Below are 115,343 nucleotides of genomic sequence, written 5' to 3'. Positions count from 1 at the left end.
GGGTGCGGTCGGGAGCGGGCGCCGTCTCCTGTTCTGTGATCTGCGCGACCTCCGCCGTTCAGGTTCCCTGCAATCGCGGGGGCTACGATGGAAGCAGTGTCATGCGCCCAGGTTCGGGCGCACTGCAGCCGTCGAAGGGAAACTCGTGACCTCGGTCAACCTCGGAATGCCCGCCGCTCCGCCCCCGGTGCTCGCACCTCGCCGGCAGACCCGCCAGATCAAGGTCGGCTCGGTGGGCGTGGGGTCCGAATCCCCGGTGAGCGTCCAGTCGATGACGACGACGAAGACCACCGACATCAACGCCACCCTCCAGCAGATCGCGGAGCTCACCGCGGCCGGCTGCGACATCGTGCGCGTCGCCTGCCCGAGCGCGGACGACGCCGAGGCCCTGCCGGCGATCGCGGCGAAGAGCCAGATCCCGGTCATCGCCGACATCCACTTCCAGCCCAAGTACGTGTACGCCGCGATCGACGCCGGCTGCGCGGCGGTCCGCGTCAACCCGGGCAACATCCGCAAGTTCGACGATCAGGTCAAGGAGATCTCCCGGGCCGCCGCGGATGCGGGCGTGTCGATCCGGATCGGCGTCAACGCCGGCTCCCTCGACAAGCGGATCATGGAGAAGTATGGCAAGGCCACGCCGGAGGCGCTCGTCGAGTCGGCGGTGTGGGAGGCCTCCCTGTTCGAGGAGCACGACTTCCACGACTTCAAGATCTCCGTGAAGCACAACGACCCGGTCGTCATGGTGCGCGCCTACGAGCTGCTCGCCGAGGCCGGCGACTGGCCGCTGCACCTCGGCGTGACCGAGGCCGGGCCCGCGTTCCAGGGCACGATCAAGTCCGCCACCGCGTTCGGCGCGCTGCTGAGCCAGGGGATCGGCGACACCATCCGCGTCTCCCTGTCCGCGCCGCCCGTCGAGGAGATCAAGGTCGGCAACCAGATCCTCGAATCCCTCAACCTGCGCCCGCGGAAGCTCGAGATCGTGTCGTGCCCCTCGTGCGGCCGCGCCCAGGTCGACGTCTACACGCTCGCCGACAAGGTCACCGCCGGTCTCGAGGGCATGGAGGTGCCGCTCCGGGTGGCAGTCATGGGATGCGTGGTCAACGGGCCCGGTGAGGCGCGCGAAGCCGACCTCGGCGTGGCCAGCGGCAACGGCAAGGGGCAGATCTTCGTCAAGGGCGAGGTCATCAAGACCGTGCCGGAGTCCGAGATCGTCGAGACCCTCATCGAAGAGGCCATGCGCATCGCCGAGGAGATGGAGGCTCCGTCGGGTCCGGCCGAGGTGGTCGTCGGCTGATGCGGCTGGCCCGGCTCGGCCACGAGCACACCGACTGGTTGAGCAGGCTCACCGAGGCCGACCCCGCCCAGCACGTGTTCCTCGCCAGTCTGCTCGAGCTCACCCGCAGCGCGCAGGTGTCGTCCCCGTCCGGGACCCTGTACGGGGTGTTCGACGGGGACGAGCCGGTCGCCGCCTACTGGATCGGCGGCAGCATCATCTCGCTCGGCGCGACCCCGCGCACCAACGCGCTCGTCGCCGACATGCTCAACTCGCGCGGCCGCTTCGCCTGTTCGATCATCGGCGACCACCGGCCGGTCATCGACCTCCACCGGCGCCTGCGCTGGGGCCCGGCCCGCAGCGTGCGCGCCGACCAGCCGTTCATGGTCGCCGACCGGCAACCCCGCGTGGCACCCGCCGCCGAGGTGCGGGTCGGGGACCTCGAGGACGTCAGCGAGGCCTACGCGGCGGCCGTCGAGATGTTCACCGAGGAGGTCGGGTTCTCCCCGGTGGAGAACGGGTCCGCGGGGTACCTGAGCAAGGTCCGCTCGAACCTCGCCAGCGGCTCCACCCTGCTCTACACCGCCGAGCGCGGGCCGGACGGCGAGCCGCTGCCCCGCTGGCCGGCGCAGAACTCCGCGCGGCAGGTCGTGTTCAAGGCCGACATCGGCATCCGCTCGGACACGGCGGTGCAGATCCAAGGGGTGTGGGTGCACCCGGCGCTCCGCGGCCGCGGGCTCGCCGCGCCCGGCATGGTCGCCGTCACCGACCACGTCCGGCGCACCGTGGCGCCCGTCGTCAGCCTCTACGTCAATGCCTTCAACGCCCCGGCGCTGCGCACCTACGCCGCCGCCGGCTACTCCCAGCGCGGCTGCTTCGCCACGATCATCTACTGAATCCCAGAGTGCAATTCTCGAAGGTTCCTGGGAACGATTCCGCGAACCATCGCAATCTCACGCGACAGCAGCGTCAGTCGTCCTCCCGCGGGTCGAAGCGGAACTCACCGGGCGCCTCGGCGCCGGACCGGTCCCGTCCGCGCAGGGCCTCGAGCGCGCGCCGGTCCTTCTTCGTCGGCCGCCCGGTGCCCTTGTCGCGTCGCGGCACCCATCCGCGCAGGGTCGGATCCGGCGGGGGCGTGAGGTCCTCGTAGCACTGCTGGGCGATCGGCGCACCGCCGCGCGTGTCGAGGAGGGCGGTGATGCGGAGGATCTTCTCGAATCCGGTTCGACGCACCCGGACCTCCTGACCGATCCGCACCTTCTGCGAGGCCTTGACCCGCTGGCCGTCGAGCTGCACGTGCCCGCCCCGGCACGCCGTGGTCGCCGCCGACCGGGTCCGGAACATCCGCACGGCCCACAGCCAGACGTCGATGCGCTGGGATTCGCTGGAGTCGAAACGGGGTTCGGGCATGGGTCGAGTCTACGGTTCTCCGCAGAGCCGAGGACAGCTCGGAGCGGCATGGGGCGGCCCGGCCGGCCGTCCCCGCGCCGGCAGTGATGCGGATGCCTGGCAGCCCACCGGCTGCCCGCGGCAGACTCGGAAGGGGCGGATGCGTCCGCGGAGTTGAGAGACTGGGTGCATGACTCCACCACCGGTGAGCCTCACCGCACCCGCCCTCATCGACTGGACACCGCCGCGAGGCCTGCGCGCCCACGAGTCCACCTCGGTCATCGGGCGCGGCCAGGCGATGTGGGACCGTGCGAGCACCGAGGTCCTCCGCTGGACCGTGAAGACGCGCAGCGGGTTCCGGGTGGCGCCCGCCGCCGAGGCGGTCGTCGGCGCACGCCCGACGGTCACCGCCGGCCTGCTCGGGATCACGGTCGTCGAACCGGTCGAGGTGGTCGAGGTCGTCCGCGCGGCGGATCGGGTGGGCTTCGCCTACCGCACCCGCCCCGGCCATCCGCTCGACGGCGAGGAGGCGTTCATCGTCCACCGGGCCGGACCCGAGGTGCGGCTGACGATCCGCTCCCTCACCCGGCCCGCCCCGGCCGGGTTCTGGCGGCCGCTGTACCCGGCACTGCTCGTCGCCCAGCAGGTGGTGCGCCGCCGCTACCGCGCCGCCCTGCGCCGGCCGGGCTGACCGGGACGATCCGGCTCGCGGGGGGCGCGGCCCCGCTCAGCCGGTGAACTCGACGCCGGGCCGGGGTCGGGTGTCGACGGTGAGTTCGAAGACGTCGGGCCGGGAGTAGTGCCCGACCGGGTCGAAGTCGTAGGTGGTGCGGGAGCGGGCGGTGACGTCGACCTCGGCGGTGAGGATCGTCTCCTCGTCGTAGACGGGGCCGGCGAGCAGTTCGCCGGTGGGGCCGTAGATCGCCGAGCCGCCGCGGATCAGCCAGCCGGCCTCGTTCGGCTCGAGCACGCTCGCGTAGTCGTCCCCGAAGTCCTCCGCGCGGATCGCCTGGCACGCGGAGAGGACGAAGCAGCGGCCCTCCATCGCGATGTGGGCCATGGTGTGCTGCCAGGTGTCGCGATCGTCGACCGTCGGAGCGCAGTAGATCTCGACGCCCTGGGCGTACATCGCCTGCCGGAGCAGCGGCATGTAGTTCTCCCAGCAGATCACCGCGCCGGTCCTGCCGGCGGGGGAGTCGACGACCGGCAGGGTCGACCCGTCGCCGAATCCCCAGATCAGGCGCTCGGACCCGGTGGGCATGAGCTTGCGGTGGTGGCCGCCGATGCCGTGCTCGGCGTCGATGTGGACGGCGGTGCAGTAGAGCGTCTGGCCGAGGCGCTCGATGATCCCCAGCACCGTGAACACTCCCGTGCGGCGGGCGGCCTCCGCGATCTCCTCGAGCTCCGGGCCGTCGAGGGCGACGGCGTTGTCGAAGTACCGCTGGTACTCGTCCCGGCCGGCATCGGTGCGCCGGCCCACCGGGGCGCCGAAGGTCAGACCCTTCGGATAGGTCCCGAGAGTGGCTTCCGGGAACACCGCGAGCTCCGCCCCGGCCCGTGCTGCATCGTCGATCAGACTGCAGATCTTCGCCGTGGTGGCGGCGCTGTCGAAGGGGATGGAACCGGTCTGGACGACGGCGACTCGGGTCATGGTGACTCCTCGGATGGTGTGGTGTCGAGTGCGGTGGGTGACCGGCGAGTGCCGGTGTCCTCCTGCCATCGTGCCATCACCGGTGCAGTCACCGGCACCCGGACGTGCGGGGAAGGGCCGAGGTGCACCTCGGGTTCGTCCACAATCGATGGAACACAGGAAAGAATATTCAACTTATTTTCGAACGGGTTGTGGATAACGCGGTTTTTCTGCTGATTTGACCCGCTCCGTGTCCGTGCCTCTCGATAGCGTGGAATCACGGAAGCACCACCGCTCGGCGGGACCCGGAGCACGTTCGATCGAACCGGTCGGAGCGGGTGGAGCAGACGGCACCGGTTCGCCGTCGCAGGACCGCTGGACGAGGACCGGTGCAGCCGAGGCACGGAGAGGAGGCGAGCAGCCCGATGACCGCGACGAGAACCGACCCCGCAGGCGCACGAGCGCCGGACGGAGTCCCGGCGCTGCTGCGTCTGCAGGACTCGCTGCCCGCCTACGATCGGCTCATGCTTGCGCGGATGCGCCTCATCGCGGACACCGTCGTCGAGGAGTGCCTCGACCTCGAGCCCGAACCGGCGCCCGAACTCGCCGCGGAGCCCATGTCCACGTCGAAATGGGTTCTCGAACGGATGACGGGGGAGCATCTCACGTGCCTCGCCGCCGTGCTCGACTCCACGATCACCCGCGCCTACTCGACCGCCCGAGACGCACTCATCGCCTGTTTCAGCCTCCATCGCACCCGCACGCTCGTGGAGACCGGGACCATGCGCTTCGACCGTCTGCAGTACGCGGCGCGGCGCGCGCATCGCCTGGGGGATGCCGCGCTCGCCGAGCTCGACGCCGGGATCGCGGAGCTGCGACTCGATCTGGCGTGGGAGTCGTACTGCCGAGCGGTCAACGATCTCATCCGCCTGCTCACCGACGATGACGACCGCGACGAGGACGTCCACACCCGCCGGCGCGTCGAGTTCTGGCGCAGCGATCCCTCCGAGGGGAAGCTCCTGCTGACCGGCCCGCTCGAACCGCTCTACGCCCTGCACCGGCGGCTCGAGGCCACCGCCCGGGCGATCGCGCGGGCGCAGACCGGCACCTTCGGCGAGCAACTCCCGCCGGGAGCGGTGATCGTCGACGACCGCACGGTGCCGCAACTGATGTTCGACCTCATGAGCACGCTCGCGCCCGGCACCGAGGTCGAGGTCCTCAACCCCGTCGACTTCGGTCGCGCCGACTCCGCGGCTGAAGCCGACTCCGCGGCTGAAGCCGACGCCGGTGACCTCGTCGCGGCGCTCGTCCGAACCACAGGCGGCGCGACTGACGCCTTCGACGTGGCACCGCAGGCCGTTGCCGATCCTGCCTCTGAACCGGGTGGTCCGCCGGGCGAGCCGAGCCGTGTCGTCATCACCTGCCCGACGAACCAGGAATGGCTGCGCCGACAGGCGACCGTCGTCGTCACGGTCCCATTCCTCAGCCTCACCGGACACGCCGAACTGCCCGGCCACTGGTCGGACGGCGGGCCTGTTCCGGTGGAGATGGCCCAGCGGTTCGCGTCCCGGAGCTCGACGTTCTATCGGATCCTCACCGACCCCGTCTCCGGCGCCGTCTGCGACGAGGCCGCTCGCTCCTACGTGATCCCCAGAGGCATCCGGATGACGATGAACGAGAAATGGATCTGGTGCACTGCGCCCGGATGCGCCCGGCGGGCCCAGACCTGCGACGCCGACCACGCGATCCCGTTCGATCATGCGGATCCGGCGGCCGGCGGACGCACCGATCTGGAGAATCTCCATCCCCTGTGCAGGGCGCACCACCTCATGAAGACCGAGAGGACGCTCACGCTCCGCACCGGTCCGGGAGGGATGAAACGGTGGGAGTTCCCCCACGGCATCACTGCCGAGGTCCGCTCTGCCGAGCGCGTCATCGACCAGGCAGCGGCCCGCGAGATGCTCCGCGTCCTCGGGCTGCCGGACCCCAGCGGCCGTGACGGGCCGGTTGATCCCACCGGTGGTTCCGGACCAGCAGATCCGAATGACCCGGATGGTCAGGAGAAGCCTGACCACCGCGCGGGACCGATGGATCCCGGTGACCGGGCCGGACCGGATGATCACCGATTCTGCTCCGGGCCTGATCGTTCGCCCGACAGTGCTGCTGAACGTCGTCGTCGTCGGCCCGCTGCGCCGCTCGATCCATGGACCTGCCGCAACGGCGATGACGATGCGCTCTGGACCCATGCCGACGACGACCCGCCGCCGTTCTGAGAACCGCGATCAGTCGCCGGGGCGCGGATGGAGGCGGTGCCAGCGGCCACCAGTTCGAGCAACTGCAGCCGGTTTGAAGCCGTCGACCCTCAGGCACGGTGGCCGGTCAGTCTCGATCCGTCACCGATTGCCGGTCACGCGCGCGGTCACGGAATGCCGGTCGACAGACGATCGAGATCAGCCGGTCACGCTCGACGGCTCAGGTCCCGCTGATCACCCACGGGAAGGCATGCGCGGTCGAGCGGGCGCCCTGTGCCGCCTTCGAGGCGTTGCGCTCGCCGAGGCGTGCGGTGAGGTCCTCACCGAGCTCGACGAGCCGGGCGAACCGCTCCGTGGTCAGCCAGTCGGGCTTCGTCGCGAACAGGACGTCCTCGCTCGAGGTGTTCCCCGAGGCCCCCGGCGCGAACGGGCAGCCGCCCAGACCGCCGAGCGCACCGTCGACCGAGGTCGCGCCCGCCGTGATCGCCGCCAGTGTGTTCGCCACGCCCAGCCCCCAGGTGTCGTGGCCGTGGAAGACGACGCCGGCATGCGGCCGCAGCCGTGCGGCCCCCGCCACGAGAAGCGCCACCTGAGCCGGATCGGCCTGCCCCAGGGTGTCGGCGATGACGGTCTCGCTGCACCGGGCCGCGCGCGGATCAGCCACGAGCGCGAGTGTGCGCCGCGGATCGACCGGCCCGTCGAAGGGGCAGGTGAACGACGTCGCCAGGCACAGCTGGAGCTCCGCACCCGCCTCGGCGGCGATGTCGAGAGCGCGGGGGAGCGCGGCCATCGAGTCCTCGGTCGAGCGTCCGATGTTCGCCCGGTTGTGCGCATCGGACACCGACAGGCAGTACTGCAGGCGGGTCACGCCGGCCGCGACCGCGCGCTCGACGTGGCGCGGTGTCGCCACCCACAGCCAGCAGCTGCGCAGCTCCTCCGGCGTGAGCGCGGCGACGACCTCGAGCGTGTTCGCCATCGGCGGCACGAGGTCCGGCCGGGCGAGCGAGCCGATCTCGAGCTCCGGCACGCCGAGCGCGAGCAGCTCCCGGATGAGGTCGACCTTGACCTCGGTCTCGAGGAGCCCACCGGTAAGCTGCAGGCCGTCGCGCAGCGTGACATCGCGCAGCCGCGCGGTCGGGCGCGCACCGGGACGGGTGCTGGTGGTGTCCTCGGTCATGGTCGTCCTCCCTCTGCTCCTGATGCTCTCCGTGCTCCGTCGACCTCACTGCCGGCCGCGCTGTCGGCCCCACCGCCACCGAGGATCTCCGCGATCGTCCCGGAATCGACCCCGGCGGCCTCGAGCACCTCGCGTGTGTGCTCCCCGAGGTCGGGCCCGAGGTGGTCGATCTCCACCGAGGTCCCGCCGATCACCGGGGTGATCCCGGGGAACGCCACATCGGGCAGCACCCCGTCGCCGATGTCGACGTCGAAGCGCTGGATCATGTTCCGCGCCCGGTACTGCTCGTCAGCGAGGATGTCCTCGGCGGTGTAGATCGGCCCGGCCGGCACGCCGGCGGCATCGAGTGCGGCGAGCGCGTCGTCCACGGTGCGCTCCGCCGTCCAGGCTCCGATCGCAGCGTCGAGCTCGTCCCGGCGCGCCCAGCGCTGCGCGTTCGAGGCCAGCCCCGGGTCGGCGGCGAGGTCGGGCCGGCCGATGACCTCCATGTAGCGGCGGAAGATCCCGTCGCCGTTGCCGGCGATGACGATCGACTTCCCCTCCGCGCACACATAGGCGTTCGACGGCGCGATCCCCTCGGTGCGCCCGCCGGTGCGGGTGCGCAGCCGTCCGAACGCGGAGTAGTCGGGCACGAGCGATTCCATGACGGAGAACATCGCCTCGTTGAGAGCGACGTCGACCGTGCGCGGTGCATCCGGCTCATCGGACTTCGCGTTCGCCTGTGCCCGCCGGCGCTCGCGGTCGAACAGCATCATGCACGCGCCGAACGCCGCCTGCATGCCGGCGATCGAATCCCCGATCGACACCCCGACCCGCGTCGGCGGCCGGTCGGGATCGCCCACGAGCTCGCGGAAGCCGCCGTACGCCTCGGCGACGGCGGCGAACCCGGGCCGGGCGGACAGCGGGCCGGTCTGACCGAACGCGGAGATCCGCACGAGCACGAGCTCGTCGTTGAGCTCGTCGAGCACCTCGGGACCCAGACCCCACTTCTCGAGGGTGCCCGGCCGGAAGTTCTCGAGCAGGATGTCGGATTCCGCGACGAGCGCCTTGACCGCGGCGAGCCCGGCGGGGGAGCGGAGGTCGAGCGCGACCGACTTCTTGTTGCGATTGATCGTGCGATAGAGCAGCGAGGTCGTGCCCTGCTGGAGACGCCAGTTGCGCAGCTCGTCGCCGGTGCCCGGCCGCTCGACCTTGACGACCTCGGCGCCGAAGTCGGCGAGCATCCGCCCGGCTGTGGGAGCGGCGATGTAGTTCCCCAGCTCGAGCACCCGCACTCCGGCGAGCGGCAGACGTGGATGATCGGTCATGGATCCTCCCGGGACCAGCAGTGCCGACGCCTCTTCCTCGAGGAGCGCCGACGATGACGATGAGACGGTACCGGCAGTGTGGCACAGGCGCCGTCGCGGCACCGGGGCGTCTCAATCAGCGAGGCACCCGCACGAGCCCGACCCCGTGCTCCGCAGGCCCCGACCCGGTGCTCCTCAGACCCTGGGCCGGTGCTCCGCAGGCCCCGACCCGGTGCTTCACACGCCCCGACCCGGTGCTCCGCAGGTGCCGCGCGGGCCAAGGTCCCGCGCCCGCGCCGGCCCGGCCCGAGGACTCCGTTGCAGGCCCTGCCGCACGCGCCCGCGGTGGTACAGTCCCAGGAGATCGTCGAAGCCGGTCACCCCTGCCGAACCGGTCGCCCCTGACCTAGAGGAGAGTCCTTCATGCCCCTGCGGATGTCATCGCTGTTCGTGCGCACCCTCAAGGAGGACCCGGTCGACGCCGAGGTCGCCAGCCACAAGCTGCTGCACCGCGCCGGGTACATCCGCCGCGCCGCCCCGGGCATCTACACCTGGCTGCCGCTCGGCCTCACCGTGCTGCGCCGGGTCGAGGAGATCGTCCGCGAGGAGATGAACGCCGCCGGCTCCCAGGAGGTCCACTTCCCCGCGCTGCTGCCTGCCGAGCCCTACAAGACGACCGGGCGCTGGGTGGACTACGGCGACGACATGTTCCGCCTCCAGGACCGGCGCCAGAACGACTACATCCTCGCCCCCACCCACGAAGAGGTCTTCACCCTCCTCGTCAAGGACCTGTACTCCTCGTACAAGGACCTGCCGCTGTCGATCTACCAGATCCAGACGAAGTACCGCGACGAGGCGCGCCCGCGGGCCGGAGTGCTCCGCGGCCGCGAGTTCATCATGAAGGACGCCTACTCCTTCGACATCGACGACGCCGGGCTGGCCGCCTCCTACGAGAACATGCGGCAGGCCTACATCCGGATCTTCGACCGGCTGGGGCTCGAGTACATCACCGTCAAGGCGACCGCCGGGGCGATGGGCGGGTCCGAGACCGAGGAGTTCCTCCACCCGTCCGAGGTCGGTGAGGACACTTTCGTCCGCTCGCCCGGCGGCTACACCGCCAACGTCGAGGCCGTCACCACCCCCACGCCCGAGCCCCTCGACTGCGCGCACGTGCCCGCCGCGCACGTCGAGGACACCCCCGACACCCCGACGATCGCCACCCTCGTCGCCGCCGCGAACGAGCAGCACCCGCGCGAGGACCGCGAGTGGACCGCCGCGGACACCCTGAAGAACGTCGTCGTCGCGATCACCCACCCCGACGGCGAGCGCGAGATCGTCGTCATCGGGCTGCCCGGCGACCGCGAGGTCGACCTCGACCGCGCCGCCGGCTCCGGAGCGCTCGGTGCCGGAGAGATCGCCGTCGAGCCCGCCACCGAGGCCGACCTCGCCGCCCACCCGGGCCTCGTGCGCGGGTACATCGGCCCCGGCACCAGCATCGACGCGCCCGTGCTCGGACTCGAGGGGTCGACCGGCATCAAGTACCTGCTCGACCCGCGGGTGGCGCAGGGCTCGCGCTGGATCACCGGCTCCAACGAGCACGGCCGCCACGTCTTCGACCTCGTCCACGGCCGCGACTTCACCGCCGACGGCACCGTCGAGGCCGCCGAGGTGCGCGCCGGCGACCCGGCCCCCGACGGCTCCGGCCCCCTCGAGCTCGCCCGCGGCGTGGAGATCGGGCAGATCTTCCAGCTCGGCCGCCGCTACGCCGAGGCGCTCGACCTCACGGTGCTCGACGAGAACGGCAAGCGCACCGTCGTCACCATGGGCTCCTACGGCATCGGCGTGACCCGGGTGATGGCGTGCATCGCCGAGGGCAACCACGACGAGCGCGGACTCATCTGGCCCCAGCACCTCGCCCCCGCCGACGTCCACATCGTCGCCACCGGCAAGGGCGAGGAGATCCTCGCGAAGGCCGAGGAGATCACCGCCGCACTCGAGGCCGAGGGCGTGCGCGTGCTCATCGACGACCGGCCCAAGACCTCGCCGGGTGTGAAGTTCGGCGACGCCGAGCTGCTCGGCGTGCCCACCGTGCTCGTCGTCGGCCGCGGTCTGGCCGACGGCACCGTCGAGCTGCGCGACCGCCGCACCGGCGACAGCCGGGACCTGGCCGTCGCCGAGGCGGTCACGGAGATCGTGCGCTTCATCGACGAGCAGTACGCGGCCGTGGGCGCGCACCGGACGGGGCGGTGACCGAAGCCGCCGTCTCCCTCCCCGTCATCCTGCTGGCGCTGTTCGCCGCGGGTCTCCTGGCGGGGTGGGTCGACGCGGTGGTCGGCGGCGGCGGGCTGATCCAGCTGCCCGTCCTCCTGCTCGTCCCCGGTGTCTCCCCGCTCGCCGCGGTCGCGACGAACAAGGTCGGCTCGATCGCCGGCACCGCGGTGTCGGCCGCGACCTACATGCGGCGCATCCCGCCGGACCTGTCCGCGGTCGTGCCCGCCGCACTGTGCGCGTTCCTCGGTGCGGTGGGCGGGGCGATGCTCGCCGCCTCGGTCCCGGAGGACCTGTTCACCCCGATCATCCTCGCAGCCCTCGTGCTCGTGGCGATCTTCACCCTCCTCAAGCCGAGCCTCGGTGCGGAGGCCGTGCTCCGGTACTCCGACCGCAGTCGCCGGTACCACGCCTACTCGTGGCTCATCGGCGGCATCGTCGGCGTCTACGACGGGATGCTCGGCCCCGGCACCGGCTCGTTCCTCGTCATCGCCTTCGTCTCGATCATCGGTCTGAGCTTCCTCCGCGCCTCGGCCCAGGCGAAGGTCATCAACTTCGCGACGAACGTCGGCGCGCTCGCCTTCTTCATCCCGCAGGGCCACGTCGTCTGGGAGTACGGACTGGCGCTCGCACTCGGCAACATCATCGGCGGCCGGCTCGGCTCCCGCACCGCGCTCGACCGGGGCAGCGGCTTCGTCCGGATCGTGTTCCTCGTCGTGGTCGGAGCGCTCATCCTCAAGCTCGGGTTCGACTTCCTCACCGGCCCCTGAGCCGGGGTCCTCAGCCGAGGCGCTTGAGGGTGTGGGCGTCGATCCCCTGCACCGGCAGACCGCACAGCGCCCGACACACCCACAGCGAGCGCGCGGCGTCGCCGAACGCCTTCCGGTTCCCACCGTAGGCGGAGCGGAGGTACCAGAACATGTTCTCGACCTCGCGCGCCACCGCCGCACCGATCCCGTACGCCGGGTCGATCTCCGCATGGGTGCACAGCCGGCCGGCGAAGGCGTGGAGCCAGCGCGCCTGATCCTCCGGCGTCGCCCCGGGGAGTTCGAACAGCCGGTTCCACAGCACCGGGGCGACCATGTACGCCGTCGGCCCGCTCAGCGGCTGCGGGTCGATCGCCTTCCACGTCGCCACCCCGTGCTGATCGGGGTTGCCGGCGAGGATGTTGTAGTAGTGGAGGTCGGCGTGGATGAGCCAGGCCTCCTCCGACCGGGCGAGCGTCTCGATCCACGCGCGGGCGGAGTCGAGGACGTAGCGGTCCTGCGGCGTGAACGCGGGGAACTCCGTGACGAGGCCGACGTCGGCGGGGAACTTCTCGAGCCAGCCCGCCGCGATGTCCTGGACGCGCACGAACCCGGGCTGCGCGGGAACCGTGAGGGAGCGGGCGAGCTGCCCCCAGATCGGCGCCACCGACTCCAGCGGCTCCGCGGACAGGTTGACCGTGGTGCGCAGCCGCTCCTGCAGGGTCGCCCGGAAGGAGGAGTCCTCGCTGATCACCCGCACCGCCCCGTGGCCGCCCCAGGCCTGCAGGGCGCGCAGCACCTGCGCGTGCACGAGCGGGTTGTCGGTGTTCGGCCACGCGAAGCGCAGCACCGCCTGGTACCGCTCCTTCGTGAGGACGGGGATGACCAGGCTCTCCGCTCCCGCCCACGGTGCGGTGGGCAGCGGGTCGGGGGTGAGCTTCCAGCGGTCGAGGAGCTCGAACACCATGTGATCGAGCGCGTCGGCCCAGGCCTGGGCCCGCGGCACGCCGATGATCTCCGCGGCGGAGTTGAACAGCACCTCGGGGATCTTCATCACGCGCCCCCGCCTGCCGCCGGCGAGGCCGTGGACGCATCGGTGATCCGGTAGCGCAGGAGCTGCCGCTGCCCGGCCCGGGCACGGGCGTCGGCGGACATCCACAGCTGCGCGGTGCCGAGGTACTCCGCACCCGGGGTCTCGAACAGCCCGAGCGCGGCCGCGGCCACGAGGTCTTCCACGGCGGTGGCCGTGCGCAGCGCCGACTCGGCGTCCACGGGGGCGGGATCGAGCTGCCAGGCGGGCTCGTTGCCGACGGCGGCGAGCCCGGCGGTCTCACGCAGCTCGTTGCCCTGGATCGCGGCATCGTCGAGCCGGGTGATCCGGGCGCGGGCGAACTCCCCGTAGGCGTCCTCGGCATCGTGGAACACCGCGAGGCGCTCGTACCCGTAGGCGGCCTGATAGCAGGCGCGGACGAAGCCCTCGAGCCCGGGCGCCGCCGGCGTGGCGCTCGGATCGCCGTCCGGCTCGGGTCCCCCGTCGTCCGGCTCCGGATCCTCCGCGTCCGCGGAGCCGCTGGGAGCAACGGCCCCGGCTCCGGGGCCGGCGGGGTCGGGGGCGTTCTCCGGCAGTGCGGCCAGGCGCCGGCCGAGCGCCGCGGCACGCTCGGAATCTGCGGGCGCGAGCGCGAGCACGGCTCCGACGGCGATGTCGACGAGGGCGGCGAGGCCGCGCCCGCCGGCGAACTCGGCCTGTCCGGCCGGGCCGCCGATCACCTCGGGCAGGCGGTCGAGGACGAGTTCGGTGACCGCGCTCAGACCGTCGGTGAACCCGTAGGACTCCGGGGTGGGGGAGGAGGTGGGGGTGACGAGCTCGCTCGGCGGGGCCCACTCGGGCCCGGCCGCGGCCCGCAGGGCATCGAGGTCGGCGGGATCCCCGCCGCCGGTGGGCGCCTCGGTCGCGGCGAGCATCCGGGCCACGTCGTTGCGCAGGGCGTCGAGGGCGGCGGGGGTCGGTACGTCCGGCGGCACATCGAGTCTCAGGGAGCAGGCGGTGAGGCCGCCGAGTGCGCCGAGGAACCCCAGACCCAGCACGGCACGACGGCTGCGCGGGAGTCCGGGGAGGAGGTGCATGGGCCCAATCGTAGCGTGAACTACCCTGGGGGTTGACGTGCAGCACTGCAGATGAGGAGGCCGGACATGGCGCAGGACCAGCAGACCGTCATCGATCGCATCACCGCCCCGCTCGCGGCCGCCGGACTCGTCGTCGAGGAGGTCAAGGCGGTCGCCGCCGGCCGGCACCGCACCCTGACCGTGATGATCGACCTGCCCGAGGACACCGCGGACCCGGTGTCGCTCGAGCACATCGCGCTCGCCACCCGGATCGTGTCCGAGGAGATCGACGAGCTGCCCCTCTTCAACGACCATCCCTACGACCTCCAGGTCACCTCCCCGGGCGCCTCCCGCCCGCTCAGCGAGGCCCGCCACTTCCGCCGTGTGCGCGGTCGGACCATCGATGTGCGGACGGCCGCCCGCACCCTGCGCGGCGAGCTCGCCGAGGTCGACGACGCCGCCGTCACCGTGCACGAGGAGAAGACGGGGGAGCCCGTCGTCCTCGGGCTCGACGAGATCGAGCACGCCGAGGTCGTCCTCCGCTTCCGCTGAGAGGCCGTCGAGCCGGCTCGACGGCGGTTCAGCCGCTGCGGCCGTTCGACTATGGTGGGGTCTCACACCTGCATACTCGACAAGTGAACAGCCGGGCAGAACCGATGCTGTCGGATCGGAGGACATCATCATGGACATTGACCTCAGCGCCCTGCGACTGATCGAGCGCGAGAAGGAGATCCCCTTCGACACGCTCGTCGAACTCATCGAGCGGGCCCTGCTCAACGCCTACCTCAAGACCGAGGGCTCCTACCCCGATGCCCGCGCCGAGCTCGACACGAAGACCGGCAAGGTCGTCATCTGGGCCGTCGAGTTCGACAACGACGACACCCCGGTGGGGGAGTTCGACGACACCCCCGACGGCTTCGGCCGGATCGCGGCGATGGCCGCCCGGAACATCATCCACCAGCAGCTGCGCGATGTGGAGGACGAGTCCGTGCTCGGCTCCTTCCGCGACCGCGAGGGAGAGATCGTCTCCGGTGTCATCCAGCAGGGCCGCGACGAGCGGATGATCCAGATCGACCTCGGCGAGGTCGAGGCGGTGCTGCCCCCGCACGAGCAGGTGCCGGGCGAGCAGTACTCCCACGGCAACCGCATCCGGGTCTACGTCACCGACGTCCACAAGGGGCTCAAGGGCCCCTCGATCACCGTGTCCCGCTCGCACCCGAACCTCGTGCGCAAGCTGTTCGCCCACGAATCCCCGGAGATCGCCGACGGCACCGTGGAGATCGTGGCGCTGGCCCGCGAGGCCGGCCACCGCACCAAGATGGCGGTGCGGGCCACGGTGCCCGGCGTCAACGCCAAGGGCTCGTGCATCGGCGAGCTCGGATCCCGGGTGCGCTCGGTGATGGCCGAGCTCGGCCAGGAGAAGATCGACATCGTCGACCACAGCGAGGACCCGGCGAAGTTCGTCGCCAACGCGCTGTCGCCGGCCCGGGCCTCCTCGGTCGAGGTGCTCGACCGCGCGCTCAAGGTCGCGCGCGCCACCGTTCCGGCCGACCAGCTCTCGCTCGCGATCGGCAAGGAGGGGCAGAACGCCCGTCTCGCCGCCAAGCTCACCGGCTGGAAGATCGACATCGTCGCCGCCGAGTGACCCGGGAGCGGCTGCAACCGGGCGTCGTGCGGCCCGGCACCGGCGGTGATGTAGACTGGTCGGCGTGCCTCACGCAGTCGATCCCACCCGGATGTGCATTGCGTGCAGACGACGCGGACCGCAGTCCGCCCTCCTGCGCCTCACCGTGCAGCGGGGCGATCCGCCGCAGGCCGTCGTCGACGTCCGTCGCAGGCTCCCCGGACGGGGAGCCTGGATCCACCCCACGGTGAAGTGCTGGCAGGCGGCACGGAAGAAGAATGCATTCGCGCGGGCCTTCCGTGTGGCTCGCATAGAGCCCCCGGAGATCCCGCGCTGGATCCACCATTCGACAGAAGAGCGGGTACACCAGATGGAAACCAACCAGTGAGTGCTCAGAAATGACACCCCACACTGACGGTCGTGAGCAGTGAGATGACTGCTACCCGGTAATGAGGTTCCTCCCTGTCCGGGAAGGAACCCGGACAGGAGAAAAGTGGCAAAGCCCCGTGTCCATGAGCTCGCCAAGGAGCTCGGCACAACAAGCAAGGACGTCCTGGAGAAGCTGCAGAACATGGGCGAATTCGTCCGTTCCGCATCCTCCACCGTCGAAGCACCGGTCGTCCGCAAGCTCAAGGAGACCTACGGCGACCAGGCCGGCCGCGCCTCTGCGGAGAAGAAGACCGCAGAGCAGAAGCCGGCCGGCCAGAAGTCCGCGGCGCAGAAGCCCGGCGCCCAGAAGCCGGGAGCGAAGTCCGGCCCGAAGCCCGGAGCCCCGGGCGCCAAGCCCGCACCCAGGCCGGCACCCGCCGCTCCCGCGGCCGAGGCGAAGCCGGCCGAGTCGAAGCCTGCACCGGCGGCGACCCCCGGCCCCGCCGCCCCGGCCCCGAGCCCGGCGGCGCAGGCCGCGCCGAAGCCCGGCGCACCCGCTCCGAAGCCGGCGGCCAAGGAGACCCCGAAGCCCGGTGGTCCGGCCCCCAAGCCCCGCGGCGGCGCCCGTCCCGGCAACAATCCCTTCGCGCCCTCGCAGGGGATGCCCAAACCCGGCGGCAAGCGCGGCGGCGCCCGCCCCGGCAACAATCCCTTCGCGCCCTCGCAGGGGATGCCCAAGCCTGGTGCCAAGCCCGGCCCCAAGCCCTCGGTCGAGGGTGCGCCCCGTCCGGGCGGCCCGAAGCCCGGTGCCAAGCCCGGCCCGCGTCCGGGTGCTCCGCGCCCCAACCCGGGCCTGCTGAAGAACTCCGCCCTCGCCAAGCCCGCCCCGTCGCGCGGCGGCGGTCGGGGCGGACCCGGCGGACCCGGCGGCGGACCCGGTGGTCCTCCGCGCGCCGGCGGCCGTCCCGGCGGCCCGCGCGGCTCCGGCCGGGGTCGCGGCGGCACGCAGGGTGCGTTCGGCCGCGGCGGCGGTCGCGCTCGCGGACGGAAGTCCAAGCGCGCCAAGCGCCAGGAGCTCGAGCAGATGCAGGCTCCGTCGGTCGGCGGCGTCTCGGTCCCGCGCGGCGACGGCACCACCCCGCTGCGCCTGCGTCGCGGCTCCTCGCTCGCCGATTTCGCGGAGAAGATCAACACCGATCCCACGAATCTCGTGACGGTGCTGTTCCACCTCGGTGAGATGGCGACGATCACCCAGTCCCTCGACGAGGACACCTTCCAGGTGCTCGGCGAGGAGCTCGGCTACAAGGTGCAGATCGTGTCCCCGGAGGACGAGGACCGCGAGCTGCTCGAGAGCTTCGACATCGACCTCGAGGCCGAGGAGGAGGCCGAGGACGCCGAGGACAAGCAGCCGCGTCCGCCGGTCGTCACCGTCATGGGTCACGTCGACCACGGCAAGACCAAGCTGCTCGACGCGATCCGGTCGGCCAACGTCGCCTCGAAGGAGGCCGGTGGCATCACCCAGCACATCGGCGCCTACCAGGTGGCCGTGGAGCACGACGACGAGGAGCGTCGCATCACCTTCCTCGACACCCCGGGCCACGAGGCGTTCACCGCCATGCGTGCCCGCGGTGCGAAGGCCACCGACGTCGCGATCCTCGTGGTCGCGGCCGACGACGGCGTGATGCCGCAGACCATCGAGGCCCTCAACCACGCCCAGGCGGCCGACGTGCCGATCGTGGTCGCGGTGAACAAGGTCGACAAGGACGGGGCGAATCCGGCCAAGGTCATGCAGCAGCTCACCGAGTACAACCTCGTCTCGGAGGAGTACGGCGGCGACACGATGTTCGTCCCGATCTCGGCGCTCAAGGGCACCGGCATCGAGGACCTGCTCGAGGCCGTCCTGCTCACCACCGACGCCGCCCTCGATCTCAAGGCCAACCCGGACAAGTCCGCGCGCGGCATCGCGATCGAGGCGAAGCTCGACAAGGGCCGCGGTGCGGTCGCGAGCGTGCTCATCGAGTCCGGCACCCTGCGTCAGGGCGATGCGATCGTCTGCGGCACGGCCTTCGGCCGCGTCCGCGCGATGTTCGACGAGAACGGCGAGCAGCTCGACGAGGCGGGCCCGTCCCGTCCCGTGCAGGTGCTCGGCCTCTCCAGCGTGCCGCGCGCCGGTGACACCTTCCTGTCCACCGACGACGACCGCACGGCCCGGCAGATCGCGGAGAAGCGCGATGCCATCGAGCGCAACGCCGCTCAGGCCCGCGGCCGCAAGCGGATCAGCCTCGAGGACTTCGCCAAGGCGCTCGAAGAGGGCAAGGTCGACATGCTCAACCTCATCCTCAAGGGCGACGTGTCCGGTGCCGTCGAGGCGCTCGAGGACTCGCTGCTCAAGATCGACGTCGGCGACGAGGTCGACCTCCGGATCATCCACCGCGGCGTCGGTGCGATCACGGAGAACGACATCAACCTCGCCACCGTCGACAACGCGATCGTCATCGGCTTCAACGTGCGTCCCGAGGCCAAGGCCCGCGACGCCGCCGAGCGCGAGGGCGTCGACGTCCGCTACTACTCGGTGATCTACGACGCGATCGACGACATCGAGAACTCGCTCAAGGGCATGCTCAAGCCCACGTTCGAGGAGGTGCACACCGGTTCGGCGGAGATCCGCGAGATCTTCCGCTCGTCGAAGTTCGGCAATATCGCCGGCTGCATCGTGCGCGACGGCATCATCAAGCGCAACGCCACCGCCCGGGTCACCCGGGACGGCGTGGTCGTCGGGGACAACCTGTCCATCGAGTCGCTGCGGCGGTTCAAGGACGATGCGACCGAGGTCCGCGAGGGCTACGAGTGCGGTATCGGCCTGGGCAAGTTCAACGACATCCGCGACGGAGATCTCATCGAGACCTTCGAGATGCAGGAGAAGCCGCGCGACTGACCTCGCGCCCGCTCCGACCGATCCGCGCACGGGCTGCACCGCAGCCCGTGCGCGGCTCCGATGAAAGGACCATCATGGCCGATCCCACACGCGCCAGGAAGATCGCCGACCGGATCCAGGTGATCGTCGCCCGCACGCTCGAGAAGCGGGTCAAGGACCCGCGCCTCGGGTTCGTCACCGTCACCGATGTGCGGGTGACCGGTGACCTGCAGCACGCGACGGTGTTCTACACCGTCTACGGCGACGACGAGCAGCTGGCGTCGACGCAGGCGGCGCTGAACTCCGCGAAGGGGCTGCTCCGGTCCGAGGTCGGCAAGGGTCTGCAGATCCGGCTCACCCCGACGCTGGAGTTCGTCGCCGACCAGGTGCCGGCTGCGGCCGCGGAGCTCGACGAGCTGCTCGCCAAGGCCGCCGCGCACGACGCCGAGGTGGCCCGGCTCGCCGCACAGGCGAAGCCTGCCGGTGACGCCGACCCGTACCGCAGGCCCAAGGCCGAGGACGACGAGGGCGAGCAGACCGCAGGGTCCTGATCACAGGCCGCGGCCGGCTCCGCACGCCGCTCCGGTCCCGTCCCCCGATCCCGCACCGGATCGGGGGACGCGTGCGTTCCGCCTCGTCAGCCGGGGTGCGATCGATGTCACGGAAACGAGGTGTCGTTATCGTTTTGTCATCACCGGAATCCCGGCTACACTCGGTTGAGATCACGGAACGATTACAACTTTGTTAAGGGACAGTCGAATTGGGTAAGCACTCTGATCCGAAGCCCTCCTGGGGCGCGAACGCACGGACTCTCGTCCGTGACATCTCCGCCATGGGACGCAAGTCTTCGGGGCGTCACAGCGCCGAACCGAACACCGCGACCGGAGTTCTCAAGACGGTCAAGCGTCGGCCGATGGTCGCCGCGATCGCGCTGCCGGCCGCCGCGACCACCGCGATCGTCGCCTCCTCCTTCGCCTTCGCGCCGGACGAGAACGCCGGCGTCGTCAAGGCCGAGAACCAGGCCACCGCCCCGCCCGCCGAGGCGCCCGAGGAGACCCCCGCGGTCGACGAGGCCGCCGAGCAGGAGCACTGGGACAAGGCCGCCGAGGAGTACTTCGAGTCCCTCAAGGACGACCCGAACTACACGTCGGAAGTGAAGACCGAGGCGAAGCTCCCCACCCCGGAGCCCGAGCCGACCCCCTCGGAGTCGAAGTCGAAGTCGAAGGAGCGCACGGAGTCGAGCTCGCGCTCGAGCGACCGCTCCGGTGAGACCGCCTCGGGCTCCTCGAAGGAGTCCTCCGACGAGTCGTCGTCCGGCTCCTCGAAGGAGTCCTCCGACGAGTCGTCGTCCGGCTCCTCGAAGGAGTCCTCCGACGAGTCGTCGTCCGGCTCCTCGTCCGAGGGCGTGTCGAACTCGCCGTGCTCGGTGTCGTCCTCGATCGAGTCCGGCCTCACCGCCAATGCGAAGAAGGGCTACCGTGCGGTCTGCGCGGCCTTCCCGGAGGTCAAGTCCTACGGCGGCCGCCGCAACGACCCGGGCTCGGACCACCACTCCGGCAACGCCGTCGACGTGATGATCACCGGCTCGACCGGCGACCGCATCACCGAATACCTCATCGCGAACAAGTCCGAGCTCAACATCAAGTACGTGATCCGGGAGCAGAAGATCTTTGCCTCCTACACCGGCTGGAAGGGGCGCCCGATGTCGGATCGCGGCTCCGTCACGGCCAATCACTACGACCACGTGCACATCTCCTTCCAGTGATGTCCTCCGGCCCCCACCCGGGCCGGACCCGCACGGCGGCGGAACCGCTGCGCTGATACCCTCGGCGCAGCGGTTCTCCCATTCACGGCGGGCGCGGCGGCGGTCCATCCGGGGCGCGCGGCGATCCCGCCCCCGCGATATCCCCAGCGACAGGACGGTCATGGACCCGATCACCGGCATGCTCATCATCGACAAGCCCCAGGGCATCACCAGCCACGGGGTGGTGTCGCGGGTGCGCAAGTGGTGCGGCACGCGCAAGGTCGGGCACGCCGGCACGCTCGACCCCATGGCCACCGGGGTGCTCGTGCTCGGGCTCGGGCGCGGGACCAAGCTGCTGACGTACATCGTCGGGGCCGACAAGACCTACACCGCGACGATCCGGCTGGGCTCCTCGACGCCCACCGACGACGCCGACTCCGCCCCCGACCTCTTCGCCGACCCGGCGGACCTCGCGGGCGTGACCGAGGAGCGGGTCCGCGCCGGGGCGCAGCGCCTCACCGGGGACATCGAGCAGGTGCCGAGCGCGGTGTCCGCGATCAAGGTCGACGGCGTGCGCTCCTACGCCCGCGTGCGCGCCGGCGAGCAGGTCGAGCTGCGGGCGCGCCCGGTCACGGTGTCCGCGTTCGCCGTCGGCCCGATCCGTGCGGGGGAGGACGCGGCGGGGCGCGGCCACGTCGACGTCGACGTCGAGGTGACCTGCTCCTCGGGCACGTACATCCGGGCGCTCGCCCGCGACCTCGGCCGGGACCTCGGCGTCCACGGCCACCTCGTCGCGCTCCGCCGCACCCGGGTGGGCGCCTTCGACCTCTCCGGGGCGGTTGAGCTGCCGCAGGACCCCGCGACCGCGGCACCGCCGGACCTCATGCCGCTCGCCGAGGCGGCCGCGCGCGTGCTGCCGGTGGTCGACCTCGACCGGGAGACGGCGTCCGCGCTCATGCAGGGGAAGTTCGTCGATCTCGCCGCAGTGCCCCCGGCACCGGGCGGGCACTGGGCCGGGATCGCCGGCGGAGAGCTCATCGCCGTCCTCGAACGCCGTGCGGGCCGCTTCAAGTCCGCCACCGGCATCGCGGTGCCGGGTCGCGGCGACGGCTGAGGCCCGGTGCCCGGTCGGCCGCGCTTCCGTGACCGGATATCACGGGTTCCGACGAGTACAACCGATTACGGTTGTTGTTCACAGTTACAACCATAATCGGTTGTAATGGGAGGCGGATTCTGCTTGACTGGCCTCCATGTTCGTCCTCACCATCGATCAGCAGCGCTCGCGCACGGCGCCGGATGCGGTACCGGACCTCCTGTCCGCGCTCGCGGAGGTGGATGCCGTCGTGCCGTTCGCCCGCACGATCGGCGACGAGGTCCAGGGTGTGGTCGAGTCTCCGGAGGACCTCGTCGCCGCTGTCCTCCGTGCCTCTCATCCCGCCCAGTGGTCGATCGGAATCGGAGCGGGTTCGGTGGAGACCCCGTTGCCGCCGCACAGCCGCGATGCCCGCGGCGCGGCATTCGTCCATGCCCGGGCGGCGGTCGAGGCGGCGAAGGGCGAGCTCGTCCCGCTCGTGCTCGAGGGGCAGCCGGACACTGCGCGCGCCCCGTCGATCACCGGCGTCGAGGCGCAGACCGCGCTCCGGCTGCTCGTCCACCTCATCGGCGAGTGCACCGAGGTCCAATGGGCGGTCGTCTCCGCGGTCCTCGACGAGCCCGGGATCACCCAGCACGTGCTCGCCGAACGCCTCGACGTGAGCCAGCAGTTCGTCTCGAAGACGCTGCGGGTCACGGCGGCCGAGCTCATCGCGTCGACCCGTGACCTCGCAATCGCGCTCCTGACGATCTGGGGCACCCCTGAGGGGAGCGCCGATGAGTGAGATCGTCATCGTCATCGCCGCGTCGATCACCTCGGCGCTGGTCGGCTGGCCGATCACGTCGCTGATCCTGCGGATCGCCGCTCGAACCGATGAGAGCGCGGATCTGCGACCGGAGGCGGGACAGGAACGGCCGACCGCGTCCGAGGAGGAGCCGGAGGAGGGTGCTGACGAGGCGATCGACGGAGCGGGACTTCTCCGCGGCGGCCTGTGGATCGGGCTGCTCGAGCGTGCGCTCGTCACCGGTGGGATCGTCGTCGGACACCCCGCGATCCTCGCCGTCGTCGTCGCCGTCAAGGGGCTGGGTCGGTTCCCCGAGCTGACGCGGAGCCGGGCGGCGGGGGAGCGGTTCATCATCGGGTCGTTCGCCTCGCTCCTCATCGCCTCGGGCATCGGCATCCTGGCGCGGGCGCTGTGGTGGTGATGCGGTAACCTGAACCGGGTATTCGCGCTGGGAAGGACGGACGTGGAAATTTTCTGGGAGCTCGACCGCATCCCCGCGGAGTTCGGTCCCACGGCGGTGACCCTGGGGAACTTCGACGGGGTGCACCGCGGGCATCGGGCGGTCCTCGGCGACCTCGCCGAGCTCGCGCGGCGGCGCTCGCTCAGGTCCGTCGCCGTGACCTTCGACCCCCACCCGCAGACCGTGCACCGGCCGGACACCCCGGCGGAGCTCATCGGGGCGCTCACCGACCGCCTCGCGCGGATGTCGGAGACCGGCATCGACGCCGTGCTCGTCCAGAAGTACACCCTCGACTTCGCCGCCCAGACCCCGGAGGAGTTCGTCCGCGACTACCTCGTCGAGGGCCTCGGCGCGCGCCTCGTCGCCGTCGGGCAGGACGTCCGGTTCGGCCGCGACAACGCCGGCAGCATCGACACCCTCCATACCCTCGCCCGCACCTACGGCTTCGAGGTCGTGACGATCGACGACGTCGGCGAGCACGGCCGCTACTCCTCCACCGAGGTCCGCCGCCTGCTCCGCGAGGGCGAGGTCCGGGCGGCCGGGGAGATGCTCGGCAGCCCCCACACCGTCAACGGCACCGTGGTGCACGGCGACGCCCGCGGCCGCGAGATGGGATTCCCCACCGCCAACCTGTCCCCGGACTCCGCCGGGCTCGTCCCGGCCGACGGCGTCTACGCCGGCTGGGCCTTCTTCGACGCGGACCCCGAGCGCTACCCGGCGGCGATCTCGATCGGCACCAACCCGACCTTCGACGGTGCCGAACGGCGGGTCGAGGCCCACATCGTCGACGTCGCGTTCCCCGACCTCGACGTCTACGGATCCGGGATGACGCTCGAGTTCATCGAGCGCATCCGCGGCCAGGTCACCTTTGACGGGATGGACGCCCTCATCGCCCAGATGCACCGGGACATCGACGACGTCCGCGCTGTGCTAGGCTCGTAGACGCCGTTTTTTCACAGCCGGCCGCGGTTCCACAGTGCTCACGACACGAGGTCGGGGCGCCGCGCAACGACCCGGAGGAGACATCCATGGCTCTTGATCCCAAGATCAAGCAGGAGATCATCAAGGAATACGCAATCCACGAAGGCGACACCGGATCCCCCGAGGTCCAGGTCGCCGTGCTCACCCGTCGCATCAAGGATCTGACCGAGCACTTCAAGGAGCACAAGCACGACCACCACTCGCGCCGGGGCCTGCTGCTGCTCGTCGGCCACCGTCGCCGTCTGCTCGGCTACCTGCAGAAGGTCGACATCGAGCGCTACCGCGCGCTCATCGCGCGCCTCGGCCTGCGCCGCTGATCGCATGATCGCAGCGGTCCATCCGGACCGCGCCGAAGCCACAGGACCCGCTGAGATCTCAGCGGGTCCTGTGTCATTCATCCGGGTCCTGCGTGCCCGCTGTCGGGTGCCGGCACAGGCCGGTCGGCTCCGGCGGCCTCACTTGATAGACTGGCACGGTCAGAGCCCGCCGGATCGGCGTCGCCGGTGATCGGTAGTGGCCTCCGCAGCACAGAGAATGCGTGGGCCTCGATCGATGACCGGGCCGAATCACCGGGTGCGCACACGGTGCGCACCGACCGCGGCGGTCCACCCCACGCGCACCGCCGGATCCGGCGTGCGCACGTAGAACGGAGCTCACTTGGGCCTCAATCCAGAATCAGCAGTCGCACACATCGACAACGGGCGCTTCGGCTCCCACACCGTCCGGTTCGAGACCGGGCGCCTCGCCCAGCAGGCCGCCGGCGCCGCCGTCGCCTACCTCGACGACGAGACCATGCTCATGTCGGCCACCACGGCCGGCAAGTCCCCGAAGGAGCACTTCGACTTCTTCCCCCTCACCGTGGACGTCGAGGAGCGGATGTACGCCGCCGGCCGCATCCCCGGCTCGTTCTTCCGCCGTGAGGGACGCCCCTCCACGGACGCGATCCTCACCTGCCGCCTCATCGACCGCCCGCTGCGCCCGTCCTTCGTCAAGGGCCTGCGCAACGAGGTGCAGGTCGTCGTCACCGTGATGTCGATCCACCCCGACCACATCTACGACACCCTGGCGATCAACGCCGCCTCGCTGTCGACGCAGCTCTCCGGGCTGCCCTTCTCCGGCCCGATCGGCGGTGTGCGCGTCGCGCTCATCGAGGACCAGTGGGTCGCGTTCCCCAACTACTCGCAGCTGCAGGACGCCACCTTCGACATGGCGATCGCCGGCCGCGTCGTCGGTGACGACGTCGCGATCATGATGGTCGAGGCCGAGGCCACGGAGCAGTCCTGGGATCTCGTCCAGGGCGGCGCCACCGCGCCGACCGAGGAGATCGTCGCCGACGGCATCGAGGCCGCCAAGCCCTTCATCCGCGAACTCGTCCGCGCCCAGCAGGAGCTCGCCGACAAGGCCGCGAAGCCGACCGTCGAGTTCCCGGTCTTCCGTGAGTACCAGGACGACGTCTACGCCGACGTCGAGAAGCTCGCCTTCGAGCAGCAGACGAAGAACTTCCAGATCGCGGACAAGCAGGAGCGCGAAGCCGCCGGCGACGCCCTCCTCGACACCCTCTTCAGCGAGCTCGGCGAGAAGTACGCCGGCCGCGAGAAGGAGATCGCGGGCGCCCTCAACGCGCTGACCAAGAAGGTCGTGCGGCAGCGGATCCTCACCGAGCAGGTGCGCATCGACGGCCGCGGCCTCAAGGACATCCGGCCGCTCACCGCCGAGGTCGGCGTGCTCCCGCGCGTCCACGGCTCGGCCCTGTTCGAGCGCGGCGAGACCCAGATCCTCGGCGTCACCACGCTCAACATGCTCAAGCTCGAGCAGCAGATCGACTCGCTGTCGCCGGTGACGCGCAAGCGCTACCTCCACCACTACAACTTCCCGCCGTACTCCACCGGCGAGACCGGTCGCGTCGGCAGCCCCAAGCGCCGCGAGATCGGCCACGGCGCGCTCGCCGAGCGCGCCCTCGTCCCGGTGCTGCCCACGCGTGAGGAGTTCCCCTACGCGATCCGCCAGGTGTCCGAGGCGCTCGGCTCCAACGGCTCGACCTCAATGGGCTCCGTCTGCGCCTCGACCCTGTCGATGTTCAACGCCGGTGTGCCGCTGCGGGCCCCCGTGGCCGGCATCGCGATGGGCCTCGTGTCCGACGTCGTCCAGACCGACAGCGGCCCGCAGACGGCCTACGCCGCGCTCACCGACATCCTCGGCGCCGAGGACGCCTTCGGCGACATGGACTTCAAGGTCGCCGGCACCTCGGAGTACATCACCGCGATCCAGCTCGACACCAAGCTCGACGGACTCCCGGCGGCCGTGCTCACCGCTGCGCTCAAGCAGGCGAAGGAGGCCCGCGACGTCATCCTCGAGGTCATCGCCGCGGCGATCGACGGGCCGGCGGAGATGGCGCCGACCGCGCCGCGCATCATCTCGGTGCGCATCCCGGTCGACAAGATCGGCGAGGTCATCGGCCCCAAGGGCAAGATGATCAACCAGATCCAGGAGGACACCGGAGCGGAGATCAGCATCGAGGACGACGGCACCGTGCTCATCGGGGCGACCGACGGTCCGGCCGCCGACGCCGCGCGCTCGGCGATCAACGCGATCGCCAACCCGCAGGTCCCCGAGGTCGGCGAGCGCTACCTCGGCACCGTGGTCAAGTGCATGTCCTTCGGCGCCTTCGTGTCGCTGAGCCCCGGCAAGGACGGCCTGCTCCACATCTCCGAGCTGCGCAAGCTCAACGACGGCAAGCGCGTCGAGGATGTCGAGGACGTCGTGTCCGTGGGTCAGAAGATCCAGGTCGAGATCACCAAGGTCGACGACCGCGGCAAGCTCTCGCTCGTCCCCGTCACCGATGAGGACGACGCCGAGAGCGGCCAGGACGCCGCCGGGGCCGAGGAGTAAGCCGCCGGTTTGATCACCGAACAGCTCCTGGGGGAGGGCAGCAGCGTCTACCGCTCTGTCCTCCCCAGTGGTATCCGCGTCATCTCCGAGACCATGCCGGGTCTCGAGTCCGAGACCGTCGGCATCTGGGTGGACTCCGGCTCCCGCGACGAGGCACCGACCGCCGCCGGGTCGACCCACTTCCTCGAGCACATGCTCTTCAAGGGCACGCCGCAGCGCTCCGCCCGCCGGATCGCCGAGGAGTTCGACCGCACCGGCGGGGAGAGCAACGCGGTGACGGCGAAGGAGTACACCTGCTACTTCTCCCGCTGCCTCGTCGACGACGTCGACCACATCACCGCCCTGCTGTGGGACATGGTGCTCCACTCGACGCTCGACGCCCGCGAGTTCGAGCGCGAGCGCGGGGTCATCCTCGAGGAGCTCGCGATGAGTGCCGACGACCCCGGCGAGGTGCTCTACGACGCCTTCGACGAGTTCGTCTACGCCGGGCACCCGCTCGGCCGGCCGGTCGGGGCGCGCAAGGAGCAGATCCGCGCACTCGACCACCGGACGCTCCTCGACCACTACGCGCACGACTACGTCGGACCGCGGCTCGTGTTCGCCGCCGCCGGCGGCGCCGAGCACTCCGCGGTGGTGGAGATGGTCGCCCGCGCGACGGCCGACCTGCCCGAGCTGTCCTCCGCTCCGGGCGCCGGCCTCCGCCCGGTGCGCACACCTCCGGAGTTCCACGGCGGGGTGCACACCGTCGTCAAGGACACCGAGCAGCAGGGCATCATCCTCGGCATGCCCGGCCTCCCCGAGGCCGACGACGAGCGGTTCACCATGACGGTGCTCTACTCGCTGCTCGGCGGCGGAATGTCCTCGCGCCTGTTCCAGGAGATCCGGGAGGAGCGCGGGCTCGCCTACAGCGTCCACTGCATCGCGAGCACCCACGCCGACTCCGGGCAGTTCGGGATCTACGCGGGCACCTCGCCGGCCTCGGCCCAGCAGGTCATCGACCTGTGCGCGGCGGAGCTCGACCGGCTGGCAACGACTGTGCCCGGCCGCGACGAGGTCGAGGCGATCGTGTCCCAGGTCGCCGGGTCCACCGTGCTCGGCCTCGAGAGCTCGGCGGCCCGGATGAACCGCCTGGCGCGCGCCGAGCTCTACGGCCGGCCGCTGCAGACCCCGTCCGAGCTCATCGACCGGGTGCGGGCGGTGACGCCGGAGCAGGTGACCGCGCTCGCCGAGCGCCTCGCCGCCGGTCCGCGCGCGCTCGTCACCTGCGGACCGGGCACCGCCTTCGAGCTCCCGGGCTGAGCGCCTCCGGACCGGTTCCACGGATCCCCGCGGCGACCGGGATGCCGGGCAGCTCGCCGGAGCCGTTCGGAATACTGCCAGGTGGGAACGCGTTGTGAGGCATAGGACCCTTCGATAGGGTCGAAGTGCATGGCGGCACACTGCCGCGCCGGGACGACCACGTCGGCCCGGACACGTCCGAATGAGGAGGAAACACATGGTTGAGCAGTACACGCTCCCGGAGCTGCCCTACGACTACGCCGCTCTCGAGCCGCACATCTCGGCGAAGATCATGGAGCTCCATCACGACAAGCACCATGCCACCTACGTCAAGGGTGCGAACACCGCCCTCGAGCAGATGGCGGAGGCCCGCGAGAAGGGTGATTTCGGGACCATCGGCAAGCTGTCGAAGGACCTGTCGTTCAACCTCGGCGGCCACGTCAACCACTCGATCTTCTGGAACAACATGTCCCCGGACGGCGGCGACAAGCCCACCGGTGAGCTCGCCGCGGCGATCGACGACCAGCTCGGCGGATTCGACGCCTTCCAGGGCCAGTTCACCGGTGTCGCGACCTCGATCCAGGGCTCCGGCTGGGCCATCCTCGGCTGGGACACCCTGGGTCAGCGCCTCACCATCGAGCAGCTCTATGATCAGCAGGGCAACGTCCAGGTGGGCTACATCCCGCTGCTCCAGCTCGACATGTGGGAGCACGCGTTCTACCTCGACTACCAGAACGTCAAGCCCGACTACGTCAAGGCGTGGTGGAACATCGTCAACTGGGAGGACGTGCAGGCCCGCTTCGAGCGCGCACGCACCCAGACCCCGGGGCTGCTGCTCGGCAAGTGATGAGCACCCCGCACCGCACCTGAACCCTGCGGTCCGACTGCGGACCCGGTCCTCGACCGGGTCCGCAGTCGTCTGCAGGGGCATCGGAGGAACGCCATGCCCTGGCACATCGTCCACAGCTCGAAGCACGGGACCGCCCGATCCTATGCGGAGAACCTCGCCGCGGACCTCGGGACCGGGGCGCACCCGCTCGCGGACCCTGCCCCCGCCGGAGCGCCGGTGATCCTGGTCGCGCCGATCTACGCCGGCCGCATCCACGGCCTCGCGGAGCTGCGTCGGCGCTCCGGGGAGCCGGCGGCAGCGGTGCTCGTCGGGCTCATGCCCATCGACTCCTCCCGGCGGGCCGAGGTGGCCCGCACCCACCTCGGCGACACTCCCGTGTTCCAGGTCCCCGGCCGCATCCGGTGGGCCGAGCTCGGCCTGCGGGAGCGGGTGATGATGCACACGCTCGGGGCGATCACCCGCCTGCGGCGCCGACGCACCGCGACCGACGAGCAGTTCCTCGCCCTCCTCGGCACCGACTCCGGGGCCGTCGACCCGGCGGCGCTCGACCCGGTGCGGGCGTGGGCGGAGCGGGCGCGGCGGTAGGATGGGTCGCCGGGAGGATCAACATATGAGTGAGATCAGGGTCGCCGTCATCGGCGCACAGGGACGCATGGGTTCGCATGCGGTGGCAGCGATCGAGGAGGCCGAGGGGCTCGCCCTCGTCGCCGCGCTCGGCAGCGCTGACGGCCTCGACGCCGTGCTCGACGCGCAGGCCGACGTCGCCGTCGAGCTCACCGTGCCGCGAGCCACCGAGGACAACGTGCGCTTCCTCGTCGAGCACGGCATCGACACCGTCGTCGGCACCACCGGCTGGGACGCCGAGCGCCTCTCCCGGCTCGAATCGCTGCTCGCCGAGCACCCCGGCACCGCGGTGCTCATCGCCCCGAACTTCTCGATCGGCGCGGTGCTCGCGATGCACTTCGCCGAGCTCGCCGCGAAGTACTTCGACTCCGCCGAGGTCGTCGAGATCCACCACCCGCGCAAGCTCGACGCGCCGTCGGGCACCGCGGTGCACACTGCGCAGCGGATCGCCGCCGCCCGAAGCGCGGCCGGTCTCCCGGCGGTGCCCGATGCCACCGAATCCGACCCCCACGGGGCGCGCGGCGCCGTCATCGACGGCATCCACGTCCACGCGGTCCGCCAGCTGGGGATGAATGCGAGCGAGGAGATCCACTTCGGCGCGGACGGCGAGGCGCTCACCCTCCGCACCGACACCTTCTCGACCTCGGCCTTCATGCCCGGCATCATCACCGCGATCCGCGAGATCGGCGGCCGCGAAGGACTCGCCGTCGGGCTCGAGAACTACCTCACCCTCTGATGTCGAAGGCCAAGATCGGCGCCCTCGTCGTCGCCGCGCTGCTCGCGGTCTACCTCGTCTTCACCGTGCAGCGCGGCTGGATCATGCTCACCGAGGACGACCCGATCGCGAAGATCCTCGGGATCGCACTGTTCGCGCTGCCGGTGGTCGGGGCCTGGGCCCTCATCGCCGAGCTCCTGTTCGGCTCGCGCATGCAGCGCCTCGGCTCGATCCTCGAGGACGAGGGCGGCCTGCCCGAGGACACCCTGGCGCGCACCCCGGGCGGCCGGATCGTCCGCGAGGCCGCCGACGCCGAGTTCGCCAAGTACCGGGACGAGGTCGAGGCCGCCCCGGAGGAATGGCGGCGCTGGTTCCGCCTGTCGTGCGCCTACGACGCGGCCGGGGACCGGCGACGCGCCCGCAGCACCATGCGTCGGGCGATCGCGCTCGAGCGCGGCCGCTGAGCGCCGCTCACTGCACCCGATCGCGGAGCACGGTCTTCTGGATCTTCCCGATCCCGGAGCGGGGGAAGGTGTCGAGGATGCGGATGTCCTTGGGGTGTTTGTAGTTGGCGAGGCGGTCGGTGAGGTAGTCGCGGATGGATGCGAGTGTGGGTGGGTCGTCGGGGTTCTTGGGGACGATGCAGGCGATGGGGACTTCTCCCCATGTCTCGTCGGGTCTGCCGACGATGCTGATCTCGGAGATCTGGGGGTGCCAGGTGAGTGCGTTCTCGATCTCGGCGCAGTAGATGTTCTCGCCGCCGGAGATGATCATGTCCTTGAGGCGGTCGACGACGTAGATGAATCCGTCGGCGTCGCGGCGGACGAGGTCGCCGGAGTGGAACCAGCCGCCGTGGAAGGCTTCGGCGGTGGCTGTCTCGTTGTTCCAGTAGCGGTCCATGACGCAGGGTCCGCGGTAGACGATCTCGCCGACCTCGTCGACGCCGACGTCGTTCATCTGAGGGTCGACCACCCGGATCGCAGTGTCGTCGGTGGGCTTGCCCACGGACCCGATCCGGACGAGCGAATCCTCGAACTCGAGACCCACCCCGTAGCCCGTCGTCTCGGTCTGGCCGAAGGCGGCCTTGACCTCGGCGCCGGGCAGGGCGCCCTTCATCCGCTCGAGGAGCTTCTCGCTCGCCGGGGCCCCGCCCCAGTTCGCGTGCGTGAGCGCCAGCCCCTCGCCGCCGCTGCGCTCGATCTCCTCGCACAGGAGCTGCCACTGCTGCGGGACCATGAACGTCGCGGTGACCGCGAACCGCTTCATCGTCGCCAGCGTCTCCGCCGGGTCGAACCCGGCGCTCGGGATGACGAGAGCGGTCCCGCCGCCGGCGAGCGCACCGTGGCAGCCGAGGAAGGCACCGATGTGGAACAGGGGAGGGGCGAGCATGACGACCCCCTGCCCGCTCTTGATGCCCCAGCGGTTCGCGACCTGGGCGGAGCAGGCGAAGATGTTCCCGTGGGAGAGCACGGCGCCCTTCGGATTGCCCGTGGTGCCCGAGGTGTGCATGATCGCGAAGTCGTCGCCGGACGCGGGAGAGACGAGCTCCGCATCGGCGAGCTCGACCCGCTCGGCGGTCTCGAGCAGGTCGACCGCATCGCAGTCGATGACCTCCGGGCTCGCCGTGGCCGCGGCGACGGCGCCGGCGGCGAGCTCCGCGAGCGACTCCTCGGTGAACAGGAGGTCCGGGGTGACGTTGTCGAGGATGAACGCGACCTCGCCGGAGGACAGGCGGAAGTTGATCGGCACGATGATCGCGCCGATCGCCGAGGCGGCCTGCACGAGGACGAGGAACTCCGGTCGGTTCGTCAGGAGGACCGCGACCCGGTCGCCGCGACCCACGCCGCGTTCGCGCAGGTCCTGGGCGGTGCGGCGGATCTGCGAGGCGAACACCGCCCAGCTCGTGTCCCGGCCGCGGAAGCTCACCGCGATCTCATCGGGCACCTCGTGGGCGTGGCGGAGGATCTTCGCGACCACCGATGCGGAGCGGCTGAAGGACAGGGCGGCCAGGTCTGCAGATGTCATCGTCGACGTCTCCTCATTCAGGATGACCGAGCGTTCGGTCGGTGCTCCTGAATCTAGTGGACGGCGATGTCCCTGTCATCCGTGCGCGCCGGAACGGGGCCGAGGATCGCACGCTGCACGGCCCGCACCGCGCTCGACAGCGGCCATTCGAGGGGCCCGCGCGGTGATGCGAGTCCGCGCCAGGCGAGGGCGAACAGCATCGCGATCCCCACATGGACGAACAGCTCGGTCAGGCCGCCCATCGGTGCGAGCCGGCTGATCTCGAGGAACACGATGTGGCCGGTGTAGACCGTCAACGGCATCGAGCCGGGGGCGCTGAACGGGGCGAGCAGCCAGGAGCGCTGCCCCAGTGCGATCGCGGCGAGCGCGCACAGGCCGAGCACCGCGACGGCGACCCCGGAGGTGTGGAACAGGTCGAAGGGGGTGGCCGAGTGAGGACCGGCGATCGCCAGCCACCACCAGGTGTCGGTGGGCGTCACCCCGTAGGAGCCGGCCTGCAGGGCGTACTCGAGGGAGCCCGGCTCGGGGTCCGGGACCGGGCCGACGGACGCCTCGAGCACGGCCCGTCCGCCGGCGGTGAGGAGGAGGGAGGAGACGGCCTTCGCGAGCAGCGCGGTGCCGAGCCCGATGATCACGGCGGTGCCCGCAGTGCGCACCGAGCGCCAGTCGAGCCGGGCGAGGAACATCCCGAGCAGCAGGTAGCCCATCCACGGCAGCACCGGGTAGTAGCCGGTGAGGAGCAGATCGGTGAAGAGGTACTGCGGGGTGAGGAGGTCCCCGGGAGTCGGCACGATGGAGGAGGTCTCGAGCTCGAGGCCGCGGCGCAGCGCCATGCTCAGCACGGGTGCGAGCGCCATCCACAGCGGTGCGAGCAGGCCGAGCGCGAGCGCGGGCAGACGGAGGAAGAGCGGGGCGAGGGCGAACATCACACCGTAGAACACGAGGATGACGGCGATGCTCGAGGTCACCATGCCGAGCAGCAGGCCGACGATCGAGATGAGGAGCCCGCGCAGCATGAGGCCGGCCGCGGCGGCGGCCCACGGGCGGGCACCCGGCCGGGCGAGGACGCGCTGCGTGCTCAGCACCACGGAGAATCCGGCCAGGACGGCGAACAGCGCCGAGGACCGGCCGGCGAACCACACCGCGGGGGTGAATGCGCCCTCGGCGGACACGAAGGTGAGGACGTGGGTGACCATCATGCCGAACAGCGCCAGCCCGCGGGCGGTGTCGATGCCGAGGTTCCGTCCGGCCGGTGCCAGGCGGCGGGCCACTGTCGAGGCGTCGGGCACACGGGCTCCTGCGGGTGAGACGGAGGTGCGGATGGTGATGATTGTGCCACAGCGCGCACCGGCCGCAGCCCTGCCGTGCGGTGCGGATGCGGGAACCCGCGAGGCGCTCGGCAGGGTGGTGTCGGACGGGGGACTCAGCCCCCGGCGACGGTGTCGCGGAGCACGGTCTTCTGGATCTTGCCCATCCCGGAGCGGGGGAAGGTGTCGAGGATGCGGATGTCCTTGGGGTGTTTGTAGCTGGCGAGGCGGTCGGTGAGGTAGTCGCGGATGGATGCGAGTGTGGGTGGGTCGTCGGGGTTCTTGGGGACGATGCAGGCGATGGGGACTTCTCCCCATGTCTCGTCGGGTCTGCCGACGATGCTGATCTCGGAGATCTGGGGGTGCCAGGTGAGTGCGTTCTCGATCTCGGCGCAGTAGATGTTCTCGCCGCCGGAGATGATCATGTCCTTGAGGCGGTCGACGACGTAGATGAATCCGTCGGCGTCGCGGCGGACGAGGTCGCCGGAGTGGAACCAGCCGCCGTGGAAGGCTTCGGCGGTGGCTGTCTCGTTGTTCCAGTAGCGGTCCATGACGCAGGGTCCGCGGTAGACGATCTCGCCGACCTCGTCGACGCCGACGTCGTTCATCTGAGGGTCGACGATCCTGATGGAGGTCTCCGCGGTTGGCTTCCCGACTGACCCGATCTTCCGCAACGAATCCTCGAAGCGCAGGCTGACCGCCGTTCCGGTGGTCTCCGTCTGCCCGAACACCGCGGTGATCGCCGCGTCAGGCATGCACTCGGCCATCCGCAGCAGGAGCTTCTCGCTCGCCGGGGCCCCGCCCCAGTTCGCATGGGTGATCGCCAGTCCCTCGCCGCCGGAGCGCTCGATCTCCTCGCACAGGAGCTGCCACTGCTGCGGGACCATGAAGGCCGCGCTCACCGCGCTGCGCTTCATGGTCGTGAGCGTGGCCGCGGGGTCGAAGCCCGCGCTCGGGATGACGAGGGCCGTCGCGCCGCGGGCGAGTGCGCTGAGGAAGGACATGAAGGAGCCGATGTGGAACAGGGGAGGGGCGAGCATGATGACCCCGCCACCGGGCTCCACGCCCCAGCGAGCGGAGTTCTGGATCGCGGAGGAGAACACGGTGAGGCAGCTGAGCACGGCGCCCTTGGGGTTCCCGGTGGTGCCCGAGGTGTGGAGGATGACGAAGTCATCCGTGCCGGCGGGTACGAACAGGTCCTCGACCGGGAGCCGGTCTGCACTCGTCGCTGCCGTGCGGAACTCCTCGGACCCGCACTCGAGCACCACCGGTGCGGAGTCGGTGGTGGCGGGGGCATCGCGGGCCTGCTCCGCGGTCGCCGGCTCGGTGACGAGGAGCTGGGGGTCGGTGCTGTCGACGATGCAGGCGATCTCCCCGGCGCTGAGCCGGAAGTTGATCGGCACGATGATCGCGCCGAGCGCCGCTGCGGCCGCCGCGGTGAGGAGGAACTCGGGACGGTTGGTCGTGAGGACCGCCACCCGGTCGCCGGTGCGGATGCCGCGCCGGCGGAAGTCGACGGCGAGCGCGAGCACCGAGTCCGCGCACTCCCGCCAGCTCGTCTCCTCGTCGCGATAGCGGATGGCGACGGCATCGGGGATCTCGTGCGCGTGGCGCAGCAGCTTGCCGACCAGCGACGGCGATCGGCTGAGTGCGAGCGCCGCTGCTTCGACGGTGACGGTGGTCACGGGGATGCTCCTCGGGTCGGCGTCGTTTGAACGCGACTGAACGTTCGCAAGGCTGAATCTAGCCGAGGTTGTGAGCGATGTTACGGGAGCCGCCGTCGCGGCCGCGTCCGCCGCCCGACCGTGGACCCCAGCCGCTAGACTGGGCGCATGGCATTGATCAGTGATTCCGACGCGGCCGTGGCGCGCGAGGCGTTCGGTGCCGTCGGCACCGCGATGATCACCCCCTTCGACGCCGCCGGCGGCATCGACTACGCCGCCGTGGAAGCCACCGCGGAGCACCTCGTGGACCTCGGCAACGACCAGCTCGTCGTGTCCGGCACCACCGGGGAATCCCCGACCACGACGGATGGGGAGAAGAGACGCCTCCTCGAGACCGTGGTCGGCGCCGTCGGCGATCGCGCCCGGATCCTCGCCGGCGTCGGCACCAACATCACTGCGCACTCCGTCGAGCTCGCCCAGCAGGCGGCCGCCGCCGGCGCGCACGGGCTGCTCGTCGTCACCCCCTACTACTCGAAGCCGCCGCAGGCCGCGATCGCTGAGCACATGCGCACCGTCGCCGACGCCACCGAGCTGCCGGTCATGCTCTACGACATCCCGGGCCGCTCCGGGGTGCCGATCGACACCGAGACCCTGCTCCGGCTCGCCGAGCACCCGCGGATCCTCGCGGTCAAGGACGCCAAGGGCGACCTCGTCGCCTCGCAGCGCGTGATGACCGAGAGCTCCCTCGTCTACTACTCCGGCGAGGACGCGCTCAACCTCCCCCTCATGGCGTTCGGCGCCGTGGGCATCGTCTCCGTGGTCGGCCACGTCAGCGCCGACAAGTTCGCTTCCATGGTGGCCGCCGTCGGGGACAACGACCTCGACTCCGCCCGCCGCATCGCCGGGGAGCTCGCGCCCCTCGTCGACGCCATCATGAATCACCTCCCCGGAGTGGTGGCCGTCAAGGCCGCCCTCGAGCTCCAGGGAGTGATTCCCACCCGCGCCACTCGCATGCCGCTGCTCCCCGCAGCAGACGAGCAGGTCGAGTCCCTGCGCGCTCAACTGATAAGGAGCGGTTACCTCCAGTGACCACATTTCTCGCAGAGCCCGGTGAACCGCCCGTCGTCGATCCGGAGGCGCTGCGCATAGTCGCCCTCGGCGGCCTCGGCGAGGTCGGCCGCAACATGACCGTGTTCGAGTACCGCGGCAAGATCCTCATCGTCGACTGCGGCGTCCTCTTCCCCGAGGAGGAGCAGCCCGGCATCGACCTCATCCTGCCGGACTTCAGCTACCTCGACGACCGGATGGACGACATCGTCGGCCTCGTCCTCACCCACGGCCACGAGGACCACATCGGTGCGGTGCCCTACCTCCTCAAGCGCCGCGCCGACATCCCGATCCTCGGCTCCGTGCTCACGCTCGCGCTCATCGAGGCGAAGCTCAAGGAGCACCGGATCAAGGCGACCACCCGCGTGGTCAAGGAGGACGACACCGACCAGCTCGGCCCGTTCGACCTCGAGTTCGTCGCCGTCAACCACTCGATCCCCGACGCGCTCGCCGTGTGCATCCGGACCGGCGCCGGAACCGTGCTCCACACCGGCGACTTCAAGATGGATCAGCTGCCGCTCGACCGCCGGATCACCGACCTGCGCGCCTTCGCCCGACTGGGCGAGGAGGGCATCGACCTGTTCCTCACCGATTCGACGAACGCGGACGTGCCCGGCTTCACCTCGCCGGAGAAGAACATCGGCCCGGTCCTCGAGACCCTGTTCGGCACCGCGGAGCGGCGCATCATCGTCGCCTCCTTCGCTTCGCACGTCCACCGCGTCCAGCAGGTGCTCGAGGCGGCGAACGCCCACGGCCGCAAGGTCGCTCTCGTCGGCCGCTCGATGGTCCGCAACATGAAGATCGCCCAGGACCTCGGCTACCTCCACGTGCCCCACGGCGTGCTCATCGACCTCAAGGACGTCGACAAGCTGCCCGACGACCAGGTCGTGCTCATGTGCACCGGCTCGCAGGGCGAGCCGATGGCCGCCCTGTCCCGGATGGCCGCCGGCAGCCACCGGATCCAGGTGGGGGAGGGCGACACCGTCATCCTCGCCTCCTCGCTCATCCCGGGCAACGAGAACGCCGTGTTCCGCGTCATCAACGGGCTCATGAAGCTCGGGGCGAACGTCATCCACAAGGGCAACGCCAAGGTCCACGTGTCCGGGCACGCCTCGGCCGGCGAGCTCCTCTACTGCTACAACATCGTCAAGCCGCGCGGCGTCATGCCGGTCCACGGCGAATGGCGCCACATGCTCGCCAACGCGCAGCTCGCGATGGACACCGGGGTGCCCGAGGATCACGTCGTGCTCGCCGACGACGGCTGGGTCGTCGACCTCAAGGACGGGCGCGCCGAGGTCGTCGGAGCCGTGGACTGCGAATACGTGTTCGTCGACGGCTCCTCGGTGGGCGAGGTGACCGAGGCGGACCTCCGCGATCGGCGCACGCTCGCCGACGAGGGCTTCGTGTCCGTATTCATGACCGTCGACTCCAAGCGCGGGGAGATCCTCGCCGGTCCGATCGTGCACACGCGCGGCGTCGCGGAGAGCGACGCGGTGTTCGACTCGATCCGCCCGAAGATCGAATCCGCGGTCAAGGACGCTCTCGCGAGCGGGACCAAGGACGAGCACCGGCTGCAGCAGGTCATCCGCCGCACGCTCGGCCGCTGGATCTCCTCGAAGCTGCGCCGCAAGCCGATGATCGTCCCGATGGTCGTCATCGTCTGAGCCGACTGCCCGCCACGGAGCTCGCCGCACGAGTGTGTGAAGAGCCGGCCCACCCCGCGGGGTGGGCCGGCTCTTCACATCCGTGCGGATTCAGCCCCGGTCGTAGGCGTGCCAGCGCTCGGCGAGCCCGGCGGCGGTCGCGCTGAGGGCGCGGGCGACCTCGGCGAAGGTCTGCGGGGTGAGCCGGGAGGACGGCCCGGACACCGACAGCCCGGCCGGCGCCGGTCCGCCGGGGACGGCGACCGCCAGGCAGCGCACCCCGACCTCCTGCTCCTCGTCGTCGACGGCGTAGCCCACCTCGCGGGCGCGTGCGATCTCGCCGAGCAGCGCCTCGACATCGGGGGCCGGGCCGCTGTCCACCGGCGGGAGGGCGAGCAGTCCGCGGGCCTCCTCGACCGGCAGCGCGGCGAGCACCGCTTTGCCGACCCCGGTGTTGTGCAGCGGCACGCGGCGGCCGACCTCGGTGAACATCCGCATCGAGCGAGGCGAGGCGGCCTGGGCCACGTAGGTCATCGAATCGCGGGTGAAGAACGCGAGATTGACGGTCTCCCCGAGCGACTCCGCGAGCGCGGCGAGCAGCGGCTGGGCCTCCGCGCCCGTCTGGTGCGCGGCGACCGCGCCGAGCCGTACGAGCCGCGGCCCGAGCGAATAGCTCCGGTCGGCGAGCTGGAGCACGATCCCGCGAGCGGCGAGCGTGCCGAGGATCCGGTGCACCGTGGGCACCGGGAGCCGGATCGCCGTAGCGAGATCCTTGCTCCGCGCCGCACCCCCGGCGTCCGCGAGGGCTTCGAGGACGTCGAGGGTGCGGTCGACCGATTGGACGCGCTGGGGCGAGGACATGGTTCAGCGGCGGCCGGCGGGCCCGGTGCCGCCGGGGCGGTCGTCCCCATCGGCGGCGCGGTCGCCCGTGCGATCGGCGTGCGGATCCGCGGCGAGGCTGCCGGCCGGGACCTCGGCGGCCGCGCGCTCCTGCTCCTCGTCGACCGGGAGCAGCTCGTCGTTGTCCCGGCCGCTGGAGCGGGAGAGCAGGACGAACGTCACCGCGAGGCCGATGAGGATGAGCGCGAACATGATCGTGCCGATGTTGAGGCCGGGTCCGAACACCATCATGTAGGCGATCGATCCCGCCGTGAGGCAGTAGACGGCCATCGGGATGATCGTCTTGCGGATGATGTCGCCCTCGCGGCCGAGCAGGCCGACGGTCGCGGCGGCGGCGACGACGTTGTGGACCGCGACCATGTTACCGGCCGCACCGCCCACCGCCTGCGCGGCGACGACGGTCTCCGGCGAGGATGCACCGATATTCACGCCGGTGGTGAACTGGAACTGCGAGAACATGAGGTTGGACACGGTGTTCGACCCCGCGACGAACGCGCCGAGCGCCCCGACGAAGGGTGCGGCGAGCGGCCAGTTGTGGCCGAGCGTCTCCGCCGCCGCCGACGCGAGCGTCACCGGCATCGAATCCATGCCCGCGGCGTTGTAGTCCGGGCCCGAGTTGATGAACACCCGGACCATCGGGACAGAGCACAGGAGTGCGACGGCCGCACCTGCGATCTGCCCGCCGGCGAGCTTCCACGCGGCGGCGACCTGGCGGCCGCTCATGCGGTGGAGCGCGATGGTGATGAGCGAGGCGAGGACGAAGAGCGCACCCGGCGAGTAGATCAGGTCCATGTTCTGGTTGATCGGGGTGCCGAAGATGCCCTCGACCTTGATGACGGCGGGGCCGGTGAGGAATGCCTTGACCGCCGGGATGTTGCGGGTGATGAGGAGGAGGACGACGACGATGAGGTACGGCGCCCAGGCCTGCACGAGCGGCATCCGCTTCTTGAGGTGCGAGGCCTCCGCGGCTGGGCTGACCGTTCCCATCCAGCGCTCGGGCCAGCGGTAGCGCGGCGCGAACTCCCAGGTGTCCTTGGGGGTGAGGAAACCGGCGCGGGCGGCGGGCACGACGATGAGGAGGCCGACGAGACCGCCGATCATCGAGGGGAACTCCGGGCCGAGGAAGGTGGCGACGAGGAGGTAGGGGACGATCATCGCGAAGGCGGCGAAGATCGCGAAGGGTGCGACGGCGAGCCCGTCAGCGAACCGGCGGCGGCTGCCGAAGAACCCGGTCATGAAGCAGCACAGGGTGAGCGGGATCAGGATGCCGCAGATCGCGTGGATGAGCGCGACCTGGCCGGCGGTGTGCGCGACGAAGCCGAGCTGATCGAGGCCGAGCACGCCGGCGCGCTCGGCGACATCGGCCGACATCGCACCGGTCTCATCGGCCAGGCCGTTGCCGATGCCGGTGAGCATGGGGGTGCCGACCGCGCCGAAGCTCACCGGGGTCGACTGGATGATGAGGCCGAACAGCACCGCGGCGATCGCGGGGAAGCCGAGGGCGAGCATGAGCGGAGCGACGACCGCGGCGGGTGCGCCGAATCCGGCCGCGCCCTCGATGAAGCTGCCGAACAGCCAGGCGACGATGATGACCTGGACGCGGCGGTCGGCGGACACGGAGATGAACCCGGCGCGGATCGTGTCGATCGCCCCGGACTTCGTCACGGTGGCGAGCATGACGAGCGCACCGAACACGATCCACAGCAGGCCGATGGCGACGAGGATGCCCTGCACGATCGAGGCGCCGATGGTCACGAGGTCGATCTGCCAGGCGAAGAACGCGACCGCGGCCGCGACGACGAGGCTGATGGGCATGGCGATCGCCGCGGGCATCCGGAAGCCGAGCAGCAGCACGCCGGCCACGATGATCGGGAGGAGCGCGAGCAGCGCCGCGACGAAGAGGTTGTCCATGTCATTCCTGTCTGCGGGGGAGCCGCATGAAGTGTCGGGTCGGCACGTCCCCGCGAGGCGGCGGTGCCCGAGCGGGGTGTGATTCCAATCACGGTGACAGTAGAGCATGCCGCAGCACTGTGCAAGCGTTCGATGAGTGCTTCGCGGGGAGCCGGATGTGAGCGGTCCCCGGCGATTCGGGAGGCCGGGCTTCCGCAGGGCAGAAAAACGTTCTCGAAATGAGACCGGGCTTCGGAAACTGATTTCACAGTGCGGAATCGCGATTTCATTCTCAAAGGAGTAGATTGCGAGTGACGAAGGTGTCGCACCTCATACTCGGCCGCGCGGCCCGCGGCCCGGGAAGGACGGAAGCCATGACCACCGTGGACGCCACGACCACTGCACAGACGCTCGAGGAGCTCGCCGCCCAGCTGCCCGACGGGGCGGTCATCACCGACCCCGTGAAGATGGAGGCCTATCGCTGGGACCGCGCCAACGACCCCGACGCGGGCATGCCGCTCGCGGTCGTCCGCGCCACCTGCACCGAGGACGTCCAGGCCGCCGTGCGCTTCGCGGCCGCGACGAACACCCCGGTGGTGCCGCGCGGAGCCGGTTCGGGGCTGTCCGGCGGATCCACCGCGCAGAACGGTGCGATCGTGCTCTCCGTCGAGCGGATGCGCGAGATCCGGATCGACCCGCTCACCCTCACCGCCGTCGCCCAGCCCGGCGCCATCAACGCCGAGGTCAAGGACGCGGCCGCGGAGCAGGGACTGTGGTACCCGCCGGACCCGGCCTCCTTCGAGTTCTGCTCGATCGGCGGGAACATCGCGACGAACGCCGGCGGTCTGTGCTGCGTGAAGTACGGCGTGACCACCGACTACGTGCTCGGGATGAAGGTCGTGCTCTCCGACGGCCGCCTCGTCACGCTCGGCGGGCCGCGCCTCAAGGACGTCGCCGGGCTGTCCCTGACGAAGCTCTTCGTCGGCAGCGAGGGCACGCTCGGCATCATCACCGAGGTGACCCTGCGCCTCATCCACATCAAGCGCAATCCGAGCACCCTCGTCGCGACCTTCCGGACCCTCGACGACGCCACTCGTGCGGTGCTCGGCATCACCCAGCAGATGCGCCCCTCGATGCTCGAGTTCATGGACCGCCCGACGATCAACGCGGTCGAGGACGAGACCCGGATGGGCCTCGACCGGGAGGCCGCCGCGATGCTCATCGTGCAGTCCGACGAGCCGGCCGGCTACGCCCAGCACGAGATCGAGACCATCGCCGAGGTGTGCGAGGCGAACAACGCCACCGAGTGCTATCACACCGACGACCCCGACGAGGGCCAGGCATTCATCGCCGCCCGGCGCATCGCGATCCCCGCGGTGGAGAAGAAGGGCACGATCCTCCTCGAGGACTGCGGCGTGCCGCTGCCCGAGCTCGGGCGCCTCGTCTCCGGCATCGAGGAGATCAGCCGCAGGCGCGAGGTGCTCGTCGCCGTCATGGCCCACGCCGGGGACGGCAACACCCACCCGCTCGTCGTGTTCGACCCCACCGACGACGCGCAGCGCGAGCGCGCGCACGTGGCCTATGGCGAGATCATCGACCTCGCGGTCTCGCTCGGCGGCACGATCACCGGCGAGCACGGGGTGGGTCGCCTCAAGCGGCCTTGGCTCGGCGACTACCTGGGCCCGGACGTCCTCGAGCTCAACCACCGCATCAAGAACGCCCTCGACCCGCAGGGCATCCTCAATCCGGGCACCGTCTTCGAAGCCCAGGAAGGACGCTGAATGACCTCCGATACGACCGCCCCGGTCTACACCACCGTTCCCGTCATCACCCACGACACCGCCGCCCGTGCCGTCGCGCTGACCATCGAGGAGGGGGAGAGGGTCGGTGTGCGCGCCTGCGCGACGATCGTCGATCCCGCCCTCGGGCTCGTCGCCTACGGCCGCGCCGACGGCATGACACCGCACAGCGTCGAGACGAGCCGGCGCAAGGCGAACACCGCCGCCTCCACCCGCCGGCCCAGCGCGCTCATGAACCCCGAGCTCGCGCAGAAGCTCGAGCACGGAACCGGCGGCCTGCTCACGAGCATCGCCGGCGGGGTGCCGCTCGTGTTCGACGGCACCCTCGTCGGCGGCCTCGGCGTCGCCGGCGGCAAGCCCGACGAGGATGCGGTGATCGCCGCGGCCGTGCTCGAACGGCTCGGGGCCGAACCCCCGGCAACGGCCTGACCCGGCCCACCGCACCGCACCGGGCCATCCGCCCGCCACAGTCCATCGCGCCACCCGCTCCAGACCGCCCCCGCACCCGAGACTGAGGAGTCCCTCATGACCACGACCCCGATCGACCTGCCCGACGGCCTCGAGATCACCGGCGAGATCAAGCCGGAGCACCTGTCCGTCCTCACCCCCGACGCCCTGCAGCTCATCGTCTCGCTGCACCGCGCCTTCGCCGGCACCCGCCAGGAGCGCCTCGCCGCCCGCAAGGACCGCCAGGCCCGCCTCGACGCCGGCGAGGAGCTCGACTTCCTCGAGGAGACGAAGGCGATCCGCGAGGACGACTCGTGGAAGGTGGCACCGCCCGCCCCCGGCCTCGAGGACCGCCGCGTCGAGGTCACCGGCCCGACCTACCGCAAGATGACGATCAACGCGCTCAACTCCGGGGCCAAGGTGTGGCTCGCCGACCAGGAGGACGCGAACACCCCGGCCTGGGACTCCGTGCTCGGCGGCCAGGTCAACCTGCTCGACTCCCTCAACCGGGAGATCGACTTCGTGTCCGAGCAGGGCAAGGAGTACACGCTGCGCCCGGACGAGGAGCTGCCGACGATCGTGGTCCGCCCCCGCGGCTGGCACCTCGAGGAGAAGCACATGCGGATCGACGGCGAGATCGCCTCGGGATCGCTCGTCGACTTCGCCCTCTACCTCGCGACCGCCGGCAAGGTGCAGATCGAGAAGGGCCGCGGCCCCTACTTCTACCTGCCCAAGATGGAGTCGCACCTCGAGGCGCGCCTGTGGAACGACGTGTTCATCCACGCGCAGGAGGCGCTCGGGATCCCGCGCGGCACCATCCGCGCCACCTGCCTCATCGAGACCTACCCGGCGGCGTTCGAGATGGAGGAGATCCTCTACGAGCTCCGCGAGCACTCCGCCGGCCTCAACGCCGGCCGCTGGGACTACATCTTCTCCGTCATCAAGACCCACCGCGCCAAGGGCGAGGACTGGATCCTCCCCGACCGCGCCCAGGTCACCATGACCGTGCCGTTCATGCGCGCGTACACCGAGCTCCTCGTGCGCACCTGCCACAAGCGCGGTGCCCACGCGATCGGCGGCATGAGCGCGTTCATCCCCTCCAAGGACGAGGCCGCCAACACCAAGGCCTTCGACCAGGTGGAGAAGGACAAGTCGCGCGAGGCGAACGACGGCTTCGACGGCTCGTGGGTCGCCCACCCCGGAATGGTCGAGGCCTGCCGCGCCGAGTTCACCAAGGTGCTCGGCGACAGCCCCAACCAGATCGACAAGACCCGCGAGGACGTCGCCGTCACCGCCGCCGACCTCCTGTCGGTCAAGGACACCCCCGGTGAGATCACCGAGGCCGGTCTGCGCGCGAACATCTCCGTGGGCATCCAGTACGTCGGGGCGTGGCTCAGCGGCAACGGCGCGGCCGCGATCAACGGGCTCATGGAGGACGCCGCGACCGCGGAGATCTCCCGCTCGCAGGTGTGGCAGTGGCTCCACTTCGGCGTCACCCTCACCGACACCGGGGAGGCCGTGACCAAGGAGCTCGTCGACCGGCTGATCGACGAGGAGGTCGACTCGCTGCCCGGCGGTGCCGCGCAGTGGGGCACTTCGAAGGACCTCTTCGCCCGCATGGCGACGGCCGAGGAGTACCACGACTTCCTCACCATCCCGGCCTACGAGCTGCTCGACTGATCCGAGTCGCACCGGCCGAGGCCGGTCCTGCCGCCCGGGCAGGCGACGCGGGGGCACCCACCGATCGGTGGGTTCCCCCGCGGCGTTCGCGGGGAGGACACAGGGTGCGCGAATCCCGGTTCCCGGACCCGCTTCCCCGTACTATGGGGATCATGGCGACCAGTACGACTTCCCCCGCTGCTGGTACCGGCACCAGGCGTCGACGCAGCGCGTCGACCGCACCCACCGGACGTGCGGGGGCACACGAGACCGACCCGAACGTGGTGACAGGTGCATGGATGGGAGTGGCCCGCATGGCAGGCAACAGGACCCGCAAGGTGCTCACCGAGACCCCCGATGAGCAGAGCCCGACCCGACGCGACGGCACCGCCTTCTTCCTCGTCGGGCTCGCGATCGTCGTCGCCGCCTTCGAGTGGTGGAACATCCCCGGCGCATTCGGCAACGGCGTGCGCGCCGTCATCGAGGGCTCCCTGGGGCGCGTCGCGCTCTCCCTGCCCGTGCTGCTCCTCGGCTACGCCGTGCGCCTGTTCCTGCGCGGCGAGGACACCCGCGGCAACAACCGGATCCTCATCGGTCTCATCGCCTTCGTGCTCGCCGCCGCCGGGCTCGCCCACATCGCGGCGGGCAGCCCCGGCTTCGCGAACTCGCGCGAGGCGATGATCAACGGGGGAGGGGCGCTCGGCTTCATCGTGTCCTCCCCGCTCGTCGCCGCGACCACGGTGTACGTCGCCGTCCCGCTCCTCGTGCTCCTCGGACTGTTCTCGCTCCTCGTCATCACGGCCACCCCGGTCAACACGATCCCGCAGCGTCTCCACGGCCTCTACACCCTGCTCGTCGGCGGGGAGGCCGCGCCCCGCGAGGCCGCCGGAGCCGACGACACCGACCTCGTGCGCGACAACCGCACGACGAGCACACTCAAGCCGGTGATGGGCGCCAAGCGCCGCTCCCGGAAGAAGAAGGACGACTCCGCCCCGCAGTACGAGAAGGAGGAGGAGAAGGCCTACGACAAGGCCTACATCCACGACGCGGAGGTCGACCCCGACGCTCCCGCCGCCCCGTCCCCGGAGCCGGAGCTCTACGACGTCGACGCCGAACCGCGGGTCCGCCCCGGTCAGCGCCGCCCCACCCGGGCGGAGAAGGAGACGGCCAAGCTCAAGGCCGACCTCGGGATGGAGGACGAGGCGACCCGCGTCATCGACCGCGAGCCCGACCCCGAGGCCACCGTCCCCGCCGTGTCCACCCCGGCTCCGCAGGCCACCGGCGAGCTCCCGCAGCGCGTCGAGCAGCTCACGCTGGCCGGTGACATCACCTACACCCTCCCGAGCTCCGATCATCTGCTCGCCGGGCCCCCGGCGAAGGAGCGCTCCGAGGCCAACGACCGGGTCGTCGAGGCGCTGCGCGACGTGCTCGAGCAGTTCAACATCGACGCCGAGGTCACCGGGTTCTCCCGCGGCCCGACGGTCACCCGCTACGAGGTCGAGCTCGGCTCCGGCACCAAGGTGGAGAAGGTCACTGCGCTGAGCAAGAACATCGCGTACGCGGTGGCGAGCGCCGACGTGCGCATCCTGTCCCCGATCCCGGGCAAGAAGGCGATCGGCATCGAGATCCCCAACGCGGACCGCGAGACCGTCGCGCTCGGCGACGTGCTGCGCTCGCAGGCCGCGCGGAAGACCGACCACCCGATGGTCGTCGGCGTCGGCAAGGACGTCGAGGGCGGCTTCGTCGTCGCCGACCTGTCGAAGATGCCCCACCTGCTCGTCGCCGGCGCGACCGGCTCCGGCAAGTCGAGCTTCATCAACTCGATGATCACCTCGATCATGATGCGCGCGACCCCGGACGAGGTGCGCCTCATCCTCGTCGACCCCAAGCGCGTCGAGCTCACGATCTACGAGGGCATCCCGCACCTCATCACCCCGATCATCACCAACCCCAAGAAGGCCGCCGAGGCGCTCGAATGGGTCGTCCGCGAGATGGACGCACGCTACGACGACCTCGCGCAGTTCGGGTTCAAGCACGTCAAGGAGTTCAACAAGGCCGTCCGCGAGGGCCGTGTGCAGGTGCCGCCCGGCTCCCAGCGGGTGCTCCAGCCGTACCCGTACCTCCTCGTCGTCGTCGACGAGCTCGCCGACCTCATGATGGTCGCCCCGCGCGACGTCGAGGCCTCGATCCAGCGGATCACGCAGCTCGCCCGTGCCGCCGGCATCCACCTCGTGCTCGCCACCCAGCGCCCGAGCGTCGACGTCGTCACCGGCCTCATCAAGGCCAACGTGCCCTCGCGGCTCGCCTTCGCCACCTCCTCGCTCGCGGACTCCCGCGTCGTGCTCGACCAGCCGGGCGCGGAGAAGCTCATCGGCCAGGGCGACGCCCTGTTCCTCCCGATGGGCGCGGCGAAGCCGATGCGCGTGCAGGGTGCGTGGATCAACGAGAGCGAGATCGAGAAGGTCGTCTCCCACGTCAAGGGCCAGCTCACGCCGGTCTACCGCGAGGACGTCGCGGTGGAGAAGCCGGCGAAGCAGATCGACGAGGAGATCGGCGACGACCTCGACCTCCTGCTCCAGGCCACCGAGCTCGTCGTCACCACCCAGTTCGGCTCCACCTCGATGCTCCAGCGCAAGCTCCGGGTGGGCTTCGCCAAGGCCGGGCGCCTCATGGACCTCATGGAGTCCCGCGGCATCGTCGGCCCCTCGGAGGGGTCGAAGGCCCGCGACGTCCTCGTCACCCCCGAGGACCTGCCGGGCACGCTCGCGGTGATCCGCGGCGAGGAACCGCCGGCGGGAGAGGCCGCGCCCGCCAGCGGGGGTGCGGCCGGTGCCGCCGGAGCGGGAGCCGGTGCCGCCGGAGCGGCGGGCGCGGCGTACGGGACCGACCCGGACGCCGAGCCCACCGACGTCGTGCCGACCGTCGGGGACATCGATCCGGACACCGGGCTCGAGGTCGTCGAGGCCGGCGGCGAGGACGCCTGGGATCTCACCGGCAGGTAGGCTGGAGCGGTGATGACCGAGAAGCCGCAGCCGAGTCCGTGGAACCTGCCGAATGCGCTCACCGTGCTGCGCATCCTGCTCGTCCCGCTGTTCCTGTTCCTGCTGCTCGGCTACGACGGCCTCGACCCGATGTGGCGCCTCGGCGCGTTCGTCGTGTTCGGTCTGGCGATGCTCACCGACAAGATCGACGGGGACCTCGCGCGGCGCTGGGACCTCATCACCGACTTCGGCAAGATCGCCGATCCGATCGCCGACAAGTCCCTCATGGCCGCGGCCCTCATCGGCCTCGCCCTCATCGGTGCGCTGCCGTGGTGGATCCCGATCGTCATCCTCGTCCGCGAGTTCGGGATCACCGTGCTCCGGCTGCTCATCGTGCGCAGAGTAGTGCTGCCGGCCTCGAAGGGCGGCAAGCTCAAGACGCTCCTGCAGACGATCGCGATCGGCCTCTTCATCGTGCTCCTGCCGCTGGCCGCAGTCGTCCCCGACGGCGTGACGATCGCCGTCATCGTCATCGCCTGGGTCGTCATGACCGCCGCCGTCATCGTCACGCTCGTCACCGGGATCGACTACTGCATCCGGATCGCCCGGCTGCTGCGGGAGCCGCGCGAGCCCCGCGCCCGCGCATGAGCGGCTCGCCGGACCCGGACCCGGGCCCCGCTGTCGCCGAGGTCGTGACCGGCCTCGTCGAGCGCGGGCTCACCCTCGCGACCGCGGAGTCCCTCACCGCCGGCCTCATCGCCGCGACCCTCGTCACGGTGCCCGGCGCCTCGGCCGCGGTGCGGGGCGGTCTGATCACCTACGCCACCGACCTCAAGGCGCGTCTCGCCGGGGTCGACCCCGCGCTGCTCGACCGGGTCGGTCCGGTCGACGCCGAGGTCGCGAAGCAGATGGCCCAGGGCGCGGCCCGGGTGTGCGGCGCCGACCTCGGACTCGCGTGCACCGGAGTGGCCGGCCCGGACCCGCAGGACGGGAAGCCGGTGGGCCTCGTCCACCTCGCACTCGCCCATGCCGACGGCACCGAGCACGCGGCGCACCGCTTCTCCGGCGACCGGGCGGCGATCCGCGCCGCGACGACGGCCGCGGGGATCGCGCTCCTCGCGGAGCACCTGCGCAGCCGCGGCGCCCCGGGTCCCGGGGCCGGGCGTCGCCCGGTTCGACAGTAGCCCTCCGGCAGCGTCACAGTTCGCTGTCAATCGCCTGCGCAGGCCGGTGCGGGATGGAGCGGCCGGGTGCGGTGCGGGTAGGCTACAGGGAACAAATCGGTGGCGTCGGCGGTTGCATCCTTCACATGGATAGAGTTCTGAACCGAGACCGCACCCACCGTCCGCTGCTACCGGGAGGATCGTCATGACGCTGCTGCGCACCGAGATCGGCGACTCCCTGCGTGCCGCCCGCCGGCGCCAGAACCGCACTCTGCGCGACGTCTCCACCGGCGCGAGCGTGTCGCTCGGCTACCTCAGCGAGATCGAGCGCGGCCAGAAGGAGGCCTCCTCGGAGCTCCTGTCCGCGATCTGCGAGGCCCTCGATCTGCCCGTGTCCTCCCTGCTCCGCGAGGTCAGCGACCGGTTCGCGATCAGCGAGGGCGTGGAGATCCCGGACACCGTCCCGGTGGAGATGTCCCGGCGCGTGCTCCAGGGCGAACCGGCCGATGCCCTGGCCGGGCCCGCCTGAATGCGTCACACGCTCTACTGGACGTTGATGAACGAGGAGTTCGGACAGGTCCGCGCGGAATCCCTCCACACCGACCTCGCCCTGTCCACGCTGGGCTCACGCACCGCGGCCGAGGCCTTCGACGCCGGAATCGAGCCGCGCGACATCTGGACCGCGATCTGCGAGGCCACCGGGGTGCCCCCGGAGCGGCGGCTCGGCCGCGACACCCCGCGCGCAGCACCCTTCTGAGGCGGCGTGCGCCCGTTGCCGGTGCCGTGTGCCTGGGGACGGGTGACGACGGCCCGCCGTCCGCGGGTCACAGCATCGCCACGACACGCCCGGACATATCGAACAGGTGTTCCCATTCCGGGTTAGGATGGGTCCCATGACGGGTTCGGCTGTGACCCGGGGACGTGCGCACCACCGTTCTCATCCACAGCCGGGCCGCTGATCCGGACCCGTGTCCGTGCCGCGTTCTAGAGTGCTGGCAGACGGACCCACCCAAGGAGGAACCCATGGCAGCACGCACCCCCCGCTCACCGCAGGCCGGCTCGGCGGACAACAAGTCCAAGGCGCTCGAGGCCGCGCTCGGCCAGATCGACCGCCAGTACGGCAAGGGCGCAGTGATGCGCCTGGGCGACGAGACCCGCGCCCCGATCGAGTACATCCCGACCGGCTCGATCGCCCTCGACATCGCGCTCGGCATCGGCGGGCTCCCGCGCGGCCGCGTCGTCGAGATCTACGGCCCGGAGTCCTCGGGCAAGACGACCGTGGCGCTCCACGCCGTGGCGAGCGCCCAGCGCGCCGGCGGCATCGCCGGCTTCATCGACGCCGAGCACGCGCTCGACCCGGAGTACGCGAAGAAGCTCGGCGTCGACACCGACCAGCTGCTCGTCTCGCAGCCGGACACCGGTGAGCAGGCGCTGGAGATCGCGGACATGCTCATCCGCTCCGGAGCGCTCGACGTCATCGTCATCGACTCCGTCGCCGCGCTCGTCCCCAAGGCGGAGATCGAGGGCGAGATGGGCGACTCCCACGTCGGCCTCCAGGCCCGCCTCATGTCCCAGGCGCTGCGCAAGATCACCGGTGCGCTCGCCCACTCGAAGACCACCGCGATCTTCATCAACCAGCTCCGCGAGAAGGTCGGCGTGTTCTTCGGCTCCCCGGAGACCACCTCCGGTGGCAAGGCGCTGAAGTTCTACGCCTCGGTGCGCCTCGACGTGCGCCGCATCGAGACGCTCAAGGAGGCCGGCGAGGCCGTCGGCAACCGCACCCGCGTCAAGGTCGTGAAGAACAAGATCGCCCCGCCCTTCAAGCAGGCGGAGTTCGACATCATCTACGGCCAGGGGATCTCCCGCGAGGGCAGCCTCATCGACATGGGCGTGGACAACGGCATCGTCCGCAAGTCCGGCTCCTGGTTCACCTACGACGGGGACCAGCTGGGGCAGGGCAAGGAGAACGTCAGGAACTTCCTCCGCGACAACCCGGGCCTGGCCGAGGAGATCGAGCTCAAGATCAAGCACAAGCTCGGCCTCATCGCCGAACTCCCGGACGCGCCCGCCGAGGATGCCGCAGCACCGGCACCGGCACCGGCCGACGACCCGGCGGCCGCGCCGGAGAAGAGCAATGTCGACTTCTGACGCGCACCGCCGCGAGGACCGTTCCGCGGAGGCGGTCCTCGCGGCGGCCCGGCAGGCCATCGACGAGGTCATGGCCCGCTCGAGCAGCGGGGCGACCGGCGATTCCGGTGCCGCCGGGTCACCTGACGGTGGCGCACCGCTGCCCGGCGGGCTCGCCGGGGTGTGGCGGGGTGCCGAGCCCGCCCCGGTGCCTGCAGCACCTGCGGCATCCGATGCCGAGGACGAGTCCGCGGCACTCGCCGGCGGGGTGAGCCCGGACGACCCGGAGTACAAGCGCGCGAAGAAGCGGGCGCTCAACATGCTCGCCGCCCGCGACCATGCGACCGAGGAGCTCCGGTCGAAGCTCCTGCGCAAGGAGCACCCCGAGGACGTCGTCGACACCCTGCTCGACCGGCTCACCGCCTCCGGGCTGCTCGACGACGAGCAGTTCGCCGCCGGCTTCGTGCGCGCCCGCCGGGAATCCCGCGCGCTCTCCGTACGGGCCCTCCGCCAGGAGCTCACGAAGAAGGGGATCCCTGAATCCGTCAGCGAGCACGCGCTCGAGGACCTCGACGACGAGTACGACCTCGCCTACGAGGTCGCGCTGAAGAAGGCGCGGAGCACCGCGAACCTGCCCCACGACACACGACTGCGCCGCACGCTCGGCATGCTTGCCCGGCGCGGCTTCCCCCAATCCGTGTGCATGGCCGCAGCCCGCCGTGCTCTCGAGGACGCCTGAGCATTCCGAGGGCGCGTTCGATTCCCGCGACGCACCCTGGCTCGCGACGTTCCTCTGTCCGTGACGTCCCCCTGTCTTCGACTCTCCCGACCCGGCGTTCCCGGAGTCGACGGCCATGGAGCCTTCGGGGCAGCACGGGAGGCCTCGGTACACTGGAGCCCTGATGACTGACACCACCGCACCCCCGCTGCCGCTGACCGAGGCCCCCGCAGATGCCCGCACCTACGCGGTGACGACCTACGGGTGCCAGATGAACGTCCACGACTCCGAACGGCTCTCGGGCCTCCTCGACGACGCAGGCTACCGGCCGGCCGACACCGGCGAGACCGCCGACATCGTCGTGTTCAACACCTGCGCCGTCCGTGAGAACGCGGACAACCGCCTCTACGGCAACCTCGGACGCCTCGCCCAGGTCAAGAAGGAGCGCCCGGGCATGCAGATCGCCGTCGGCGGCTGCATGGCCCAGAAGGATCGCGCCGCGATCGTCGAGCGGGCCCCGTGGGTCGACGTCGTGTTCGGCACCCACAACATGGGCTCGCTGCCTGCGCTCCTCGACCGCGCCCGCCACAACGAGGAGGCGCAGGTCGAGATCCTCGAGAGCCTCGACGTGTTCCCCTCGACCCTGCCCACCCGGCGGGAGTCGCACCATTCCGGCTGGGTGTCGATCTCCGTCGGCTGCAACAACACGTGCACCTTCTGCATCGTGCCCGCGCTGCGCGGCAGGGAGAAGGACCGCCGGCCCGGCGACATCCTCGCCGAGGTCCAGGCACTCGCCGCCGACGGCGTCATCGAGGTCACCCTGCTCGGCCAGAACGTCAACTCCTACGGGGCGGAGTTCCGCGACCGCGGCGCCTTCGCCAAGCTGCTCCGCGCCGTCGGCGCGGTCGAGGGGATCGAGCGGGTGCGCTTCACCAGCCCCCACCCGGCGGCGTTCTCCGACGACGTCATCGACGCGATGGCGGAGACTCCCACGGTGATGCCGCAGCTCCACATGCCGCTCCAGTCCGGCTCGGACCGGATCCTCAAGGCGATGCGCCGCTCCTACCGCACCTCGCGGTTCCTCGGCATCCTCGAGAAGGTGCGCGAGCGCATCCCGCACGCCGCGATCACCACCGACATCATCGTCGGCTTCCCGGGGGAGACCGAGGAGGACTTCCAGGGCACCCTCGACATCGTCCGCCGGTCCCGCTTCGCCCAGGCCTTCACCTTCCAGTACTCCAAGCGTCCCGGCACGCCGGCGGCGGACATGCCCGACCAGCTCCCCAAGGAGGTCGTGCAGGAGCGCTTCGAGCGACTCGTCGCCCTCCAGGACGAGATCTCCTGGGAGGAGAACCGCGCCCAGGTGGGCCGCCGGGTCGAGGTGCTTGTCACCTCCCTTCCCGACAGCGAGCACCACCGGTACACCGGCCGTGCCGCCGACAACCGGCTCGTCCACGTCGGCCCCACCGGCCCGCTGCCCACCGTGCGTCCCGGCGACGTCCTCAGCGCCGAGGTGAGCGAGGCCCGGCCGTTCTTCCTCATCGCCGACGGTCCGGCCCTCGTGCGGCCCACCGCCTCCGGCGACGCCTGGGACCGCGCACAGGCCGACTCCTGCGGCACCGGCGGCGGCGCACCCGGCGGGCCCACCGTGCTCGGCATGCCCACCCTGCGCCCCCGGAGCTGATCCGTGCCGGCCCGCGCCGCACACCCCGACGGCCCCGGAGCATCTCACGGCCCCGAAGACCCGGTCGATCCCGCGCACCCGGACGGGCCCGACCGCCCGGACGCCTCCGACCATCCCGTGATCAACGTCGTCGGCGCGACCGCGACCGGCAAGTCCGAGCTCGCGATCGCCCTCGCCCAGCGCCTCGGCGGGGAGATCATCAACGCCGATGCGATGCAGTTCTACCGCGGCATGGACATCGGCACCGCGAAGCTCACGCCCGGTGAGCGCGGCGGCATCGCCCACCACCTCCTCGACATCCTCGACGTCGACGAGGACGCCTCTGTCGCGACCTTCCAGCGCGAGGCTCGCGCCCTCATCACCGCGATCCGCGGCCGCGGGCACGTGCCGATCCTCGTCGGCGGCTCCGGCCTCTACGTGCGCGCCGCGACGGATCGGATGGCGTTCCCCGGCACCGACCCGCAGGTCCGGGCCCGGCTCGAGGCCGAGGCGCACGAGCACGGCAGCACGGTCCTCCACCGGCGGCTCACCGGGCTCGACCCGGAGGCGGCGCAGACCATCGCCCCGGCCGACACCCGGCGAGTGGTGCGCGCCCTCGAAGTGCTCGAGATCACCGGCGAGCCCTTCAGCGCCCAGCTGCCGCGCTACGAGTACGCCCTGCCCACCGTGCAGGTGGGGCTCGCCCTCGACCGGGCGACCCTGCACGAGCGGATCGCAGCCCGCGTCGGGCGCATGTGGGAGGCCGGCTGGGTCGACGAGGTGCGCGCCCTGCTGCCGCGCGGCCTGCTCACCGGCACCACCGCCCGGCAGGCGATCGGCTACGCCCAGATCGTCGACCTGCTCGCCGGCCGCCTCGCCGAGCCCGCCGCCCGCGAATCGACGATCGTGCGCACCCGCCAGTTCGCCAAGCGGCAGGACACGTGGTTCCGGCGCGACCCCCGGATCCGCTGGCTGCCCGCGGGCGCCTCGGCCGTCGATCGCGCTCTCGAGATCCTCGGGGCGGACGGCGGCGCGCAGCGGTAGATCGGGGCGGCAGCAGAGCGGAGCAGTAGACTGGCCGAGTGACTACGTACGCACTCACCCGGGGCCACGGCACCGCCAACGACTTCGTCCTCCTCGCCGATCTCGACGGCGCCGCCGACCTCTCTCCCGAAGCGGTCGCCCTGCTGTGCGATCGTCGGCGCGGCGTGGGCGGCGACGGTCTCATCCGGGTGGTCCGTTCGGCAGCGGCCGGGATCCCCGAAGCCGTGGACGCCCACACGGTCGGCGCCGAATGGTTCATGGACTACCGCAACGCCGACGGCTCGATCGCGGAGATGTGCGGCAACGGCGTGCGCGTCTTCGCCCACCACCTCGTCGAGCACGGCCTCGTCGACCTCGCCGCTGGACCGCTCGCCGTGGGCACCCGGGCCGGTGTCAAGCACGTCACCCGGGTCCCGGACCCCACCGGCGCGCAGGAGGCCTGGTACCGCGTCGACATGGGCCGCTGGGAGTTCCCGCGCCCGATCACCGAGGGTGCCGACTCACTCGTCGACACCGCCGGCATCGACGTCCCCCGTCCGGCGATCAGCGTCGACATGGGCAACCCCCATACCGTCGTCGCGCTCGCCGGGGCCGAGGAGCTCGCCGCCGCCGACCTCACCCGGCTCCCGGCGGTCGACCCGCTGCCCGTGCACGGCACCAACGTCGAGTACATCGTCATCGAGCCCGACCACGACGGCGATCCGTCGACCGGCCGGCTCGCGATGCGCGTCCACGAGCGCGGGGTGGGGGAGACGCAGTCGTGCGGCACCGGGGCCTGCGCGGCTGCGCTCGCCGCCCGCTTCTGGGCCGGATCGAACGGCCCGACGACCTGGACGATCGCTCTGCCCGGCGGCACCGTCGAGGTCGAGATCAGCGAGAGCTCGGTCGCCCTGTCCGGTCCTGCCGTGCTCATCGGCGACGTGGTGCCGACCGCGGAGTTCGCCGCAGCCCTCGCCGCGCGCTGACAGGCCGCGCAGCTCCCGGATCCTCGCCCTATCAGCCTGTGTGTGCGCGGGGCCGTGTGCCGGCGAGCGGAGGTCAACGGTTCCGGAAGGTATGATCCCCGGCTCTCAGTCGGCTGAGCGCGTCACGACGAGGACGCGGAAGCCCTTCGCCGAGGAGTGCTTGGCCACCGTGTAGCCCGCGCCGAGCATGTCGGCGATCCACACCCGGAGCGAATCGGCGCCGAGGTTCTTCGACACGACGAGCCACGCCTGCCCGCCCGGGGCGAGCCTCGGCAGCCAGGTCTCCAGCAGCCCGTGGAGGACCTCCTTGCCCACCCGGATCGGGGGGTTTGACCAGATCGCGTCGAACGCGATGTCGGCGGGCACCTCGGCGGCGGTGACGGTCCGGATCGCATCCAACCCGAGGTCGCGGGCGTTGCGGGCGGTGAGCTCGAGGGCCCGCTCGTTGACGTCGAGCGCCCAGATCCGCACCGCGGTCCCCGCTTGACGCGCCTCGAGACCGGCCTGCAGGGAGATCGGCCCCCAGCCGCACCCGAGGTCGAGCAGCTCCCCGGCCGGCGGCTCCGGCAGCGCCTTGAGCAGCACGTGCGTGCCGAGGTCGAGTCGGCCGGGGGAGAACACGCCACCGGCCGTCGTCACCGCGACCTCCCGGCCCGCGAGCGGGGCGGTGATCGTCCGGAGCGGCCCGGGCGCGGAAGGATTCGCGGAGAAATAGTGTTCAGTCATCACGCCCATGGTAATCCGCGCACCGGCCGCCGCCCGGCGCGCCTGTGGGAGAATGGAAGACCGACCACCACCGAGAGAAGTCGATGCCCGTGACCGGATCCACCCCGGATTCCCCCGTCGATCGTCCGACGACCGACCAGCCGTCGAACGGCACCCCGCACGACGACCCGAGCACCGCCCCGACCAGCGAGGACCGGCGGCGCGCGATGATCGACCGCGTCCTCTCCCGCGCCGGCACCGCGCTCACCGACGAGCAGCTCACGCACGAGGACGAGACCCAGCTCGACGTGCTCGAGCGGCGCGCCCTGCGCCGCGTCGACGGACTGTCGACCGAGCTCGAGGACGTCACCGAGGTAGAGTACCGGCAGCTGCGCCTCGAGAAGGTCGTGCTCGCCGGGCTCTACACCTCCGGCACCGCGCTCGAGGCGGAGACCTCCCTGCGGGAGCTCGCCGCGCTCGCCGAGACCGCCGGCTCGACCGTGCTCGACGGCCTGCTCCAGCGTCGTGACACCCCGGACCCGGGGACGTTCTTCGGGCGCGGCAAGGCCCAGGAGCTCGCGGAGATCGTCGCCGCCGTCGGCGCGGACACCGTCGTCGTCGACTCCGAGCTCGCCCCCGGCCAGCGGCGCGGGCTCGAGGACGTCGTCAAGGTCAAGGTCATCGACCGGGTGGCGCTCATCCTCGACATCTTCGCCCAGCACGCCAAGAGCCGCGAGGGCAAGGCCCAGGTCGAGCTCGCCCAGCTCGAGTACCTGCTGCCGCGGCTGCGCGGCTGGGGCGAGTCGATGTCCCGGCAGGCCGGCGGCCGGGTGGCCGGCGGTGAGGGCATCGGCTCGCGTGGTCCGGGTGAGACGAAGATCGAGCTCGACCGGCGCCGCATCCGCACCCGGATGGCCAAGCTCCGCAAGCAGATCAAGGCGATGGAGCCCTCGCGGGAGACCAAGCGCGCCAACCGGACGCGCAACCACGTGCCGAGCGCGGCGATCGTCGGCTACACCAACGCCGGCAAGTCCTCCCTCCTCAACCGGCTCACCGCCGCCGGCGTCATGGTGCAGAACGTCCTGTTCGCCACCCTCGACCCGACGGTGCGGCAGGCGCAGACGGCCGACGGCCGCGACTTCACCTACACCGACACCGTGGGCTTCGTCCGCAACCTGCCCCACCAGCTCGTCGAGGCGTTCCGCTCGACCCTCGAGGAGGCCGCCTACGCCGACCTCCTCGTCCACGTGGTCGACGCCTCCCACCCGGACCCGACGAGCCAGATCCAGGCGGTGCGCGATGTCCTCGCCGACGTCGACACCGCCGACATCGGCGAACTCATCGTCTTCAACAAGGCCGACATCGCCGACCCGGTCGCCCTCTCCGCGCTGCTCCGTGCGCACCCGGGTGCGCTCGCGGTGTCCGCCGCGACCGGGGCGGGGATCGCCGAGCTCGAGGCGCGCATCGCCGAGCTCCTGCCCGAGCCCGAGCACGAGCTCACCGTCCTCCTGCCCTACGACCGCGGCGACCTCGTGTCCCGCATCCACGACGAGGGCACCGTGCTCGAGGAGAAGCACCTGGCGGAGGGCACCGCAGTGCAGGCGCGCGTCGACTCCGACCTCCTCAGCGAGCTCGAGGAGTACCGCAAGCCGGACATGTTCTCCGGGCCGGCTGCGTGACCGCGACCGCCGACCTCCTCGCGAGTGCCGTCGCCGCGCTCGGCGGCAGCCCGCGGGAGGGGCAGCAGACCATGGCCGAGGCCGTCGCCGGCGCTCTCGGCTCGGAGACCCACCTCCTCGTCCAGGCCGGCACCGGGACCGGGAAGTCGCTGGCCTACCTCGTGCCCGCGCTCGAGCACGCCGTGCGCACCGGCGAGCGGGTCGTGGTATCGACGGCGACCCTGGCGCTGCAGAACCAGATCGTCAACCGCGACGTGCCCCGCCTGCTCAAGGCGCTCGGCGGAGACCTCGAGCGCAAGCCGCGCGCCGCGGTCCTCAAGGGCCGCCGCAACTACGTGTGCAAGCACAAGCTCGACGGCGGCTACCCCGATGACGCGCTCGGCATGCTGTTCGACCTCGGGGCCGACGACGCCGCTGGGCGCGGCTCCGCCTCGGGGTCCGCGTCCGCGCTCGGCGAGGAGATCCAGCGGGTGCGCAGCTGGGAGCGGATCACCGAGTCCGGGGACCGCGACGACCTCGTCCCCGGTGTCTCCGACCGGGCCTGGGCCCAGGTGTCGGTCAACGCCTTCGACTGCCTCGGCTCGAAGTGCCCGGTGTTCGAGGAGTGCTACGCGGAGCGGGCGAAGATCGCCGCGGCCGCAGCCGACCTCGTCGTCACCAACCATGCGCTGCTCGCGATCGACGCCTTCGGGGACCACGCGGTGCTGCCCGAGCACGACGCCGTCGTCATCGACGAGGCCCACGAGCTGCGCGACCGGGTGACGAACGCGCTCTCCGGTTCGCTCACCGTCGCCATGCTCCACGCCGCCGCGCAGGCCGCGCGGAAGAACACCGCCGTGCAGGACGGGGTGATCGGGCTCCTCGAGACCGCCGCCTCCGCCTTCGACAAGGCGCTCCAGGCGACCACCGAGGGGTTGCTCCAGGTCTGGCCCGGAGCGCTCACCACCGCCGTCATCGCCGTCCGCGACGCCGCCCGGCAGATCATCGCCGAGGCCGGTCGCGGCACCGAGTCCAAGGAGGCCGACGCCGGCCTGCAGATGGCCCGGGCCCGCCTCCAGGAGGTGTTCGAGCTCGCCGAGCGGATGAGCGAGCTCGCCGACAACGACGTCACCTGGGTCACCCGCTCGACCTTCCGGGAGACGGAGACCGTCTCCCTCGTCGTCGCTCCGCTCAGCGTCGCCGGCACCATGCGCAACGGGATCTTCGCCGAGTCCACCGTCGTCGCCACCTCGGCGACCCTGGCACTCGGCGGCCGGTTCGAGCCCGTGGCCGCCTCGCTCGGCCTCGCCGGTCCCGAGGCGCCCCGGTACGACGCGATCGACGTCGGCTCCCCGTTCGACTATCCCAAGCAGGCGATCCTCTACGTCGCCTCCGGGCTGCCCCGACCGGCGCGCAGCGGGCTCAACGAGGAGATGATCGCCGAGCTGCGCGAGCTCGTCACCGCCTCACGCGGCGGTGCGCTCGGACTGTTCTCCTCCCGCTTCGCCGCCGAGCAGGCCGCGACGGCCCTGCGCGAGACGCTCGACACCCCGGTGCTGCTCCAGGGGGAGGAGTCGCTCGCCGCGCTCGTCGCTCGATTCTCCGCGGAGGACGACACCTCGCTGTTCGGCACGATGTCGCTGTGGCAGGGGGTCGACGTGCCGGGCCGCACATGCCGGCTCGTCGTCATCGACCGGATCCCGTTCCCGCGCCCCGACGACCCCCTCACCCGTGCGCGCACGCAGGCCGCCGAGCGGAACCGCGCCAACGGCTTCATGACGGTCAGCGCCACCCACGCCGCGCTCCGGCTCGCGCAGGGGGTCGGCCGGCTCATCCGTACCACCGACGACCGCGGCGTGGTCGCCGTGCTCGACTCCCGGCTGCGCACCGCGCGTTACGGAGGCTTCCTCGCCGATTCGCTGCCCCCGATGTGGCGCACCGAGGACGGCGCGGCCGTGCGCTCCGCCCTCTCCCGCCTCGCCGAGCAGGACTGAGGCCGACCGCCGGGGTACGACGAGGGCGGGATCAGACGAAGTCTGGGTGGGGCGCGGCCGGGCACGACGAGGGCGGAGCACCGATCGGTGCTCCGCCCTCGTGACGCTGCGGACGCGCTGTGCGGTCGGTGTCCAGCAGACCTCAGACCCGCCGGATGACCGCGGTGACGATGCCCATGATCGTGGCGTGGTCGCCGTCGATCGGGTCGTAAATCGGGTTCTGCGGCAGCAGCCACTGCTTGCCGCCGCTGCGCTTGAGCGTCTTGACCGTGGCCTCGTCGTCGAGGAGTGCCGCGACGATCTCGCCGTTCTCCGCCGACTGCTGGCGCCGTACGACCACCCAGTCGCCGTCGCAGATCGCGGCGTCGATCATCGAGTCGCCGGCGACCTGGAGGAGGAAGAGGTCACCGGAGCCGACGACCTGGGTGGGCAGGGCGAAGACGTCCTCGACCGCCTGCTCCGCGGTGATCGGGCCGCCGGCGGCGATCCGCCCGAGCACCGGCACCATCGCCGTGTTCGCCGAACCGGGTTCGGCGGCCGGCGGGGCCTCCTCGGCCGGGTTGACGATCTCGATCGCACGGGGGCGCTTGGGATCGCGGCGCAGGTAGCCGAGGCGCTCGAGCTGGGAGAGCTGGTGGGCGACGCTCGACAGCGACGCCAGACCGGCGGCCTTGCCGATCTCGCGCATGCTCGGCGGGTAGCCGTTGGTGTACACGGCCGACTCGATCGTCTCGAGGACGAGCCGCTGGCGCGGGGTGAGGCGCTGGTCCCCGGCGGCGGCCGAGCCCTCGGGGAGCTCGACGATATCGGCCTGGGTGGCGCGGAAGTCCTCGATCTCGTCGACGACGGCGTCATTGCGCGGGCGTCCTCTGGGGCGTCGTGATTGGGGGCTCATTCCTCTTCCCTTCCCGTTCCTCTCACCGTGCTGCACGACCGGAGCGTCGTGGGCTCCGGTCCCGACCGCGAGGCCGTGTCCGTGCCCGGTGCAACACTTCGAACATAGCCGATCGCGACGTCGTTCGAATCCATTTTCACACACGTGTTCGAGAAATAGTGGACATCCGTTCGATTGTTGTGTTCAATAGTACATGAGTTCGAATCCCCGGACCGCAGTCGCCGCGCATCATCAGTTCGGCGCACCGGCCGGCCTCGGGATCGATGAAGAGGAGGACACCCCATGTCTGCAAACACCGCACCCGCACCCGCACCCGCGGCCGCCACCGTGCTCACCCCGCGCGGTCGCCGCGCCCTGCGCCTGGCCCGCACCCTCGGTCTGGCCCTGTGCGCGCTCGTCATCGGGATCGTCATCACGCTGAGTTCCGGGGCCCAGGCCTCCGCCGGGTCCGCCGCCGGCGCCCCGGCCGGTGCGGGCTTCGACACCGTCGTCGTCGAGGAGGGCGACTCGCTGTGGTCGATCGCACAATCGGTCTCCGGCGGCCAGGACACCCGTGACGTCGTCCTCGACATCGTCGAGGTCAACGGACTCGACCGTCAGGTGGTCCACCCCGGGCAGGAGCTCGCCGTCCCCGGACGATAGACTTCTGCGGTGACGACTCTCGATGATCTCCCGCTCCGGGACGACCTGCGCGGCCGGTCCCCGTACGGCGCCCCGCAGCTCGACGTCCCCGTCCGGCTCAACGTCAACGAGAATTCCCATCCCGTCCCCGCGGAGGTCGTGAGCGCGCTCGAGCACGAGCTCTCCGCGGTGCTCCACGACCTCAACCGCTACCCCGACCGCGAGTTCGACCGCCTGCGCTCCGCGCTCGCCCACTACCTCGACGGGGTGCTCGAGCGTCAGGGAGGCCCTGCCGCCGGAACCGCCGCGCCCGAGCGCACCGACTCCGAGCGCAGTGCCACCGAGAACACCGGCACCGGGCGCATCGACCCGGCGCAGATCTGGGCGGCGAACGGATCGAACGAGGTCCTTGCCCACATCCTCCAGGCCTTCGGCGGTCCGGGCCGCACCGCGCTCGGCTTCACCCCGAGCTACTCGATGCATCCGCTCATCACCGCGTCGACCGGCGCCGTGTGGATCGCCGTCGACCGCGAGGCGGACTTCGGGATCAGCGTCGAGTCCGCGGTGGCCGCCGTGCGCGAGCACCGGCCCGACGTCGTGTTCCTCTGCACCCCGAACAACCCCACCGGCAACGGTCTCGACCTCGCCGTCGTCGAAGCCGTGCTCGCCGCGAGCACCGGCATCGTCATCGTCGACGAGGCCTATGCCGAATTCGCGCGACCCGGATTCCGCACCGCGCTCACGCTCCTCCCGGACCACCCCCGGCTCATCGTGTCGCGCACGATGAGCAAGGCCTTCGCCTTCGCGGGCGTGCGCCTCGGGTACGCCGTCGCACACCCGGCCGTGATCGACGCGCTGCGCCTCGTGCGGCTGCCCTACCACCTGTCCGCGCTGACACAGGCCGCCGCCTGCGCCGCGCTCGCCCACGCCCCCGCACTGCTCGCCACCGTCGACGCGCTCGTCGAGCAGCGCGAGCGCATGGCCGCCGCCCTGCTCGACGCCGGCTTCACCGTGGTGCCGAGCGACTCGAACTTCCTCCTGTTCGGCGGCATCGCCGAGCCCCACGCCCTGTGGCAGGACCTCCTCGACGCCGGCGTCCTCGTCCGCGACACCGGGATCCCCGGTCACCTGCGCGTCAACGCCGGCACCGCCGAGGAGACCGACGCCTTCATCGATGCCGTGCACCGGGTGCTCGAGAGCACCCCGGAGCACCTCGCCGTCCCCACTCAGATCCCCGCCGGCCCGCCCGCCGGCGCCGCCCCCCGTACAGCAAAGGACCAGGACCCCGCATGACCGAACGCCAGGCCTCGGCACACCGTGCGACGAGCGAATCCGACGTCACCGTGCGCGTCGACCTCGACGGCACCGGTGCCTCGGACATCTCCACGGGAGTGCCGTTCTACGACCACATGCTCACCGCCCTGTCGAAGCACTCGCTCATCGACCTCAACGTGAAGGCCGAGGGCGATGTCCAGATCGACGTCCACCACACCGTCGAGGACACCGCGATCGTCATCGGCCAGGTCCTGCGCGAAGCGCTCGGCGACAAGGCCGGGATCCGCCGCTACGGCGACGCGCTCGTACCGCTGGACGAATCGCTCGCGCGGTGCGTCGTCGACGTCTCCGGCCGCCCGTACTTCGTGCACAGCGGCGAGCCCGAGGGCCAGCAGTACCACCTCATCGGCGGTCACTTCACCGGCTCGATGGTCGCCCACGCGCTCGAGTCGCTGGCATTCAACGCCGGCTTCACCGTCCACCTCTCGCTGCTCGCCGGCCGCGACCCCCACCACATCGCCGAGGCCCAGTTCAAGGCCTTCGCCCGGGCGCTGCGCGCCGCGGTCGAGCCCGACCCGCGCGTCACCGGGATCCCGAGCACCAAGGGAGCACTGTGAGCCGCACCGTCATCGTCACCCCCTTCGGCCGGCCGGATCAGCTCGCCGCGGCGTGCGTGCTCTCCGACATCCCCGGCGAAGTCGTGCCGATCGGAGACTTCTCCGCGCTCGTGCTCTCCGGCACCGACATCGCCGAGGGCAACGCCGCGGCCGCAGAGCTCTCGAAGCTCACCGGACAGCACGAGGTGCTCCTCCTCGTCCGCAACGACGAGCAGATCGACGCTGCACATTACCGGCGCGGCACCCGGGAGGCCGACGTCCCCGCCGGGCTCGCCCTCACCAACCTGCCTTCCGAGCTCGAGCAGCTCCTCCTCGAGACCCTCTCCCCGCAGGACATCGACGGATGGATCGACACCGGTTCGATGACGAAGCTCCAGGCGAGCGCGGCGACCATGACCCCGGCCCGCGCGGCACTCGCCCGCACCGCGATCCTGTGGGGCGTCGTCGCGCTCCTCGCCGTGATCGCGATCGTCGTCGGCGTCATCGCCGCGCTGAGCGGGATGACCGCGGCCTGGGTCGCCGCCGGACTCGGCCTCGTCGTGCTCGTCCTCGCCGCGCTCCGCCTCCGCTCCCTGCTCGCCGGACGCACCGCATGAGCGCCCCGGTCGCGGTCCTCGACTACGGCTCGGGGAACATCCGCTCGGCCGTGCGGGCGCTCGAGCGCACCGGTGCGCGCGTCGAGCTCACCTCCGACCCGCAGCGCGCCGCCGCTGCCGCCGGCCTCGTCGTGCCCGGGGTCGGGGCGTTCGCCTCGGTCATGGACGGCCTGCGTGCCGGCGGTGCCGTCGACGTCATCCGCGAGCGGCACGCCGCCGGCCGACCGCTCCTCGGGATCTGCGTCGGCCTCCAGGTGCTGTTCGCCTCCGGCTCCGAGCACGGGGTCACCAGCGCCGGCATCGGCCTGTGGGCCGGCGAGGTGACCCGCCTCCACGCCCCGGTGATCCCGCACATGGGCTGGGACACCGTCGCCCCGCCGGTCGACAGCGCGATGTTCGCCGGGATCGGCGACGAGCGCTTCTACTTCGTGCACTCCTACGCCGCGCACACCGCGCCGGCAGGAGCGCGCACCACCACGACCGTCCACGGCGAGCCGTTCGTCGCAGCCGTGGAGGACGGGTCCACCTGGGCCACGCAGTTCCACCCCGAGAAGTCCGGGGACGCCGGCGCGCAGCTGCTCGCCAACTGGGTGAAGGCCCTCGACTGAGAACCGATGAAGGAAGAGACGATGACTGAACTCGTGACAGAACCCGCGCTCACCCTGCTGCCGGCCGTCGACGTGGCCGACGGCAAGGCCGTGCGGCTGGTCCAGGGCGAGGCGGGCTCCGAGACCGACTACGGCTCGCCCGTCGAGGCCGCGCAGCAGTTCGAGGACGCCGGGGCGGAATGGATCCACCTCGTCGACCTCGATGCCGCGTTCGGCCGCGGCTCGAACTACGCACTGCTCACCCAGGTCACCAAGGCGCTGTCGATCAAGGTCGAGATCTCCGGCGGCATCCGCGACACGGAGAGCCTCGAGCGCGCCCTCGACACCGGTGCGGAGCGGGTGAACATCGGCACCGCAGCGCTGGAGAACCCGGCCTGGACCGCCGAGGTCATCCGCGACTACGGCGACCGGATCGCGATCGGCCTCGACGTCCGTGGCACCACCCTCGCCGCCCGCGGCTGGACCGAGGACGGCGGGGACCTCTACGACGTCCTCACCGAGCTCGAGGCCGCCGGCTGCGCCCGCTACGTCGTCACCGATGTGCGCAAGGACGGCACCCTGCAGGGCCCCAACCTCGACCTGCTGCGCACCCTGTGCGCGCGGACCGACCGCCCGATCGTCGCCTCCGGGGGAGTGTCGAGCCTCGACGACATCGCCGCGCTGCGCACGCTCGTGCCCGAGGGCGTCGAGGCCGCGATCGTCGGCAAGGCGCTCTACGCCGGCCGGTTCACGCTCGCCGAGGCGCTCGACGTCGCCGGCCGCTGAGGCCATCGCACCGATGACCGAGGACACCCCCGGAGCCCCGGGGAGCCGGGACCTGCCCGCCCACCTCACCGGCATGACCGCCGGGAACACTGCTGACTCGGCCGGGGTGCCGTGGGCGGGCAGGGACCTCAAGCCCAATCCGTTCTCCGGGGACACCGGGCTGGCCGAGCCGCGGCTCACCGCCGCGCTCGATGCGGTGACCGCCGCCCCCTTCGACCCGGCCGCCCACCGCGGTGTGCTCATGGCCCTGCGCGGTGTCCGGGTGTACGCCCCGGTCCTGCCCACCGCCGTCGAGCACACCACCGATGAGCGCGGCCTCGTCCACGACAACTCCTCGGAGATGGCGATGGTGCGCCTCGCTGCCGACGACGGCCGGGAGTGCACCCCGTGCTTCTCCGACATCCCCGCGCTCACCGCCTGGGGCACCGCGGCCAGGCCGGTGCCCATCGAGGCCGAGCGCCTGTGCGTCGCCGCGATCGAGGAGGGCGCGCAGCTCGTCGTCATCGACGCCGGGTCGGCCCACCCGTTCCTGCTCCGTCGCACCGCGCTGTGGGCCTTCGTCCAGGACCAGCCGTGGACGCCGGCGTGGGCCGACGGCGAGGTCGCCCGGGCCGCAGGCCGGATCGCCGCGCAGTTCGACTGGATCGCCCGGGTGGGACTCGCCCCGGCCGGCCGGTCCGTGCACCGCGCAGGTCCCGAGCTCGCTCTCGTCCTCAGCGTCGACCGGCTCCCGGAGCCGGGTGAGACCGCCGCGCTGCGTCAGGCGCTGAGCACGGACGCGGAGTTCGTCGAGCGCGTCGACTCGATGGTGATCTCCATCGACCCCGCCCGCAGCTGAGACCCACCCGGGGCTGCGGCCCGGCCGCAGTGGCTGTCGCCCGCACGCAGTCGTGCCACGCCCGCGGCTGCCTGCGATGGGGGAGGCGCGAGACCCGGACACGTCAACGGGCCCCGGACCAGAGGTCCGGGGCCCGTCGCGTGCAGTTCGGCTCGCAGGCACAGGGCCGGGAGCTCAGCTGCGCAGTGCGCTCAACTGATCCGTGAGATCAGCTCGGCTTGTTCTCCGTCGCGGCGGTGCCGGCGCCCTCCTTCTGGGCGCCGCGCACGACGTTCTCCACGCGCGCGCCGAGGTCCGCATCGACGTTCTTCCAGTAGTCGAACGCCTTGACGAGGATCGGCTCGGACACCCCGTTGAGCAGGTGCCCGGCGATGTTGCCGACCATGCGGTCGCGGGCCGCGTCGTCGAGGACATTGCGCACGAGATCGCCGGCCTGGTTGAAGTCGCCGTCGTCCTTGCGCAGGGTCGGGGCCGAGCGCAGGACATCGCCCTCGACGGACACGAGGTTGCCCTCGGTGGTCCGCGAGGCATCGGCGTGCGGGCCGCCGTAGCTGTTCGGCGCGTAGGTCGGCTGGTCCTTCGGGTAGTTCTCGTAGGACATCGGGCCGGCCTGAGAGTAGCTGTTCTTCACCGCGTTCTTCGGGCGGTTGACCGGCAGCTGCGCGTAGTTCGGGCCGATCCGGTAGCGGTGGGTGTCGGCGTAGGAGAAGATCCGGCCCATGAGCATCTTGTCTGGGGACAGGCCGGTGCCGGGGACGAGGTTCGACGGGGCGAAGGCCGCCTGCTCGATCTCGGAGTGGAAGTCCTCCGGGTTCCGGTTGAGCTCCATCACGCCGACCTCGTGCAGCGGGTAGTCCGCGTGCGGCCAGATCTTCGTCACGTCGAAGGGGTTGATCCGGTAGTCCTTGGCGTCCTCGTAGGGCATGATCTGCACCTTGAGGGTCCAGGACGGGACGTTGCCCGCCTCGATCGCGTCGAACAGGTCACGGCGGTGGAAGTCCGCGTCGATGCCGGCCATCTCGTCGGCCTCCTCGGCGGAGAAGCCCTCGTGGCCGTGCTTCTCGATGAACTCCTGCTTTTGGTTGGAGATCCAGTGGTACTTGACCCAGAAGCGCTCACCGGCGGCGTTGATCCACTGGAAGGTGTGCGAGCCGTAGCCGTTCTGCTCGCGCCACGACCGTGGGATGCCGCGGTCGCCCATGAGGTAGGTGACCTGGTGGGCCGAGGCCGGCACCTGCGTCCAGAAGTCCCACTGCATGTTGTGGTCGCGCAGACCCGAGTCGCTGCGGCGCTTCTGCGAGTGGATGAAGTCCTGGAACTGGATGGTGTCGCGGACGAAGAACACCGGGGTGTTGTTGCCCACGATGTCGAGGTTGCCCTCGGTGGTGTACATCTTCACCGCGAAGCCGCGCGGATCGCGCCAGGTGTCGGGGGAGCCCTGCTCGCCGGCGACGGTGGAGAACCGGGTGAGGGTCTCGGTCTTCGTCTTCGGCTGGAACACCGCGGCCCGGGTGTACTTCGAGACGTCCTGGGTCACCGTGAAGGTGCCGAACGCGCCGCCGCCCTTGGCGTGCACCACGCGCTCGGGCACGCGCTCGCGGTTGAAGTGGGCCATCTTCTCGATGAGGTAGTGGTCCTGGAGCAGGATCGGGCCGTTGGGGCCGACGGTGAGCGAGTGCTCATCGCTGCCGACGGGGATTCCGAAATCGTTGGTCGTGTAGTTCTCGGCCATTGTTCCTCCTTAAAGGGAGACCGTTGCGGATCGTGATGGATCCTCCTGGGCGTCGCGACACCGGGCGCACTGCCCCCAGTACACGACCTCCGCGAGCTCCACGGCGAAGCCGTGGGACTCCGGGGGGTGCATGCACGGCACATCGTCCCCGCTGCACGGCACATCGACGATCTCCCGGCAGGACCGGCAGACCAGATGATGGTGGTTGTCGTGCCGCTGGAACTCGTACCGGGCCGCGGCGGAGCCGGTGGGGTCGATGCACCGGACCAGGTCGGCGCGCTCGAAGGCTGCGAGCACGTCGTAGACGGTCTGATGCGAGACCCTGCCGATCCGCGTGCGGGCGGCGGCGGTGATCTCCTCCACGTCGGGATGACCGGAGGAGGTGCGGAGCACCTCGAGCACGGCCTGGCGGGGCGCGGTCACCCGCAGCCCGGCAGCCCGGATCAGCTCGGAGGCACTCGATGTCGTCACGTCCACCACTCTATGCCCTTTTCTGGAACTGCTCAAGAAAACGACTGTGGAGTCGCTCACCCGGCCGATAGGGTGGCGAGCATGAGTGATCGAGCCGAGCCCACCCGTCCGAGCACGCTCTACCTCGATGCGATGCGGGCCGAGACCGAGGCGCGGGCCCGGGCGGCGGGTCCGCCCCACTCGGTGCACACCGGGGCGCCGGTCTCCGTCCTCCACCGCCTCCGCGCCGCGCTCGAGGGTCGGCGGGAGCGCCTCGTCGCGCTCTCCCATGCTGTCCACCGCACCGCCGAGGTGGCCTTCGAGGAGCATCGCTCGGTGCGCCTCCTCGAGGGCGTCCTCGCCGGTGCCGGGGTGAGTGCGGAGATCGGGGTGCACGGCCTCGACACCGCGCTCGAGGCGGGCTGGGGGAGCGCGGACACCGGTCGGACCGTCGCCTTGCTCGCCGAGTACGATGCGCTGCCCGGCATCGGCCATGCCTGCGGCCACAACGTCATCGCCGCCTCGGCCGTGGGCGCCTTCCTCGCCGTCGTCGACGTCATGCGCGGCACCGACCCCGCCACGCCGCTGCCCGGACGGGTCGTGCTCCTCGGCACGCCGGCGGAGGAGGGGCGCACCGGCAAGGAGATCATGGCCCGCCACGGGGCCTTCGCCGGCATCGACGCCGCGCTCATGCTCCATCCCTCGGGCACCGATGCCGCGGAGCAGACCTGGCTCGGACGGCGCACGCTCGACGTCACGTTCCGCGGGATCGCCGCGCATGCCTCGGCGCAGCCGTTCATGGGGCGCAACGCGCTCGACGCGGCCGCGCTCATGTACCAGGGGATCGGACTGCTGCGCCAGCAGATGCTCCCCGTCGACCGCGTCCACGCCTCGATCCCGGACGGCGGGGACCGGCCGTCGATCATCACCGAGTCGGCACGGGTGAGCGTGTACGTCCGCTCCGCGTACCCGCAGACCCTGCGCGAGCTCTCCGCCCGGGTCGAGGACATCGCCCGCGGCGCGGCGCTCATGACGGGCTGCGGGGTCGAGGTCGGCTGGGACGCCAATCCGCCGAGCCTGCCGGTGCGGGCCAGCGGCGAGCTCGCCGCGCGCTGGGCCGTCCACGAGCAGGAGCGCGGACGGCAGCCCGTGCCGGCCGGGATCGTGCCGGACACGCTCGCGGCCTCGACGGACTTCGGGAACGTGAGCTGGCGGATGCCGGGGATCCACCCGACGATCGCGATCGCGGACGCCGACGTCGCCTGGCACACCCGCGCCTTCGCCGATGCCGCCGCGTCCCCGCGGGCCGATGCCGCGGTGGTCGACGGGGCCTACGGGCTGGCCGCCACCGCCCTCGACTACCTGTGCGACGACGCGCTCGCCGCGGCCGTCGAGCGGGACTTCACGGCCGGCGGCGGCGCGATCGACGTCCCGAGCTATTTCGACTGAGCGGGGCACAGCCGCGAACTGCGCGGTATCCGAAACCGAGCGCGCAATTGCGCGACCGGATCCGGATACCGCGCAGTTCTGCGGGGAGGGATCGGTGAGCGGGGCCCGGGCGGGTCAGCGGACGGGGCCGGTGAACTTCTCTCCGGGCCCCTGGCCGGGGGCGTCGGGGATCGACGAGGCCTCGCGGAACGCGAGCTGCAGGCTGCGCAGCCCGTCGCGCAGCGGCCGGGCGTGGTGGTCGCCGATCTCCGTGGCGCCGGCGGTGACGAGTCCGGCGAGGGCGGTGATGAGCTTGCGCGCCTCGTCGAGGTCGGTGAGCTCGGCGGCGCTCTGCGCGTCGGTGTCCTCGGCGAGACCGCACTTGACGGCGGCGGCGCTCATGAGGTGGACGGCGGCCGCGGAGATGATCTCGACGGCCGGCACCTCGGCGATGTCCCGGACGGCCTGGGCGTCCGCGTCCGAGGCGGGGTCGAGTGGGGGATTCGTGTGCGGTTCGGTCATCCCCCCAGCATCCCATATCCTGCGCCCTGCTCCGGCACGGCGGCGCCCCGCCCCGGGCGCGGTCCGCTGTCCGCCCGCACCCGAGGCGGGGTCGACTCGGCGGCGCGGTCCCGGGGGCGGGTGGGGGTTCCCCGACACCCGATGCGGGTTCGATTGTGCAGTCCGGCACCGGGCGTAGTACGATGAACGGGTGCAAAGAGGAGCCTGGCTCCCACCTGGATCGCCTCAGGCGATCGGGTTCTCGAACACGGTCCTGCTCCACACGGACCGATCGGACGTGGTCTCCGCGTGCGTATGCTTCGAACCGGGCTCCCTTCGCATGTGCCGAAGGGGGTCTTTTCTCTTTCGGTTCACCTCATCGTCGAAGAAGGAGCGAGCACATCAGCGAGCCGCGCATCAATGATCGGATTCGGGTACCGGAAGTCCGCCTGGTCGGCCCCAACGGGGAGCAGGTGGGGATCGTCGCCATCCGCAAGGCACTCGACCTCGCCCGCGAGGCAGACCTCGACCTCGTCGAGGTGGCACCGCAGGCCAAGCCCCCCGTGGCCAAGCTCATGGACTACGGCAAGTTCAAGTACGAATCCGCTCAGAAGGCACGCGAGTCCCGGAAGAATCAGGCCAACATGGCGCTGAAAGAGATCCGGTTCCGGCTGAAGATCGACGAGCACGACTACGAGACCAAGAAGGGCCACGTCTCCCGGTTCCTCGCCGGCGGCGACAAGGTCAAGGTCATGATCATGTTCCGCGGTCGCGAGCAGTCGCGCCCCGAGATGGGCATCAAGCTGCTCAACCGGCTGGCCGAGGACGTGTCCGAGCTCGGCTCCGTCGAGTCCTCGCCGCGTGTGGACGGCCGGAACATGGTGATGGTCGTGGCACCCTTCCGCAACAAGGCGGACGCCAAGGCGGAATCCCGCAAGGCGAGCCGCGACGCCAAGGGCGCGAGCGCCGAGGTCAAGTCCCGGCGCGAACGGGCGGCCCAGGCCAAGGCGGGCACCGCTCCCGCCGACGACGACGAGTCATAAGTTCTTCGTGCTCGCACCCGGCCCGCACCGCGGGTGGGCGCGAGCGCGCGACACGCACACCGATCGTCGATCGCACCGGTTCCCACCGGCGCGTCGACATGAGAAGGAGAACGGCACCATGCCGAAGCAGAAGACCCACAGCGGCGCCAAGAAGCGCCTGCGCCTCACCGGCAGCGGCAAGGTCATGCGCGAGCGCGTGAACAATCGCCACCTCGCCGAGCACAAGTCCTCGCGCCGCAAGCGTCGGCTGTCGATGGACCAGACGCTGACCAAGGGTGACGCCGCCAAGGCCCTCAAGCTGCTGGGCAAGCGCTGATCACCGGTTCCCGAGGCCGTGCAGGCCTGCGCCGCCGCAGTGCGGCACCCGATTCGTTCTAAGGAGTACACGTGGCACGTGTGAAAAGGGCGCTCAACGCCAAGAAGAAGCGCCGGGTCATCCTCGACCGCGCGAGCGGCTACCGCGGACAGCGGTCCCGTCTCTACCGCAAGGCCAAAGAGCAGGTCATCCACTCGCTGGTCTACAGCTACCGCGACCGTCGCGCCCGGAAGGGCGACTTCCGTCGTCTCTGGATCCAGCGGATCAACGCCGGGGCGCGCGCCAACGGCATGACCTACAACCGCTTCATCCAGGGTCTCAAGGGCGCCGGTGTCGAGGTCGACCGCCGCATGCTCGCCGAGCTCGCCGTCAACGACGCCGCGACCTTCGCCGCGCTCGTCAAGATCGCCAAGGAAGCCCTGCCGGCCGACGTCAACGCCGCCAAGACCTCCGCAGCCTGATCGCGCTCCGCCCACGGCGGATCCGCCGGTCGCCGATCCCGGGGAATCGACACCGATTCCCCGGGATCGCGCTATTCACCGGCCCGGCGCACCACTAGGCTGGAGGGCATGAGCCGCACCCCGACGCCCGCCGACGACCGCATCACCTCACCGAAGTCCGCCCGCATCCGCGCCGCCGCCAAGCTGGCGAACCGCTCGTGGCGGACCAAGGAGGGCCGGTTCCTCGCCGAGGGGCCCCAAGCGGTCCGCGAGGCCGTGGCCGCCGCCGGGGATCGGGGCGCCCTCGTGCCGGTCCGGGTGATCGAGGTCTTCGTCACCGAGGAGACCGCCGCCCGTCACACCGACATCCTCGGAACCGCCGCGGCGGCCCGGATCCCGGTCCGCGCGATCGCCGACGCGCTCATCGGCGAGATCTCCGACACCGTCGCCTCGCAGGGGATCGTCGCCGTCTGCTCGACCCTCGACGTGCCGCTCACCGAGATCGTGACCGAGCGCGCGCGCCTCGTCGTCGTGCTGTCCCAGGTGCGCGACCCCGGCAATGCCGGGACCGTCCTGCGGGTCGCCGACGCCGCCGGCGCCGACGCGGTGATCATCACCTCCTCGAGCGTCGACGTCTACAACCCGAAGACCGTCCGCTCGACCGCCGGCTCCCTCTTCCACGTCCCCGTGGTCACCGGGGTGGGCCTGCCCGAGGTGGCCGAGCTCGCCCGGGCCCGCGGGCTCCAGGTGCTCGCCGCCGACGCCCACCCGCCGGCCCACGACCTCCACCAGCCGTGGGAGACCGGACTCGATCTCGCCCGGCCCACCCTGTGGGTGTTCGGCAACGAGGCATGGGGGCTGCCGGAGAAGGACCGCGCCGAGTGCGACGGTGCGGTGGCGATCCCGATCTACGGGCGCGCGGAGAGCCTCAACCTCGGCACCGCCGCCGCGATCTGCATCTACGAGAGCGCCCGCGCCGCCCAGGCGTAACCACCCGCACCGCGGCGAGAGGCGTGGTCTCGCGGGCTGCCGCAGGGGTGTCCCCGCACGGCCGCGGGGCGTAGCCTGGGAAGCGGACGGGCCCGCACTTCTCCGGCCGCACACCGGTGTGCGACCGGGTCCGCAGGCGCCCCACCGCCCAGCGACCAAGGAGCAGAAGATGACCGACATCCGAGAACTCGTCCTCACCGCGGACCGGGAGCTCTTCACCGAGCACGACCTCTCCACGCTCGACCGGAACTTCTCCGCCGACTACGTCGAGCACTCCCCGCTCGTCGCCGACGGCAAGGACGGCCTGCGCGCCCTCGTCAGCGGGGCCGGCGACGGCCTGCGGCACGACGTCGCCCGCGTCCTCGTCGACGAGGAGAAGGGCCTCGTCGCCCTCCACGGCGCCTACCCCGGGCTCGACCCGGACACCGTCTACGTGGGCTTCGACATCTACCGGGTGGCCGACGGGAAGATCGTCGAGCACTGGGACGGCCTCGTCGAGCAGACGCCGCCCAACGCCTCCGGACGGACCCAGCTCGACGGGCCCACCGAGGTCGACCCGACCGCCGACTCCGAGGCGAGCCGCGCCTTCGTCGAGACGGCGTGGACGCGATTCCTCCAGGGACAGGACTACGCCTCGGCCGGCGAGTTCATCCGCGCCGACGACCGGTTCGCGCAGCACTCCGGGGACATCGCCGACGGTGTGCAGAACATGGTCGACTTCCTCGAGCAGCTCAAGGCCGACGGCTCGGCGCTGACCTACGACACGATGCACCGGTCCGTCGCGGACGGGGACTTCGTCCTCACCTACTCCGAGGGGTCGATCGCGGGGGAGCGGCACTTCTTCTGCGAACTGTGGCGGATCGAGGACGGCGCCTGGGTAGAGCTGTGGGACGCGATCGGCCCGGTCGCCCCCGACGACCAGCTCGCCCACCCGCACGGCGCCTTCGCCTCGACCGCGGACTGAGAGCGCCGAGGACCACCCGCCGGGGCCGGTGCGACGGGGTCAGGTGCGGGGGATCGTCGCCTCGAGGAGCGAGAACAGCTCGAGGGCGCACGGGTCGGCGAACGGCAGCATCTGTGTGAACAGCGCCCCGCAGTCCCGGTTCTCCCAGTCGACCCAGAAGTAGGAGTTGCACAGACCGGCCCACATGAGCCCGCCCGGAGCGCGGCCATGGGGGCCGGTCCGTGTATTCGTCATTCCGAGCAGCGACCAGTTGTCGCCCTGCTCCGGGATGAAGTCCCAGTCCTCCGTGCTCGCCGGCAGCGCCGAGCGGCGTGGGGAGACCCAGCTGGCGGGCAACTGGGCCCGGCGCGCCTCGGCGGAGAGCACCGGGCTCAGCAGCGGCGCACCGGTGATGCCGGGGGAGCCGAGTGCAGGGGAGCCCGAGTCGGCCGAGTGAGGTGCGGGGGAGCCCGGTGCATTGGAGCGCTGCGGGGCGGAATCGGCGAGCAGCGCGCGGAGCAGCCGGAGGAAGTCCCGCGGTGTGCCGTAGAGCCCGCCCCCGCCGGCGGCCTGCTCCGGATCGTCGGGGTAGCGCAGGTCGAGCGGGGCGAGCCGCGCGCTCCCGTCCTCGTACCGCGTGCGCGAGTGCATCGGCGCCGCCGGGCCGTGAGGGCCGAAGCGCACCGAATCGAGGCCCAGCGGATCGAGCACCCAGGTGCGCAGAATGCGCTCCAAGGTCTCCCCGCACCGGGCCTCGAGCACGACCCCGAGCAGGTCGATGCCGATCCCGTAGTTCCACTGCGTACCCGGTTCCGCGATGAGCGGCAGCTCGAGGCTGGCGGCGCGGCTGCTCACCCGGGAGGGCACCGCGTGCTCGCGGGCGTAGCGGCCGAGGCGCGACTCGAGGAAGTCGTAGCCGAACCCGGCGGTGTGGGTCAGCAGCATCCGCGCGGTGATCGGTGTCCGCGGCACGGCATACCGGGCGCCGGACGCGTCGTACCCGGTGAGGATCCGGACCTCTCGGAGGTGGGTGACATCGGTGATCGGGGCGTCGAGGTCGAGCAGGCCTGCGTCGACGAGGCGGAGGGCGGCGAGCGCGGTGAACGTCTTCGACAGCGAGGCGTACCACACCACCGTGTCCTCGCTCAGGGACTCCCCGCCGGGCGGGGTCGCGGAGAAGGAGTAGGTCTCTCGGCCTGCGGTGAGGGCGAGGAGCGCGGGCAGGCGTCGGGATTCCACGGCGGACCGGGCGGCGGATTCGAACCGCGCGAGTGCCTGGGCGCGGGACGCAGCGTACGACTCACGTCTCTCACTCGGGGCTCCACTCATGTCCCCAGTCTCGCCGCGGCCGGGTGCCCGGGCAACACCCGGGTGCGCCTGGGGAGCGGATGCGCCTCGTGCCCGAACTCGCCTCGGGCCCGGGCCCGCCACGTGAACGGCCCGGTCACCGGCCCGCGCGCGGTGGGCGGGATGCGAGCACGAGCAGGATGCCGAGCCCGGTGACGACGATCATCGCGACGACGAGGGACATCCAGCCCGCCGGGGAGATCGCATCCCCGACGATGACCGCCATGATCACCATCGCGACGACCGCCCCCAGATAGCGTGCGAGCTGGAACAGCCCGGCCGCCACCCCGGCCGCGCCGACCCGGGCGGCGGTGAACATCGCCTGATTGAGCCCGAGCGGGATGAGGCCGTAGGGGACGCCGAGGAGCACGAGGGCGAGTGCGCTGAGCCACCACGCGGACCCGGTGCCGATCGGCAGGAGTACGACGACCCCGAGGAGCAGGATCGCCGACCCGAGGACGAGGAACCGTTGCAGCCCCCACCGGCCGAGGAGCCGGGTGGCCGGGGCGACCATCGACGCCGACACCACCGCGAGCGCGGCCATGCACAGCCCCACCTGCGCCACCGGCATCCCGACGACCGCCTCGAGGAACGGCGGGAACCCGAACAGCACCAGGTAGAACACGACGTTGAACAGGGCGAATTGGAGCAGCACCATGAGCAGCGCGGGGTTCGCCCGGAGCGCGCGCAGATCGAGCACCGGCACCGGCGCGCGGAGCTCCCACAGCACGAACAGCACCCCGGCGCCCACCGCGAGCACGGCCAGCGGTGCGCGCATCCCGGGGACCGAGTCGAGCAGCGCGAGGATGAGCGCCGACATCGCCAGCGAGAACCCGAGGACCCCGGGGACATCGGCGGTGAAGAAGACCGCGAGCAGCCCGCGCCGCGGTCCACCACCTCCCCGGTCCGTGCCGTCCCTGGTGCCGCCGGGGGCCGAGGTGTCCGCACCGGGCGCGTCCGCGGGCGCCTCGGCGGCGGGTCCCGTGCTCGCCGCGGAGTATCCACGGGCGGAATCCCGGGGCGCGGCGAGGGCGACGATGATGCCGGCGCCGAGCGCGAGCGGGATGTTGAGCCAGAACTGCGCCGACCAGTCGAACAGCGCGAGCGCGAGACCGCCGAGCGCCGGCCCGAGCGCCATCCCGAGGAAGTTCACCACCTGGATCCCGCCGAGCGCCCGCACCGAATCGGGCCCCGGCCGCACCCACCGCCCCAGCAGGTTGACTGCGGACGGGTACGCGCACGCGGTGCCGAGGGCCAGCAGGCCGCGAGCCGCGCTGAGCCCCACGATGTCGCGCGAGAGCGAGCCCCATACCGCGGCGATGAGGACGACGAGCATCCCGGACACGAAGATCCGCTGCGGGCCGTAGCGGTCGGCGAACCGGCCGAGCACCGGCTGCGCGGTGCACGACACGAGGTAGAACACGGTGACGACCCAACTCACCTCGACGAACGTCGCCCCGAGGTCTCCGGCGATCGCGATCACGGCGACGGTGATCATCGTCGAGTTCAGCGGATTGAGCATGGTGCCCAGCGACAACCCGGCGAGAACCAGGCGGGCGTGCGGCAGGGTGGGCATGATCCCCAGCATAGCGACGCCGGGGCGGGTCATCCTTCGTTAGACTGATGGACGGTCGGTTCACCACGAGAGAAAGAAGGCCGATGACAGAGCACCTCGATCCGCGCGACGAGACCGCGATCGCCGCCGCAGTGGACGCCGCGGCCGCCGCATTCGCCGCCGCCGACACCCTCGACGCGCTCAAGGCCGCCAAGATCGATCACATGGGCGACCGCTCCCCGCTGGCACTGGCCAACCGCGGCATCGGGCAGCTCGACAAGGCGGAGAAGGCCCAGGCCGGCAAGCTCGTCGGGCAGTCCCGCGGCGCAGTCAAGCGCGCCCACGACGCCCGGCTGGCCGAGCTCGAGGAGCAGCGCGAGGCCGAGGTGCTCGTCGCCGAGACCATCGACGTCACCCTCCCCACCGCTCGCCGCTCCACCGGCGCCCGCCACCCGCTGCAGCTGCTCCAGGAGCGCGTGGCCGACCACTTCATCGCCCACGGCTGGGAGGTCGCCGAGGGCCCCGAGGTCGAGGCCGAATGGCTCAACTTCGACTCCCTCAACTTCGGCCCCGACCACCCCGCCCGGCAGATGCAGGACACCTTCTTCCTCGACCCGGAGGCCGCCGCCCTCGTCCTGCGCACCCACACCTCCCCGGTGCAGTCGCGCTCGCTGCTCGAGCGCGGCGTGCCGCTCTACGTCGTGTGCCCGGGCAAGGTCTTCCGCACCGACGAGCTCGACGCCACCCACACCCCGGTGTTCCACCAGATCGAGGGCATCGCGATCGACCGCGGCCTCACCATGGCGCACCTCAAGGGCACGCTCGACGACTTCGCCCGCGCGATGTTCGGACCCGAGTCCCACACCCGGCTGCGCCCGAGCTTCTTCCCCTTCACCGAGCCGAGCGCTGAGATGGACTTCTGGTTCCCGAACAAGGTCGGCGGTCCCGGCTGGATCGAGTGGGGCGGCTGCGGCATGGTGCACCCCAACGTGCTCCGCGCCGCCGGGATCGACCCCGAGGAGTACCAGGGCTTCGCATTCGGCATGGGCATCGAGCGCACGCTCATGCTCCAGGAAGGGATCAACGACATGCACGACATGGTCGAGGGCGACCTCCGCTTCTCCGCCCGGTTCGGGGTGAACGCCTGATGCGCGTCCCACTCGAATGGCTCTCCGAGCACGTCGACCTGACCGTCGTCGACGACCCGCACCAGCTCGCCGCCGACCTCGCCGGCATCGGCCTCGAGGAGGAGGACTTCTTCGGTCCCGAGGTGTCCGGCCCGCTCGTCGTCGGCCGCGTCCTCGCGCTCGAACCGGAGGAGCACTCCAACGGCAAGACGATCAACTGGTGCCAGGTGGACGTCGGGGAGGACGAGCCGCGCGGCATCGTGTGCGGCGCCCACAACTTCGCCGCAGGCGACCTCGTCGTCGCCGCGCTCCCTGGTGCCGTGCTGCCCGGCGACTTCCGGATCGGGGCGCGCACGACCTACGGCCACGTGTCCGACGGCATGATCTGCTCGCTGCGCGAGCTCGGTCTCGGCGAGGACCACGACGGCATCATCGTGCTCACCGCGCTCGGCCTCACCGGCGAGCCCGGTGACGACGCCGCGGCACTCCTCGGCCTCGACCGCACCACGCTCGACGTCAACGTCACCCCCGACCGCGGCTACCAGCTCTCGATCCGCGGCATCGCGCGCGAGTACGCGATGCTCAAGGGCCAGGCGTTCCGCGATCCGGCGGACCGCCCGGTCGCAGAGCCCACCGCCGACGGCTTCCCGGTCGACCTCGCCGACGACGCTCCGATCCACGGGGTGCCCGGCTGCTCGCGCTTCACCGCGCTCATCGTCCGCGACATCGACCCGGGCGCGCGCACCCCGTTCTGGATGCAGCGCCGGCTCCTCGAGGCCGGGATGCGCCCCATCAGCCTCGCCGTCGACGTGACGAACTACGTCATGCTCGAGCTCGGCCAGCCGCTCCACGCCTACGACCTCGACCTGCTCGGGGAGCGCATCGTCGTGCGGCGCGCGCGTGCCGGGGAGACGCTCACCACGCTCGACGACGTCGCCCGCACGCTCGATCCCGAGGATCTCCTCATCACCGACGAGTCCGACGGCGACTCCCGCATCATCGGGCTCGCCGGCGTCATGGGCGGCGCCGCGCTCGAGGTGTCCGCGACCACCCGGAACATCCTCCTCGAGGCCGCGCACTTCGACGAGGTCTCGATCGCCCGCACCGCCCGCCGGCACCGGCTGCCCTCGGAGGCCTCGCGCCGCTTCGAGCGCGGCGTCGACCCGGCACTCGGCCCGGTGGCCGCCCAGCGTGCCGCGGAGCTCCTCGTCGAGCTCGGCGGCGGCACCCTCGACCCGGCGACCACCGTCGCAGGCGAGGCGCCCGCCGCCCGCACCATCGCCCTGCCGCTCGATCTGGCCGCCCGGAAGGTCGGGGTCGACTACTCGCCGGCCGAGGTCACCGGGCTGCTCGAGGCGATCGGCGCGCACGTCGAGGTCAGCGGCGACACCGCGCAGGTCACCGTGCCGACATGGCGCTCCGACCTCACCGATCCGATCGACCTCGTCGAGGAGATCGCCCGGGCAGGCGGCTACGACCGCATCCCCTCGGTGCTGCCCCAGGCCCCGGGCGGCCGCGGCCTCACCGCCGCGCAGCGGGCCCGCCGGCGCCTGTCGAACCTGCTCGCCGGGCTCGGCTACACCGAGGTGCTCACCTACCCGTTCACCTCGGACAAGCGCAGCGATGAGCTGCTCCTGCCCGCCGACGACGCCCGCCGCCGGGCCGTGCGGCTCGCCAACCCGATGGCCGACGACCAGCCGCTCATGCGCACCCACCTGCTCGCCACGCTCGTCGACGCCGTCGCACGCAACACCGGTCGCGGCTTCAAGGACGTCGCGGTGTTCGAGGCCGGCATGGTGACCCTGCCCGAGCGCGCGCCCGAACCCGGGCTGCGGTTCGAGCCCGGCTACCACCCGAGCGCCGACGAGCTCGCGGCGATCCGCGACTCCGTCCCGCCCCAGCCCTTCCACTACGCCGGAGTCATCGCCGGCCGCGCGGAGCTGCCCGGCACCTGGGGTGCCGGACGGGCCGCCCAGGCCGCCGACGTCATCGACACAGTGCGCCGGATGGTCGCGGCGTGCGGTCTCGGCGCCGAGGTGCGCGCAGCCCGCCGGGCGCCGTTCCACCCGGGGCGGTGCGCGGAGTTCGTGCTCGCCGACGGCACCGTGCTCGGCCACGCCGGGGAGCTCCACCCCAAGGTGCTCGAGAACCTCGGCCTGCCGAAGCGCAGCGTGGCCTTCGAGATCGACCTCGACGCGCTGCTCGGCCAGGAGGACTCCCGTGATTGGGCCGGCGTCCTGTCCTCCTACCCGGTGTCCCGCCAGGACGTCGCGCTCGTCGTCGCCGCCGACACCCCGGCCGCCGAGGTCGCACGGGCCCTGCGGGACGGGGCGGGTGCGGAGCTCGAGACCCTCGAGGTGTTCGACGTCTACACCGGTGACCAGGTGCCCGAGGGACGGAAGTCCCTGGCGTTCCGGATGACCTTCCGTGCCGCGGACCGCACGCTCACCGCCGACGAGGCCTCCGCGCTGCGCGAGGCCGCCACCGCCGTCGCCGCGCAGCGGTTCGGCGCCGAGGTGAGGAGCTGAGCCGATGAATGACTCCACGCTCGTCCTCGTCACCGGTGGCAGCCGGGGGATCGGCCGCCACCTCGCGGCCGGTTTCGCCGCCGCCGGGCATCCGGTGCTCCTCACCGCCACGTCCGCCGCCGGTGCCGAGCGCGCGGCCGCGGAGATCGCGCAGCAGACCGGGGCCACGGTGCTCGGAGTGCGGCTGGACGTCGCGGACCCTGAGAGCGTCGCGGCACTGCTGGACACGGTGACCGGTCTCGAGGCCGAGCGCGGCATCCGGCTCGGCGTGCTCGTCAACAACGCCGGGGTCATCGAATCGACCGAGGGCCCGGTCTGGGAGGCCGATCCGGCCGACCTCGTCCGCGTCATCAGGACGAACACCATCGGCCCGTTCCTCGTCGTCCACCGGTTCGTCCCCCATCTCCTCGATGTCGCCGCCGCGACCGGGGAACCGGTGCGGATCATCGACCTCAACTCCGGCTCCGGCGCCACCGGCACCCCGCAGTACGCGGCCTATTCCGCGTCGAAGGCGGCCCTGTTCCGACTCGCCGACTCCGTGCACCACTTCGGCTGGGAGCGCGGGCTGCGGATCTTCGAGATGTCCCCGGGCGTCATCGAATCCGACATGACCCGCTCGATGCCGATCCACGACCGGCGCACCGGAGACGACTGGACCTCCCCGGCCGCCCTCGTCGACCTCGCGCTCGCGCTCGCCGGCGGCTGGCTCGACGCCTGGTCCGGGCGCTATGTGCGCGCCGGGGTCGACACCCCGGAGTCCCTCGCCGCGGCCGCCGACGGCCTCGCGGCGAACACCCGCCGCCTCCGCCTCGATCCCCGGGAGGGCTGATCCGGACCGGTAGGCTGGGTCCGACCCGACCCGCCCCGACACGACAGGTGGTCCTGTGAATATCCTCTGGTCGATCCTGCTCGGGCTCCTCAACGCCGTCGTCGTCGGCGTGCTCGTCCGCCGCACGATCACCGTGGGCACCGGCGCGCTGCGCAACACGATCGTCTCCCTCGTCATCGGCATGTCGCTGTGGCCGATCACCCTCCAGGCCTTCGAGATGTTCGGGATCTCCCAGGACGGCGACATCCCGTGGATCGAGATGAGCTTCCCCGCCGTCATGGTGTTCCTCCTCGTGTTCGCCTGGCTCGTCGTCGTCCAGATGGCGATCCTCCTCGCGATCGAGCTCGTCCTCCCCAGCGGCTCTTTCACCCACCTCCTCCGCTCCGCCACGCGCGTCCCGGTCTGGTACCGCCGGGTGAGCCGGCTCTCCCAGATCCAGCGGATCCTCCTCCGGTACGGGCTCGCACGGTACATGCGTCCGCGGATCCCGACGCTGCGCGTGTCCACCCGCGAGATCGCGAAGACCACCGCGGAGGCGTTCGCCGCCGCCGGGGTGACCTTCGTCAAGCTCGGGCAGTTCGTCGCCACCCGCGCCGACATGGTGCCGCCGGAGTTCGTCGAGGAGTTCTCGAAGCTCCAGTCCGACGTCCCCGCCGTGCCCTTCGAGGACATCCGCGCCGAGCTCGAATCCGCGTGGGGGCGCCCCGTCCACGAGGTGTTCGCCGAGTTCGACACCGTGCCGCTCGCCGCCGCCTCGGTCGCCCAGGTCTACCGCGCGGTCGCCTTCGACGGCACCGAGGTCGTCGTCAAAGTCCAGCGCCCCAAGCTGCGCCGGCAGGTGCGAGCGGACTCCGACATCGTCATGACGCTCGCCGAACGGCTCGAGCGCACCGCCGGCTGGGCGCGCTCGATCGGGGTCACCGCGATCGCCCGCGGCTTCCTCGAGACCCTGGCCGAGGAGCTCGACTACCGCGGCGAGCTGCGGCAGACCATCGCCCTGCGGAACGCGACGTCTCACCTCGAGGACTCGGTCGTGCGGATCCCGCAGGTCTATCCCGAGCTCAGCGGTGAGCGGGTCATCGTCCTCGAACGGATCCGCGGGGTCCCGCTGGCCAAGGCCGGCCCCGTGCTCGAGGGCCTGTCGGACATCGCGCGGGCAGACATCGCCCGCGACCTCTTCCTCATGGTCGCCCGCCAGGTGCTCATCAAGGGGATCTTCCACGCCGACCTGCACGCCGGCAACATCATGATCGACACCTCCGGCCGGGCCGGGCTCATCGACTTCGGCAGCGTCGGCCGGATCGATCGCCGCGACCGGCGCGACATCACCCTGCTCCTCCTCGCCTTCGAGCACCAGAACTCCGAGGCCGCGATGAACGCCGTGCTGGACATCTTCGGCACTCCCGTGGGCATCGACCTGCGGTCGATGCAGCGCGACATCGGCCAGATCATGCTCCAGTTCGAGGGCGGCATGCCCGCCGGCTCCTCGGCGCTGTTCGGGGAGCTCCTCGAGTTCGTCATGGCGCAGGGCTTCGAGATGCCGTCCGCCGTCGCGAACGCCTTCCGCGCCATCAGCACCCTCGAGGGCAGCCTGCGGATCCTCGACCCGTCCATCGATCTCCTCGACATGGTCCGCGAGCACGCGGACGAGCTCATGCGCGAATCCCGCGACCTCGCGGAGTCGGCGGAGAACCTCACCCTCTACGTCGGGTCGACGCTGCCGGTGCTCGCCAGCCTGCCGGTCGAGCTCAGCCGGGTGGTCAAGCACCTCCAGGACGGCACGCTCGACATCGGCACGAGCGGTCTCAACATCGACCTCATCAAGAACCTCGTGCGCTCGACGGTCGACCAGTTCATCCAGGTCATCATCGCCACCGCCTTCATCCTCGGCGGCGTGATGATGATGACGGCGGACTTCGGGCCGCCGCTCGCCCCGGACCTGCGCCTGTTCACGTACTTCGGCGCGTGGGTGCTCCTCGTCGGATTCGTGCTCTCCGCGGTCGTCCTCGCCCCGGCGCTGCGCGAGCGCAGATTCAGATAGCCGTCCCCTGCGGGCCCCGGGCGGCGAGGTCCTCCGCGTAGGCCCGGGCGACCCGGCCGATCTCCCGGCGGAGGAATACGACGTGGGGCAGGGCCGACATCGTCTGGCGGACGTGGAGAGCGATCCGGCGCACGGGTGTGGGATCGAGGAGCGGGCGCACGACGAGCCCGGCGGGCAGGTCGAGCGTGGCGAGCAGCGGCAGCACGGTGACCCCCATTCCCGCCGCGACCATCGCGAGCACTCCGTGGTGGTCGTCGGCGCCGGCCGCGTAGCGGAGGTCGAGCCCGGCCGCGCGGGCCGCCTCGTCGATGACCTCGCCGGACGGACTGCCCTGCACATGGAGGTCGACGAGCGCGTGCTCGGCGAGCTCGGCCATCCGCACCTCCGGGGCCTGCGCGAGCGGGTGGTCGGCCTCGGTGACGACGACGTACGCGTCGTCGAGGAGCTCGTCGCGATCGTGGCCGCGCATCCGCACCGGATCTGCGAGACCGGACTCCGCGCGCACCTCGATGTCGGCGAAGGCGCGCTCGCCGGGCGGTGCGGGCTCGTTGGCGAGGATCTCCATGTGGAGACCGGGGAAGCGGAGCTGGGCGGCGCGGAGGACATCGGGCAGCCACACCGTCGTCGCCGAGGAGAAGCTGCCGAGGGTGAGCCGCGTCGCCGGCCCCGCCGCGAGCCGGTCGACGAACGTCTGCAGGTCGGCCGCCTCGGCGAGGAGGGCCTCGGAGCGGGCGGCGAGCGCGTGCCCCGCCTCGGTGACGGCGATGCCGCGGCCGTCCCGGCGGTAGAGGGGGGCTGCGACCTCGCGCTGGAGCGCGATGATGTGCTGGCTCACCGTCGCGGGGGAGTTCCCGAGATTGCGCGCGGCCTGCTGCACGGAGCCGCTCGCGACGACCGCGCGCCACACCCGGAGGCGGTGGAGATTCTGCATGGAACGATCATAAGTCAGAACCGAATGATCATCAGGAACAGTCGGGTGGACGCGAATGGTCGCGGCGGTGCATCCTGGACCGGGCGCCCGCCGGACCGTGCGGGCGCTCTCCCATGACGAAAGGGCCCACAGCCATGCACGCAGGACGCACGGACGCATGACCGGCGCGGAGTTCATCGCCTTCCTCGGAGCGGCGCTCATCCTCGCGGTGACGCCGGGGCCCGACACCTTTCTCACCATCCGCTACGGCGCGCAGTCGTTCCGCCGGGGGATCGTCTACGCCTCCGCGGCCGCGTGCGGCATCACCGTGTGGGCGATCCTCGCGCTGTCCGGGATCGCCGCCCTGCTCCAGAGCCATCCGACGGCGCGCACCGTCCTCGCGGTGTGCGGCGGCATCTACCTGACGTTCCTCGGCGTGCGCACCCTGTGGGGCGTCTGGACCGCGGAGCGCGCCCTCCGCTCCCGCACCGCCTCCGTCCGCGCGGTGCTCGTCGCAGCGGGCGGCGCCGGTGCCCAGGAGACCGCGGCGGCCCCGGGCGCCCCCGCTTCCGCTCCGGCCCTCGTGCCCGTGACGACGAGCGGTGAGGTCCATGCCGGGATCGCCGCTCCCGACGGCGAGGTCATCCTCGACCCCACCGACCCGTCCGTCGAGACCGCGACGAGCGGCCGCGGCGTCGACCGCCGCCGCTCGCCGTTCCCGGTCGGACTGCTCAGCAGCCTGACGAACCCGAAGACCGGGATGTTCTTCCTCGCGCTGTTCCCCGCGTTCCTCCCGAGCGAGCAGGGGATCGGTCTCATCGCCGTCCTCGTCCTCACCATCGTCGCGGTGTTCGCGCTCTACTCCCTCCTCCTCGTCGCCACCGCCGCCGGGCTCGGCCGCCGGCTCGAGGGCAGGCGCGGCGCGCTCGCCATGGACCTCGTGTCCGGCGGGGTGCTCGTCCTTCTCGGACTCTCGATCCCGTTCCTCTGACGCGCCCGCGCGCGGAACGCGGAGAGGCCGGCCGGTGCACCTGCACCGACCGGCCTCTCATCGCGTCCGCTCCCGGACCCCGGTGGATTCGGGACTGGCTCAGGGCAGGAGGACGACCTTGCCGGTGGTCCGCCGCCCCTCGAGCGCGCGGTGGGCCTCGGCGGCCTCGGCGAGCGGGAAGGTCGACCCGACCCGGAAGTCGAGCCAGCCGTTCTCCAGGCCGTCGAAGAGCATCGCCGAGCGCTCGGCGAGCTCCTCGGGGTTGGTGACGAACCACTGGAGCGACGGCCGGGACAGGAAGATCCCGCCGGAGGAGTTGAGCCGCTGGATGTCGAAGGGCGGCACGGCACCGGAGGCCGCACCGAACAGCACCATCGAGCCGCGCACTGTCAGCGAGGCGAGCGAGGCGTCGAAGGTGTCCTTCCCGACCCCGTCGTAGGCGACGTCGACGCCGGCACCGTCGGTGAGCTCGCGCACCTTCGCGGCGATGTCGACGCCCTCGCCGTAGAGGAACACCTCGTCGGCCCCGGCGCCCCGGGCGAGCTTCGCCTTCTCCTCGGTGCCCACCGTGCCGATGACCCGGCCGCCGAGGTGCTTGATGATCTGGGTGAGCAGCAGGCCCACTCCGCCGGCGGCGGCGTGGACGAGCGCGGTCTGGCCCGGTTCGATCCGGTGCGAGCCGGTCGCGAGGTACTGCGCGGTGAGCCCCTGCAGCGGGATCGCGGCTGCGGCCTCGGCGGACACGCCGTGCGGCACCCGCATGACCATGTCCGCGCGCACGGCGACCTTCTCCGCGTAGGAGCCGTGCGCATCGTGCCAGGCCACCCGGTCGCCAGGCGTGAACCCGGTGACGCCCTCGCCGACGGCCTCGACCACTCCGGCGCCCTCGACGCCGACGATGTGCGGGAAGTCCATCGGGTACATGCCCGAGCGGCGGTAGGTGTCGATGAAGTTGATGCCGGCGGCCTCGACGGCGACGAACAGCTCGCCGGGACCTGCGCTCGGGTCCGGCACCTCGACGTACTCGAGGACCTCGGGTCCGCCCTTGCGGGTGGCGTGGACAGCGTGCATGGGAGTGCCTCCTCTACTGCGGCCGTCGGCCGCGGACACCGGCATGAATAATTACCGTGTGTGATGTATCGTTATACATATGTCAGGTTTCACTGTCGCCGTCTCAGGGGCCACCGGGTACGCCGGGGGCGAGGTCCTGCGCCTCCTGAGCGGGCATCCAGACCTTCACGTTACAACCGTGTGCGGCCATTCGACAGCAGGGAGCAGGCTCGGGGAGCACCAGCCCCACCTCGTCGCCTACGCGGACATGACCGTGCAGGAGTCGACCGCCGCGGTCCTCGCCGGACACGACGTCGTCGTCCTCGCGCTGCCGCACGGCGCCTCCGGCCGGATCGCCGCCGAGCTCGCCGAGTCCTCCCCGGACACCGTCATCGTCGACCTCGCCGCCGACCACCGCCTGCAGTCCGCGCGCGCCTGGGAGGCCTTCTACGGCTCGGAGCACCCCGGCACCTGGACCTACGGCCTGCCCGAGCTCCTGCTCGCCGATGGCACCCGGCAGCGCGAAAGGCTCCGCGCCACGCGGCGCATCGCGGTCCCCGGCTGCAACGTCACCGCCGTCACGCTCGGCCTGCAGCCGCTGCTCGCCGCCGGGCTCGTCGACCCGACCCGGCTCACCGCGGTGCTCGCCAACGGCGTGTCCGGGGCCGGCAAGGCGCTCAAGCCCCACCTGCTCGCCGCCGAGGTGCTCGGCGACGCGAGCCCCTACGGCACCGCCGGCACCCACCGGCACGTCCCGGAGATCGAGCAGAACCTCGCCGGCGTGCTCGGCCGCCCCGTCGACGACCCGGGCGTGCGGATCTCCTTCACCCCGACCCTCGTGCCGATGTCCCGCGGCATCCTCGCCACGCTGTCCGCCCCGCTCACCGCGGAGGCGAGCGATGAGGACGTCCGGTCCGTGTTCGAGCGCACCTACTCCGCGGAGCGCTTCGTCCGCCTGCTGCCGGCCGGGCAGTGGCCCCACACCGCGGCGACGACGGGGGCGAACACCGCGCACCTCCAGTGCGCCGTCGACGCCCGCGCCGGCACCGTGCTCGTCTCCGTCGCCCTCGACAACCTCGTGCGCGGCACCGCCGGCCAGGCACTCCAGTCCGCCCACCTCGCCCTCGGGCTCCCGGAGTCCACCGCCCTGCCCACCGAAGGAGTCGCCCCATGAGCGTGACCTACCCCCGCGGCTTCGCCGCTGCCGCGACGACCGCGGGCCTCAAGCCCAGCGGCACCCCGGACCTCGCCCTCGTCCACAACACCGGGGAATCCGATGCCGTCGCCGCCGTCTACACCTCCAACCGGTGCAGGGCCAACCCGGTGCTGTGGTCCCAGCAGGCCTCGGCCGACGGCCGCGCCCGCGCCGTCGTCCTCAACTCCGGGGGAGCGAACTGCTACACCGGCTCCTTCGGCTTCGAGACCACCCACGCCACCGCAGAGCGCACCGCAGAGCTCCTCGACATCGACGCGCTCGACGTGCTCGTGTGCTCGACCGGGCTCATCGGCGTCGGCGGGCAGGACTTCCGCGACCGGATCCTCGCCGGCCTCCCCGCGCTCGCCGAGACCGCGCAGGCCGCACCGGCCGGCGGTGAGGCCGCCGCGCGGGCGATCATGACGACCGACACCGTGCCCAAGACGGTCGAGCGCGAGGGCACCGCCTACCGGATCGGCGGGATGGCGAAGGGAGCCGGCATGCTCGCCCCGGGGCTCGCCACGATGCTCGTCGTCCTCACCACCGATGCGGTCCTCGACGCCTCCGAGCTCGACGCCGCCCTGCGCACCGCGACCGCACGGAGCTTCGACCGGCTCGACACCGACGGCTGCATGTCGACGAACGACACGGTGATCCTCATGAGCTCCGGGGCCTCGGGCCACCGGGCCGACACCGGCGAATTCACCGCGCTGCTCACCGAGGCCTGCGAGGACCTCACCCACCAGCTCCACATCGACGCCGAGGGTGCCGGCCACGACATCGTCATCACCACCCGCGGCGCCTTCTCCGAGGAGCAGGCCCTCGAGGTGTCCCGCGCGGTCGGCCGGTCCAACCTGTTCAAGGCCGCCGTGTTCGGCGAGGACCCCAACTGGGGCCGCGTCGTCGCGCAGGTGGGCATCACCTCGGCACAGTTCGAGCCCGACGCGATCGACGTGACCTTCAACGGCGTGCCGGTGTGCGTCGCCTCGAGCCCGGGGGCGGATCCCTCCGAGGTGCTCTTCGACCGCCGCGTCGTCGTCGAGATCGACCTCCACGCCGGAACCGCCGAGGGCACGATCCTCACCTCGGACCTCACCCATGACTACGTCGAAGAGAACAGCGCGTACTCGACATGACCGCACGCCAGCACCCCACCCCAGCAGAGCGCCTTGTGCGCGCCCAGGCCAAGGCCGAGACCCTGACCGAGGCGCTGCCGTGGATCAAGACCTTCGCCGGCGCCACGATCGTCATCAAGTACGGCGGCAACGCGATGGTCTCCCACGAGCTCCAGCAGGCCTTCGCCGACGACATCGCGTTCCTCCGCTTCGCCGGGCTGCGCCCGATCGTCGTCCACGGCGGCGGCCCGCAGATCTCCCGCATGCTCGAACGTCTCCAGATCCCCAGCGAGTTCCGCGGCGGCCAGCGCGTGACCTCCCCGGAGGCCGCCGAGGTCATCCGGATGGTGCTCGCCGGGCAGGTCAACCGGGAGATCGTGTCGCGCATCAACATGAACGGCGACGCCGCGATCGGGCTCTCCGGCGAGGACGCCGACCTCCTCCTCGCCGTGCCGACGACCACCGTGGTCGACGGCGAGACCGTCGACCTCGGCCGGGTCGGCGAGATCCGGCGGGTCAACACGCAGGTGCTCGAGGAGCTGCTCGACGCCGGCCGCGTGCCGGTGATCTGCTCGATCGCCGCCGAGCTCGGCGGCGCGGCCGACACCCCGCTCAACATCAACGCCGACCTCGCCGCCGCCGCGATCGCCCGGGAGATGCAGGCCGACAAGCTCATCATGCTCACCGACGTCCCCGGCCTCTACCGCGACTGGCCGGACAAGGACAGCCTGATCTCGCAGATCACCCCCGAGGAGCTGCGCGCGCTGCTGCCGCGCCTCGACTCCGGGATGATCCCCAAGATGACCGCCGCGCTCGACGCCGTCGACAGCGGGGTGCGCCAGGCGCACATCGTCGACGGCCGGATGGCGCACTCGATCCTGCTCGAGATCTTCACCACGCAGGGCATCGGCACCATGGTCCACGAGGCCGCCGACACCCCGCAGGCGACCATGCACGACGGCCACGACAGCACCGACGACCGCGGCGCCACCGGCGGCCACGGCAGCGCTGACGGCCCCGAAGGCACCGAGGAGACCCCATGACGCAGTCCGCCGACTGGCGCACCCACCACTCCGGCTCGATCCTGCCCGCACTCGGCCGCCCGCAGCGCCTGCTCGTGCGCGGACAGGGTGCCCGGGTGTGGGACGAGACCGGCAAGGAGTACCTCGACCTGCTCGCCGGAATCGCGGTCAACGCCCTCGGCCACGCCCACCCTGCGCTCGTCGAGGCGGTGTCGGATCAGGTCGCCACGCTCGGCCAGGTGTCGAACTACTTCGCCTCGCAGCCGCAGATCGCGCTCGCCGAGAAGCTCCTCGAGGTCGCCGCAGCGCCGCAGGGCTCCGCCGTGTACTTCTGCAACTCCGGGGCCGAGGCGAACGAGGCCGCACTCAAGATGTCCCGCCGGGTCGCCGGCGGCGGCCGGTCGAAGGTCGTCGCCGTCGCCGGCGGCTTCCACGGCCGCACCATGGGTGCCCTGGCGATGACGAGCAAGGAGGCGTTCCGCGCCCCGTTCGCCCCCGGCGTGCCCGGGGTCGTCCACGTGCCCCACGGCGACATCGAGGCGCTGCGCCGCGAGGTCGACGACACCTGCGCGGCCGTGATCATCGAGCCGATCCAGGGCGAGGCCGGCGTGCGCCGCCACCCGGCCGGCTATCTGCGTGCCGCCCGGGAGGCGACCCGCTCCGCCGGCGCCCTGCTCATCCTCGACGAGGTGCAGACCGGGATCGGTCGCTGCGGGTCCTGGTTCGCATTCCAGGACCCGGACCTCGGCGAGGGGATCGTGCCGGACATCGTCACCTGTGCCAAGGGCCTCGGCGGCGGGCTGCCGCTCGGAGCCACCTTGACCTTCGGGGACGCGGTCACCGGTCTGCTCGTCCCCGGCCAGCACGGCTCCACCTACAGCGGCAACCCGGTGACCACCGCCGCGGGGCTCGCGGTGCTCACCACGATCGAGCGCGCGGGCCTGCTGCCGGCGGTGCGCGGTCTCGGACAGGAGTTCGCCGGCCGGCTGCGGCTCATCGACGGTGTGGCCGCGGTGTCCGGGGCCGGGCTGCTCATCGCACTCGAGCTCACCGCCGGCAACGCCAAGGCCGTCGCCGAGGCCGCGCTCGACGCCGGTTTCATCGTCAACCCGGTGACCGACACCCGGCTGCGCATCGCGCCGCCGCTCACCATCACGGAAGGGGAGCTCGGGGAATTCCTCGACGCCCTGCCCGCCATCCTCGACACCGCAGGAGGGACCGCCGCATGACCCGCCATTTCCTCAAGGACACCGACCTCGCCCCCGCAGAGCTCACCGAGGTCCTCGACCTCGCCGCGGAGCTCAAGGCCGCACCGTACTCCGCCCGGCCGCTCGCTGGACCGCAGACGGTCGCGGTGATCTTCGACAAGACCTCCACCCGCACCCGGGTGTCCTTCGCCACCGGCATCGCCGCGCTCGGCGGCAGCCCGCTCATCATCAACCCGGGGGAGTCCCAGCTCGGGCACAAGGAGTCGGTCGCCGACACCGCGCGCGTCCTCGAGCGCATGGTCGCGGCGATCGTGTGGCGGACCTTCGCCCAGTCCGGGCTCGAGGAGATGGCCGCCCACTCCTCGGCCCCGGTGATCAACGCACTGTCCGACGACTACCACCCGTGCCAGCTCCTCGCCGACCTCCTCACGATCCGCGAGCACCGGCACACCGGGACGGGCAACGGACTGTCCGGGCTCACGCTCGCGTACTTCGGGGACGGGGCGAACAACATGGCCCACTCCTACGCGCTCGCCGGCGTCAACGCCGGGATGCACGTGCGGATCGCCGCTCCGGCCGGCTCCCACCCGGACCCGGGAGTGCTCGCCGAGGCGCAGGAGCTCGCCGCGGTCACCGGCGGCTCCGTGCTCGTCACCGAGGACCCGCGGGAGGCCGCGACCGGTGCCGACGTCCTCGTCACCGACACCTGGGTGTCGATGGGCCAGGACGACGAGGGCCGCTCCGGGGAGGAGTCGCCGTTCGCCGCCTACCGCCTCGACGCGGCGCTCCACGCGCTGTCGAACGAGGCGCTCGTCATGCACTGCCTGCCGGCCTACCGCGGGCAGGAGATCACCGCCGAGCTCATCGACGGACCCCACTCGGTGGTGTTCGACGAGGCGGAGAACCGGCTGCACGCGCAGAAGGCGCTGCTGACCTGGCTGCTGGAGCACTGAGATGGCCGCCGCCGCACAGTTCGACGAGGGCCACGCCGTGTCCCCGGCGACGAAGACCGCCCGCCAGCAGCTCATCGTCGACATCATCCGCCGCGAGTCGATCACCTCGCAGACCCAGCTCATGCAGCTGCTCGCCGCGCGCGGGGTGAGCGTCACGCAGGCGACGCTGTCGCGGGACATGGCCGAGCTCGGCGCGGTCAAGGTCCGCACGAGCACCGGATCGGCCTACGCGGTGCCCGGCGAGGGCGGCGACCGCAGCCTGCAGCGCGCAGGCGAGGGCGAGGTGCTCGATGCGAAGCTCCAGCGCCTCCTCGAGGAGCTGCTCGTCACCGTCACCAGCTCGGAGAACCTCGTCGTGCTGCGCACCCCTCCCGGCGCGGCGCAGTACCTCGCCTCCGCGCTCGACCGCTCCGTGATCCCCGGCGTCCTCGGTACCATCGCAGGAGACGACACGGTGCTCGTCATCGCCGGCGACGGCCGCCGGGGGGAGCAGCTCGCCGAGCTCCTCCTCACGCTCGCCGCCGACGGCCCCTGATCCGGCAGCCGGACCGGCTCCCGCGGTCCGGCCCACGGCACGGGCGCCGACACCCAGACATCAGACCCACCACGAACGAACAAGGAGAACCCCATGACAGAACGCATCGTGCTCGCCTACTCCGGCGGACTCGACACCTCGGTCGCGATCGGCTGGATCCAGGAGGCCACCGGCGCCGAGGTCGTGGCGATGGCCGTCGACGTCGGTCAGGGCGGCGAGGACCTCGAGACGATCCGCCAGCGCGCACTCGACTGCGGGGCCGTCGAGGCCTATGTCGCCGACGCCCGCGACGAGTTCGCCGAGGAGTACTGCATGCCCGGCCTCAAGGCCAACACGCTGTACATGGACGCCTACCCCAACGTCTCCGCGCTGTCCCGCCCGGTGATCGTCAAGCACCTCGTCACCGCCGCCCGGAAGTTCGGCGCCACCACCGTGGCCCACGGCTGCACCGGCAAGGGCAACGACCAGGTGCGCTTCGAGGTCGGCATCACCTCGCTCGCCCCGGACATGACCTGCATCGCCCCCGTCCGCGACCTCGCGCTCACCCGTGAGAAGGCCATCGAGTACGCCGAGCGGAACAACCTGCCGATCGTCACGACGAAGAACAACCCGTTCTCCATCGACCAGAACGTGTGGGGTCGCGCGGTGGAGACCGGCTTCCTCGAGGACATCTGGAACGGCCCGACGAAGGACGTCTACGACTACACCGACGACCCGGCCTTCCCGCCGCCGGTCGACGAGGTCACCATCACCTTCGAGAAGGGCATCCCGGTGAAGATCGACGGCCAGGTCGTCACCCCGCTCGAGGCGATCGAGCAGCTCAACCAGCGCGCCGGCGCCCAGGGGATCGGCCGGATCGACATCGTCGAGGACCGGCTCGTGGGCATCAAGAGCCGCGAGGTCTACGAGGCGCCGGGCGCGATGACGCTCATCGCCGCGCACCGCGAGCTCGAGAACATCACCCTCGAGCGCGAGCAGGCCCGGTTCAAGAAGCTCGTCGACCAGCGCTGGACCGAGGTCGTCTACGACGGCCAGTGGTTCTCGCCGCTCAAGGGCTCCCTCGACGCGTTCATCGACCAGACGCAGGAGTATGTGTCCGGCGACATCCGGATGGAGCTCCACGGCGGGCGGCCCACCGTGACCGGTCGCCGCTCGGAGACCTCGCTCTACGACTTCAACCTCGCGACCTACGACGAGGGCGACAGCTTCGACCAGTCCTCGGCCCGCGGCTTCATCGACATCTACGGGCTGTCCTCGAAGCAGGCCGCTGCACGCGACCACCGCTTCGACAAGGGCGTCCGCCTCTGACCCGAAGTGCAATTTCCGAAGGTTCCTGAGAGCGGAACCGCCGGAAATCGCACTCTCGCCCGTAGGGCGCGGCACCGCACCACCGGCCGCGCCCTGCGGGGCACCGCCCGTGCCCTGGAACCTGCCCGCACTCCGACCATCTGCCCGCACTCCGACAGCAAGGGAACCTCGTGTCCGAACGCATCAGCCTGTGGGGCGGCCGTTTCGCCGACGGCCCCGCCGAGGCGCTCGCCGCCCTGAGCAAGTCCACCGACTTCGACTGGCGACTCGCCGCCTACGACATCGCCGGATCGCGCGCCCACGCCCGCGTGCTCCACCGGGCCGGCCTGCTCGACGACGCCGAGCTCGACGGCATGATCGCCGCCCTCGACACCCTCGAGGAGAAGGTCCTCGCCCACGAGTTCACCGCCGCCGAATCGGACGAGGACGTCCACTCCGCGCTCGAGCGGGGCCTCCTCGAGATCGCCGGGCCCGAGCTCGGCGGCAAGCTCCGCGCCGGGCGCTCCCGCAACGACCAGATCGCCACCCTCGGGCGGATGTACCTGCGCGACAACGCCCGGCTCATCGCCGGCGCGGTCCTCGACACCGTCGACGCCCTCATCGACCAGGCCGAGGCCCACCGCGAGGTGCCCATGCCCGGGCGCACCCACCTCCAGCACGCCCAGCCGGTGCTGCTCGCCCACCACCTGCTCGCCCATGCCTGGCCGCTCCTGCGCGACGTCGAGCGGTTCGTCGACTTCGACCGCCGCGCCGCGGTCTCCCCGTACGGCTCCGGCGCGCTCGCCGGGTCCTCGCTCGGCCTCGACCCGCAGGCCGTCGCCGCGGAGCTCGGCTTCGCCGACTCGGTGGAGAACTCGATCGACGGCACCGCCTCGCGCGACGTGTTCGCCGAGTTCGCCTTCGTCTCCGCGATGATCGGCATCGACCTGTCGCGCCTGAGCGAGGAGATCATCCTGTGGGCGACGAAGGAGTTCTCCTTCGTCACCCTCGACGACGCGTTCTCCACCGGCTCGTCGATCATGCCGCAGAAGAAGAACCCCGACGTCGCCGAGCTCACCCGCGGCAAGTCCGGCCGCCTCATCGGCGACCTCACCGGGCTGCTCGCGACCCTCAAGGCGATGCCGCTCGCCTACAACCGGGATCTGCAGGAGGACAAGGAGCCGGTGTTCGATGCCGCCGACACCCTCAACCTCCTCCTGCCGGCTTTCACCGGGATGGTCGCCACGCTGACCTTCAACACGGAGAAGATGGAGCACCTGGCGCCGCGCGGCTTCGCGCTCGCCACCGACATCGCCGAGTGGCTCGTCCGCCAGGGGGTGCCGTTCCGGGTCGCCCACGAGCTCTCCGGTGCCGCGGTCAAGCTCGCCGAGTCCCGCGACGTCGAGCTCTGGGACCTCAGCGACGAGGACTACGCCGGCATCTCCGAGCACCTCACGCCGGCCATGCGCGAGGTTCTCACCACCCACGGCTCGATCGACTCCCGCAGCTCCAAGGGCGGCACCGCCCGCAGCGCGGTCGCCGAACAGCTCGAGCGCGCGCAGGCGGAATCGGCACGGCTGCGCGCTTTCGCCGACTCCACGACCCGCTGACCCGGGCCCTGCAGGAACGGCGCGTCGACCCCGTGGTCGGCGCGCCGTTCTCATGCCGTGCCGAGGCCATGCCGTGCCCGAGGCCATGCGGTGCCGCCATGCGGTGCCCGAGGCGCCCGCCCCTAGCGACCCGCGACGAACCGGTGCGCCACTGGGGTCGCCGGGTCCCGTGCGATGTCCTCCCAGGTGCCCGTCTGCACCACCCGGCCCGCGTCGAGGACGACGGCCCGGTCGGTCAGCGCGTGCGCCTCGACCGGGTCATGGGTGATGAGGAGCGCGGTGCGCCCGATGAGCAGCTGTGCGCACAGCCCGCTGATCTCCGCCGCGGATCCGCCGTCCAGCTGGGCGAACGGCTCGTCGAGGAGGAGCAGCGCGGGATCGGTGACGAGGGCGCGGGCGATCGCGACCCGCTGCGCCTGCCCGCCGGACAGCCGGCCCGGCCGCCGCTCGGCGAGCTCTCCGGCTCCCACCCGCGCGAGCATGTCCCGGGCCGCAGCCCGGGACGCAGCCGCCGGGGTGCCCGCCGCCTGCAGGCCGAAGGCCGCGTTGTCGGCCACGGACATCGTCGGGAAGAGCAGAGGGTGCTGCATGAGCTGGACGACCCCGCGCGCGTGCGGCGCACGCCAGCGCCGGGCGGCGGAATCGCTGAGCGTCGTGTCGCCGAGCACCACGCGCGAGCGTGCCGGGCGGAGCAGCCCGGACAGCACGGCGAAGGTGCTCGACTTGCCGGCGCCGTTGCCGCCGATGAGTGCCGTCGTCGACCCGGCCGGCACCGTGAACGCGATGTCGAGCCCGCGCTCGGGCACCGAGAACGCGAGCTCGAGCGCGGGAGCCGCCGCCCGGCGCTCCGCCCGCGTCATGCCTGCCGCCCCGGCCGGTACAGCAGCCCGACGACGACGGCGGCGACGAGCACGAGGACGAGGGAGAGCGCGACCGCACCGTCCGGATCCGTCTCCCGCAGCAGGTACACCTCGAGCGGCACGGTGCGCGTGCTGCCCTGGAGGGAGCCGGCGAAGGTGATCGTCGCCCCGAACTCGCCGAGCGCCCGGGCCCAGCACAGGACCGTGCCGGACACGAGCGCCGGGGTCAGCAGCGGCAGCGTCACCCGGCGCAGCGTGTACCCCGGCGAGGCACCGAGCCCGGCGGCGACCTCCTCGTACCGGGAGTCGTGCGAGCGCAGCGCGCCCTCGAGCGTGAGCACCATGAACGGCAGCGACACGAAGGTCTGTGCGAGCACGACCGCGACCCAGGTGTAGGCGATCCGCATGCCTCCGGCCTCGAGCGCGGCGCCGAGCAGCCCCATCCGCCCGAACGTCGAGAGCAGCGCGATGCCGCCGACCACCGGCGGGAGGACGATCGGCAGGAGGACGACGGTGCGCACGATCCGCCGCCCGGGGAACGCGGCACGGGCGAGGACGAGTGCGAGCGGCACCCCGAGGAGCACGCACAGCACGGTCGCAGCGAGCGAGGTCAGCAGCGACAGCCGCAGCGCCTCGCGGGAGGCGGGGGAGCCGAGGAGCGCGGCGAGGCCGCCGAGGTCGACGCAGGAGAGGAGACCGATGAGCGGCAGCCCGACGAGGCCGGCGCCGAGCACTGCCGGGACGGCGAGCCAGGCCGGCAGCCGGATCCCGCTGCGCGTCGCCGGGGTCATGGGGCGCCGAACCCCGCTGCGGTGAGCACCGCGCGGCCGCCCGGGGAGGTCACGTGCTCGACGAAGGCGCGGGCCGCCTCGGACCCGGCCGACCCTGCGGTGACGGCGATCGGGTACCGGTTGACGGCCTCGGTGCTCTCCGAGAACGCGACGGCCTCGACCTCACCGGCGGCGCTCAGCGCATCGGTGACGTAGACGAGCCCGGCATCGGCCTGGCCCGTCCGCACGGCGGTGAGCACACCGGTCACCGCGGTCTCCTCGCTCACCGGGGACACGGAGGCGCCGGCGGCGTCGAGCACGGTCCGCGTCGCTGCGCCGCACGGCACCTGGGGTGCGCAGACGACGAGGGCGAGCTCCTCGCGGGCGAGGTCGGACAGGCCGGAGATGCCGTGCGGGTTGCCCGGGGCGGTGACGATCGTCAGCGTGTTCCACGCGAAGATCTCCGGATCCGCGGCGAGCAGCTCCTCGGCGACCAGCCGGTCCATCGTCGGCTCGTCGGCGGTCGCGACGACATCGGCGGGTGCGCCCTGGCCCAGCTGCGCGACGATGTCGGCCGAACCGGCGAAGCTCAGCTCGACCGCGGTTCCCGGGCGGTCGGCCTCGAAGTCCTCGGCGATCCGGGTGAAGGGTTCGGTGAGCGAGGCGGCGGCGACCACGGTGAGCGGGCCGGTCGATCCTTCGGATCCGGACGGCGCGCCGGTGGCGCACCCGGCGAGCAGGAGGAGAGCGAGGAGTGCGCCCGCTGCATGTCGCGCCATGTCCTCAGCTCCCCGGGTCCGTGCCGCGGTTCCGGCGCCGCGGCCATGACCGCATCATACGGGGAAGATCATCATCTGCGGATCGAGTCGAGCAAGAAGTCCGCATCTGCGGATCCGTTCAGGCGCGAGTCTCTGCTCAGCGGGGCACCTCGACGACGACCTGCGTGGCCTTGACGCTGGCGGTGGCGACGTCCCCGGGCTCGAGGCCGAGCTCCTCGACGGATTCGCGCGACATGAGCGAGACCACGCGGTGCGGGCCGGCCTGGATGTCGACCTGGGCCATGACGCCGTCGACGACGACCCGGGTGACGAGGCCGACGAATCGGTTCCGGGCCGAGGAGCCGTAGGACTCGGGCTGCGGCGGGAGCACCGCCTCGGCGCGGGCGAGCTCGGCGAGCTCGGTGCCGGACACCGCGGCCCGCCCGCTGTCGTCGGTCCGCGCGGTGAGCCGGCCGGCGCCGATCCAGCGGCGCACCGTGTCGTCGCTCACGCCGAGGAACGTCGCCGCCTGGGAGACGCGCAGCAGTGCCACCGCATCCACCTGCTCTCTGTTCGGGTCGCTGTGCCCGTGCCGCTGTGCCCGGGGCTCTGCTCCCGGAACCGCCGACCGGACGGCCGGGGCACCTCCCAGGGTAGCCGCGACCGGCTGCCAGCGGATCGGATCTCCCGCTGCTCCCGCTCCTGCTCCGCAGTCGAACCCGGCACTGCACCCGCTCGCGCACCCGAACCTGCTCACACACCCGCACCCCGACCCGCACCCGAGGGGCGGGATACAGTGGATCGACCCGCCGCCGCACCGCCGGCGGCCGTCCCCGAGGAGCGAGGAGGCACGATGCGCCCCGACCCCACCCGGCCCGACAGCACCGAGCAGCACCGACCCGGCCAGGGCCTCGAGGCCGCCGCCGGTCAGGTCCCGGGCGGCCACACCGACGCCCGCACCGCCGGCCGGCTCACCCATGTCCGCGCCGACGGCTCGGCGCACATGGTCGACGTCGGGGACAAGGCGGTGACCAAGCGGGAGGCCACCGCGGAGGCGATCCTCCTCACCCGGCCCGAGGTCGTCGCCCAGATCGTCGAGGGCGGGCTGCCCAAGGGAGACGCGCTCGCCGTCGCCCGGGTCGCCGGCATCATGGCCGCGAAGCGCACCCCCGAGCTCGTCCCCCTGTGCCATCCGCTGCCGATCAGCGGCGTCACCGTCGACTTCGAGCCGCTGCCGGGATCCGCCGCGGACGCCGCCGGGAAGCACGCCGCCCCCGAACCCGGCGCAGGGGTGCACACCGCCGGCATCCGGATCACCGCGAGCGTCCGCACCACCGGGGTCACCGGAGTGGAGATGGAGGCGCTCACCGCGGCCTCGGTCGCCGCCCTCACCGTCTACGACATGATCAAGGCGCTCGACCGCGCCGCGGAGATCACCGGGGTCCGCGTGCTCGCGAAATCCGGTGGCGCCTCGGGGGAGTGGGTGCGCCGATGAGCGCGCGGGTGACCGTGCGCACCCGGGTGCACCGCTTCGACGCCACCGGCGAGGTGTCCGCCCGGGCGGACAGGCTCGCCGGCGAGGAGCCCCTCGAGATCCGCCTCGACGGCGAGGAGTTCACCGTCGCCATGCGCACTCCCGGGCACGACGTCGAGCTCGTCCACGGGCTCCTGCTCGCCGAGGCGATCATCACCCGGCGCGCCGACGTCCGCGAGATCGACTTCGCCTCCGGGCTCGACCCCGACGGCAGCCGGAACTACAACGTCGCCCGGGTCCGGCTCGACCCCGGGGTGCACGAGCGGCGCCCGCCCACCCGCCGCCAGGTCTACACCTCCTCGGCGTGCGGGATCTGCGGCACCGCCTCGATCGAAGCGGTGGAGAAGCAGTCCGCCCACCCCGTCGAACCGCCTGCGCCCGGCGGTCCGCTCATCGACCCGGCCGCGTTCCTGCGCCTGCCCGAGCGGCTCCGGGCCGAGCAGTCGGTGTTCGACGCCACCGGCGGCGTCCACGCCGCCGCCCTGTTCAGGGTGCCGGGGGACGGCCGTCCAGCGGAGGATCCCGCTGCTGGGAGCACCACCGCGGCGGGCACCTGCCCGGCGGGCCCGGCCGAGCCCGAGCTCCTCGTCGTGCGCGAGGACGTCGGCCGCCACAACGCGGTGGACAAGGTCATCGGCTGGGCGCTCGCCGCCGACCTGCTGCCGCTGCACCGGACCATCCTCCAGGTGTCCGGCCGCGCCTCCTTCGAGCTCGTGCAGAAGGCCGCGATGGCCGGGATCCCCGTGCTGTCCGCAGTGAGCGCCCCCTCGGCGCTCGCGGTCGACCTCGCCCGCGACACCGGTCTCACCGTCGTCGGCTTCAACCGGGGCCGGACGTTCAACGCCTACAGCTGCACCGAGCGGATCGGCCCGGCGGCGCCCACTCGGTGAGAATCCGGCCCACCGGGTGAGCAGCCGGTTCACCCGGTGAACAGCTGCACCGCGCGGGTGAGCGTCTGGAACAGACCGTAGGCCAGGCCGAGGACGACGACGCCGGCGAGCGCGAGCGCCACCACCCGGTGGACCGGACCGGAGCCGTGTCCCGACCCCGCCCGCGCGCTCGACCGGGCGGCACCGGAGCCGGTGAGCCGCTCGACCTCCTCGGGACTCGCATGGTACTTCTCCGCTACCGGGCGGACGAACAGGTTGGCGAGGAAGCCGAGGCCGAGCACGCCGACCATGATGAACAGCGACACGGTGTAGAGCCCCGGGCCCTCCTGCCCGGCTGCGGCCTGCGATTCGATGACGGTGTTGACGATGAGCGGGCCGGCGATCCCGGCGGCCGCCCACGCGGTGAGGAGCCGACCGTGGATCGCCCCGACCTGCATGACCCCGAACAGGTCGCGCAGATACGCCGGGATCGTCGCGAAGCCGCCGCCGTAGAACGACAGGATGACGAGCGTGGCGAGGACGAACACGACGATCGACCTGCCGGCGAGCGCGATGAGCAGGTAGAGGAGCAGGCCCAGGCCGAGGTAGAGCGTGTAGATGTTCTTCCGGCCCACGTAGTCGGACACGCTCGACCACACGAACCGTCCGGCCATGTTCGTCAGCGACAGCATGCCGACGAAGCCGGCGGCCGCAGCCGCGGTGATGTCGGGGAAGTAGTCCTGGATCATCGGAGCGGCGTTCTCGAGGATGCCGATCCCGGCGGTGACGTTGGTGAACAGGACGATCCACAGGAGCCAGAACTGCGGTGTGCGCATCGCCCGACCGACCGCGACGTGCTGGTCGGTCTGCATCGGCCTCGCAGTCGACTCGGCCGGATCCCAGCCGCGCGGGCGCCAGTCCGGGTGCGGGACGCGCACGACGAACGCGCCGGCGGTGATGAGCACGGCGTAGATCACCGCGAGGGTGACGAAGGTCGGGACCAGGCCGGCGACGAGGTCCTCCGGCTCGGAGCCGCCCCCGTAGAAGGACATGAGGGCGTTCGACAGCGGGCTCGCGATGAGCGCACCACCGCCGAACCCCATGATCGCCAGCCCGGTGGCCAGGCCCGGCCGGTCGGGGAACCACTTCATCAGCGTCGACACCGGGGAGATGTACCCGATGCCCAGGCCGATGCCGCCGATCAGTCCGTAGCCCACGTAGACGAGCCACAGCTGCCCGGCGCTGATCCCGAGCAACGAGACGAAGAACCCGAGCACCCAGCAGGCGCCGGCGAGCAGCATCGAGGCGCGCGGCCCGGACTTCTCCACCCAGGTGCCGCCGAAGGCCGCGGACAGGCCGAGAACGGCGATCGCCAGCGAGAAGATCCAGCCGACGGCCACCTCGCCGACCTCGTAGTGCGCCATGAGCGGGAGCTTGAAGACGCTGAAGGCGTAGACCTGGCCGATGCACAGGTGGATCGCGAGCGCCGCCGCCGGGACGAGCCAGCGGTTGAACTCCGGGGACGCGACGATCGCGTCCTTGCCGAAGCGGGTGCGGCGTGCGGGTGCGGTGGACGTGCGCGATGAGTCCATGGGAGTGTCCTCCCCCGAGATCGCCGTCGATCTCGTATCCGGGTCGAGGCCGGGTCCCCGCGTCGTCGGGGGACGCCCGGGGAATGTGACCCATGTTACAGTGGCCGCATGTCGCGCTCGAGCTTCCTGGGGTGGCCGGTCATCCGGCAGTTCCGGTCCGGCGACGTCACCGGCCGGGGCCGGTCCGTGACGTCCGCGCGCACCCGGGCGACCACCTCGCGCACGGAGGAGGCGGACACCGTCGCGCAGAGCGTGTGCCCGTACTGCGCAGTGGGCTGCGGTCAGCTCGTCTACGCCAAGGACAACAGGGTCATCCAGATCGAGGGCGACCCCGATTCGCCCGTGTCCCGCGGCCGCCTGTGCCCCAAGGGCGCGGCGAGCGAGCAGCTCGTCAACCAGTCCGGCCGCCTCACCCGCGTCCTCTACCGCGCCCCGAAGGGCACCGAGTGGCAGTCCCTCGACCTCGACACCGCGATGGACATGATCGCCGAGCGCTTCCTCGAATCGCGCCGTCGGCACTGGGAGGACCGCGACGCCGACGGCCGCCCGCTGCGCCGCACCAGGGGCATCGCCTCGCTCGGCGGGGCGACGCTCGACAACGAGGAGAACTACCTCATCAAGAAGCTCTTCACCGCGGCGGGCGCGATCCAGATCGAGAACCAGGCCCGCATTTGACACTCCGCCACGGTTCCCAGTCTGGGAGCCTCGTTCGGACGAGGGGGCGCCACGCAGTCCCTGCAGGACATGGCCAACGCCGACTGCATCGTCATCCAGGGCTCGAACATGGCCGAATGCCATCCCGTCGGGTTCCAGTGGGTCGCTGAGGCCAAGGCGCGCGGCGCGAAGGTCATCCACGTCGACCCCCGCTTCACCCGCACCACCGCGGTCGCGGACAAGCACGTCCCGATCCGGGCGGGCTCGGACATCGTGCTGCTCGGCGCGCTCATCAACCACGTGCTGAGCAACGGCCTCCACTTCGAGGAGTACATCCGGGCCTTCACCAATGCCGGGACGATCATCAACGACGAGTACGGCGAGCCCGAGGACCTCGAAGGCCTGTTCTCCGGCTTCGACCCGGAGACCGGCGCCTACGACCTCGCCTCCTGGTCGTACGCCTCCGCCGACGGCTCCGGTCGCCCGGTGCCGCCCGGCGCCCCGGCCGCCGTCGACCCGACGCTCACGCACCCGCGGTGCGTGTTCCAGATCCTCAAGCGCCACTTCCAGCGCTACACCCCGGAGCTCGTCACCGACGCCTGCGGCATCTCCGGCGAGGACTTCGCCTACCTCGCGAACGCGATCACCGAGAACTCCGGACGCGAGCGCACCACTTGCTTCGCCTACGCGGTCGGCTGGACCCAGCACACCCAGGGCGCCCAGTACATCCGCACCGCCGCGATCCTCCAGCTCCTGCTCGGCAACGTCGGCCGCCCCGGCAGCGGCATCATGGCACTGCGCGGGCACGCCTCGATCCAGGGCTCGACCGACATCCCGACCCTGTTCAACCTGCTGCCCGGGTACCTGCCGATGCCCAAGGCCGGCACCCACGACACCCTCACCGACTACCTCGACGCGGTGGGCACCAAGGAGCAGAAGAGCTTCTGGGCGAACACCGACGCCTACCTCGTCAGCCTGCTCAAGGCCTGGTGGGGCGACGCGGCGACGGCGGAGAACGACTACGCCTACGGCTACCTGCCCCGGCTCACCGGCCCGCACGGCACGTACCAGACGCTGATGAGCATGCTCGAGGACCAGGTCGAGGGCTACTTCATCCTCGGGCAGAACCCGGCGGTCGGCTCGGCCAACGGCCGCCTGCAGCGCCTCGGGATGTCCCACCTCAAGTGGCTCGTCGTCCGCGACTTCTCCCTCATCGAGTCCGCCACCTGGTGGAAGGACGGGCCCGAGATCGAATCCGGGGAGCTGCGGACCGAGGACATCGACACCGAGGTGTTCGTGCTGCCGGCGGCCAACCACACGGAGAAGTCCGGCAGCTTCACCCAGACCCAGCGCATGGTGCAGTGGCGCCACCAGGCGGTCACCCCGCCCGGCGACTGCCGGAGCGAGCTCCAGTTCTTCCACGAGCTCGGCCGCCGCATTCGTGCCCGGCTCGCCGGCTCCACCGACCCGCGGGACCGGCCGCTGCTCGACCTCACCTGGGACTACCCGACCGACGAGCACGGCGAACCCGACGCCGAATCCGTCCTCGCGGAGATCAACGGCTCCCACCTGAGCGGGGAGCAGGCCGGGCAGCCGCTGAGCGCCTTCACCGAGATGCGCGCCGACGGGACCACCTCCGGCGGCTGCTGGATCTACACCGGGGTCTACGCCGGCGGGGAGAACATGGCCGCCCGCCGGGTGCCCGGACAGGACCAGGACGAGATCGCCTCGGAATGGGCGTGGGCCTGGCCGGCGAACCGCCGCATCCTCTACAACCGGGCGTCGGCCGACGCCGAGGGCCGCCCCTGGTCCGAGCGCAAGAAGCTCATGTGGTGGAACGCCGAGGCCGGCCGCTGGCAGGGCCCGGACGTCGCCGACTTCCCCGTCGACCGGGACCCGCGCGCGGAGTCCGCTGCGGGAGCCTCCGGCCCGGCCGCGCTCGGCGGCACGGACGCATTCATCATGCAGCCCGACGGGCGGGCATGGCTGTTCGCCCCCACCGGCATGATCGACGGCCCGCTGCCCACCCACTACGAGGCGCAGGAGTCACCGGTCGCCAACCCGGTCTACCCGCAGCAGCAGAGCCCCGCACGGATCATGTTCCCGCGCGCGGGCAACATGTTCGCCCCGAGCGCCGGTACACCCGGGGCCGAGGTGTACCCCTGCGTGTTCACCACCTACCGCCTCACCGAGCACCACACCGCCGGCGGCATGAGCCGCTGGCTGCCGTACCTGTCCGAGCTCCAGCCGGAGATGTTCTGCGAGGTCTCGCCCGAGCTCGCCGCCGAGCGCGGGCTGACCCCCTACGGCTGGGCGACGGTGATCTCCCCGCGCGCCGCGATCGAGGTGCGCGTGCTCGTCACCCGCCGGATGACCCCGCTCACCATCGGCGGGCGCACCGTCCACCAGATCGGCCTGCCCTACCACTGGGGCGTCGGCGGCGACGCCGTGGTCTCCGGGGACTCCGCCAACGACCTCATCGGCATCACCCTCGACCCGAACGTGCAGATCCAGGACTCGAAGACCGGCTCCTGCGACATCATCCCGGGCCGCCGTCCGCGCGGCACGCAGCGCGAGGCCCTCGTCCAGGAGTACCTCGCGCGCGCCGGGGTGACGACGGCCACCGACAGCACCGTCATCACCGCCCCGGACGTCACCGCCGGCACCGAGACCCCGGTGGACGCCGGCGCCCCGCAGAAGGGCGACCCGGCGGAGAGCGGCGAATCGCACGCACTCCGCGCCGAGGAGGACGCCGGGGAGCACGAGCCCGGCGGCACCGCCTCCGTCGACCGCTTCCCCGCCGGCGGGAGCGAGCCCGGCGAGCCGGGACCGGAGGCCGCCGCGGGCAACAGGATCCACCCCGACACCCCCGAGGCCGGAGGCCCGGACCACGACGGCCCCGGCCCCGCGGATGCGGGCGCAGGCCCCGAGGAGGACCGATGACCACCCGACCGGTATGGACCGATCCCGCCGCCGAGGTGCACTGGCCGCCGGAGCACGCGCGCAAGGGCTTCTTCACCGACACCTCGATCTGCATCGGCTGCAAGGCCTGCGAGGTCGCGTGCAAGGAGTGGAACCGCAACCCGACCGATGGCGACTTCGAGATCCTCGGCTCCTCCTACGACAACACCGGCGGGCTCGGCGCGAACACCTGGCGCCACGTCGCCTTCATCGAGCAGGACCGGGAGCGGATCGAGCAGGCCCGCGAATCCGGCCGCCGGCTCGTGTCCCTCGGGATGCCGCAGGTGGGCCCGCCCGAGGCGCGCACCGGCCCGGGTGCCGCGCCGGGTGCCGATGCCGGGCCGGGAGCTGCCGCCGCCTCGGCCCCGGTCGACGTGCTCGGTGGGCTCGCCGACGGCACGGTGTCGACCGCCGATCCGACCGGGCCGGGCGCCGGGATGGGAGTCCCCGGGACCGGAGTCCCCGGAGCCGCCGGGGTCGACACCGCCCCGCCGGACACCCCCGAGTTCCGCTGGCTCATGTCCTCCGATGTGTGCAAGCACTGCACGCACGCCGGCTGCCTCGACGTGTGCCCGACCGGCGCCCTGTTCCGCACCGAGTTCGGCACGGTCGTCGTCCAGGCCGACATCTGCAACGGCTGCGGCACCTGCGTGGCCGGCTGCCCGTTCGGGGTGATCGAGCGCCGCGACGACGGCACCGTGAGCCCGAAGACCGACCGCGACGGCCGCGCCCGCCGCGAGCAGGACGTGCCGCATGCCGGCACGGCGAACAAGTGCACGCTGTGCTACGACCGGCTCGTCGACGGCCTCACCCCGGCGTGCGCCAAGACCTGCCCGACGACCTCGATCAAGTTCGGTGACCACTCGGACATGGTCGACTCCGCCGAGGACCGGGTGCGCCGCCTCCACGCGCAGGGCATGACCGAGGCGCGCCTCTACGGCGCGAACCCGGCCGACGGGGTGGGCGGCACCGGCTCGGTGTTCCTCCTCCTCGACGAGCCCGAGGTCTACGGCCTGCCGCCGGACCCGCGCGTGCCGACGAAGGACCTGCCGCAGATGTTCGCGACCGCCGGCATCGCCGCGGCCGGGATGATCGCCGCCACCGCCCTCGCCTTCCTGTCAGGACGCTCATGACGCTCTCCGAGTTCGACAGCTACCGCCCGCCGGAGACCCGCCGGCGGCGCCGCTCCGTGCTCCGCGCCGCCCAGGACGGGTTCGCCCGCAGACGCCGCCGCCCGGGAGCGGGGACGAACGACGGCTCGCGGGAGATGCCGGTCGTCGAGGACGTCGAGTTCACCTCCTACTACGGCCGGCCGATCGTCAAGCCGCCGCCCTGGGGGCACGAGATCGCCGCCTACCTGTTCCTCGGCGCGCTCGCCGGCGGCTCCGCGCTGCTCGGGCTCGGCGCGCAGCTCACCGGCCGCGGCGCCCTGCGTCGGAGCACCCGGCTCACCGCGCTCGGTGCCGCGGGAGCCGGCGCGGTGTTCCTCATCGCCGACCTCGGCCGGCCCGAGCGCTTCCTCCACATGATGCGCACCGTGAAGATCACCTCGCCGATGAGCCTCGGCTCCTGGCTGCTCGGCGCCTTCAGCTCCGCCGCCGGCGTCGCGGCCGCCGCCGAGGTCGACCGCCTGCTCGGGGCCCACCTGCCGCTCGGCCCGCTGCGCGGCCTGCTCCGCGGGGCCGCCGGTCCTGCCGGGGCCTGCGCCGGGCTGCTCGGCGCGCCGCTCGCCGTCTACACCGCCGTGCTCCTGTCCGACACCGCGAACCCGACGTGGAACGCCGCGCGCCGGGAGCTGCCCTTCGTGTTCGTGAGCTCGGCGAGCCTCGCCTCCGGCGGGATGGCGATGCTCACCACAGCCCCCTCCCAGACCGTGCCGGCCCGGGTCCTCGCGGTGCTCGGCGTCGGCGGGGACCTCGCGGCGATGGCGCTCATGCAGCGGCGCATGCACCCGGCCGAGGCCGAACCGTTGCGCACGGGTGCTGCGGGAACGAAGCTCCGCTGGGCCGAGCGGCTGGCGATCGCCGGGGGCATCGGCACGATCGTCGGCGGCGGGAACCGGATGGCAGCGGGTGCGGCGGGGCTGGCCCTGCTCACCGCCTCCGCGCTCACCCGGTTCGGGGTGCTCGAGGCGGGCATCGAGTCGACCAGGGACCCCCGCCACGTCATCGAGCCGCAGAAGGCCCGCCTCGCCGCGCGTCGCGCCGCGGGTATCACCCACGACTCGATCACGACGACCGGGTGAGCCGTGCCGGCCGGCACGGCGGGTCCGGGGCGGCTCGGTGCCGACCGGACACCGCCTCGGCGCCGGCGGTCGCTCAGCGGATGCGGATCCCCGGCCCTGCCGTCGTCTCGCCGATCACCGGGTAGCCCGGCACCTCACCGACGACGAGCAGCCCACCGGAGGTCTGCGCGTCGGCAAGGAGCAGGAGCGCGTCCTCGCCGATCCCGGGCCCGGGATCGAGGTGGTCGCGCACCCAGTCGAGGTTGCGGCGGGTGCCGCCGGACACGAACCCGTCGGCCAGCGATTCCCGCGCCCCGTCGAGCACCGGCACCGCGGTGGCATCGATGACCGCACCCACTGCGGAGGCGCGGACCATCTTGAACAGGTGGCCGAGCAGGCCGAAGCCGGTGACATCGGTCGCCGCCCGAGCGCCGGAACCGAGCGCGGCCTGCGCGGCGTCGCGGTTGAGTGCGGTCATCGTCGCGATCGCCTGGTCGAACACCTCGCCGGTGGCCTTGTGGCGGTTGTTGAGGATGCCGAGGCCGATCGGCTTGGTCAGCGTGAGCGGGAGCCCCGGGGCCGCGGCGTCGTTGCGGAGCAGGCGCGCCGGATCGGCCGTCCCGGTCACCGCCATCCCGTACTTGGGCTCCGAATCGTCCACCGAGTGCCCGCCGATCACCGGCACGCCGGCCTCCTGACCGACCGCCAGACCGCCGGCGAGCACCTGGCTCAGCAGCTCCATCGGCAGCACGTCGCGCGGCCAGCCGACGAGGTTGATCGCGACGACCGGGGTACCGCCCATCGCGTAGATGTCCGAGAGCGCATTCGCCGCGGCGATCCGCCCCCAGTCGTAGGCGTCGTCGACGACGGGGGTGAAGAAGTCCGCGGTGGAGAGCACCGCGAGGTCCTCGCGCACCCGCACGGCGGCTGCGTCGTCGCCGTCGTCGAGGCCGACGATGACGTTCTCGGAGCGCTGGCCGGCGAGTGCGGCGATCGCGTCCTCGAGCTCGCCCGGCGGGATCTTGCACGCGCAGCCGCCGCCGTGGGCCATGCCGGTGAGCCGGATGCCGGGTGCGGCTGCGGGGGTGGCCGCCTGCGCGTCCCCGGCGGCCTGCGCGTCCGTCGAGGTCCCGATGCTCCGATCGCCGGGGGATGATGATGTCTGCGTCATGGTGCCAGTCTCGCCCGGCACCTCGGCGGCGTCCACCCCCTGCGGCAGGAACCGGCCGCCCGCAGGGTGGCCGCGCGTTCGGGCCCGCTGCACCCGCTCGGCGGTTCCGCTGCACCCGCTCGGCGGTTCCGCAACCGCGATCCGCGCCGGTGATAGGTTGCACACGGAGGCGTCCGGGTCCTGGTGGGCCCCCCGGTCTTCAAAACCGGTGAGACCGAGCATCTCGGTCTGGCGGGTTCGATTCCCGTCCGCCTCCGCCACGATCCGCGCGCGGCCCGCCGCGCACATCCGCCGGAGGAGGGGGGAGCGATGGAGGACCCGCGCCGTCGGATCCCGCGCACCGACCACCTGCTCGCTCTGCCCGCCGTCCGCGCCGCCGCAGAATCGCTGAGCCTGCCCGTGGTGCGCGGGCTCGTGCGCGGGATCCAGGACCGGGCCCGCCGCGGGGAGATCGCGCCGGCCGCAGTCGAATCCGAGGTCATCGCCGCCGTCTCCGCGCGCCGCGCCTCCTCCCTCAGCCCCGTGCTCAACGCCACCGGGGTCGTCGTCCACACGAACCTCGGCCGCGCACCCCTGTCCGATGCCGCCCGGCAGGCGCTCGCACAGGCCGCCGGCTACGTCGACGTCGAGCTCGACCTCGCCACCGGCACGCGCTCGGGCCGGGGTGCGGCCGCGCGCGCCGCCCTGCTCGCCGCCTGCCCGGCGGCCGAGGATGCGCTCGTCGTCAACAACGGTGCCGCCGCCCTCGTCCTCGCCACCACCGCGCTCGCCGCCGGCGCCGAGGTCGTCGTCGGCCGCGGGGAACTCATCGAGATCGGAGCGGGTTTCCGACTGCCGGACCTCATCGCCTCGACCGGCGCCCGCCTCCACGAGGTCGGCACCACCAACCGCACCTACCCGGCCGACTACGCCGCCGCGCTCGGCGCGGTCACCGGCTGCGTCCTCAAGGTCCACCCGAGCAACTTCCGCGTCTCCGGGTTCACCGCCGAGGCCACGATCACCGAGCTCAGCGGCCTGTGCCGGGAGCACGGAGTGCCGCTCGTCGCCGACCTCGGCAGCGGACTCCTCGCCCCCGACCCCGTGCTGCCGGAGGAGCCCGACGCCGCCGGTGCGCTCGCCGCCGGCGCCGACCTCGTCATCGCGAGCGGCGACAAGCTGCTCGGCGGCCCCCAGGCCGGGCTCCTCCTCGGCCGGGCCGAGCTCATCGCCCGCCTCGCCCGCCACCCGCTCGCCCGCGCAGTCCGCGCCGACAAGCTCACCCTCGCCGCGCTCGAGGCCACCCTCACCGGTGGCGAACCCCCCGTCGCCCGCGCCCTCCACGCCGACCCTGCCGAGCTGCGTCACCGCGCAGAGGCGCTCGCCGCGGCCCTGCGCGAGACCCTCCCCGACGGCCCCGCCGGGGACCGACCCGGTGAGATCGGGTCCTCCGCGATCGAGGTCGTCGCCCACGACGGCCGGGTGGGCGGAGGCGGCGGTGCCGGGGTGCCGCTGCCCGGGTGGGCGGTCGCGCTGCCGGTGGCCGCTGCCGGCCCGCTGCGCACCGGGACCCCGGCCGTGCTGCCCCGGGTCCACGAGGGGCGCTGCCTGCTCGACCTCCGTTGCATCCCCGATTCCGACGACGCCCGGGTCCTCGCCGCGGCCCTCTCCGCGCTCGCGGGTCTCGGGGCTCCCGGGACGAACGGTGCTCCCGGAACGGATGGTGCGGGGGAGCCGGCATGAGCTCCTTCGTCGTTGCCACCGCGGGCCACGTCGACCACGGCAAGTCCGCGCTCGTGCGCGCCCTCACCGGGATCGAGCCCGACCGCTGGGACGAGGAGAAGCGCCGCGGCCTCACCATCGACCTCGGCTTCGCCTGGACGACCCTCCCCTCCGGCCGCGAGGTCTCCTTCGTCGACGTGCCCGGTCACGAGCGCTTCCTCGGGAACATGCTCGCCGGCCTCGGCCCCGCTCCGATCGTGTGCTTCGTCGTCGCCGCCGACGAGGGCTGGATGCCCCAGTCGAGCGACCACCGCGATGCGCTCGCCGCCCTCGGGATCGAGCGCGGGCTCATTCTCGTCACTCGCGCCGACCTCGCCCCGGACCGGGTGCCCGCCGTCATCGCGCAGGCCCGCCGCGCGCTCGCCGGAACCGGACTCGCCTCCGCACCGGCGCTCGGGGTCTCCGCGCTCACCGGCGCCGGTCTCGACGAGCTGCGCACCGCCCTCGACGCCGTGCTCGCCGAGGCCCCGCAGGGATCGCCCGAGGACCGGGTCCGGCTGTGGATCGACCGCGCATTCACCATCGGCGGGGCCGGCACCGTGGTGACCGGGACGCTCACCGCCGGCTCCGTGGCCGCCGGGGATCGCCTCGCGCTGTGCGGGAGGGACCTGTCCGGGACGGTCGACGTGCGCGGGGTCCACAGCCGCAGCACCCCGATCGAGCGGGCCGAGCCGACCGCCCGCGTCGCGGTCAACCTCCGCGGTGCCCAGGCGGGGTCGGTGCACCGGGGCGACGCTCTCCTCACCCCGGACGCATGGTGGGAGACCGACGTCGTCGATGTCCGCGGCACTTCGACCGGCAGCGGTGCCGGGACCGGCCCCGGGACGGTCGACCTCACCGGGCTCGCCGAGCACCTCACCGTCCACCTCGGCACGGCCGCCGTGCGGGCGCGCCTGCGGCCCTTCGACGCCCGCCACGGCCGGCTCCACCTCGAGCACGCCCTGCCGCTGGCGGTCGGGGACCGGGCGGTGCTCCGCAACCCGGGATCGGAGGCGCCGCTGGCCGGAGCGGAGCTCCTCGACGTCGATCCGCCGCAGCTCGGACGGCGCGGCGCCGGCGCCCGGCGGGCCTCCGCCCTGGCCCGGATGACCGCGGACGGGGACCTCCTCACCGAGGTCCGCCGCAGGGACGCGATGGCCGACGCGCACGTCCGGCGCCTCGGCATCACCGTGCCGGACCCCCTGCCGTCCGAGGTGCGGGCGGTCGGTGACCTGTTCGTCGCCGACGAGGCGCTCGCGCGGTGGGCCGCCGAGCTCGGGCGTGCCGTCGCCGCCGATTCCGCCCGGGACCCGCTGTCGGCGGGACTGCCGCTCGGCGCCGCGCAGGACCTCCTCGCTCTGCCCGACCCGCGGCTGCTCGCCGTCGTCGCCGATCGCGCCGGGCTGACCCGGGACGTCGGGCGGCTGCGCGCCCCCGGACAGGCGGACGGCCTCGGCCCGGCGGAGGCCGGCATCGCCGCGCTCGAGCGGCGGCTGCGCCGGGACCCCTTCGCGGCCCCGGAGGCCGACGACCTCACCGGCTGGCGCCTCGGTGCCCGGGAGCTCGCCGCCGCAGCGCGCCTCGGCCGGGTGCTGCGGCTGCCCGACGGGGTGGTGCTCCTGCCCGACGCCCCGGCACGGGCCATGCGCGTGCTCGCCGGCCTCGACCAGCCCTTCACCGCGAGCACGGCCCGGCAGGCGCTCGGCACCACCCGCCGCGTCGCGATTCCGCTGCTCGAGCACCTCGACTCCCGGGGCTGGACGCGGCGCGTCGACTCCGGCCGGCGCGAGGTCGTGCGCTGAGGAGCGCGTCCGCTGAGCCCGCGCAGGCGGGGCGAGGGTAGGATGACCTCGGCATCCGAGAACCGAGAAAGGCGAGTCGTGACCGATATCCTCAGTGAGTTGAAGGCCCGCGATCTGGTGGCGCTGTCCACCGACGAGGAGGCGCTGTCCCAGGCGCTCGACGCCGGGCCGCTCAACTTCTACATCGGCTTCGACCCGACCGCGCCGAGCCTCCACATGGGCAACCTCGTCCAGCTGCTCTTCGCCCGCCGCCTCCAGCAGGCCGGGCACAACCCCTTCGCCCTCGTCGGCGGTGCCACCGGCCTCATCGGCGACCCGCGGATGTCGGGGGAGCGCACCCTCAACGAGCGCGAGGTCGTCGAGGGCTGGGTGGAGCGCATCCGCAGCCAGATCGAGCGGTTCCTCGACTTCGACGGGCCGCACGCCGCGCAGGTCGTCAACAACCTCGACTGGACCGGCGATCTCAGCGCGATCGACTTCCTCCGCGACATCGGCAAGCACTTCTCCGTCAACCGGATGCTCGCCAAGGAGACCGTGTCCGCGCGCCTCAACAGCGAGCACGGGATCTCCTTCACCGAGTTCTCCTACCAGATCCTCCAGGCGCACGACTTCCTCCAGCTGCACCGCCGCCACGGCGTCGTCCTCCAGCACGGCGGATCCGACCAGTGGGGCAACCTCACTGCCGGCACCGACCTCGTGCGCCGGGTCGAGCGGGTCTCCGCCCATGCGGTCGCCACGCCGCTCATGACGAAGGCCGACGGCACGAAGTTCGGCAAGACCGAGTCCGGCACCGTCTGGCTCGATCCGGAGCTCACCAGCCCCTACGCCTTCTCCCAGTTCTGGCTCAACGCCGACGACCGCGACGTCGTCAAGTACCTCAAGGTGTTCTCCCTGCGACCGCTGGCGGAGATCGAGCAGATCGCGGCGGACTTCGCCGAGGCACCCCACAAGCGGCTCGCCCAGCGGGTGCTCGCGGAGGACGCGACCACGCTCGTCCACGGCGAGCAGCAGACCCGGCAGGCCTTCGCCGCCGCCGAGGCGCTGTTCGGCTCGGGCACGCTGGCCGAGCTCCAACCGGCCACCCTCGACGCCGCGACCCGCGAGCTGCCGACGGCGGAGGTCCCCGCGTCCGAGGTGTCCGCCGGGTTCCCCGTGGTCGACGCCTTCGCCGCCGCCGGGATCGTCAAGTCGAAGAGCGAGGCGCGGCGCGCGGCCAAGGACGGCGGCGCCTACGTCAACAACGTCAAGGTCGCAGGCGAGGACCAGGTGCTCACCACCGCCGACGTCCTCGACGCCGGGGAGGCCGGGGTCGTCCTGCTGCGCCGGGGCAAGAAGACGCTCGGCGCGGTCCGCGTCACCGGGTGAGGACGGTGCGGGTGGCGAGTGCGGTGAGCCGGAGCGGCCGACGATGACGGTGCCGCAGCCCGATGATCCGCGTGCTCCGCTGTCCCCTGCGGGCAGTCCGCCGGCACCGCGCTCGGGTCCTCCCGCCGGGGTGACGAGCCGTTCGCCGGTCCCGGTTCGCGCGGCACCGCCGGCGGAGTCCGGATCGCCGCGCGGGGTCGCGGTGTTCGCCGTCATCGCACTCGCCCTGCCCTGGCTGCTGTGCCTGCCGCTGTGGATCACTGCAGTGGATCTGGCTCCCGGAACCACGCTGGGTGCCGCGGCCGCCGCGCCGAGCGGCCCTGGCGACACCGATCCCGGAGCCGTGCTCGCGATGCTCCTGCCCCAGATGCTCGTCGGCCTCATGATGTTCGCCCCGAGCATCGCCGTCCTCGTCGCCGGGCGCTGGGTCGACGGGATGCCGTGGCGCCGTCTCCTCGTCGCAGTCGGGCTCGGCACCGTCCGCACCCAGCCCGGCTTCCCGCCGGCACGACGTGGTGCGGCGCGCCTCATCGGCGTCCTCGCCCTCGCCCTGCTCGGCACCTGGGCGATCGCCGGTGCCGTGCTCGTCACCGCGTTCCTCGTGTCCGACGCCCGGCCGCAGCTCGCGGGTTCGGTCTTCGAGGCGGCCGCCCAGGGTGAACCCCTCACTGTTGTCGTCGTGGCGCAGCTCGTCGGGGTGGTACTCGGATCGTTCGTCAACACGGTGCCCGCCGCGGGCGAGGAGATCGGCTGGCGCGGGTATCTGCAGCCCGCCCTCACCGCGCGCCTCGGCCTCGTGCTGGCGCTCGTACTCGGGGGAGTGCTGTGGGGAGCGTGGCACGCACCGGTCCTCCTGCTCGGCTACAACTTCGGGCTCTACGACCTCCGGGGCGTCGGGCTCATGTGCATCGCCTGCGTGCTCCTCGGGGTGTGGCTCGGCTGGCTGCGCGGGGTCTCCGGTTCGGTGTGGCCGGCCGCGCTCGCCCACGGTGCCTTCAACGCGGCGGCCGGCCTGCCGTTCCTCTTCCTGCCGGCGGCCGGGGAGTTCGATGTCATCCGCGCTGGGCCGCTCGGACTCTCCGGGTGGATCGTGATGGCGCCGCTCGCACTCGGGCTGGTCCTCGTGACGCACCGGGCCGCGCGGAGGGGCAGTGCCCCGCGGCGGATGCCGCGCTCCCGGGCGGATTCGCGCGCGCTGACGAACACGGATGAACCCCGGTTGAACAGCGCGTGACGGAGGTCACGGGATCTCGAGTTGCGCGGGGCGCGGGGAGTCAGTAGGTTAGTACCTGTTGCTCGACGGAAACACCGAAGCGAGCGGGCCGGATCGGTCGGATACGAACCGATCACAGCGCCCCGCTTCCACTGGAACGGCAGAAGAGCAGCACCCGATGAAGTCTCTCGGCGGACATCCGCCGGCTGATGGAATGTGGCTCAGGTCACAGCAGATACGACTTGCGTAGCAGGTCGGCTCGGGTCTAGAGTAGGAAATCGGCCGCGATGCGGAGAACACAACGGAAACGTTGGGTGAACTGCGGACAGCGTCTGTTCTTTGAGAACTCAATAGCGTGTTTGTTTGTTTTTGTGATGCCAGTTTTTTGTTGTAACTGGTTGATTGAAAATTTGGTGGAGAAATCATTTTCTCTTTCTTTTTCTTTTGGCTGGGATTGTATTTTTCTTATGGAGAGTTTGATCCTGGCTCAGGACGAACGCTGGCGGCGTGCTTAACACATGCAAGTCGAACGCTGAAGCCTGCAGCTTGCTGTGGGTGGAT

General features: G+C 71.8%; 99 protein-coding genes, 1 tRNA gene, 1 rRNA gene and 1 pseudogene. 76 read left to right on the top strand and 26 right to left on the bottom strand.

Annotated elements, in window-relative coordinates; translation table 11 throughout:
• The first annotated feature begins 145 nt into the window (after positions 1–145).
• Both ispG and MTQ12_RS02840 read left to right on the top strand, forming a co-directional pair.
• Positions 146–1,294 (top strand): flavodoxin-dependent (E)-4-hydroxy-3-methylbut-2-enyl-diphosphate synthase, encoded by a 1,149-nt coding sequence (ispG, locus tag MTQ12_RS02845; RefSeq protein ID WP_247423794.1) that lies wholly within the window; start codon positions 146–148, stop codon positions 1,292–1,294.
• Between the two features lie 38 nt (positions 1,295–1,332).
• Entirely contained in the window at positions 1,333–2,169 is an 837-nt protein-coding gene (locus tag MTQ12_RS02840) for a DUF4081 domain-containing GNAT family N-acetyltransferase (protein ID WP_247423792.1), read from the top strand.
• A 73-nt stretch (positions 2,170–2,242) separates the two neighbouring features.
• On the opposite strand, the gene MTQ12_RS02835 is transcribed toward MTQ12_RS02840, so the two are convergent.
• Positions 2,243–2,683 carry an RNA-binding S4 domain-containing protein gene (locus tag MTQ12_RS02835; RefSeq protein ID WP_137320115.1) on the bottom strand — a complete coding sequence of 147 codons (441 nt, stop codon included), beginning with the start codon at positions 2,681–2,683 and terminating at the stop codon, positions 2,243–2,245.
• Positions 2,684–2,852: 169 nt separating this feature from the next.
• On the opposite strand from MTQ12_RS02835, the gene MTQ12_RS02830 reads away from it, so the two are divergent.
• Positions 2,853–3,353: a DUF1990 family protein gene (locus MTQ12_RS02830; RefSeq protein WP_137320114.1), complete on the top strand. Its 501-nt coding sequence runs from the start codon at positions 2,853–2,855 to the stop codon at positions 3,351–3,353.
• A 36-nt stretch (positions 3,354–3,389) separates the two neighbouring features.
• Here MTQ12_RS02830 and MTQ12_RS02825 read toward each other — a convergent pair whose 3' ends face one another.
• Positions 3,390–4,313: a carbon-nitrogen hydrolase family protein gene (locus MTQ12_RS02825; RefSeq protein ID WP_137320113.1), complete on the bottom strand. Its 924-nt coding sequence runs from the start codon at positions 4,311–4,313 to the stop codon at positions 3,390–3,392.
• 404 nt (positions 4,314–4,717) lie between these two features.
• Between MTQ12_RS02825 and MTQ12_RS02820 the strand changes: the two genes are divergently transcribed.
• Positions 4,718–6,565, top strand: coding sequence for an HNH endonuclease signature motif containing protein (locus MTQ12_RS02820; protein ID WP_247423791.1), 1,848 nt, complete (start codon positions 4,718–4,720; stop codon positions 6,563–6,565).
• 199 nt (positions 6,566–6,764) lie between these two features.
• Here the strand turns inward: MTQ12_RS02820 and MTQ12_RS02815 are convergent, their stop codons facing one another.
• Positions 6,765–7,721 (bottom strand): hydroxymethylglutaryl-CoA lyase, encoded by a 957-nt coding sequence (locus MTQ12_RS02815; protein ID WP_247423789.1) that lies wholly within the window; start codon positions 7,719–7,721, stop codon positions 6,765–6,767.
• On the bottom strand, positions 7,718–9,028 hold the full coding sequence (locus tag MTQ12_RS02810; protein WP_247423787.1) for a CoA transferase: 1,311 nt from the start codon (positions 9,026–9,028) through the stop codon (positions 7,718–7,720). The genes MTQ12_RS02815 and MTQ12_RS02810 overlap by 4 nt, the downstream gene beginning before the upstream one ends.
• 402 nt (positions 9,029–9,430) lie before the next feature.
• Here MTQ12_RS02810 and MTQ12_RS02805 point away from each other — a divergent pair, with 402 nt between their 5' ends.
• Together MTQ12_RS02805 and MTQ12_RS02800 are read left to right on the top strand one after the other, a co-directional pair.
• Entirely contained in the window at positions 9,431–11,257 is a 1,827-nt protein-coding gene (locus tag MTQ12_RS02805; RefSeq protein ID WP_247423785.1) for a proline--tRNA ligase, read from the top strand.
• Positions 11,254–12,045 carry a TSUP family transporter gene (locus MTQ12_RS02800; RefSeq protein ID WP_247423783.1) on the top strand — a complete coding sequence of 264 codons (792 nt, stop codon included), beginning with the start codon at positions 11,254–11,256 and terminating at the stop codon, positions 12,043–12,045. The genes MTQ12_RS02805 and MTQ12_RS02800 overlap by 4 nt, the downstream gene beginning before the upstream one ends.
• A gap of 10 nt (positions 12,046–12,055) precedes the next feature.
• Here the strand turns inward: MTQ12_RS02800 and MTQ12_RS02795 are convergent, their stop codons facing one another.
• Positions 12,056–13,075: an aminoglycoside phosphotransferase family protein gene (locus MTQ12_RS02795; protein ID WP_137320516.1), complete on the bottom strand. Its 1,020-nt coding sequence runs from the start codon at positions 13,073–13,075 to the stop codon at positions 12,056–12,058.
• Positions 13,075–14,148: a hypothetical protein gene (locus tag MTQ12_RS02790; RefSeq protein ID WP_247423780.1), complete on the bottom strand. Its 1,074-nt coding sequence runs from the start codon at positions 14,146–14,148 to the stop codon at positions 13,075–13,077. Before MTQ12_RS02790 ends, MTQ12_RS02795 begins: the two co-directional genes overlap by 1 nt.
• A 66-nt stretch (positions 14,149–14,214) precedes the next feature.
• Between MTQ12_RS02790 and MTQ12_RS02785 the strand changes: the two genes are divergently transcribed.
• The 16 genes from MTQ12_RS02785 to MTQ12_RS02710 all read left to right on the top strand — a co-directional run bounded on the left by MTQ12_RS02785 (position 14,215) and on the right by MTQ12_RS02710 (position 30,916).
• Positions 14,215–14,679, top strand: coding sequence for a ribosome assembly cofactor RimP (locus MTQ12_RS02785; RefSeq protein ID WP_247423779.1), 465 nt, complete (start codon positions 14,215–14,217; stop codon positions 14,677–14,679).
• A 130-nt stretch (positions 14,680–14,809) separates the two neighbouring features.
• Positions 14,810–15,772, top strand: a complete 963-nt coding sequence (gene nusA / locus MTQ12_RS02780; protein ID WP_137320106.1) for a transcription termination factor NusA — start codon at positions 14,810–14,812, stop codon at positions 15,770–15,772.
• A gap of 472 nt (positions 15,773–16,244) precedes the next feature.
• Complete coding sequence (infB, locus tag MTQ12_RS02775; RefSeq protein WP_247423777.1) at positions 16,245–19,055, top strand: translation initiation factor IF-2; 2,811 nt, start codon at positions 16,245–16,247, stop codon at positions 19,053–19,055.
• 74 nt (positions 19,056–19,129) lie between these two features.
• Entirely contained in the window at positions 19,130–19,585 is a 456-nt protein-coding gene (gene rbfA, locus MTQ12_RS02770; protein WP_137320104.1) for a 30S ribosome-binding factor RbfA, read from the top strand.
• Between the two features lie 281 nt (positions 19,586–19,866).
• Positions 19,867–20,799, top strand: a complete 933-nt coding sequence (locus tag MTQ12_RS02765; protein WP_247423775.1) for a ligand-binding protein SH3 — start codon at positions 19,867–19,869, stop codon at positions 20,797–20,799.
• Between the two features lie 160 nt (positions 20,800–20,959).
• Entirely contained in the window at positions 20,960–21,892 is a 933-nt protein-coding gene (truB, locus tag MTQ12_RS02760; RefSeq protein WP_247423773.1) for a tRNA pseudouridine(55) synthase TruB, read from the top strand.
• A gap of 136 nt (positions 21,893–22,028) precedes the next feature.
• Entirely contained in the window at positions 22,029–22,655 is a 627-nt protein-coding gene (locus MTQ12_RS02755; RefSeq protein ID WP_247423771.1) for a SatD family protein, read from the top strand.
• Positions 22,648–23,076, top strand: coding sequence for a hypothetical protein (locus tag MTQ12_RS02750; protein ID WP_247423769.1), 429 nt, complete (start codon positions 22,648–22,650; stop codon positions 23,074–23,076). The genes MTQ12_RS02755 and MTQ12_RS02750 overlap by 8 nt, the downstream gene beginning before the upstream one ends.
• A 42-nt stretch (positions 23,077–23,118) precedes the next feature.
• Entirely contained in the window at positions 23,119–24,057 is a 939-nt protein-coding gene (locus MTQ12_RS02745; protein WP_247423768.1) for a bifunctional riboflavin kinase/FAD synthetase, read from the top strand.
• An 86-nt stretch (positions 24,058–24,143) separates the two neighbouring features.
• The gene (rpsO, locus tag MTQ12_RS02740) at positions 24,144–24,413 is read left to right on the top strand and encodes a 30S ribosomal protein S15 (RefSeq protein ID WP_137320100.1); all 270 of its coding nucleotides are present in this window, start codon (positions 24,144–24,146) and stop codon (positions 24,411–24,413) included.
• 340 nt (positions 24,414–24,753) lie between these two features.
• Entirely contained in the window at positions 24,754–26,985 is a 2,232-nt protein-coding gene (locus MTQ12_RS02735; protein ID WP_247423767.1) for a polyribonucleotide nucleotidyltransferase, read from the top strand.
• Between the two features lie 9 nt (positions 26,986–26,994).
• Entirely contained in the window at positions 26,995–28,284 is a 1,290-nt protein-coding gene (locus MTQ12_RS02730) for a pitrilysin family protein (protein WP_247423766.1), read from the top strand.
• Positions 28,285–28,480: 196 nt separating this feature from the next.
• On the top strand, positions 28,481–29,110 hold the full coding sequence (locus tag MTQ12_RS02725) for a superoxide dismutase (protein ID WP_137320097.1): 630 nt from the start codon (positions 28,481–28,483) through the stop codon (positions 29,108–29,110).
• Between the two features lie 96 nt (positions 29,111–29,206).
• Complete coding sequence (locus tag MTQ12_RS02720; RefSeq protein ID WP_247423765.1) at positions 29,207–29,698, top strand: flavodoxin domain-containing protein; 492 nt, start codon at positions 29,207–29,209, stop codon at positions 29,696–29,698.
• Positions 29,699–29,723: 25 nt separating this feature from the next.
• On the top strand, positions 29,724–30,473 hold the full coding sequence (gene dapB / locus MTQ12_RS02715) for a 4-hydroxy-tetrahydrodipicolinate reductase (protein ID WP_247423764.1): 750 nt from the start codon (positions 29,724–29,726) through the stop codon (positions 30,471–30,473).
• Positions 30,473–30,916 (top strand): hypothetical protein, encoded by a 444-nt coding sequence (locus MTQ12_RS02710; protein WP_247423763.1) that lies wholly within the window; start codon positions 30,473–30,475, stop codon positions 30,914–30,916. Before dapB ends, MTQ12_RS02710 begins: the two co-directional genes overlap by 1 nt.
• Positions 30,917–30,923: 7 nt before the next feature.
• Here MTQ12_RS02710 and MTQ12_RS02705 read toward each other — a convergent pair whose 3' ends face one another.
• From MTQ12_RS02705 to MTQ12_RS02695, 3 genes are all read right to left on the bottom strand, one after another.
• Positions 30,924–32,477, bottom strand: a complete 1,554-nt coding sequence (locus MTQ12_RS02705; RefSeq protein WP_247423762.1) for an AMP-binding protein — start codon at positions 32,475–32,477, stop codon at positions 30,924–30,926.
• A 53-nt stretch (positions 32,478–32,530) separates the two neighbouring features.
• Complete coding sequence (locus MTQ12_RS02700) at positions 32,531–33,766, bottom strand: heparan-alpha-glucosaminide N-acetyltransferase domain-containing protein (protein WP_247423760.1); 1,236 nt, start codon at positions 33,764–33,766, stop codon at positions 32,531–32,533.
• A 134-nt stretch (positions 33,767–33,900) separates the two neighbouring features.
• Positions 33,901–35,469, bottom strand: a complete 1,569-nt coding sequence (locus MTQ12_RS02695; RefSeq protein WP_247423758.1) for an AMP-binding protein — start codon at positions 35,467–35,469, stop codon at positions 33,901–33,903.
• Between the two features lie 147 nt (positions 35,470–35,616).
• On the opposite strand from MTQ12_RS02695, the gene dapA reads away from it, so the two are divergent.
• Both dapA and MTQ12_RS02685 read left to right on the top strand, forming a co-directional pair.
• Complete coding sequence (gene dapA / locus MTQ12_RS02690) at positions 35,617–36,537, top strand: 4-hydroxy-tetrahydrodipicolinate synthase (RefSeq protein ID WP_247423756.1); 921 nt, start codon at positions 35,617–35,619, stop codon at positions 36,535–36,537.
• A complete protein-coding gene (locus tag MTQ12_RS02685; RefSeq protein ID WP_295688444.1) occupies positions 36,534–38,219 on the top strand; it encodes a ribonuclease J in 1,686 nt (561 codons plus the stop codon). Before dapA ends, MTQ12_RS02685 begins: the two co-directional genes overlap by 4 nt.
• Positions 38,220–38,309: 90 nt before the next feature.
• Here MTQ12_RS02685 and MTQ12_RS02680 read toward each other — a convergent pair whose 3' ends face one another.
• Positions 38,310–39,059: an IclR family transcriptional regulator gene (locus tag MTQ12_RS02680; RefSeq protein ID WP_247423754.1), complete on the bottom strand. Its 750-nt coding sequence runs from the start codon at positions 39,057–39,059 to the stop codon at positions 38,310–38,312.
• Between the two features lie 3 nt (positions 39,060–39,062).
• Positions 39,063–41,009: an L-lactate permease gene (locus tag MTQ12_RS02675; RefSeq protein WP_247423752.1), complete on the bottom strand. Its 1,947-nt coding sequence runs from the start codon at positions 41,007–41,009 to the stop codon at positions 39,063–39,065.
• A 353-nt stretch (positions 41,010–41,362) separates the two neighbouring features.
• On the opposite strand from MTQ12_RS02675, the gene MTQ12_RS02670 reads away from it, so the two are divergent.
• From MTQ12_RS02670 to dapF, 13 genes are all read left to right on the top strand, one after another.
• Positions 41,363–42,769 carry an FAD-linked oxidase C-terminal domain-containing protein gene (locus tag MTQ12_RS02670; RefSeq protein WP_137320087.1) on the top strand — a complete coding sequence of 469 codons (1,407 nt, stop codon included), beginning with the start codon at positions 41,363–41,365 and terminating at the stop codon, positions 42,767–42,769.
• The gene (locus tag MTQ12_RS02665) at positions 42,770–43,216 is read left to right on the top strand and encodes a heme-binding protein (protein WP_247423750.1); all 447 of its coding nucleotides are present in this window, start codon (positions 42,770–42,772) and stop codon (positions 43,214–43,216) included.
• A gap of 96 nt (positions 43,217–43,312) precedes the next feature.
• Entirely contained in the window at positions 43,313–44,914 is a 1,602-nt protein-coding gene (aceB, locus tag MTQ12_RS02660) for a malate synthase A (RefSeq protein WP_137320085.1), read from the top strand.
• 293 nt (positions 44,915–45,207) lie between these two features.
• The gene (locus MTQ12_RS02655; protein ID WP_247423748.1) at positions 45,208–47,895 is read left to right on the top strand and encodes a DNA translocase FtsK; all 2,688 of its coding nucleotides are present in this window, start codon (positions 45,208–45,210) and stop codon (positions 47,893–47,895) included.
• Between the two features lie 12 nt (positions 47,896–47,907).
• A complete protein-coding gene (gene pgsA, locus MTQ12_RS02650) occupies positions 47,908–48,522 on the top strand; it encodes a CDP-diacylglycerol--glycerol-3-phosphate 3-phosphatidyltransferase (RefSeq protein WP_247423746.1) in 615 nt (204 codons plus the stop codon).
• Positions 48,519–49,058, top strand: coding sequence for a CinA family protein (locus tag MTQ12_RS02645; protein ID WP_247423744.1), 540 nt, complete (start codon positions 48,519–48,521; stop codon positions 49,056–49,058). The genes pgsA and MTQ12_RS02645 overlap by 4 nt, the downstream gene beginning before the upstream one ends.
• Positions 49,059–49,242: 184 nt before the next feature.
• Positions 49,243–49,566, top strand: coding sequence for a helix-turn-helix transcriptional regulator (locus MTQ12_RS02640; RefSeq protein WP_137320081.1), 324 nt, complete (start codon positions 49,243–49,245; stop codon positions 49,564–49,566).
• Positions 49,567–49,794, top strand: coding sequence for a DUF3046 domain-containing protein (locus MTQ12_RS02635; RefSeq protein ID WP_137320080.1), 228 nt, complete (start codon positions 49,567–49,569; stop codon positions 49,792–49,794).
• Between the two features lie 266 nt (positions 49,795–50,060).
• Positions 50,061–51,185: a recombinase RecA gene (gene recA, locus MTQ12_RS02630; protein WP_137320079.1), complete on the top strand. Its 1,125-nt coding sequence runs from the start codon at positions 50,061–50,063 to the stop codon at positions 51,183–51,185.
• Entirely contained in the window at positions 51,172–51,903 is a 732-nt protein-coding gene (locus MTQ12_RS02625) for a regulatory protein RecX (RefSeq protein ID WP_247423742.1), read from the top strand. Before recA ends, MTQ12_RS02625 begins: the two co-directional genes overlap by 14 nt.
• A gap of 163 nt (positions 51,904–52,066) precedes the next feature.
• Positions 52,067–53,566 carry a tRNA (N6-isopentenyl adenosine(37)-C2)-methylthiotransferase MiaB gene (gene miaB / locus MTQ12_RS02620; RefSeq protein WP_247423740.1) on the top strand — a complete coding sequence of 500 codons (1,500 nt, stop codon included), beginning with the start codon at positions 52,067–52,069 and terminating at the stop codon, positions 53,564–53,566.
• Positions 53,567–53,683: 117 nt separating this feature from the next.
• Positions 53,684–54,589 carry a tRNA (adenosine(37)-N6)-dimethylallyltransferase MiaA gene (gene miaA, locus MTQ12_RS02615; protein ID WP_247423985.1) on the top strand — a complete coding sequence of 302 codons (906 nt, stop codon included), beginning with the start codon at positions 53,684–53,686 and terminating at the stop codon, positions 54,587–54,589.
• Between the two features lie 38 nt (positions 54,590–54,627).
• Entirely contained in the window at positions 54,628–55,554 is a 927-nt protein-coding gene (gene dapF, locus MTQ12_RS02610; protein ID WP_247423739.1) for a diaminopimelate epimerase, read from the top strand.
• Between the two features lie 105 nt (positions 55,555–55,659).
• Here the strand turns inward: dapF and MTQ12_RS02605 are convergent, their stop codons facing one another.
• Positions 55,660–56,280 (bottom strand): methyltransferase, encoded by a 621-nt coding sequence (locus MTQ12_RS02605; protein ID WP_247423737.1) that lies wholly within the window; start codon positions 56,278–56,280, stop codon positions 55,660–55,662.
• 206 nt (positions 56,281–56,486) lie between these two features.
• Here MTQ12_RS02605 and hflX point away from each other — a divergent pair, with 206 nt between their 5' ends.
• Together hflX and MTQ12_RS02595 are read left to right on the top strand one after the other, a co-directional pair.
• Complete coding sequence (gene hflX, locus MTQ12_RS02600; protein ID WP_137320513.1) at positions 56,487–57,938, top strand: GTPase HflX; 1,452 nt, start codon at positions 56,487–56,489, stop codon at positions 57,936–57,938.
• Entirely contained in the window at positions 57,935–59,911 is a 1,977-nt protein-coding gene (locus MTQ12_RS02595) for an ATP-dependent DNA helicase (protein ID WP_247423735.1), read from the top strand. Before hflX ends, MTQ12_RS02595 begins: the two co-directional genes overlap by 4 nt.
• Before the next feature lie 142 nt (positions 59,912–60,053).
• On the opposite strand, the gene lexA is transcribed toward MTQ12_RS02595, so the two are convergent.
• Positions 60,054–60,806 (bottom strand): transcriptional repressor LexA, encoded by a 753-nt coding sequence (lexA, locus tag MTQ12_RS02590; protein WP_137320073.1) that lies wholly within the window; start codon positions 60,804–60,806, stop codon positions 60,054–60,056.
• Positions 60,807–61,088: 282 nt separating this feature from the next.
• On the opposite strand from lexA, the gene MTQ12_RS02585 reads away from it, so the two are divergent.
• Genes MTQ12_RS02585 through MTQ12_RS02555 form a run of 7 tightly spaced genes read left to right on the top strand, consistent with a single transcriptional unit; the run spans position 61,089 to position 66,126 of the window.
• Positions 61,089–61,448 carry a LysM peptidoglycan-binding domain-containing protein gene (locus tag MTQ12_RS02585; protein WP_137320072.1) on the top strand — a complete coding sequence of 120 codons (360 nt, stop codon included), beginning with the start codon at positions 61,089–61,091 and terminating at the stop codon, positions 61,446–61,448.
• A 9-nt stretch (positions 61,449–61,457) separates the two neighbouring features.
• Positions 61,458–62,720, top strand: coding sequence for a histidinol-phosphate transaminase (locus MTQ12_RS02580; RefSeq protein WP_247423733.1), 1,263 nt, complete (start codon positions 61,458–61,460; stop codon positions 62,718–62,720).
• Positions 62,717–63,319, top strand: coding sequence for an imidazoleglycerol-phosphate dehydratase HisB (gene hisB / locus MTQ12_RS02575; protein WP_247423731.1), 603 nt, complete (start codon positions 62,717–62,719; stop codon positions 63,317–63,319). Before MTQ12_RS02580 ends, hisB begins: the two co-directional genes overlap by 4 nt.
• Positions 63,316–63,915 carry a hypothetical protein gene (locus MTQ12_RS02570; RefSeq protein WP_247423729.1) on the top strand — a complete coding sequence of 200 codons (600 nt, stop codon included), beginning with the start codon at positions 63,316–63,318 and terminating at the stop codon, positions 63,913–63,915. Before hisB ends, MTQ12_RS02570 begins: the two co-directional genes overlap by 4 nt.
• Positions 63,912–64,523 (top strand): imidazole glycerol phosphate synthase subunit HisH, encoded by a 612-nt coding sequence (hisH, locus tag MTQ12_RS02565; protein WP_247423726.1) that lies wholly within the window; start codon positions 63,912–63,914, stop codon positions 64,521–64,523. Before MTQ12_RS02570 ends, hisH begins: the two co-directional genes overlap by 4 nt.
• Before the next feature lie 21 nt (positions 64,524–64,544).
• Positions 64,545–65,288 (top strand): bifunctional 1-(5-phosphoribosyl)-5-((5-phosphoribosylamino)methylideneamino)imidazole-4-carboxamide isomerase/phosphoribosylanthranilate isomerase PriA, encoded by a 744-nt coding sequence (gene priA, locus MTQ12_RS02560; RefSeq protein WP_247423724.1) that lies wholly within the window; start codon positions 64,545–64,547, stop codon positions 65,286–65,288.
• A 13-nt stretch (positions 65,289–65,301) separates the two neighbouring features.
• Positions 65,302–66,126 (top strand): SseB family protein, encoded by an 825-nt coding sequence (locus MTQ12_RS02555; RefSeq protein ID WP_247423722.1) that lies wholly within the window; start codon positions 65,302–65,304, stop codon positions 66,124–66,126.
• 208 nt (positions 66,127–66,334) lie between these two features.
• On the opposite strand, the gene MTQ12_RS02550 is transcribed toward MTQ12_RS02555, so the two are convergent.
• Both MTQ12_RS02550 and MTQ12_RS02545 read right to left on the bottom strand, forming a co-directional pair.
• Positions 66,335–67,858 (bottom strand): catalase, encoded by a 1,524-nt coding sequence (locus MTQ12_RS02550; RefSeq protein ID WP_247423720.1) that lies wholly within the window; start codon positions 67,856–67,858, stop codon positions 66,335–66,337.
• A 9-nt stretch (positions 67,859–67,867) separates the two neighbouring features.
• The gene (locus MTQ12_RS02545; RefSeq protein WP_137320065.1) at positions 67,868–68,329 is read right to left on the bottom strand and encodes a Fur family transcriptional regulator; all 462 of its coding nucleotides are present in this window, start codon (positions 68,327–68,329) and stop codon (positions 67,868–67,870) included.
• An 81-nt stretch (positions 68,330–68,410) separates the two neighbouring features.
• Between MTQ12_RS02545 and MTQ12_RS02540 the strand changes: the two genes are divergently transcribed.
• Positions 68,411–69,757: a M20 family metallopeptidase gene (locus tag MTQ12_RS02540; protein ID WP_247423718.1), complete on the top strand. Its 1,347-nt coding sequence runs from the start codon at positions 68,411–68,413 to the stop codon at positions 69,755–69,757.
• Positions 69,758–69,871: 114 nt separating this feature from the next.
• On the opposite strand, the gene MTQ12_RS02535 is transcribed toward MTQ12_RS02540, so the two are convergent.
• The gene (locus MTQ12_RS02535; protein WP_247423716.1) at positions 69,872–70,258 is read right to left on the bottom strand and encodes a DUF1844 domain-containing protein; all 387 of its coding nucleotides are present in this window, start codon (positions 70,256–70,258) and stop codon (positions 69,872–69,874) included.
• Between the two features lie 380 nt (positions 70,259–70,638).
• On the opposite strand from MTQ12_RS02535, the gene infC reads away from it, so the two are divergent.
• From infC to MTQ12_RS02510, 5 genes are all read left to right on the top strand, one after another.
• Positions 70,639–71,280 (top strand): translation initiation factor IF-3, encoded by a 642-nt coding sequence (gene infC / locus MTQ12_RS02530; RefSeq protein ID WP_137320512.1) that lies wholly within the window; start codon positions 70,639–70,641, stop codon positions 71,278–71,280.
• A gap of 118 nt (positions 71,281–71,398) precedes the next feature.
• Positions 71,399–71,596, top strand: coding sequence for a 50S ribosomal protein L35 (gene rpmI, locus MTQ12_RS02525; RefSeq protein WP_137320062.1), 198 nt, complete (start codon positions 71,399–71,401; stop codon positions 71,594–71,596).
• A gap of 71 nt (positions 71,597–71,667) precedes the next feature.
• On the top strand, positions 71,668–72,057 hold the full coding sequence (gene rplT, locus MTQ12_RS02520; RefSeq protein WP_137320061.1) for a 50S ribosomal protein L20: 390 nt from the start codon (positions 71,668–71,670) through the stop codon (positions 72,055–72,057).
• A 108-nt stretch (positions 72,058–72,165) separates the two neighbouring features.
• The gene (locus tag MTQ12_RS02515; RefSeq protein ID WP_247423714.1) at positions 72,166–73,026 is read left to right on the top strand and encodes an RNA methyltransferase; all 861 of its coding nucleotides are present in this window, start codon (positions 72,166–72,168) and stop codon (positions 73,024–73,026) included.
• A 169-nt stretch (positions 73,027–73,195) separates the two neighbouring features.
• Positions 73,196–73,990, top strand: coding sequence for a nuclear transport factor 2 family protein (locus MTQ12_RS02510; protein ID WP_137320059.1), 795 nt, complete (start codon positions 73,196–73,198; stop codon positions 73,988–73,990).
• 39 nt (positions 73,991–74,029) lie between these two features.
• Here MTQ12_RS02510 and MTQ12_RS02505 read toward each other — a convergent pair whose 3' ends face one another.
• Complete coding sequence (locus MTQ12_RS02505) at positions 74,030–75,298, bottom strand: serine hydrolase domain-containing protein (RefSeq protein WP_247423712.1); 1,269 nt, start codon at positions 75,296–75,298, stop codon at positions 74,030–74,032.
• Between the two features lie 115 nt (positions 75,299–75,413).
• Positions 75,414–76,892 (bottom strand): MFS transporter, encoded by a 1,479-nt coding sequence (locus MTQ12_RS02500; protein WP_247423710.1) that lies wholly within the window; start codon positions 76,890–76,892, stop codon positions 75,414–75,416.
• Positions 76,893–76,975: 83 nt separating this feature from the next.
• Between MTQ12_RS02500 and pheS the strand changes: the two genes are divergently transcribed.
• Genes pheS through MTQ12_RS02480 form a run of 4 tightly spaced genes read left to right on the top strand, consistent with a single transcriptional unit; the run spans position 76,976 to position 83,396 of the window.
• On the top strand, positions 76,976–78,019 hold the full coding sequence (pheS, locus tag MTQ12_RS02495; protein WP_247423707.1) for a phenylalanine--tRNA ligase subunit alpha: 1,044 nt from the start codon (positions 76,976–76,978) through the stop codon (positions 78,017–78,019).
• Positions 78,019–80,526 (top strand): phenylalanine--tRNA ligase subunit beta, encoded by a 2,508-nt coding sequence (pheT, locus tag MTQ12_RS02490; RefSeq protein WP_247423705.1) that lies wholly within the window; start codon positions 78,019–78,021, stop codon positions 80,524–80,526. The genes pheS and pheT overlap by 1 nt, the downstream gene beginning before the upstream one ends.
• A gap of 4 nt (positions 80,527–80,530) precedes the next feature.
• Complete coding sequence (locus MTQ12_RS02485; RefSeq protein WP_247423703.1) at positions 80,531–81,355, top strand: SDR family oxidoreductase; 825 nt, start codon at positions 80,531–80,533, stop codon at positions 81,353–81,355.
• Positions 81,356–81,410: 55 nt separating this feature from the next.
• The gene (locus MTQ12_RS02480) at positions 81,411–83,396 is read left to right on the top strand and encodes an AarF/UbiB family protein (RefSeq protein ID WP_247423701.1); all 1,986 of its coding nucleotides are present in this window, start codon (positions 81,411–81,413) and stop codon (positions 83,394–83,396) included.
• On the opposite strand, the gene MTQ12_RS02475 is transcribed toward MTQ12_RS02480, so the two are convergent.
• Positions 83,389–84,327 (bottom strand): LysR family transcriptional regulator, encoded by a 939-nt coding sequence (locus MTQ12_RS02475; protein ID WP_175406982.1) that lies wholly within the window; start codon positions 84,325–84,327, stop codon positions 83,389–83,391. The two genes, MTQ12_RS02480 and MTQ12_RS02475, sit on opposite strands and share 8 nt — an antisense overlap.
• Positions 84,328–84,484: 157 nt before the next feature.
• Between MTQ12_RS02475 and MTQ12_RS02470 the strand changes: the two genes are divergently transcribed.
• Positions 84,485–85,297 carry a LysE family translocator gene (locus MTQ12_RS02470; RefSeq protein WP_175406981.1) on the top strand — a complete coding sequence of 271 codons (813 nt, stop codon included), beginning with the start codon at positions 84,485–84,487 and terminating at the stop codon, positions 85,295–85,297.
• 99 nt (positions 85,298–85,396) lie between these two features.
• Here the strand turns inward: MTQ12_RS02470 and MTQ12_RS02465 are convergent, their stop codons facing one another.
• On the bottom strand, positions 85,397–86,368 hold the full coding sequence (locus MTQ12_RS02465; protein ID WP_247423699.1) for a quinone oxidoreductase: 972 nt from the start codon (positions 86,366–86,368) through the stop codon (positions 85,397–85,399).
• Positions 86,369–86,447: 79 nt separating this feature from the next.
• Between MTQ12_RS02465 and argC the strand changes: the two genes are divergently transcribed.
• From argC to argH, 8 genes are all read left to right on the top strand, one after another.
• Positions 86,448–87,521 (top strand): N-acetyl-gamma-glutamyl-phosphate reductase, encoded by a 1,074-nt coding sequence (gene argC / locus MTQ12_RS02460; RefSeq protein WP_247423697.1) that lies wholly within the window; start codon positions 86,448–86,450, stop codon positions 87,519–87,521.
• Positions 87,518–88,678: a bifunctional glutamate N-acetyltransferase/amino-acid acetyltransferase ArgJ gene (gene argJ, locus MTQ12_RS02455; protein ID WP_247423695.1), complete on the top strand. Its 1,161-nt coding sequence runs from the start codon at positions 87,518–87,520 to the stop codon at positions 88,676–88,678. Before argC ends, argJ begins: the two co-directional genes overlap by 4 nt.
• Positions 88,675–89,700, top strand: coding sequence for an acetylglutamate kinase (gene argB / locus MTQ12_RS02450; protein ID WP_247423693.1), 1,026 nt, complete (start codon positions 88,675–88,677; stop codon positions 89,698–89,700). The genes argJ and argB overlap by 4 nt, the downstream gene beginning before the upstream one ends.
• Positions 89,697–90,908, top strand: a complete 1,212-nt coding sequence (locus MTQ12_RS02445; protein ID WP_137320046.1) for an acetylornithine transaminase — start codon at positions 89,697–89,699, stop codon at positions 90,906–90,908. The genes argB and MTQ12_RS02445 overlap by 4 nt, the downstream gene beginning before the upstream one ends.
• Positions 90,905–91,840 (top strand): ornithine carbamoyltransferase, encoded by a 936-nt coding sequence (gene argF, locus MTQ12_RS02440; RefSeq protein WP_137320045.1) that lies wholly within the window; start codon positions 90,905–90,907, stop codon positions 91,838–91,840. The genes MTQ12_RS02445 and argF overlap by 4 nt, the downstream gene beginning before the upstream one ends.
• A gap of 1 nt (position 91,841) precedes the next feature.
• Positions 91,842–92,375 carry an arginine repressor gene (locus tag MTQ12_RS02435; protein ID WP_137320044.1) on the top strand — a complete coding sequence of 178 codons (534 nt, stop codon included), beginning with the start codon at positions 91,842–91,844 and terminating at the stop codon, positions 92,373–92,375.
• A gap of 93 nt (positions 92,376–92,468) precedes the next feature.
• The gene (locus MTQ12_RS02430) at positions 92,469–93,683 is read left to right on the top strand and encodes an argininosuccinate synthase (protein WP_247423691.1); all 1,215 of its coding nucleotides are present in this window, start codon (positions 92,469–92,471) and stop codon (positions 93,681–93,683) included.
• A gap of 170 nt (positions 93,684–93,853) precedes the next feature.
• A complete protein-coding gene (gene argH, locus MTQ12_RS02425) occupies positions 93,854–95,272 on the top strand; it encodes an argininosuccinate lyase (protein WP_247423688.1) in 1,419 nt (472 codons plus the stop codon).
• Between the two features lie 122 nt (positions 95,273–95,394).
• On the opposite strand, the gene MTQ12_RS02420 is transcribed toward argH, so the two are convergent.
• From MTQ12_RS02420 to MTQ12_RS02405, 4 genes are all read right to left on the bottom strand, one after another.
• Positions 95,395–96,132: an ATP-binding cassette domain-containing protein gene (locus tag MTQ12_RS02420; RefSeq protein WP_137320041.1), complete on the bottom strand. Its 738-nt coding sequence runs from the start codon at positions 96,130–96,132 to the stop codon at positions 95,395–95,397.
• Positions 96,129–96,923, bottom strand: a complete 795-nt coding sequence (locus MTQ12_RS02415; protein ID WP_247423686.1) for an ABC transporter permease — start codon at positions 96,921–96,923, stop codon at positions 96,129–96,131. The genes MTQ12_RS02420 and MTQ12_RS02415 overlap by 4 nt, the downstream gene beginning before the upstream one ends.
• Positions 96,920–97,681 carry a molybdate ABC transporter substrate-binding protein gene (modA, locus tag MTQ12_RS02410; protein WP_247423684.1) on the bottom strand — a complete coding sequence of 254 codons (762 nt, stop codon included), beginning with the start codon at positions 97,679–97,681 and terminating at the stop codon, positions 96,920–96,922. The genes MTQ12_RS02415 and modA overlap by 4 nt, the downstream gene beginning before the upstream one ends.
• Positions 97,682–97,817: 136 nt before the next feature.
• A complete protein-coding gene (locus tag MTQ12_RS02405) occupies positions 97,818–98,213 on the bottom strand; it encodes a TOBE domain-containing protein (protein WP_247423682.1) in 396 nt (131 codons plus the stop codon).
• Between the two features lie 450 nt (positions 98,214–98,663).
• Between MTQ12_RS02405 and moaC the strand changes: the two genes are divergently transcribed.
• Positions 98,664–99,155: a cyclic pyranopterin monophosphate synthase MoaC gene (gene moaC, locus MTQ12_RS02400; protein WP_247423983.1), complete on the top strand. Its 492-nt coding sequence runs from the start codon at positions 98,664–98,666 to the stop codon at positions 99,153–99,155.
• Positions 99,152–100,084, top strand: a complete 933-nt coding sequence (locus MTQ12_RS02395) for a formate dehydrogenase accessory sulfurtransferase FdhD (RefSeq protein ID WP_247423680.1) — start codon at positions 99,152–99,154, stop codon at positions 100,082–100,084. The genes moaC and MTQ12_RS02395 overlap by 4 nt, the downstream gene beginning before the upstream one ends.
• 29 nt (positions 100,085–100,113) lie before the next feature.
• On the opposite strand, the gene MTQ12_RS02390 is transcribed toward MTQ12_RS02395, so the two are convergent.
• A complete protein-coding gene (locus tag MTQ12_RS02390) occupies positions 100,114–101,655 on the bottom strand; it encodes an OFA family MFS transporter (RefSeq protein ID WP_247423678.1) in 1,542 nt (513 codons plus the stop codon).
• 108 nt (positions 101,656–101,763) lie between these two features.
• Here MTQ12_RS02390 and fdnG point away from each other — a divergent pair.
• From fdnG to nrfD, 3 genes and pseudogenes are all read left to right on the top strand, one after another.
• A pseudogene (fdnG, locus tag MTQ12_RS02385) lies at positions 101,764–104,952 on the top strand (formate dehydrogenase-N subunit alpha); the annotation flags it as partial.
• A 296-nt stretch (positions 104,953–105,248) separates the two neighbouring features.
• Positions 105,249–106,403, top strand: coding sequence for a 4Fe-4S dicluster domain-containing protein (locus tag MTQ12_RS02380; RefSeq protein ID WP_247423675.1), 1,155 nt, complete (start codon positions 105,249–105,251; stop codon positions 106,401–106,403).
• Entirely contained in the window at positions 106,400–107,515 is a 1,116-nt protein-coding gene (gene nrfD / locus MTQ12_RS02375; RefSeq protein WP_247423673.1) for an NrfD/PsrC family molybdoenzyme membrane anchor subunit, read from the top strand. The genes MTQ12_RS02380 and nrfD overlap by 4 nt, the downstream gene beginning before the upstream one ends.
• A gap of 73 nt (positions 107,516–107,588) precedes the next feature.
• Here the strand turns inward: nrfD and selD are convergent, their stop codons facing one another.
• Positions 107,589–108,665 carry a selenide, water dikinase SelD gene (gene selD, locus MTQ12_RS02370; RefSeq protein WP_282599125.1) on the bottom strand — a complete coding sequence of 359 codons (1,077 nt, stop codon included), beginning with the start codon at positions 108,663–108,665 and terminating at the stop codon, positions 107,589–107,591.
• Positions 108,666–108,830: 165 nt separating this feature from the next.
• On the opposite strand from selD, the gene MTQ12_RS02365 reads away from it, so the two are divergent.
• The 6 genes from MTQ12_RS02365 to MTQ12_RS02340 form a co-directional block, all read left to right on the top strand.
• A tRNA-Sec gene (locus tag MTQ12_RS02365) sits at positions 108,831–108,925 on the top strand.
• Between the two features lie 49 nt (positions 108,926–108,974).
• Positions 108,975–110,384 carry an L-seryl-tRNA(Sec) selenium transferase gene (gene selA, locus MTQ12_RS02360; protein ID WP_247423671.1) on the top strand — a complete coding sequence of 470 codons (1,410 nt, stop codon included), beginning with the start codon at positions 108,975–108,977 and terminating at the stop codon, positions 110,382–110,384.
• The gene (locus MTQ12_RS02355) at positions 110,381–112,204 is read left to right on the top strand and encodes a SelB C-terminal domain-containing protein (RefSeq protein WP_247423669.1); all 1,824 of its coding nucleotides are present in this window, start codon (positions 110,381–110,383) and stop codon (positions 112,202–112,204) included. Before selA ends, MTQ12_RS02355 begins: the two co-directional genes overlap by 4 nt.
• Before the next feature lie 78 nt (positions 112,205–112,282).
• Entirely contained in the window at positions 112,283–113,569 is a 1,287-nt protein-coding gene (tyrS, locus tag MTQ12_RS02350; RefSeq protein ID WP_137320028.1) for a tyrosine--tRNA ligase, read from the top strand.
• A 43-nt stretch (positions 113,570–113,612) separates the two neighbouring features.
• Positions 113,613–114,803 (top strand): type II CAAX endopeptidase family protein, encoded by a 1,191-nt coding sequence (locus MTQ12_RS02345; protein WP_247423667.1) that lies wholly within the window; start codon positions 113,613–113,615, stop codon positions 114,801–114,803.
• Positions 114,804–115,246: 443 nt separating this feature from the next.
• A 16S ribosomal RNA gene (locus tag MTQ12_RS02340) occupies positions 115,247–115,343 on the top strand; the annotation flags it as partial.

Origin of the sequence: Brevibacterium sp. R8603A2 (assembly GCF_023072605.1) — a bacterium.
GTDB lineage: Bacteria > Actinomycetota > Actinomycetes > Actinomycetales > Brevibacteriaceae > Brevibacterium > Brevibacterium pityocampae.
Note: the sequence above shows the minus strand (reverse complement) of the source record. Positions and strands in the feature narration are given on the sequence as shown.

Coding starts and splice junctions, on each gene's coding strand:
- MTQ12_RS02835 (WP_137320115.1), bottom strand. CDS start 2,683: ATGCCCGAACCCCGTTTCGACTCCAGCGAATCCCAGCGCATCGACGTC.
- MTQ12_RS02830 (WP_137320114.1), top strand. CDS start 2,853: ATGACTCCACCACCGGTGAGCCTCACCGCACCCGCCCTCATCGACTGG.
- MTQ12_RS02825 (WP_137320113.1), bottom strand. CDS start 4,313: ATGACCCGAGTCGCCGTCGTCCAGACCGGTTCCATCCCCTTCGACAGC.
- MTQ12_RS02820 (WP_247423791.1), top strand. CDS start 4,718: ATGACCGCGACGAGAACCGACCCCGCAGGCGCACGAGCGCCGGACGGA.
- MTQ12_RS02815 (WP_247423789.1), bottom strand. CDS start 7,721: ATGACCGAGGACACCACCAGCACCCGTCCCGGTGCGCGCCCGACCGCG.
- MTQ12_RS02810 (WP_247423787.1), bottom strand. CDS start 9,028: ATGACCGATCATCCACGTCTGCCGCTCGCCGGAGTGCGGGTGCTCGAG.
- MTQ12_RS02805 (WP_247423785.1), top strand. CDS start 9,431: ATGCCCCTGCGGATGTCATCGCTGTTCGTGCGCACCCTCAAGGAGGAC.
- MTQ12_RS02795 (WP_137320516.1), bottom strand. CDS start 13,075: ATGAAGATCCCCGAGGTGCTGTTCAACTCCGCCGCGGAGATCATCGGC.
- MTQ12_RS02790 (WP_247423780.1), bottom strand. CDS start 14,148: ATGCACCTCCTCCCCGGACTCCCGCGCAGCCGTCGTGCCGTGCTGGGT.
- MTQ12_RS02785 (WP_247423779.1), top strand. CDS start 14,215: ATGGCGCAGGACCAGCAGACCGTCATCGATCGCATCACCGCCCCGCTC.
- nusA (WP_137320106.1), top strand. CDS start 14,810: ATGGACATTGACCTCAGCGCCCTGCGACTGATCGAGCGCGAGAAGGAG.
- rbfA (WP_137320104.1), top strand. CDS start 19,130: ATGGCCGATCCCACACGCGCCAGGAAGATCGCCGACCGGATCCAGGTG.
- MTQ12_RS02765 (WP_247423775.1), top strand. CDS start 19,867: ATGGGACGCAAGTCTTCGGGGCGTCACAGCGCCGAACCGAACACCGCG.
- truB (WP_247423773.1), top strand. CDS start 20,960: ATGGACCCGATCACCGGCATGCTCATCATCGACAAGCCCCAGGGCATC.
- MTQ12_RS02755 (WP_247423771.1), top strand. CDS start 22,029: ATGTTCGTCCTCACCATCGATCAGCAGCGCTCGCGCACGGCGCCGGAT.
- MTQ12_RS02750 (WP_247423769.1), top strand. CDS start 22,648: ATGAGTGAGATCGTCATCGTCATCGCCGCGTCGATCACCTCGGCGCTG.
- rpsO (WP_137320100.1), top strand. CDS start 24,144: ATGGCTCTTGATCCCAAGATCAAGCAGGAGATCATCAAGGAATACGCA.
- MTQ12_RS02725 (WP_137320097.1), top strand. CDS start 28,481: ATGGTTGAGCAGTACACGCTCCCGGAGCTGCCCTACGACTACGCCGCT.
- MTQ12_RS02720 (WP_247423765.1), top strand. CDS start 29,207: ATGCCCTGGCACATCGTCCACAGCTCGAAGCACGGGACCGCCCGATCC.
- dapB (WP_247423764.1), top strand. CDS start 29,724: ATGAGTGAGATCAGGGTCGCCGTCATCGGCGCACAGGGACGCATGGGT.
- MTQ12_RS02710 (WP_247423763.1), top strand. CDS start 30,473: ATGTCGAAGGCCAAGATCGGCGCCCTCGTCGTCGCCGCGCTGCTCGCG.
- MTQ12_RS02705 (WP_247423762.1), bottom strand. CDS start 32,477: ATGACATCTGCAGACCTGGCCGCCCTGTCCTTCAGCCGCTCCGCATCG.
- dapA (WP_247423756.1), top strand. CDS start 35,617: ATGGCATTGATCAGTGATTCCGACGCGGCCGTGGCGCGCGAGGCGTTC.
- MTQ12_RS02680 (WP_247423754.1), bottom strand. CDS start 39,059: ATGTCCTCGCCCCAGCGCGTCCAATCGGTCGACCGCACCCTCGACGTC.
- MTQ12_RS02675 (WP_247423752.1), bottom strand. CDS start 41,009: ATGGACAACCTCTTCGTCGCGGCGCTGCTCGCGCTCCTCCCGATCATC.
- MTQ12_RS02670 (WP_137320087.1), top strand. CDS start 41,363: ATGACCACCGTGGACGCCACGACCACTGCACAGACGCTCGAGGAGCTC.
- MTQ12_RS02665 (WP_247423750.1), top strand. CDS start 42,770: ATGACCTCCGATACGACCGCCCCGGTCTACACCACCGTTCCCGTCATC.
- aceB (WP_137320085.1), top strand. CDS start 43,313: ATGACCACGACCCCGATCGACCTGCCCGACGGCCTCGAGATCACCGGC.
- MTQ12_RS02655 (WP_247423748.1), top strand. CDS start 45,208: ATGGCAGGCAACAGGACCCGCAAGGTGCTCACCGAGACCCCCGATGAG.
- pgsA (WP_247423746.1), top strand. CDS start 47,908: ATGACCGAGAAGCCGCAGCCGAGTCCGTGGAACCTGCCGAATGCGCTC.
- MTQ12_RS02645 (WP_247423744.1), top strand. CDS start 48,519: ATGAGCGGCTCGCCGGACCCGGACCCGGGCCCCGCTGTCGCCGAGGTC.
- MTQ12_RS02640 (WP_137320081.1), top strand. CDS start 49,243: ATGACGCTGCTGCGCACCGAGATCGGCGACTCCCTGCGTGCCGCCCGC.
- MTQ12_RS02635 (WP_137320080.1), top strand. CDS start 49,567: ATGCGTCACACGCTCTACTGGACGTTGATGAACGAGGAGTTCGGACAG.
- recA (WP_137320079.1), top strand. CDS start 50,061: ATGGCAGCACGCACCCCCCGCTCACCGCAGGCCGGCTCGGCGGACAAC.
- MTQ12_RS02625 (WP_247423742.1), top strand. CDS start 51,172: ATGTCGACTTCTGACGCGCACCGCCGCGAGGACCGTTCCGCGGAGGCG.
- miaB (WP_247423740.1), top strand. CDS start 52,067: ATGACTGACACCACCGCACCCCCGCTGCCGCTGACCGAGGCCCCCGCA.
- MTQ12_RS02605 (WP_247423737.1), bottom strand. CDS start 56,280: ATGACTGAACACTATTTCTCCGCGAATCCTTCCGCGCCCGGGCCGCTC.
- hflX (WP_137320513.1), top strand. CDS start 56,487: ATGATCGACCGCGTCCTCTCCCGCGCCGGCACCGCGCTCACCGACGAG.
- lexA (WP_137320073.1), bottom strand. CDS start 60,806: ATGAGCCCCCAATCACGACGCCCCAGAGGACGCCCGCGCAATGACGCC.
- MTQ12_RS02585 (WP_137320072.1), top strand. CDS start 61,089: ATGTCTGCAAACACCGCACCCGCACCCGCACCCGCGGCCGCCACCGTG.
- hisB (WP_247423731.1), top strand. CDS start 62,717: ATGACCGAACGCCAGGCCTCGGCACACCGTGCGACGAGCGAATCCGAC.
- hisH (WP_247423726.1), top strand. CDS start 63,912: ATGAGCGCCCCGGTCGCGGTCCTCGACTACGGCTCGGGGAACATCCGC.
- priA (WP_247423724.1), top strand. CDS start 64,545: ATGACTGAACTCGTGACAGAACCCGCGCTCACCCTGCTGCCGGCCGTC.
- MTQ12_RS02555 (WP_247423722.1), top strand. CDS start 65,302: ATGACCGAGGACACCCCCGGAGCCCCGGGGAGCCGGGACCTGCCCGCC.
- MTQ12_RS02550 (WP_247423720.1), bottom strand. CDS start 67,858: ATGGCCGAGAACTACACGACCAACGATTTCGGAATCCCCGTCGGCAGC.
- MTQ12_RS02540 (WP_247423718.1), top strand. CDS start 68,411: ATGAGTGATCGAGCCGAGCCCACCCGTCCGAGCACGCTCTACCTCGAT.
- MTQ12_RS02535 (WP_247423716.1), bottom strand. CDS start 70,258: ATGACCGAACCGCACACGAATCCCCCACTCGACCCCGCCTCGGACGCG.
- rpmI (WP_137320062.1), top strand. CDS start 71,399: ATGCCGAAGCAGAAGACCCACAGCGGCGCCAAGAAGCGCCTGCGCCTC.
- MTQ12_RS02515 (WP_247423714.1), top strand. CDS start 72,166: ATGAGCCGCACCCCGACGCCCGCCGACGACCGCATCACCTCACCGAAG.
- MTQ12_RS02510 (WP_137320059.1), top strand. CDS start 73,196: ATGACCGACATCCGAGAACTCGTCCTCACCGCGGACCGGGAGCTCTTC.
- MTQ12_RS02505 (WP_247423712.1), bottom strand. CDS start 75,298: ATGAGTGGAGCCCCGAGTGAGAGACGTGAGTCGTACGCTGCGTCCCGC.
- MTQ12_RS02500 (WP_247423710.1), bottom strand. CDS start 76,892: ATGCCCACCCTGCCGCACGCCCGCCTGGTTCTCGCCGGGTTGTCGCTG.
- pheS (WP_247423707.1), top strand. CDS start 76,976: ATGACAGAGCACCTCGATCCGCGCGACGAGACCGCGATCGCCGCCGCA.
- pheT (WP_247423705.1), top strand. CDS start 78,019: ATGCGCGTCCCACTCGAATGGCTCTCCGAGCACGTCGACCTGACCGTC.
- MTQ12_RS02485 (WP_247423703.1), top strand. CDS start 80,531: ATGAATGACTCCACGCTCGTCCTCGTCACCGGTGGCAGCCGGGGGATC.
- MTQ12_RS02475 (WP_175406982.1), bottom strand. CDS start 84,327: ATGCAGAATCTCCACCGCCTCCGGGTGTGGCGCGCGGTCGTCGCGAGC.
- MTQ12_RS02470 (WP_175406981.1), top strand. CDS start 84,485: ATGACCGGCGCGGAGTTCATCGCCTTCCTCGGAGCGGCGCTCATCCTC.
- MTQ12_RS02465 (WP_247423699.1), bottom strand. CDS start 86,368: ATGCACGCTGTCCACGCCACCCGCAAGGGCGGACCCGAGGTCCTCGAG.
- argC (WP_247423697.1), top strand. CDS start 86,448: ATGTCAGGTTTCACTGTCGCCGTCTCAGGGGCCACCGGGTACGCCGGG.
- argJ (WP_247423695.1), top strand. CDS start 87,518: ATGAGCGTGACCTACCCCCGCGGCTTCGCCGCTGCCGCGACGACCGCG.
- argB (WP_247423693.1), top strand. CDS start 88,675: ATGACCGCACGCCAGCACCCCACCCCAGCAGAGCGCCTTGTGCGCGCC.
- MTQ12_RS02445 (WP_137320046.1), top strand. CDS start 89,697: ATGACGCAGTCCGCCGACTGGCGCACCCACCACTCCGGCTCGATCCTG.
- argF (WP_137320045.1), top strand. CDS start 90,905: ATGACCCGCCATTTCCTCAAGGACACCGACCTCGCCCCCGCAGAGCTC.
- MTQ12_RS02435 (WP_137320044.1), top strand. CDS start 91,842: ATGGCCGCCGCCGCACAGTTCGACGAGGGCCACGCCGTGTCCCCGGCG.
- MTQ12_RS02430 (WP_247423691.1), top strand. CDS start 92,469: ATGACAGAACGCATCGTGCTCGCCTACTCCGGCGGACTCGACACCTCG.
- MTQ12_RS02420 (WP_137320041.1), bottom strand. CDS start 96,132: ATGACGCGGGCGGAGCGCCGGGCGGCGGCTCCCGCGCTCGAGCTCGCG.
- MTQ12_RS02415 (WP_247423686.1), bottom strand. CDS start 96,923: ATGACCCCGGCGACGCGCAGCGGGATCCGGCTGCCGGCCTGGCTCGCC.
- modA (WP_247423684.1), bottom strand. CDS start 97,681: ATGGCGCGACATGCAGCGGGCGCACTCCTCGCTCTCCTCCTGCTCGCC.
- moaC (WP_247423983.1), top strand. CDS start 98,664: ATGGTCGACGTCGGGGACAAGGCGGTGACCAAGCGGGAGGCCACCGCG.
- MTQ12_RS02395 (WP_247423680.1), top strand. CDS start 99,152: ATGAGCGCGCGGGTGACCGTGCGCACCCGGGTGCACCGCTTCGACGCC.
- MTQ12_RS02390 (WP_247423678.1), bottom strand. CDS start 101,655: ATGGACTCATCGCGCACGTCCACCGCACCCGCACGCCGCACCCGCTTC.
- MTQ12_RS02380 (WP_247423675.1), top strand. CDS start 105,249: ATGACCACCCGACCGGTATGGACCGATCCCGCCGCCGAGGTGCACTGG.
- nrfD (WP_247423673.1), top strand. CDS start 106,400: ATGACGCTCTCCGAGTTCGACAGCTACCGCCCGCCGGAGACCCGCCGG.
- selD (WP_282599125.1), bottom strand. CDS start 108,665: ATGACGCAGACATCATCATCCCCCGGCGATCGGAGCATCGGGACCTCG.
- selA (WP_247423671.1), top strand. CDS start 108,975: ATGGAGGACCCGCGCCGTCGGATCCCGCGCACCGACCACCTGCTCGCT.
- MTQ12_RS02355 (WP_247423669.1), top strand. CDS start 110,381: ATGAGCTCCTTCGTCGTTGCCACCGCGGGCCACGTCGACCACGGCAAG.
- MTQ12_RS02345 (WP_247423667.1), top strand. CDS start 113,613: ATGACGGTGCCGCAGCCCGATGATCCGCGTGCTCCGCTGTCCCCTGCG.